General features: G+C 35.3%; 128 protein-coding genes, 2 pseudogenes and 4 riboswitches (1 of these 134 only partly in view). Of the genes and pseudogenes, 47 read left to right on the top strand and 83 right to left on the bottom strand.

From position 1 onward, the window contains the following. Positions 1-136 precede the first annotated feature (136 nt). On the bottom strand, positions 137-2,245 hold the full coding sequence (locus JFU18_RS23110) for a polyphosphate kinase (protein ID WP_201050346.1): 2,109 nt from the start codon (positions 2,243-2,245) through the stop codon (positions 137-139). A 108-nt stretch (positions 2,246-2,353) separates the two neighbouring features. Further along, the gene (locus tag JFU18_RS23105) at positions 2,354-3,928 is read right to left on the bottom strand and encodes a Ppx/GppA family phosphatase (RefSeq protein ID WP_201034272.1); all 1,575 of its coding nucleotides are present in this window, start codon (positions 3,926-3,928) and stop codon (positions 2,354-2,356) included. 141 nt (positions 3,929-4,069) lie between these two features. Here JFU18_RS23105 and JFU18_RS23100 point away from each other — a divergent pair, with 141 nt between their 5' ends. Then, positions 4,070-4,528: a YkyB family protein gene (locus tag JFU18_RS23100; protein ID WP_002014827.1), complete on the top strand. Its 459-nt coding sequence runs from the start codon at positions 4,070-4,072 to the stop codon at positions 4,526-4,528. Positions 4,529-4,560: 32 nt separating this feature from the next. Here JFU18_RS23100 and JFU18_RS23095 read toward each other — a convergent pair whose 3' ends face one another. Continuing rightward, entirely contained in the window at positions 4,561-5,223 is a 663-nt protein-coding gene (locus JFU18_RS23095; protein WP_201031709.1) for a YkyA family protein, read from the bottom strand. A 551-nt stretch (positions 5,224-5,774) separates the two neighbouring features. Next, the gene (locus JFU18_RS23090; RefSeq protein WP_201031710.1) at positions 5,775-6,428 is read right to left on the bottom strand and encodes a diguanylate cyclase domain-containing protein; all 654 of its coding nucleotides are present in this window, start codon (positions 6,426-6,428) and stop codon (positions 5,775-5,777) included. Between the two features lie 162 nt (positions 6,429-6,590). Between JFU18_RS23090 and JFU18_RS23085 the strand changes: the two genes are divergently transcribed. Continuing rightward, complete coding sequence (locus JFU18_RS23085; protein ID WP_201050344.1) at positions 6,591-6,824, top strand: phage holin; 234 nt, start codon at positions 6,591-6,593, stop codon at positions 6,822-6,824. 31 nt (positions 6,825-6,855) lie between these two features. Here the strand turns inward: JFU18_RS23085 and JFU18_RS23080 are convergent, their stop codons facing one another. Next, the gene (locus JFU18_RS23080) at positions 6,856-7,356 is read right to left on the bottom strand and encodes a hypothetical protein (protein ID WP_201031711.1); all 501 of its coding nucleotides are present in this window, start codon (positions 7,354-7,356) and stop codon (positions 6,856-6,858) included. Between the two features lie 511 nt (positions 7,357-7,867). On the opposite strand from JFU18_RS23080, the gene JFU18_RS23075 reads away from it, so the two are divergent. The 3 genes from JFU18_RS23075 to metE all read left to right on the top strand — a co-directional run bounded on the left by JFU18_RS23075 (position 7,868) and on the right by metE (position 12,888). Then, positions 7,868-9,409 carry an MDR family MFS transporter gene (locus JFU18_RS23075; protein ID WP_002014821.1) on the top strand — a complete coding sequence of 514 codons (1,542 nt, stop codon included), beginning with the start codon at positions 7,868-7,870 and terminating at the stop codon, positions 9,407-9,409. A gap of 91 nt (positions 9,410-9,500) precedes the next feature. Further along, positions 9,501-10,058 (top strand): PadR family transcriptional regulator, encoded by a 558-nt coding sequence (locus tag JFU18_RS23070; protein ID WP_002128898.1) that lies wholly within the window; start codon positions 9,501-9,503, stop codon positions 10,056-10,058. Between the two features lie 223 nt (positions 10,059-10,281). Further along, positions 10,282-10,469, top strand: a riboswitch (cobalamin riboswitch). A gap of 130 nt (positions 10,470-10,599) precedes the next feature. After that, the gene (metE, locus tag JFU18_RS23065) at positions 10,600-12,888 is read left to right on the top strand and encodes a 5-methyltetrahydropteroyltriglutamate--homocysteine S-methyltransferase (RefSeq protein WP_002014819.1); all 2,289 of its coding nucleotides are present in this window, start codon (positions 10,600-10,602) and stop codon (positions 12,886-12,888) included. 40 nt (positions 12,889-12,928) lie between these two features. Here metE and comJ read toward each other — a convergent pair whose 3' ends face one another. After that, on the bottom strand, positions 12,929-13,318 hold the full coding sequence (comJ, locus tag JFU18_RS23060; protein WP_002088359.1) for a competence protein ComJ: 390 nt from the start codon (positions 13,316-13,318) through the stop codon (positions 12,929-12,931). A gap of 39 nt (positions 13,319-13,357) precedes the next feature. Then, positions 13,358-13,792: a DNA-entry nuclease gene (gene nucA / locus JFU18_RS23055; RefSeq protein WP_002014817.1), complete on the bottom strand. Its 435-nt coding sequence runs from the start codon at positions 13,790-13,792 to the stop codon at positions 13,358-13,360. Positions 13,793-14,028: 236 nt separating this feature from the next. Here nucA and JFU18_RS23050 point away from each other — a divergent pair, with 236 nt between their 5' ends. Further along, the gene (locus JFU18_RS23050) at positions 14,029-14,772 is read left to right on the top strand and encodes a DUF3967 domain-containing protein (RefSeq protein ID WP_002033817.1); all 744 of its coding nucleotides are present in this window, start codon (positions 14,029-14,031) and stop codon (positions 14,770-14,772) included. Positions 14,773-14,831: 59 nt separating this feature from the next. On the opposite strand, the gene JFU18_RS23045 is transcribed toward JFU18_RS23050, so the two are convergent. Further along, positions 14,832-16,106, bottom strand: coding sequence for a sensor histidine kinase (locus JFU18_RS23045; RefSeq protein ID WP_002014814.1), 1,275 nt, complete (start codon positions 16,104-16,106; stop codon positions 14,832-14,834). Between the two features lie 309 nt (positions 16,107-16,415). Between JFU18_RS23045 and JFU18_RS23040 the strand changes: the two genes are divergently transcribed. Together JFU18_RS23040 and JFU18_RS23035 are read left to right on the top strand one after the other, a co-directional pair. Then, a complete protein-coding gene (locus JFU18_RS23040; RefSeq protein WP_000929276.1) occupies positions 16,416-16,616 on the top strand; it encodes a hypothetical protein in 201 nt (66 codons plus the stop codon). A 234-nt stretch (positions 16,617-16,850) separates the two neighbouring features. Further along, complete coding sequence (locus JFU18_RS23035; RefSeq protein ID WP_002033816.1) at positions 16,851-18,014, top strand: aminotransferase A; 1,164 nt, start codon at positions 16,851-16,853, stop codon at positions 18,012-18,014. A gap of 4 nt (positions 18,015-18,018) precedes the next feature. Here the strand turns inward: JFU18_RS23035 and malR are convergent, their stop codons facing one another. From malR to JFU18_RS23015, 4 genes are all read right to left on the bottom strand, one after another. Then, on the bottom strand, positions 18,019-19,050 hold the full coding sequence (gene malR / locus JFU18_RS23030) for a maltose operon transcriptional repressor MalR (RefSeq protein ID WP_002014809.1): 1,032 nt from the start codon (positions 19,048-19,050) through the stop codon (positions 18,019-18,021). A gap of 281 nt (positions 19,051-19,331) precedes the next feature. Then, the gene (malD, locus tag JFU18_RS23025; RefSeq protein WP_002160656.1) at positions 19,332-20,174 is read right to left on the bottom strand and encodes a maltosaccharide ABC transporter permease MalD; all 843 of its coding nucleotides are present in this window, start codon (positions 20,172-20,174) and stop codon (positions 19,332-19,334) included. Beyond that, positions 20,175-21,476 carry a maltosaccharide ABC transporter permease MalC gene (gene malC / locus JFU18_RS23020; protein ID WP_002088367.1) on the bottom strand — a complete coding sequence of 434 codons (1,302 nt, stop codon included), beginning with the start codon at positions 21,474-21,476 and terminating at the stop codon, positions 20,175-20,177. Between the two features lie 76 nt (positions 21,477-21,552). Continuing rightward, positions 21,553-22,812 (bottom strand): extracellular solute-binding protein, encoded by a 1,260-nt coding sequence (locus tag JFU18_RS23015; protein WP_201034275.1) that lies wholly within the window; start codon positions 22,810-22,812, stop codon positions 21,553-21,555. 324 nt (positions 22,813-23,136) lie between these two features. Here JFU18_RS23015 and JFU18_RS23010 point away from each other — a divergent pair, with 324 nt between their 5' ends. Next, the gene (locus JFU18_RS23010) at positions 23,137-24,897 is read left to right on the top strand and encodes an alpha-glycosidase (RefSeq protein WP_201034276.1); all 1,761 of its coding nucleotides are present in this window, start codon (positions 23,137-23,139) and stop codon (positions 24,895-24,897) included. Positions 24,898-24,935: 38 nt separating this feature from the next. Here JFU18_RS23010 and malL read toward each other — a convergent pair whose 3' ends face one another. Next, a complete protein-coding gene (gene malL / locus JFU18_RS23005; protein ID WP_002128902.1) occupies positions 24,936-26,612 on the bottom strand; it encodes an oligo-1,6-glucosidase in 1,677 nt (558 codons plus the stop codon). 277 nt (positions 26,613-26,889) lie between these two features. On the opposite strand from malL, the gene JFU18_RS23000 reads away from it, so the two are divergent. Further along, entirely contained in the window at positions 26,890-27,990 is a 1,101-nt protein-coding gene (locus JFU18_RS23000) for an ABC transporter ATP-binding protein (protein WP_002066938.1), read from the top strand. Positions 27,991-28,059: 69 nt separating this feature from the next. Here JFU18_RS23000 and JFU18_RS22995 read toward each other — a convergent pair whose 3' ends face one another. From JFU18_RS22995 to JFU18_RS22985, 3 genes are all read right to left on the bottom strand, one after another. Continuing rightward, positions 28,060-28,569 (bottom strand): SDR family NAD(P)-dependent oxidoreductase, encoded by a 510-nt coding sequence (locus JFU18_RS22995; RefSeq protein WP_002033807.1) that lies wholly within the window; start codon positions 28,567-28,569, stop codon positions 28,060-28,062. A 65-nt stretch (positions 28,570-28,634) separates the two neighbouring features. Beyond that, on the bottom strand, positions 28,635-28,733 hold the full coding sequence (locus JFU18_RS22990; protein ID WP_002142992.1) for a hypothetical protein: 99 nt from the start codon (positions 28,731-28,733) through the stop codon (positions 28,635-28,637). A gap of 299 nt (positions 28,734-29,032) precedes the next feature. After that, positions 29,033-29,488 (bottom strand): RDD family protein, encoded by a 456-nt coding sequence (locus tag JFU18_RS22985; RefSeq protein WP_002033806.1) that lies wholly within the window; start codon positions 29,486-29,488, stop codon positions 29,033-29,035. A gap of 131 nt (positions 29,489-29,619) precedes the next feature. On the opposite strand from JFU18_RS22985, the gene JFU18_RS22980 reads away from it, so the two are divergent. Continuing rightward, entirely contained in the window at positions 29,620-30,051 is a 432-nt protein-coding gene (locus JFU18_RS22980; protein WP_002033805.1) for a DUF3997 domain-containing protein, read from the top strand. A gap of 36 nt (positions 30,052-30,087) precedes the next feature. On the opposite strand, the gene JFU18_RS22975 is transcribed toward JFU18_RS22980, so the two are convergent. Together JFU18_RS22975 and JFU18_RS22970 are read right to left on the bottom strand one after the other, a co-directional pair. Continuing rightward, positions 30,088-30,846 (bottom strand): hypothetical protein, encoded by a 759-nt coding sequence (locus tag JFU18_RS22975; protein WP_033715007.1) that lies wholly within the window; start codon positions 30,844-30,846, stop codon positions 30,088-30,090. A gap of 36 nt (positions 30,847-30,882) precedes the next feature. Further along, positions 30,883-31,611 (bottom strand): DUF4184 family protein, encoded by a 729-nt coding sequence (locus JFU18_RS22970; protein ID WP_201034277.1) that lies wholly within the window; start codon positions 31,609-31,611, stop codon positions 30,883-30,885. A gap of 147 nt (positions 31,612-31,758) precedes the next feature. Between JFU18_RS22970 and JFU18_RS30395 the strand changes: the two are divergent. Then, positions 31,759-32,027 (top strand): annotated as a pseudogene (locus JFU18_RS30395) (hypothetical protein). A 10-nt stretch (positions 32,028-32,037) separates the two neighbouring features. Next, positions 32,038-32,763 (top strand): AAA family ATPase, encoded by a 726-nt coding sequence (locus tag JFU18_RS22965; protein ID WP_061674451.1) that lies wholly within the window; start codon positions 32,038-32,040, stop codon positions 32,761-32,763. Positions 32,764-32,792: 29 nt separating this feature from the next. Here the strand turns inward: JFU18_RS22965 and JFU18_RS22960 are convergent, their stop codons facing one another. From JFU18_RS22960 to JFU18_RS22950, 3 genes are all read right to left on the bottom strand, one after another. Next, positions 32,793-33,968 carry an acetyl-CoA C-acetyltransferase gene (locus JFU18_RS22960; RefSeq protein WP_002128911.1) on the bottom strand — a complete coding sequence of 392 codons (1,176 nt, stop codon included), beginning with the start codon at positions 33,966-33,968 and terminating at the stop codon, positions 32,793-32,795. A gap of 139 nt (positions 33,969-34,107) precedes the next feature. After that, positions 34,108-34,557 (bottom strand): NUDIX hydrolase, encoded by a 450-nt coding sequence (locus tag JFU18_RS22955; protein ID WP_012261633.1) that lies wholly within the window; start codon positions 34,555-34,557, stop codon positions 34,108-34,110. Positions 34,558-34,818: 261 nt separating this feature from the next. Beyond that, the gene (locus JFU18_RS22950; RefSeq protein WP_201034278.1) at positions 34,819-35,112 is read right to left on the bottom strand and encodes a DUF3928 family protein; all 294 of its coding nucleotides are present in this window, start codon (positions 35,110-35,112) and stop codon (positions 34,819-34,821) included. 176 nt (positions 35,113-35,288) lie between these two features. On the opposite strand from JFU18_RS22950, the gene JFU18_RS22945 reads away from it, so the two are divergent. Then, a complete protein-coding gene (locus JFU18_RS22945) occupies positions 35,289-35,906 on the top strand; it encodes an ImmA/IrrE family metallo-endopeptidase (protein ID WP_113937160.1) in 618 nt (205 codons plus the stop codon). A 15-nt stretch (positions 35,907-35,921) separates the two neighbouring features. Here JFU18_RS22945 and JFU18_RS22940 read toward each other — a convergent pair whose 3' ends face one another. The 4 genes from JFU18_RS22940 to JFU18_RS22925 are packed head-to-tail and all read right to left on the bottom strand — an operon-like array spanning position 35,922 to position 38,147. Continuing rightward, positions 35,922-36,221 carry a hypothetical protein gene (locus JFU18_RS22940; protein WP_002128914.1) on the bottom strand — a complete coding sequence of 100 codons (300 nt, stop codon included), beginning with the start codon at positions 36,219-36,221 and terminating at the stop codon, positions 35,922-35,924. Between the two features lie 51 nt (positions 36,222-36,272). Further along, positions 36,273-37,034, bottom strand: coding sequence for a DUF1129 domain-containing protein (locus JFU18_RS22935; protein WP_201034279.1), 762 nt, complete (start codon positions 37,032-37,034; stop codon positions 36,273-36,275). A 13-nt stretch (positions 37,035-37,047) separates the two neighbouring features. After that, positions 37,048-37,815, bottom strand: coding sequence for a DUF1129 domain-containing protein (locus JFU18_RS22930; RefSeq protein ID WP_201034280.1), 768 nt, complete (start codon positions 37,813-37,815; stop codon positions 37,048-37,050). After that, entirely contained in the window at positions 37,815-38,147 is a 333-nt protein-coding gene (locus tag JFU18_RS22925; RefSeq protein ID WP_002014879.1) for a PadR family transcriptional regulator, read from the bottom strand. Before JFU18_RS22925 ends, JFU18_RS22930 begins: the two co-directional genes overlap by 1 nt. A 196-nt stretch (positions 38,148-38,343) precedes the next feature. Between JFU18_RS22925 and JFU18_RS22920 the strand changes: the two genes are divergently transcribed. After that, positions 38,344-39,120 (top strand): 3-hydroxybutyrate dehydrogenase, encoded by a 777-nt coding sequence (locus JFU18_RS22920; RefSeq protein WP_002190555.1) that lies wholly within the window; start codon positions 38,344-38,346, stop codon positions 39,118-39,120. 150 nt (positions 39,121-39,270) lie between these two features. Here the strand turns inward: JFU18_RS22920 and JFU18_RS22915 are convergent, their stop codons facing one another. The 4 genes from JFU18_RS22915 to JFU18_RS22900 form a co-directional block, all read right to left on the bottom strand. Further along, positions 39,271-39,408, bottom strand: a complete 138-nt coding sequence (locus JFU18_RS22915) for a YvrJ family protein (RefSeq protein WP_002014881.1) — start codon at positions 39,406-39,408, stop codon at positions 39,271-39,273. Between the two features lie 290 nt (positions 39,409-39,698). Next, the gene (gene mtnA, locus JFU18_RS22910) at positions 39,699-40,754 is read right to left on the bottom strand and encodes an S-methyl-5-thioribose-1-phosphate isomerase (protein WP_201031717.1); all 1,056 of its coding nucleotides are present in this window, start codon (positions 40,752-40,754) and stop codon (positions 39,699-39,701) included. Next, complete coding sequence (mtnK, locus tag JFU18_RS22905; RefSeq protein WP_002190558.1) at positions 40,751-41,929, bottom strand: S-methyl-5-thioribose kinase; 1,179 nt, start codon at positions 41,927-41,929, stop codon at positions 40,751-40,753. Before mtnK ends, mtnA begins: the two co-directional genes overlap by 4 nt. A gap of 88 nt (positions 41,930-42,017) precedes the next feature. Further along, positions 42,018-42,158: riboswitch (SAM riboswitch) on the bottom strand. A gap of 71 nt (positions 42,159-42,229) precedes the next feature. Continuing rightward, the gene (locus JFU18_RS22900; RefSeq protein WP_002131202.1) at positions 42,230-43,093 is read right to left on the bottom strand and encodes a carbon-nitrogen family hydrolase; all 864 of its coding nucleotides are present in this window, start codon (positions 43,091-43,093) and stop codon (positions 42,230-42,232) included. Positions 43,094-43,107: 14 nt separating this feature from the next. Here JFU18_RS22900 and JFU18_RS22895 point away from each other — a divergent pair, with 14 nt between their 5' ends. The 6 genes from JFU18_RS22895 to JFU18_RS22870 all read left to right on the top strand — a co-directional run bounded on the left by JFU18_RS22895 (position 43,108) and on the right by JFU18_RS22870 (position 48,139). Then, positions 43,108-44,298 carry a pyridoxal phosphate-dependent aminotransferase gene (locus JFU18_RS22895; protein ID WP_201034281.1) on the top strand — a complete coding sequence of 397 codons (1,191 nt, stop codon included), beginning with the start codon at positions 43,108-43,110 and terminating at the stop codon, positions 44,296-44,298. 52 nt (positions 44,299-44,350) lie between these two features. Beyond that, a riboswitch (SAM riboswitch) is annotated at positions 44,351-44,456 on the top strand. Between the two features lie 64 nt (positions 44,457-44,520). Continuing rightward, on the top strand, positions 44,521-45,765 hold the full coding sequence (gene mtnW / locus JFU18_RS22890) for a 2,3-diketo-5-methylthiopentyl-1-phosphate enolase (RefSeq protein WP_002143008.1): 1,245 nt from the start codon (positions 44,521-44,523) through the stop codon (positions 45,763-45,765). Continuing rightward, a complete protein-coding gene (locus JFU18_RS22885) occupies positions 45,762-46,421 on the top strand; it encodes a 2-hydroxy-3-keto-5-methylthiopentenyl-1-phosphate phosphatase (protein ID WP_002128925.1) in 660 nt (219 codons plus the stop codon). Before mtnW ends, JFU18_RS22885 begins: the two co-directional genes overlap by 4 nt. Further along, on the top strand, positions 46,418-47,056 hold the full coding sequence (locus tag JFU18_RS22880) for a methylthioribulose 1-phosphate dehydratase (protein WP_201031721.1): 639 nt from the start codon (positions 46,418-46,420) through the stop codon (positions 47,054-47,056). The genes JFU18_RS22885 and JFU18_RS22880 overlap by 4 nt, the downstream gene beginning before the upstream one ends. After that, positions 47,034-47,546, top strand: a complete 513-nt coding sequence (locus tag JFU18_RS22875; RefSeq protein WP_002165123.1) for a 1,2-dihydroxy-3-keto-5-methylthiopentene dioxygenase — start codon at positions 47,034-47,036, stop codon at positions 47,544-47,546. The genes JFU18_RS22880 and JFU18_RS22875 overlap by 23 nt, the downstream gene beginning before the upstream one ends. A 317-nt stretch (positions 47,547-47,863) precedes the next feature. Next, positions 47,864-48,139, top strand: a complete 276-nt coding sequence (locus tag JFU18_RS22870) for a hypothetical protein (RefSeq protein ID WP_002033923.1) — start codon at positions 47,864-47,866, stop codon at positions 48,137-48,139. Between the two features lie 111 nt (positions 48,140-48,250). Here the strand turns inward: JFU18_RS22870 and JFU18_RS22865 are convergent, their stop codons facing one another. From JFU18_RS22865 to JFU18_RS22850, 4 genes and pseudogenes are all read right to left on the bottom strand, one after another. Beyond that, positions 48,251-48,583 (bottom strand): DUF3909 family protein, encoded by a 333-nt coding sequence (locus JFU18_RS22865; protein ID WP_002014892.1) that lies wholly within the window; start codon positions 48,581-48,583, stop codon positions 48,251-48,253. Between the two features lie 5 nt (positions 48,584-48,588). Beyond that, positions 48,589-49,467, bottom strand: coding sequence for an NAD(P)-dependent oxidoreductase (locus JFU18_RS22860; protein ID WP_201031723.1), 879 nt, complete (start codon positions 49,465-49,467; stop codon positions 48,589-48,591). Positions 49,468-49,471: 4 nt separating this feature from the next. Then, complete coding sequence (locus JFU18_RS22855; RefSeq protein ID WP_201050342.1) at positions 49,472-50,602, bottom strand: serine hydrolase domain-containing protein; 1,131 nt, start codon at positions 50,600-50,602, stop codon at positions 49,472-49,474. A gap of 149 nt (positions 50,603-50,751) precedes the next feature. Further along, positions 50,752-52,043 (bottom strand): annotated as a pseudogene (locus tag JFU18_RS22850) (GGDEF domain-containing protein). Between the two features lie 310 nt (positions 52,044-52,353). Here JFU18_RS22850 and JFU18_RS22845 point away from each other — a divergent pair. From JFU18_RS22845 to JFU18_RS22835, 3 genes are all read left to right on the top strand, one after another. Next, complete coding sequence (locus tag JFU18_RS22845; RefSeq protein WP_201031724.1) at positions 52,354-52,971, top strand: nitroreductase family protein; 618 nt, start codon at positions 52,354-52,356, stop codon at positions 52,969-52,971. Positions 52,972-53,205: 234 nt separating this feature from the next. After that, positions 53,206-53,424 (top strand): hypothetical protein, encoded by a 219-nt coding sequence (locus JFU18_RS22840; RefSeq protein WP_002088422.1) that lies wholly within the window; start codon positions 53,206-53,208, stop codon positions 53,422-53,424. A gap of 196 nt (positions 53,425-53,620) precedes the next feature. After that, a complete protein-coding gene (locus JFU18_RS22835; RefSeq protein ID WP_085312280.1) occupies positions 53,621-53,983 on the top strand; it encodes a DUF3915 family protein in 363 nt (120 codons plus the stop codon). An 86-nt stretch (positions 53,984-54,069) separates the two neighbouring features. Here JFU18_RS22835 and ptsP read toward each other — a convergent pair whose 3' ends face one another. The 4 genes from ptsP to glcT form a co-directional block, all read right to left on the bottom strand. Then, positions 54,070-55,782, bottom strand: coding sequence for a phosphoenolpyruvate--protein phosphotransferase (gene ptsP, locus JFU18_RS22830; RefSeq protein WP_201031725.1), 1,713 nt, complete (start codon positions 55,780-55,782; stop codon positions 54,070-54,072). Next, entirely contained in the window at positions 55,782-56,045 is a 264-nt protein-coding gene (gene ptsH, locus JFU18_RS22825) for a phosphocarrier protein HPr (protein ID WP_002033915.1), read from the bottom strand. Before ptsH ends, ptsP begins: the two co-directional genes overlap by 1 nt. Before the next feature lie 135 nt (positions 56,046-56,180). Beyond that, on the bottom strand, positions 56,181-58,244 hold the full coding sequence (ptsG, locus tag JFU18_RS22820) for a PTS glucose transporter subunit IIABC (protein WP_002014901.1): 2,064 nt from the start codon (positions 58,242-58,244) through the stop codon (positions 56,181-56,183). A 340-nt stretch (positions 58,245-58,584) separates the two neighbouring features. Continuing rightward, positions 58,585-59,433 carry a glucose PTS transporter transcription antiterminator GlcT gene (gene glcT, locus JFU18_RS22815; protein ID WP_002033914.1) on the bottom strand — a complete coding sequence of 283 codons (849 nt, stop codon included), beginning with the start codon at positions 59,431-59,433 and terminating at the stop codon, positions 58,585-58,587. Between the two features lie 165 nt (positions 59,434-59,598). On the opposite strand from glcT, the gene JFU18_RS22810 reads away from it, so the two are divergent. Then, positions 59,599-60,417 carry a Cof-type HAD-IIB family hydrolase gene (locus JFU18_RS22810; protein WP_002014903.1) on the top strand — a complete coding sequence of 273 codons (819 nt, stop codon included), beginning with the start codon at positions 59,599-59,601 and terminating at the stop codon, positions 60,415-60,417. Positions 60,418-60,490: 73 nt separating this feature from the next. Here JFU18_RS22810 and phnF read toward each other — a convergent pair whose 3' ends face one another. From phnF to JFU18_RS22780, 6 genes are all read right to left on the bottom strand, one after another. Further along, positions 60,491-61,222 (bottom strand): phosphonate metabolism transcriptional regulator PhnF, encoded by a 732-nt coding sequence (gene phnF / locus JFU18_RS22805; protein WP_071746946.1) that lies wholly within the window; start codon positions 61,220-61,222, stop codon positions 60,491-60,493. Then, on the bottom strand, positions 61,152-61,940 hold the full coding sequence (nagB, locus tag JFU18_RS22800; protein WP_002033913.1) for a glucosamine-6-phosphate deaminase: 789 nt from the start codon (positions 61,938-61,940) through the stop codon (positions 61,152-61,154). Before nagB ends, phnF begins: the two co-directional genes overlap by 71 nt. A 4-nt stretch (positions 61,941-61,944) precedes the next feature. Next, entirely contained in the window at positions 61,945-63,087 is a 1,143-nt protein-coding gene (gene nagA / locus JFU18_RS22795; protein ID WP_002165119.1) for an N-acetylglucosamine-6-phosphate deacetylase, read from the bottom strand. A 207-nt stretch (positions 63,088-63,294) separates the two neighbouring features. Next, complete coding sequence (locus JFU18_RS22790; protein ID WP_002190566.1) at positions 63,295-64,197, bottom strand: ComEC/Rec2 family competence protein; 903 nt, start codon at positions 64,195-64,197, stop codon at positions 63,295-63,297. Between the two features lie 78 nt (positions 64,198-64,275). Next, the gene (gene scpB, locus JFU18_RS22785; RefSeq protein ID WP_002128944.1) at positions 64,276-64,848 is read right to left on the bottom strand and encodes an SMC-Scp complex subunit ScpB; all 573 of its coding nucleotides are present in this window, start codon (positions 64,846-64,848) and stop codon (positions 64,276-64,278) included. Positions 64,849-65,004: 156 nt separating this feature from the next. Next, positions 65,005-65,748, bottom strand: coding sequence for a segregation/condensation protein A (locus tag JFU18_RS22780; protein WP_002143025.1), 744 nt, complete (start codon positions 65,746-65,748; stop codon positions 65,005-65,007). A 169-nt stretch (positions 65,749-65,917) separates the two neighbouring features. Between JFU18_RS22780 and JFU18_RS22775 the strand changes: the two genes are divergently transcribed. Together JFU18_RS22775 and JFU18_RS22770 are read left to right on the top strand one after the other, a co-directional pair. Beyond that, a complete protein-coding gene (locus tag JFU18_RS22775; protein ID WP_000510194.1) occupies positions 65,918-66,013 on the top strand; it encodes a YjcZ family sporulation protein in 96 nt (31 codons plus the stop codon). A 99-nt stretch (positions 66,014-66,112) separates the two neighbouring features. Beyond that, positions 66,113-66,631 (top strand): DUF309 domain-containing protein, encoded by a 519-nt coding sequence (locus JFU18_RS22770; RefSeq protein WP_063218952.1) that lies wholly within the window; start codon positions 66,113-66,115, stop codon positions 66,629-66,631. A gap of 20 nt (positions 66,632-66,651) precedes the next feature. Here JFU18_RS22770 and ribT read toward each other — a convergent pair whose 3' ends face one another. Further along, positions 66,652-67,020 carry a GNAT family N-acetyltransferase RibT gene (ribT, locus tag JFU18_RS22765; protein ID WP_000908403.1) on the bottom strand — a complete coding sequence of 123 codons (369 nt, stop codon included), beginning with the start codon at positions 67,018-67,020 and terminating at the stop codon, positions 66,652-66,654. Positions 67,021-67,505: 485 nt separating this feature from the next. Continuing rightward, on the bottom strand, positions 67,506-67,943 hold the full coding sequence (locus JFU18_RS22760; RefSeq protein WP_002190570.1) for a peptidylprolyl isomerase: 438 nt from the start codon (positions 67,941-67,943) through the stop codon (positions 67,506-67,508). A 187-nt stretch (positions 67,944-68,130) separates the two neighbouring features. Here JFU18_RS22760 and JFU18_RS22755 point away from each other — a divergent pair, with 187 nt between their 5' ends. Continuing rightward, a complete protein-coding gene (locus tag JFU18_RS22755) occupies positions 68,131-68,997 on the top strand; it encodes a DUF1002 domain-containing protein (RefSeq protein WP_002033908.1) in 867 nt (288 codons plus the stop codon). A 32-nt stretch (positions 68,998-69,029) separates the two neighbouring features. On the opposite strand, the gene JFU18_RS22750 is transcribed toward JFU18_RS22755, so the two are convergent. From JFU18_RS22750 to dacF, 13 genes are all read right to left on the bottom strand, one after another. After that, positions 69,030-69,833: a Cof-type HAD-IIB family hydrolase gene (locus JFU18_RS22750; RefSeq protein ID WP_002014913.1), complete on the bottom strand. Its 804-nt coding sequence runs from the start codon at positions 69,831-69,833 to the stop codon at positions 69,030-69,032. 95 nt (positions 69,834-69,928) lie between these two features. Next, on the bottom strand, positions 69,929-71,401 hold the full coding sequence (gene spoVAF / locus JFU18_RS22745) for a spore germination protein SpoVAF (RefSeq protein ID WP_201034282.1): 1,473 nt from the start codon (positions 71,399-71,401) through the stop codon (positions 69,929-69,931). Further along, positions 71,388-71,957, bottom strand: a complete 570-nt coding sequence (spoVAEA, locus tag JFU18_RS22740; RefSeq protein WP_201034283.1) for a stage V sporulation protein SpoVABEA — start codon at positions 71,955-71,957, stop codon at positions 71,388-71,390. The genes spoVAF and spoVAEA overlap by 14 nt, the downstream gene beginning before the upstream one ends. A gap of 5 nt (positions 71,958-71,962) precedes the next feature. Beyond that, complete coding sequence (gene spoVAE / locus JFU18_RS22735; protein WP_201034284.1) at positions 71,963-72,313, bottom strand: stage V sporulation protein AE; 351 nt, start codon at positions 72,311-72,313, stop codon at positions 71,963-71,965. A gap of 3 nt (positions 72,314-72,316) precedes the next feature. Beyond that, positions 72,317-73,333 (bottom strand): stage V sporulation protein AD, encoded by a 1,017-nt coding sequence (gene spoVAD, locus JFU18_RS22730; protein WP_002165116.1) that lies wholly within the window; start codon positions 73,331-73,333, stop codon positions 72,317-72,319. Positions 73,334-73,346: 13 nt separating this feature from the next. After that, on the bottom strand, positions 73,347-73,805 hold the full coding sequence (gene spoVAC, locus JFU18_RS22725) for a stage V sporulation protein AC (RefSeq protein ID WP_002128953.1): 459 nt from the start codon (positions 73,803-73,805) through the stop codon (positions 73,347-73,349). Positions 73,806-73,817: 12 nt separating this feature from the next. Next, positions 73,818-74,234, bottom strand: coding sequence for a stage V sporulation protein SpoVAB (gene spoVAB / locus JFU18_RS22720; RefSeq protein WP_016092269.1), 417 nt, complete (start codon positions 74,232-74,234; stop codon positions 73,818-73,820). Next, positions 74,227-74,847, bottom strand: coding sequence for a stage V sporulation protein AA (locus tag JFU18_RS22715; RefSeq protein ID WP_002067040.1), 621 nt, complete (start codon positions 74,845-74,847; stop codon positions 74,227-74,229). Before JFU18_RS22715 ends, spoVAB begins: the two co-directional genes overlap by 8 nt. Positions 74,848-74,963: 116 nt before the next feature. After that, complete coding sequence (locus tag JFU18_RS22710) at positions 74,964-75,062, bottom strand: methionine/alanine import family NSS transporter small subunit (protein WP_000016829.1); 99 nt, start codon at positions 75,060-75,062, stop codon at positions 74,964-74,966. Positions 75,063-75,219: 157 nt separating this feature from the next. Next, positions 75,220-75,978, bottom strand: a complete 759-nt coding sequence (gene sigF / locus JFU18_RS22705; RefSeq protein ID WP_002014922.1) for an RNA polymerase sporulation sigma factor SigF — start codon at positions 75,976-75,978, stop codon at positions 75,220-75,222. Between the two features lie 12 nt (positions 75,979-75,990). Then, positions 75,991-76,431 (bottom strand): anti-sigma F factor, encoded by a 441-nt coding sequence (spoIIAB, locus tag JFU18_RS22700; RefSeq protein WP_001243400.1) that lies wholly within the window; start codon positions 76,429-76,431, stop codon positions 75,991-75,993. After that, the gene (gene spoIIAA, locus JFU18_RS22695; RefSeq protein WP_002128957.1) at positions 76,432-76,782 is read right to left on the bottom strand and encodes an anti-sigma F factor antagonist; all 351 of its coding nucleotides are present in this window, start codon (positions 76,780-76,782) and stop codon (positions 76,432-76,434) included. 165 nt (positions 76,783-76,947) lie between these two features. Next, a complete protein-coding gene (gene dacF / locus JFU18_RS22690; protein ID WP_002088461.1) occupies positions 76,948-78,138 on the bottom strand; it encodes a serine-type D-Ala-D-Ala carboxypeptidase DacF in 1,191 nt (396 codons plus the stop codon). 166 nt (positions 78,139-78,304) lie between these two features. On the opposite strand from dacF, the gene JFU18_RS22685 reads away from it, so the two are divergent. The 4 genes from JFU18_RS22685 to JFU18_RS22670 are packed head-to-tail and all read left to right on the top strand — an operon-like array spanning position 78,305 to position 81,696. After that, entirely contained in the window at positions 78,305-78,724 is a 420-nt protein-coding gene (locus JFU18_RS22685; RefSeq protein ID WP_002033900.1) for a GntR family transcriptional regulator, read from the top strand. After that, the gene (locus tag JFU18_RS22680; RefSeq protein WP_002190574.1) at positions 78,690-79,571 is read left to right on the top strand and encodes an ABC transporter ATP-binding protein; all 882 of its coding nucleotides are present in this window, start codon (positions 78,690-78,692) and stop codon (positions 79,569-79,571) included. Before JFU18_RS22685 ends, JFU18_RS22680 begins: the two co-directional genes overlap by 35 nt. Then, positions 79,561-80,619, top strand: a complete 1,059-nt coding sequence (locus JFU18_RS22675) for an ABC transporter permease subunit (RefSeq protein WP_201034285.1) — start codon at positions 79,561-79,563, stop codon at positions 80,617-80,619. The genes JFU18_RS22680 and JFU18_RS22675 overlap by 11 nt, the downstream gene beginning before the upstream one ends. A 12-nt stretch (positions 80,620-80,631) precedes the next feature. Beyond that, positions 80,632-81,696: an ABC transporter permease subunit gene (locus JFU18_RS22670; protein WP_201034286.1), complete on the top strand. Its 1,065-nt coding sequence runs from the start codon at positions 80,632-80,634 to the stop codon at positions 81,694-81,696. 24 nt (positions 81,697-81,720) lie between these two features. Here the strand turns inward: JFU18_RS22670 and JFU18_RS22665 are convergent, their stop codons facing one another. Further along, positions 81,721-82,266 (bottom strand): hypothetical protein, encoded by a 546-nt coding sequence (locus tag JFU18_RS22665; RefSeq protein ID WP_201034287.1) that lies wholly within the window; start codon positions 82,264-82,266, stop codon positions 81,721-81,723. A gap of 100 nt (positions 82,267-82,366) precedes the next feature. Beyond that, positions 82,367-82,786, bottom strand: a complete 420-nt coding sequence (locus tag JFU18_RS22660) for a MarR family winged helix-turn-helix transcriptional regulator (RefSeq protein ID WP_113937133.1) — start codon at positions 82,784-82,786, stop codon at positions 82,367-82,369. A gap of 160 nt (positions 82,787-82,946) precedes the next feature. Between JFU18_RS22660 and JFU18_RS22655 the strand changes: the two genes are divergently transcribed. Then, positions 82,947-83,618, top strand: a complete 672-nt coding sequence (locus tag JFU18_RS22655) for an SIMPL domain-containing protein (RefSeq protein WP_002138209.1) — start codon at positions 82,947-82,949, stop codon at positions 83,616-83,618. A 134-nt stretch (positions 83,619-83,752) separates the two neighbouring features. Beyond that, positions 83,753-85,042 (top strand): NCS2 family permease, encoded by a 1,290-nt coding sequence (locus JFU18_RS22650; RefSeq protein ID WP_002143039.1) that lies wholly within the window; start codon positions 83,753-83,755, stop codon positions 85,040-85,042. Between the two features lie 33 nt (positions 85,043-85,075). Here the strand turns inward: JFU18_RS22650 and corA are convergent, their stop codons facing one another. The 9 genes from corA to spoIIM form a co-directional block, all read right to left on the bottom strand. Further along, positions 85,076-86,038, bottom strand: coding sequence for a magnesium/cobalt transporter CorA (gene corA / locus JFU18_RS22645; protein WP_002067031.1), 963 nt, complete (start codon positions 86,036-86,038; stop codon positions 85,076-85,078). 210 nt (positions 86,039-86,248) lie between these two features. Further along, positions 86,249-87,553, bottom strand: coding sequence for a pyrimidine-nucleoside phosphorylase (locus JFU18_RS22640; protein ID WP_002067030.1), 1,305 nt, complete (start codon positions 87,551-87,553; stop codon positions 86,249-86,251). A gap of 7 nt (positions 87,554-87,560) precedes the next feature. Continuing rightward, positions 87,561-88,382 carry a purine-nucleoside phosphorylase gene (locus JFU18_RS22635; RefSeq protein ID WP_001078443.1) on the bottom strand — a complete coding sequence of 274 codons (822 nt, stop codon included), beginning with the start codon at positions 88,380-88,382 and terminating at the stop codon, positions 87,561-87,563. 12 nt (positions 88,383-88,394) lie between these two features. Continuing rightward, positions 88,395-89,579: a phosphopentomutase gene (deoB, locus tag JFU18_RS22630; RefSeq protein ID WP_002014935.1), complete on the bottom strand. Its 1,185-nt coding sequence runs from the start codon at positions 89,577-89,579 to the stop codon at positions 88,395-88,397. Positions 89,580-89,943: 364 nt separating this feature from the next. Continuing rightward, the gene (locus JFU18_RS22625) at positions 89,944-90,672 is read right to left on the bottom strand and encodes a FixH family protein (RefSeq protein ID WP_201034288.1); all 729 of its coding nucleotides are present in this window, start codon (positions 90,670-90,672) and stop codon (positions 89,944-89,946) included. Between the two features lie 143 nt (positions 90,673-90,815). Further along, the gene (xerD, locus tag JFU18_RS22620) at positions 90,816-91,706 is read right to left on the bottom strand and encodes a site-specific tyrosine recombinase XerD (protein WP_002067028.1); all 891 of its coding nucleotides are present in this window, start codon (positions 91,704-91,706) and stop codon (positions 90,816-90,818) included. A gap of 6 nt (positions 91,707-91,712) precedes the next feature. Then, complete coding sequence (locus JFU18_RS22615) at positions 91,713-91,943, bottom strand: YqzK family protein (protein ID WP_002088473.1); 231 nt, start codon at positions 91,941-91,943, stop codon at positions 91,713-91,715. Between the two features lie 103 nt (positions 91,944-92,046). Then, the gene (fur, locus tag JFU18_RS22610) at positions 92,047-92,502 is read right to left on the bottom strand and encodes a ferric iron uptake transcriptional regulator (protein WP_000392654.1); all 456 of its coding nucleotides are present in this window, start codon (positions 92,500-92,502) and stop codon (positions 92,047-92,049) included. Positions 92,503-92,608: 106 nt separating this feature from the next. Further along, entirely contained in the window at positions 92,609-93,256 is a 648-nt protein-coding gene (gene spoIIM, locus JFU18_RS22605) for a stage II sporulation protein M (RefSeq protein WP_002014939.1), read from the bottom strand. A gap of 126 nt (positions 93,257-93,382) precedes the next feature. Between spoIIM and JFU18_RS22600 the strand changes: the two genes are divergently transcribed. Further along, positions 93,383-93,934, top strand: coding sequence for a GNAT family N-acetyltransferase (locus JFU18_RS22600; protein WP_002033881.1), 552 nt, complete (start codon positions 93,383-93,385; stop codon positions 93,932-93,934). Positions 93,935-93,957: 23 nt separating this feature from the next. Here the strand turns inward: JFU18_RS22600 and JFU18_RS22595 are convergent, their stop codons facing one another. Then, on the bottom strand, positions 93,958-94,497 hold the full coding sequence (locus JFU18_RS22595; RefSeq protein ID WP_201034289.1) for an NUDIX domain-containing protein: 540 nt from the start codon (positions 94,495-94,497) through the stop codon (positions 93,958-93,960). 74 nt (positions 94,498-94,571) lie between these two features. On the opposite strand from JFU18_RS22595, the gene mciZ reads away from it, so the two are divergent. Next, positions 94,572-94,700, top strand: a complete 129-nt coding sequence (mciZ, locus tag JFU18_RS22590; protein WP_000870295.1) for a Z-ring formation inhibitor MciZ — start codon at positions 94,572-94,574, stop codon at positions 94,698-94,700. A gap of 53 nt (positions 94,701-94,753) precedes the next feature. Then, positions 94,754-95,668: an aldo/keto reductase gene (locus tag JFU18_RS22585; protein WP_201034290.1), complete on the top strand. Its 915-nt coding sequence runs from the start codon at positions 94,754-94,756 to the stop codon at positions 95,666-95,668. 59 nt (positions 95,669-95,727) lie between these two features. Here the strand turns inward: JFU18_RS22585 and JFU18_RS22580 are convergent, their stop codons facing one another. The 3 genes from JFU18_RS22580 to JFU18_RS22570 all read right to left on the bottom strand — a co-directional run bounded on the left by JFU18_RS22580 (position 95,728) and on the right by JFU18_RS22570 (position 97,542). Further along, the gene (locus tag JFU18_RS22580) at positions 95,728-96,555 is read right to left on the bottom strand and encodes an aldo/keto reductase (RefSeq protein WP_098167395.1); all 828 of its coding nucleotides are present in this window, start codon (positions 96,553-96,555) and stop codon (positions 95,728-95,730) included. Positions 96,556-96,685: 130 nt separating this feature from the next. After that, the gene (locus JFU18_RS22575; protein ID WP_002138216.1) at positions 96,686-97,210 is read right to left on the bottom strand and encodes a GrpB family protein; all 525 of its coding nucleotides are present in this window, start codon (positions 97,208-97,210) and stop codon (positions 96,686-96,688) included. A gap of 68 nt (positions 97,211-97,278) precedes the next feature. Continuing rightward, complete coding sequence (locus JFU18_RS22570) at positions 97,279-97,542, bottom strand: YqkE family protein (RefSeq protein WP_002014945.1); 264 nt, start codon at positions 97,540-97,542, stop codon at positions 97,279-97,281. Positions 97,543-97,743: 201 nt separating this feature from the next. On the opposite strand from JFU18_RS22570, the gene JFU18_RS22565 reads away from it, so the two are divergent. After that, positions 97,744-99,333 (top strand): bifunctional metallophosphatase/5'-nucleotidase, encoded by a 1,590-nt coding sequence (locus JFU18_RS22565; RefSeq protein ID WP_201034291.1) that lies wholly within the window; start codon positions 97,744-97,746, stop codon positions 99,331-99,333. Between the two features lie 169 nt (positions 99,334-99,502). Beyond that, positions 99,503-99,814 (top strand): ferritin-like domain-containing protein, encoded by a 312-nt coding sequence (locus JFU18_RS22560; protein ID WP_113937126.1) that lies wholly within the window; start codon positions 99,503-99,505, stop codon positions 99,812-99,814. A 49-nt stretch (positions 99,815-99,863) separates the two neighbouring features. Here JFU18_RS22560 and JFU18_RS22555 read toward each other — a convergent pair whose 3' ends face one another. Continuing rightward, positions 99,864-100,340 carry a ribbon-helix-helix domain-containing protein gene (locus JFU18_RS22555; RefSeq protein ID WP_002014948.1) on the bottom strand — a complete coding sequence of 159 codons (477 nt, stop codon included), beginning with the start codon at positions 100,338-100,340 and terminating at the stop codon, positions 99,864-99,866. A gap of 131 nt (positions 100,341-100,471) precedes the next feature. Here JFU18_RS22555 and JFU18_RS22550 point away from each other — a divergent pair, with 131 nt between their 5' ends. Continuing rightward, entirely contained in the window at positions 100,472-101,470 is a 999-nt protein-coding gene (locus JFU18_RS22550) for an alpha/beta fold hydrolase (RefSeq protein WP_201034292.1), read from the top strand. Positions 101,471-101,589: 119 nt separating this feature from the next. After that, the gene (locus tag JFU18_RS22545; RefSeq protein ID WP_002138221.1) at positions 101,590-102,909 is read left to right on the top strand and encodes a Na+/H+ antiporter family protein; all 1,320 of its coding nucleotides are present in this window, start codon (positions 101,590-101,592) and stop codon (positions 102,907-102,909) included. A gap of 25 nt (positions 102,910-102,934) precedes the next feature. Here JFU18_RS22545 and JFU18_RS22540 read toward each other — a convergent pair whose 3' ends face one another. Together JFU18_RS22540 and JFU18_RS22535 are read right to left on the bottom strand one after the other, a co-directional pair. Then, positions 102,935-103,861 carry a LacI family DNA-binding transcriptional regulator gene (locus JFU18_RS22540; RefSeq protein ID WP_002014951.1) on the bottom strand — a complete coding sequence of 309 codons (927 nt, stop codon included), beginning with the start codon at positions 103,859-103,861 and terminating at the stop codon, positions 102,935-102,937. A gap of 248 nt (positions 103,862-104,109) precedes the next feature. Further along, the gene (locus JFU18_RS22535; RefSeq protein WP_201031737.1) at positions 104,110-104,604 is read right to left on the bottom strand and encodes a GNAT family N-acetyltransferase; all 495 of its coding nucleotides are present in this window, start codon (positions 104,602-104,604) and stop codon (positions 104,110-104,112) included. An 82-nt stretch (positions 104,605-104,686) separates the two neighbouring features. Between JFU18_RS22535 and JFU18_RS22530 the strand changes: the two genes are divergently transcribed. Continuing rightward, a complete protein-coding gene (locus JFU18_RS22530; RefSeq protein ID WP_002014993.1) occupies positions 104,687-105,610 on the top strand; it encodes an alpha/beta hydrolase in 924 nt (307 codons plus the stop codon). 10 nt (positions 105,611-105,620) lie between these two features. Here JFU18_RS22530 and JFU18_RS22525 read toward each other — a convergent pair whose 3' ends face one another. Continuing rightward, positions 105,621-105,866 (bottom strand): DUF2552 family protein, encoded by a 246-nt coding sequence (locus JFU18_RS22525; protein ID WP_002014992.1) that lies wholly within the window; start codon positions 105,864-105,866, stop codon positions 105,621-105,623. Positions 105,867-106,150: 284 nt separating this feature from the next. On the opposite strand from JFU18_RS22525, the gene JFU18_RS22520 reads away from it, so the two are divergent. The 5 genes from JFU18_RS22520 (at position 106,151) to ribH (ending at position 110,425) form a co-directional block, all read left to right on the top strand. Continuing rightward, entirely contained in the window at positions 106,151-106,357 is a 207-nt protein-coding gene (locus JFU18_RS22520) for a CDGSH iron-sulfur domain-containing protein (RefSeq protein ID WP_001151582.1), read from the top strand. Positions 106,358-106,547: 190 nt separating this feature from the next. Next, positions 106,548-106,691, top strand: a riboswitch (FMN riboswitch). Between the two features lie 309 nt (positions 106,692-107,000). After that, the gene (ribD, locus tag JFU18_RS22515) at positions 107,001-108,113 is read left to right on the top strand and encodes a bifunctional diaminohydroxyphosphoribosylaminopyrimidine deaminase/5-amino-6-(5-phosphoribosylamino)uracil reductase RibD (RefSeq protein WP_201034293.1); all 1,113 of its coding nucleotides are present in this window, start codon (positions 107,001-107,003) and stop codon (positions 108,111-108,113) included. Further along, positions 108,095-108,739 (top strand): riboflavin synthase, encoded by a 645-nt coding sequence (gene ribE, locus JFU18_RS22510; protein WP_002088492.1) that lies wholly within the window; start codon positions 108,095-108,097, stop codon positions 108,737-108,739. The genes ribD and ribE overlap by 19 nt, the downstream gene beginning before the upstream one ends. 12 nt (positions 108,740-108,751) lie before the next feature. Then, positions 108,752-109,945: a bifunctional 3,4-dihydroxy-2-butanone 4-phosphate synthase/GTP cyclohydrolase II gene (ribBA, locus tag JFU18_RS22505; RefSeq protein WP_201034294.1), complete on the top strand. Its 1,194-nt coding sequence runs from the start codon at positions 108,752-108,754 to the stop codon at positions 109,943-109,945. Between the two features lie 18 nt (positions 109,946-109,963). Then, the gene (gene ribH / locus JFU18_RS22500; protein WP_000230892.1) at positions 109,964-110,425 is read left to right on the top strand and encodes a 6,7-dimethyl-8-ribityllumazine synthase; all 462 of its coding nucleotides are present in this window, start codon (positions 109,964-109,966) and stop codon (positions 110,423-110,425) included. 23 nt (positions 110,426-110,448) lie between these two features. Here ribH and JFU18_RS22495 read toward each other — a convergent pair whose 3' ends face one another. The 6 genes from JFU18_RS22495 to bioD form a co-directional block, all read right to left on the bottom strand. After that, positions 110,449-110,769, bottom strand: a complete 321-nt coding sequence (locus JFU18_RS22495) for a hypothetical protein (RefSeq protein WP_002088493.1) — start codon at positions 110,767-110,769, stop codon at positions 110,449-110,451. 182 nt (positions 110,770-110,951) lie between these two features. Further along, positions 110,952-111,950, bottom strand: a complete 999-nt coding sequence (gene bioB, locus JFU18_RS22490; RefSeq protein WP_201034295.1) for a biotin synthase — start codon at positions 111,948-111,950, stop codon at positions 110,952-110,954. 1 nt (position 111,951) lies between these two features. Then, positions 111,952-112,761 carry a malonyl-ACP O-methyltransferase BioC gene (gene bioC, locus JFU18_RS22485; RefSeq protein ID WP_201031740.1) on the bottom strand — a complete coding sequence of 270 codons (810 nt, stop codon included), beginning with the start codon at positions 112,759-112,761 and terminating at the stop codon, positions 111,952-111,954. Beyond that, positions 112,727-113,467 (bottom strand): alpha/beta fold hydrolase, encoded by a 741-nt coding sequence (locus tag JFU18_RS22480; RefSeq protein WP_137058363.1) that lies wholly within the window; start codon positions 113,465-113,467, stop codon positions 112,727-112,729. The genes bioC and JFU18_RS22480 overlap by 35 nt, the downstream gene beginning before the upstream one ends. Then, positions 113,464-114,651 carry an 8-amino-7-oxononanoate synthase gene (gene bioF / locus JFU18_RS22475; protein WP_201031741.1) on the bottom strand — a complete coding sequence of 396 codons (1,188 nt, stop codon included), beginning with the start codon at positions 114,649-114,651 and terminating at the stop codon, positions 113,464-113,466. The genes JFU18_RS22480 and bioF overlap by 4 nt, the downstream gene beginning before the upstream one ends. After that, positions 114,617-115,343: the 3' portion of a dethiobiotin synthase gene (bioD, locus tag JFU18_RS22470; RefSeq protein ID WP_201031742.1), read on the bottom strand. It continues 2 nt past the right edge of the window; only the last 727 of its 729 coding nucleotides appear in the window; only part of the start codon is in view: it crosses the right edge, with 1 base visible at position 115,343; the stop codon is at positions 114,617-114,619. The genes bioF and bioD overlap by 35 nt, the downstream gene beginning before the upstream one ends.

Below are 115,343 nucleotides of genomic sequence, written 5' to 3'. Positions count from 1 at the left end.
CTCTCAACGAACCGACTCATCACACGCCTATAATAAAAACTATTCTCTCTACTCATCCTTCCATTTTGAGAATATATGAGTAGAGAAAAAAGTAAAAACCTCTTAAATTCAATAAGAGGTTTTTACTTTTTTCACACTATTCAGCGTCTGTATTTTGATACGCCATCTTAAATAAATTCACTTGGCTATCAATTTCTTCTATACTACTATTAATTATATAATAATAGTCACCATCTTTATTTTGCTCACGTGTTTTCACATTATCAGCTAAAACCAGCTGTAAAATTGCCTTTATTCTCGCTTTCATTTCAATATCTAAAATTGGGAAGGATATTTCTACTCGTTTTTCCATATTCCGCGTCATCAAATCAGCTGAAGATAAATATATTTTTTCATCTCCATTATGATGGAAATAATAAATACGACTATGTTCTAAATATCTTCCAACAACACTAACTACACGAATATTTTCACTTACATTTGGAATCCCAGGTCTTAAACAACATGTCCCTCTAACGATGAGCTCTACCCTTACCCCAGCTTGTGATGCTTCATACATTTTTTTTATTAACGGTTTATCTGTTAACGAATTCATTTTAGCGATAATATATCCATTTCCATATTGTCTATGATAACGGATTTCCTCATCTATTAACTCCATAAACTGCTCTCTTATATCAAACGGGGCAACAGATAAATGATGAAAATGCGGTTTTTTTGTATAACCACTCAAATAATTAAAGAAATTTGTTGCATCTACACCAAAGTCTTTTCGCGATGTAATATATCCAAAATCGGTATACAACTTCGCTGTTGCATCATTATAATTTCCGGTTCCAAGATGTACAAACCTTTCAATTTTTCCGTTTCTTCTTCTTACAACTAACGTAATTTTACTATGCGTTTTCAAGTGACTTACTCCGTAAATAACGTGACATCCGGCCTGTTCCAATTCTTTAGCCCAATGAACATTATTCTCTTCATCAAACCTTGCCTTTAACTCAACCAATACCGTCACTTGTTTTCCTTTTTCAGCTGCTACCTTCAGCGCCTGAATTATTGGAGAATCTCCACTTACACGATATAATGTTTGTTTGATCGCAAGTACATTCGAGTCATCTGCCGCATCACGGACAAAATCAACGACTGGCTGAAACGACTCAAAGGGATGGTGTAATAAAATATCATGTTCTATCGCTTTTTCAAATACATCTTCCTCATCACCTAAATCTTGAGGAGGTTGAGGAATAAGAGCCGGGTATACTAGATGTTCATATAAAGGCGCTAATTTTTTATATAAGGAGAATAAACATGTTAAATCTAACGGTCCATCCATCATGTACACATCTTCATCTTTTACTTCTAACACATCATACAATAACGCTAACACTCTTTCATCAATGTGTTCTTTACCAACTTCTAAACGAACGGCAGCTCCCCACTTACGCTTTTTCAATTCTTTTTCAATTACTTTTAATAAATCGCGTGCACCTTCTTCATGGATCGTTAAATCCGCATTACGTGTAATACGGAAACGAGTAACAGGTGATACGTTATATCCTGTGAATAGTTTATGAGTAAAACCACTAATTACATCTTCTAATAAAATAAATTTATGTTTTTGCCCTTCACTCGGTAAAAATATGAAACGCTCCAGTAATGAAGGCACTTGTACAATTCCTAACTTCGTACGATTTTCTTCCTCAGCCTGTTGCTCATCATATAAAATAGTAGCTAAATTCAAACTTTTATTTAATAACATTGGAAATGGACGATACGCATCAATAGATACAGGGGTTAAAACCGGAAATATTTGTTCATCAAAATACTCCTCGATAAATTCCCTTTGCTCTTTCGTCAAATCATGGAATGTTAAACGCTCAATCCCCTCTAGTTCAAGCGCTGGCAATAAATAATTTTTAAACGTTTCATACTGCACAGTCATCAACTCATGCGATTTTATCGCAATCTTATTTAACTGTTTCTTTGGTGTTAAACCTGCTTTATTTTCTGGCTGATTAAATCCCGCACTTACTTGATCTTTCAAACCTGCTACGCGCACCATAAAAAATTCATCTAAATTCGAACTAAAAATACTAATAAACTTTAGTCTTTCTAATAGTGGATTATTTTCATCTTGCGCTTCTTGTAGTACACGTTCATTAAATGCTAGCCGACTTAATTCACGATTATTATAATACGCTGTATCATTTAAATTTACTAAATTCCCCTTTAGTAATTCCATTCGCTTCACACTTCCCTTTGAAACTTTTTTAATATAATTTAATTACTTTTATTTTATCAAATTACAATATTCCAAAGTGTTTTTTTTTTGTAAAGACATCCGTACAACCTAACATTTCAATTCGAATACTAAGTTAATATTCGTTTTTAATACTCTTTCAAGCTGTTTTTTTTGTTTTTCCGCTTGAACTTTTTCCGCCAATGCCGATTCTTCACATAAAATCCTGAATGTTAAACCTTCTTTACTTTCCGTTATATATATTGTTTCAACAAGCGATCTTTGTCGTATATTTAAAGCAGCCGAAAATTGTAATACAGCCCCTAATAATCGAATTTTCTTTTGTTCACTTTTATCAAACCATCCTTCAAACAGTGCCAAATGTTGTTTAAATAACATTTTTGATTTATAAGATGCAATAAGCGCTAACCTCACTCGATCTTTATGCATCATGCCGTCAATTGTTTTATTTGCCAATAAATAAAACGTGTGTAAACGACTCGCTTCTTCGTCTATATATTTTCCAATATTAAATACTTTCGCTGCTTGATGGAATGCTTCCCAGTCTTTTATTGAAACAGAAATCAGTCCCATTTCTTCGAGTTGTTTACAAATCAATCTTCCATGTTTAATAAGTTGAATGACAAATTCCATATCCATTTCATATTCGTGTGATAACAAATGTAAGCTTTCTTCAACTACATTCGGATAATATGAAATCCCTAAATCTTTCGTCAACTCTTCATAGAAAACACCTTCTCTTAATCCTTTTTTGCTTAATACAAATGCCGTTGCTTCTATAATATTTACAAGTTTATGAAATACTTCAACCGCTGGAATAATTGTATCAGCTCGATCTTTTGCCAATCCTTCCATTTTCTGAAGTTCGATAAACGATTGTTTTTCCAATGCACCTTTTACATTTTCAATATCTTCTTCTTTCATTTTGTATAAATGTACTCCCGCTATAGGATAATTTGTTAAATTTTGGTTGATTTTCGCTAAGTTTCTCGCACTACCACCAATTGCAATAAGAGGCAATTTCTTATCAATTAACCATGGTAACGTTCGAAATTGACACTCTAAATACTCTCGGATTTCCTCTAATTCATCTTTAGTAGGAATATCACCTTTAATAAATAGATGTTTTAAAGAAAGCGCACCAAAAGGAAAACTATGGTACTCTAAAATCTCTCTATTTTTAATATATGTAACTTCCGTACTTCCGCCACCAATATCTACTGTTATTCCTTCCGAAAACGAAGTAGAATTCATAACTGCTAAATAGCCGTAACGTGCTTCCTCATATTCTGATAATACTCTAAGAGTAAAGTCTGTTTGTCCTTCAACAAGTTTTTTAATCTCCTCTTGATTCTCAGCCTGTCTAATTGTTGCCGTTGCAACACAAAGTACATGATGCAACTGATGGAATTTTGTACTTTCTTGAAATTGAAATAATGTTTGTAACAATACTTCTTTACCTTCTTCATTCAAAACACCATCGATTAAATAATTTCTTAACCGAGCAACCACTTTCGTATTTTCAATTTCTTTATAAAAACCTCCATTTTGCTTTTCATAAATAACTAAACGCATTGTATTAGATCCAATATCTATAATGGCATATTGTAATTTTAATATTTCTTTCAAACTTCTCACTCTTTCATTATCAAATTTCTGAAACATATTCTATCACTATTATACAAAATAGTTGTTTTTTATAACAATATTGCTTTAATATTGAAAATATATACAATTACTTTTTGCATATAATAAAAACCCATTTTATTTATGCTATAATAAGGAAAAATTGAAAGGAGAGTCAATATGAAACCTTCACAACCACAATCTCCATTGCATAATCAACATTCTATTAATAGACTAGCTCAATCTATTTTCGTTGTGAATCGTCATGCTAAAGCTGCAACTAACCCTAAGTACTTATATTGGTTAAAAAAGACTGCTTTAGAACGCTTAATTACTGAAAAAAAGGCTATCAAAGAAGGATTACATTTTTCTAGAAATCCACGTTTTAGTCAACAACAATCCGATGTTCTTATACGTTTAGGTGATTATTTTTTCCATATCCCTCCTACGAAAGATGATTTTCGCACCCTACCGCATCTTGGTCACCTTGAATCCTCCTATCGAAATCCGAAAACAACCTTATCTTTAACAATAGCAAAAAAAACACTTCAAGATTATATTGGTCCTGAAGCATTAAAACAGGAAAAAAAATTAAGCGAACCAGTTCCATGGTATAGCCGTACCTATACAAAAAAATAAAACAGTTTGGCCTAATATTAGGCCAAACTGTTTTATTTTTTATCTTCCTTAATTTTAATATTAGCTTGTTTATAGAATGCAACTTTTTCTGTATTATATGATTTCGTATATTCATTAAACTTATCTTTTTCTGTCTCAATATCTTTATATGCTTGGTTTACTACCTTTACTTTCTCGCTAATATCTTTTAATTTTGTACCTTTATCTTGTAGCATTGTATATAATTCTTTTTCTTGCTTTAAAGATTTATTATAGCTATCGTACATCTTTTGGAATGAATCATATCGTTTCTCATAAGTACTCTTTACTTTATCCGCCTGGTCTTTTAATTTATTATCTTCAATTTTCTTCACATGCTTATCAGCTGACTTCACTTCTTCTTGCGCTTTATTTAACGCCTCTTTTTCTTTAATAAGAACTTTTTCTCGCTCAGCTGTATTTTTCACCGCTTGATCAAGCTTATCCTTAACAGCCTGATTATTATCTTTTCCTTCTTGGACAATTTGATTATATAATACTTGCCCCTCTTTCTCTAATGACTCTAGTTTTTTCGCATCTTCAAACATTGTTTTTTCTTGCTTGGCAGCATTTTCAAATGCAACATATAGCTCCTCTTCTGGTTTTGGGCCGAAACAACCAGCTAGTAAAGTCATTGATAATGCAGTTATAATTGCTAATTTATTATATTTCAACATCTTTTCCTCCTATTAATAAGCGACCATCGTGCCAAAAATCCCATGAAAAACATGTAACTTCTTTATCTATTTCACGCTCGCATCTTTTTTACGAAGATCATCAATAATTATTTATACTGCTTGTACAATTTTCGCACTTGAAATTATGTAATGTCTTAAAACATAAAGGTATTTACCTTAATCTTACCTACTGCAAGAAACACTATAATATTTCACCTGATAAAAGATGATTGTTGACCTCTCACGTCTATCATTCCCTTTCTCACTTTCTATCAAATAACCTCTTTGTCCATTTTACATATTGCAAAGGGGACCTCGCAACTCTTACAAAGATTCTTTTAATTTCTTAAAAAGGAAAAGTGTAGAGCATGTTTTCCTCTACACTTTTAAACTGAAAACATTGTGCAAAATGCATTGACACATCCACACACAATTATATGCTGATTTCATATATTTTTAAAGACTTTTGTTACAAAAAAGTTTTTTTTGTAACAAAAGACAAAAAAATGTTACAAAAAAATCTTTATATCATACTTCTTCAAATCAAAGTTTTATTCATGACTTTGCAAGTTTCTATAATTATACAATTGATTTTGTGCCTTTCTAAACAAATCTTCAAAAGTTTTCCCTTCTATAGGATAACTTGCAGCCCCAAATAATAGTGTAGCACTTAATAAATCATTCGCTATTTCATTTTGAATATTTTTGATTAATCGACTTGTTATTGTTGACTTTTCATAGCCATTATCAACAGCTACGATAACATATTTATTTTCATCCCACCTCGTAACTACATCACCTTTTCGAACTGTCTTTACAATTGTACGTTCTACTCTTTGGACTAGCTCATCTAACTTTTTTTCTTGCACTGTGTCTTTTAATACATCCCATTCTTTTACGGAAAGAATATACACTGTAATATTACGAGAATCTCTTTCTGATAAAGCAGCTACTTTTCCAAAAAAATCAACGACAAAATCGTTATTCGTCATTCCTCCTACTTCAATATTTACACGCGTATTCGTTCTTTTATCGTACCAATGTCCAAAATAATAGCTTAGTATCATTTGCAATATATAAATAATAAAGACGGTTAAAAATGATCGCGAATCTAGCTTAGCAATTACATCCTGAAGTGCAATCCATTCTGTAACCGCAACTGTGTTCCCAATTAATAATCCACTAATTTTCCCTTTATGTTTCATACTCTCCCCCTTTTATACCAATATATGTTTCTATAACAATAATGTTTTTCTATAAAATAAAAAATGTACATATTTAATGTACATTTCTACTTAAGCTTGTATACCTTTTCTATTTTATTTCATATATATACTATATATCGTTTTCAGGAAGGAGTGACCTATATGCCTCAAAAAGAAAATCTATTAGATATTATGCGCTTACTAGTCGGCTTTTTGTTATCATTAAAATTACTATTTAACTCTTTCGGAATAAACTTCATTACAAACGATCAAATTGACGCTATAGTAAATGTTATTTCATTTCTATTCATTCTATATTTTGGATACAAAAATAACTATATTGGAAAAAAGGGAGTGGAACAAAAAAAATTACTCAAGAAGCACAATCTTCATTAAAGAAGGAACCTTTCGCACAGGTTCCTTCTTATCATTTTCTGACAACCACTTCATTTGTTTGTAGCGGTCCATATGATACACCTTTATATTGAAATGTATATGTAGCCTGAAATAATGAATTGGGAGGAGCTTTATCTTTATTTGCTTTTATTTGACAAATTAATTCTACCTTTTCACTCGGTGATAAATTATCGATTCGCCACCTTACAAGCTGAAATAAAAACTCACTTATTCCCTTATCTGCTTTTAAAGAGTTTGGGATATACGCGAAATAATCACGAATCATATGACTTACAACTACTCGCGAAATCATTTCAACGCCTTTATTTTCAACTTCAAGTCGAATAATTAGTATGTCATTAACATCATAGATCATCTCATACGAAAATTTTTCTTTATACATACTTCGGATTTGCAATGTGACTGCTACATTGGATGCTTCCGTGTCCTTTTTAGAACCATCAATCCACAAAACCGGCTGTAACGGTATAGGATACCTTCCTTGATCCGAAATTCGTTTCCATATTTTCATAATATATTCACCTCATTCCAGATATATCATCTATACAACTGTATTCTGCCTCTCGGCGCAATAAACTACACTTTGAAAAAATATTGAGCTTGTTACAAACCATATTAAATTTTCCTTCTCCTTTTATCCTATTCGACAATATAAAGAAAAAACCATTTTTAATAGGTTGACACAGGTTATACTTTATTAAATATTTTTTTACAATTTCCTTCCTTGACTACATAACAAAATAAATTCTTACTCTCTCTTTTGGTCAATATAATAAAGTGAAGCTCTAATCAATCGGGCTTTAACGGGCAGTTAAAGCCCGATAAAATAATTTGGCGGTAGAAAACATTTGCCTTTTAGTCAAATTTGACTATAATATAATTTATGATTTCCATCCTTTATATCATGTCAGTGCAATTTTTTATAAAATGAAGAGGAACGATACAAACTGTACATAAAGTTTTTTTATGCATTGCACTAAAAAACTTAAGTTAGTTTAATTTTTATTAAAGGAGGGCTACTTTTGGAAGCACAACTATCAAAAAACGATTCAAGTAAAACAAAATTTGTTGTTGCTGGTTTACTACTTGGTATTCTAATGGCAGCAATGGATAACACAATCGTCGCAACTGCGATGGCAACGATTGTCGGAGACTTAGGAGGGTTCGACAAATTCGTTTGGGTCACATCCGCCTACATGGTAGCAACAATGGCCGGAATGCCTATTTTCGGTAAGTTGTCTGATATGTACGGACGGAAACGTTTTTTTATTGGCGGATTAATTCTCTTCTTATTTGGTTCTGCACTTTGCGGGACAGCATCAAGTATTGAACAACTAAGTATTTATAGAGCCATTCAAGGAATTGGTGGCGGCGCTCTTATGCCTATCGCATTTACAATTATGTATGATATATTCCCGCCTGAAAAACGAGGAAAAATGACTGGACTATTTGGTGCTGTTTTCGGGACATCTAGTGTTTTCGGACCTTTATTAGGTGCTTACATTACAGATTATATAAGTTGGCACTGGGTCTTCTATATTAATATTCCATTAGGACTTATTTCCTTCTTCTTCATTACTAAATACTATAGCGAGTCTCTAGAATATCGAAAACAAAAAATTGACTGGGCTGGTGCTATTACGCTTGTCATTAGTATCGTTTGCTTAATGTTTGCTTTAGAACTTGGTGGTAAAGAATATGCATGGGACTCTAATGTGATTATTGGTTTATTTTCAACTGTTGTTATTCTGCTTATTATTTTCTTCTTCGTAGAAAGAAACGCAACCGAGCCTATTATTTCTTTCCATTTATTTAAAAAACCTTTATTTGCAGCTAGCCAAGGTGTTGCCTTTTTCTATGGCGCAGCTTTTATCATCTGTACAGTTTATATTCCAATCTTCGTTCAAGGTGTTCTCGGTGGTTCAGCCTCAAATGCTGGATTAATTTTGACACCTATGATGGTAGGATCTGTAATCGGAAGTCAAACTGGTGGACAATTAGCTTCACGAACAAGTTATCGTAACATCATGACAGTATCTGGAGTTTTCTTCGTTCTTGGTATTTATTTACTAAGTACTTTAACTATGGAAACACCTCGTACACTCGTAACAATGTTTATGGTGCTTGCTGGACTTGGAGTTGGATTCTCCTTCTCAGTTTTAAGTATGGCATCTATCCACAAACTAGAAATGAGAGATCGCGGTTCTGCTACATCCACGAACTCATTCTTCCGTTCACTTGGAATGACCCTTGGCGTCACGATTTTCGGTACGATTCAAAATCATGTTTTCACTGATAAATTAAAAGCAGTCTTCCCTCCTGAACTAGAAAAAATGGCTCCTAAAGGTGGAGACACAAGCTTTTTATTATCACCAAATGCTACTGAAAAGCTACCTCCTGAAGTACTAAGCGGAATTAAAGAGGCTCTTGCAACATCTATTGCTAATACATTTTTTTGGGCACTTATCCCAGCTACGCTAAGTATAATTTGTATTTTACTTATGGGAAATGAACGTCTTTTAACAGGACCAAAAACAAAGCAAAAACAAAAACAAGTAAGCTAATATAGAAAAACGAAACGGTATATCCCTTTATGAAAGAGGATATACCGTTTATAATATATATAAAGTTTCTATATACAGGAGTTGATACAGCATGAGCATGAAGTTAGTCATTCTCGGCTTGTTACTCGAAGGAGATAAACATCCCTATGAAGTGCAGCACATAATGAAAGAAAGACAAATGGATTGTTATATTAAATATGCCAAGGGATCGCTATACTACGCCTTCGAGCAATTAGAAAAACAAGGTGCGATTAGCATTACCAATATTGTTAGAGATACGAATAGACCAGATAAAACAATCTTCCATATAACAGAGGAAGGAAAAGCCCTTTTCCACACCTTATTATTAAAACAATTTGAAGCGAAAAACCAAATATATAAACCTATTTATTCAGCGCTCTCTTTCGCTCACTTTAGCGACGAACAAGCTCTAGTTCCTATTTTGAAAAAAAAGAGAGATGATACAATGCTCTATTTACATACAATGCAAACGATATACGATCATAATAAACAACTAGTTCCTCGTGCTCAACTATATATTCTACAAAGTGTCATTGAGCATATTAATGTTGAATTACGCTGGCTAAACACGCTCTTACAAGATGCAACTGCAGGTCGTCTTTCAGAAATAGGTGTAGATAATGATTAAGTTTTTCTAAAAGAGGTGCCTCCTCTTTTAGAAAAACTTAACACTATAATTATTCCTCGCAACTCAAAACACCCTCATTTTAATAATAAATAAACATCAAAAAACTTAATTTTCCGAATAAAAAGAAATAAAAAAACTTTAGAATTTTCTTATTTTAAAACAGTGGACAAAATTCCGAAAATTGTGTTAGAATTTGTTTCAATATCATATCGCTTGTTAAATTCCTTTCAAAAGGAAAATAGGTACACGAATATTTCACTTCGTGTTTAAAAGGGAAGTTTGGTGAAACTCCAACACGGTCCCGCCACTGTAAATGCTGAGATTTCTTTTTTGTGCCACTGTGAAAACGGGAAGGTGAAAGAAATTATATGAAGCATAAGTCAGGATACCTGCCTATTTTAACAACACTGATAGACTCACGGATGATGATGAGGTGTTAAGAACAAAAAGGAAGGCTTATTTTTCTATGCCTTTATGCTTTTTGTTATAGGTATTTCCGAGTAAACGGAAATGCTTACTTTCAATTAGGGAGGAATTTAAAATGGCAATTCAAACAAGTAACTTAGGTTATCCACGTATCGGACTACAACGAGAGTGGAAAAAAACATTGGAAGCTTTTTGGTCCAATAAAATTGATGAAGAACAATTTTTAACGACAATGAAAGAAATTCGCCTTCAACACGTCAAAGTACAGCAAGAAAAGGGAATTGAATTAATTCCAGTTGGCGATTTTACATATTATGACCACGTTCTGGATACGGCCTACATGTTAGGATTCATCCCGTCACGTTTTTCAGAGTTTACCTCTTACCTTGATGTATATTTTGCAATGGCACGGGGCTCTAAAGATCACGTTGCTTCTGAAATGACAAAATGGTTTAACACAAACTATCATTACATTGTTCCTGAATATGAAGAAGGATTACAAATCTCTTTAAAAGACAATCGTCCTCTTCGTTTATATGAAGAAGCGAAAAAAGAGTTAGGCGTTGATGGAAAACCAGTTATTTTAGGCCCTTATACATTCCTAAAACTGGCAAAAGGTTATAACGAAGAGCAATTTGCCACTATTTTAAAAGAGCTAGTTGCACCTTATGTACAATTATTCTCTGAATTACACGCAGCTGGAGCACAAATTATTCAAGTTGACGAACCAATCTTCGCATCTTTAACAAAAGATGAAATTAATCAAGCGAAAGAACTTTACGAAGCTATTCATAAAGAGGTTCCAAATGCGAATCTTCTTCTACAAACATATTTTGATAGTGTAGAAGAGAACTATGAAGAAATTATTGCATTCCCTGTTTCTGGTATTGGATTAGACTTTGTTCATGGCAAAGAAGGTAATGTAAATGCTATTTCAAAATATGGATTCCCAGCTGATAAAATTTTAGCTATCGGTTGTATAGATGGCCGTAACATTTGGAGAGCTGATCTTGATGATGTACTTTCTTTATTTACAACATTACAAAATCAAATCACAGCAAAAGGTTTAATTGTTCAACCTTCTTGTAGCTTATTGCATACTCCAATTGATAAAACGGAAGAAACTCACTTAACAAGTGAATTATTTGATGCACTTGCATTTGCTAATCAAAAATTAGAAGAACTAGTCCTTATCCATTCTGCTCTTACTAAAGGTGTAGAAAGCATCAGTAGCGATTTAACAACATATCGTAATGCACATCATGCAATCCGCTCATCAGCTGCACGTAATCGTGAAGATGTAAAAGTGGCACGTACATCACTTAAAGAAGATGATTTCTCACGTCCTCTTCCATTTGAAAAACGATATGAACTACAGCAAGTAGCTTTACAATTACCGTTGTTACCAACAACAACTATTGGTAGCTTCCCGCAAACATCTGAAGTTCGTCAAACACGTAAACAGTGGCGTAACGGCGATATTACAAATGAACAATATAATCAATTCATTGAAAAAGAAACTGCAAAGTGGATTCGTTACCAAGAAGATATTGGTCTTGATGTACTAGTACATGGTGAATTCGAAAGAACTGACATGGTGGAATATTTTGGAGAAAGACTTGCTGGTTTCTCCTTTACTAAAAACGGATGGGTACAATCATACGGTTCTCGTTGCGTAAAACCACCTGTTATTTATGGTGATGTTGCCTTTATAAGTGGAATGACTATTAAAGAAACTGTATATGCACAAAGCTTAACAGAGAAAGTAGTAAAAGGTATGCTAACTGGACCTGTCACTATTTTAAATTGGTCATTCGTTCGAAATGATATTTCAAGAAAAGAAGTATCATATCAAATTGCATTAGCACTTCGTCATGAAATTGAATTACTTGAATCTTCCGGAATTAGAGTAATCCAAGTCGATGAACCTGCACTTCGTGAAGGTATGCCGTTAAAAGAAAAAGATTGGGATGCATACATTACATGGGCAGTTCAATCATTCCTTTTAGCAACATCTTCTGTAGAAAATGAAACACAAATTCATACTCATATGTGTTATAGTAACTTCGAAGATATTGTAGATGCAATTCGAGCGTTAGACGCAGATGTTATTTCTATCGAAACATCAAGAAGTCATGGAGAATTTATTAATACATTAAAGCATACAACATATGAAAAAGGAATTGGTCTAGGGGTATATGATATTCATAGCCCACGTGTCCCAAGTAAAGATGAAATGTTCACAATCGTAGAACAATCTTTACAAGTATGTGACCCTAAATATTTCTGGATTAATCCAGACTGTGGTTTAAAAACACGAAGAACTGAGGAAGTTATACCTGCTTTAGAGCACATGGTTCAGGCAGCAAAAGACGCTCGTTCTCTCCTAAAAACAAACGCATAATAAAAAAACGTGTTATCCTTTTGAAGGATAACACGTTTTTTTATTCTACACTCTCAAAATAGAAGTCGTATTGTACTTTATACAATTCATCGTCTGATGGCTCTTCAAGAGGAGTTGCCTGCAAGACTATCATATATTCCCCGTTCGGAATAGGAATATGATATTTATTAGAAAGAATACTTGTTATATATACTTCTTCATTCTTCACTGTGAAAGGAACTGATATCGTTCTAACCACTTCTTCTTTCTCAATATGATTTCCACAAGTAACTTCCACTTCACAAGTATAGTCAGAGATTGCTTCAAAAATAATAGCTCCATCCACCTCAGCATAGCCTCTTTCAAAATCTTCAGGAGTCCAATCTACATAAGGCTGCTGACCATCATAGTTCATTATCATTAATTGCGAATATGAAATTGTTAATTCCATAACTATCCCTCTCCTCCACTATGAAATGTATGCCAATTACTATTTCACTTCAAATTTCACACGCGTACCATCTGGATATTTGTCTAGCTTATTCCCTACCCAAGAACCTGCACCGCGGTTATCTGCTGGACTTATATATTCAATATGAGCTCCTTTTCCGCCTTCCTTACACATCGCCATCGGCCATTCATCACGATCATAACCTTTCTTCGTCGGATATGGCGCTAACGATAATTTCCTTCTATCCGCTGCACCATTACGATCAATTGTACACATTTCCGAATGTCCTTCTTTTATAGCATCCGTTATATGTTTCCCGGTCTCTGGATATCGTTCTTTCGGGAACTCTAGAATTTGATCATACGTAGTTGTTTTTTTAGTACTTGTCTCCTCTGGCACAAGTACTTCATATACTGCTACCAAAAGAGAAAGAATTGCAATAATTGAAATGATAATACCTTTAAATTGCTTCATGTGTACCTCCGTGTTCCTACCAATTTCTTTTCCTCAGTTATTATAACAAACTTCTTCTATGTATGTTTTCAGACATTATTTTAGCTCTTCCTCTCCATTCCGCCAAAAACATTCATTTTTCTTCATCTTTTCACTAATGCTGTAGAAAACTAATAACCTTCCGACATTCTTTTTCAAAGGAAGTCCACATAAAAGGTTGAAATGATATATACGATACTTTTTGGGGAGGAACTATCATGGAAGCTATTTATAAAACGAAAGATGTTACAAATAAAACAGGTATCCCAAAACATATAGTCCGAAAATATAGCCAACTCTTAGAGGAACACGGTTATATCATTTCAAAAACAGCTGATGCTCGTATTTATAAATTGGATGATTTAAAACTATTGAAATCTATACATGAAAGAGCTGCTACATTACAAGAAGACATTTCAGAAACAATACCTATTATTTTAAAAGAAAAAGATGCCCCACCTGTACCTGTTATTCAAGATAAACAAGAAGTGCAACCAAAAGAAGATGGGCGTAACTTTGAGGAGTTCATGCTAAAACTTGAAATGCTTGCTCAATTAAATGAAGCAATTATTCATCAAAACTCTACTCTCATTACACAAAATCGTTTAAAAGACGAGAAATTAGATGAACTAATGCAACAAGTTTATGTAAAAGAAGGCTCACAAGAAAAAATGTTACAAGATCTAGTTGTTCACGCCGCTCAAACAGATGCACTCCAAAAAGAAAAAATGGACTTATTAATGAATCATATGTATAAGCGAGAATCCAAACAAGAAGAAAAAATGAATAAACTTGTCAATCAAATTTACAATAAAGATAGCAACCGTGATACACAACTTATGCAAGTTATTCGCGAAATTCAAGAAACAAAAAGATTAGTCGCCGCCTCAAAAGAGCAAAGCTTCTTTCAATCATTTAAAAGTTTATTCGTTCGAACAAAACAAGAAAAAATAAATGAATGAAATTTTGTATCTTTTTCTAATGCACGATAAAATAAAAAGTTACCTTCTATCGGTAACTTTTATTCCTTATATCGTACAGCTGGCAATATAATAATAGCTTCAGTTCCTTTTCCGCTTTCACTTTTATATTCCAATGTGCCATTATGCGCTTGTAAAATACTAAATGTTACCATAAGGCCTAATCCTGTTCCTTTTTCTTTTAAAGAATAATACGGTTGTCCAAGCCTTACTAACTGTTCTTTTGTCATTCCAACACCACTATCTTTAACTCTTATTATTATCAATTCATCTTTTTGAATAGCTGTTACTTTTAAATACCCTTTGTTTCCTTGAATTGCTTCAATACCATTTTTAACAACATTCATAATAGCTTGCTTCAATTTCGTCTTATCGCCGATAGTATAAAGGCTCTCAGAAATCTCAACTTGCAAATAAACGCCCTGCATCGCTGCAAATGATGACATAAGAGTTGTCATTTCAATTAATTGTGCTGATAAACAAATATGTTCTTTTTTTTCAATTTGAGGCCTTGCTAAATTTAAATAATCTGAAATAATCTGTTCAGCACGATCCAGTTCAGCTAATACGAGACGCATATAATCTTTGTTTTTTACGTCTTCCGTACTCTCTAGCAATTGAATAAACCCTCGTACAACAGTGAGAGGGTTTCGAACTTCATGTGCAACACTTGCAGCTAACTCACTTACAATATTAAGTTTTTCTGATTTTTGCATTTCTGTACGCAATAATGCATTTTCGTTTAAATACTCAGTCAAATACACTTGAAATACCATTGTCATAACCATAATAAGTGATGCAAATATATACCCACTATATAGATTAGATATGTACGGTGTAAAACCTGTTTCTAAAAGGACATTCAACATCCCGACTACTAATGAAACAAGAACATAAAATGATGCAATCATAAAAGCTAATATTAGCTTCTTATCTCTTGAAAAAAGAGACCATTTCTTTGACAAAAATAATGGAATTATCGAAAGAAATATAACTTCTACCATAGGCAACCAACTAAGCCCCTTAAAAATCCATTCATATGCAACATAAATAATGGCAGGGATGAGCCCAACAATCCCACCATATAAAAAACCACTAACAATTGGGACTGGATGAAAATTGTATCCGCAAACGGTACCAAAACAAATAGAGTATGTCATGGAGAGAACGAGTGTAACGCTAGATAAAAACATAATAAAGTAGCGATTAGGCTTCGGAAGCATTCCTTGATAACGATTTAAACGAATCGCTTCATATAAAAATAGTGGTAAAATAATGATGGCAATTTGGATCATTAAATCACGAATCAGCTCCATAGCCTCTCATCCCCTATATGTATTTTGATATGATTATATCATTTTATAAGTCTATTTGTTTCAAAATTTTGATTTTTCTTAACATCTTTGTTAATTATTTGTTAACAACTAATAATAAATGTTACAAATTTCCGAAATGATTGTAAACCCTGTACCAAATTTCCTTCGTGCAGTATACAATGAATACGGATTACAAAGAAAATAAAAAACACTTCACTAGACGGACAACTATCGCAAAATACAGCATATAATCCATACTATCTATGTTTACAAATAAGTGATCATTACTTTAGTAGGAGGAAGATAAATATGGCGGGTACTACGCTTGTTTTAAAAGAAGAAAATTTGGTTGTGCTAGAAAACGTTGAAAAATCAGTATACGAAGAATTGCAACATAAAGCAGGGGACGAAGACTGTACATGTGCTGTAAATGAATCCGTTGTCCATCTTGGCAAAGTATCTTCCGTACTTTGGAACGAAGATGAAATAGATTGGGAATACGGTTATTAAAAAGTCGCTTGCAGCGGCTTTTTTTGTGTTTATACTTAAGTGAAACTTTAATTAACTCACACAGCTTATACTCTTATAGACATTTGAATCCTCACATAATTTCTTACTTCCACTGAATTTTAAGATACAATTCTTATCTTTCACAAATAGCGGGGGAAATTTTATAAACAAAGCGTAATAGTTGAAAATATGATAAAATGAACTTAATTTTCAAACGGAAGAAAGGGAGATACAATGGAACAATTCATTAATCCTAGAGTGAAGGACATCCAAATTTCTGGAATCCGTCAGTTCTCTAATATGATTCAAAACTATGATAATCTTATCTCTTTAACAATTGGGCAACCCGATTTCCCTACACCTTCTCTAGTAAAAGAAGCAGCTAAACGGGCCATTACAGAAAATTATACAAGCTATACACATAACGCTGGTTTACTAGAATTACGCAAGGCAGCTTGTAACTTTGTAAAGGACAACTACAATTTACATTATTCGCCTGAAAACGAAACCATTGTTACAATCGGTGCTAGTGAAGCGATCGATGTTGCATTCCGAACTATTTTAGAACCAGGAACGGAAGTAATTTTACCTGCTCCTATTTACCCTGGTTACGAGCCGATTATTCGACTATGTGGTGCAACTCCTATTTTTATAGATGTTCGCGAAACTGGATTTCGTTTAACAGCTGAAGCATTGCAACATGCAATTACAGAACGAACAAGATGCGTCGTTTTACCGTATCCTTCTAATCCAACTGGTGTTACCTTATCAAAAGAAGAATTAGAAGATATTGTATCTGTCTTAAAAGATAAAAATATTTTCGTTCTTTCTGATGAAATTTATAGTGAACTTGTATATGAAGAAAAACACACATCTATCGCTCATTTCCCAGAAATGCGTGATAAGACGATTGTCATTAACGGCTTATCAAAATCACATTCTATGACCGGCTGGCGTATCGGACTTTTATTTGCTCCAGAATATTTAGCAAAACACATATTAAAAGTTCATCAATACAATGTTACATGCGCTACTTCAATTGCTCAATATGCTGCAATCGAAGCTTTAACAGCTGCTAAAGATGCACCGAAGATGATGCGCTATCAATACAAAAAACGCCGTGATTACGTGTATAATAGACTCATTCAAATGGGTTTAACGGTTGAGAAGCCAACAGGTGCATTTTATTTATTCCCATATGTTGGACATTTAACATCTTCATCATTTGATTTTGCACTTGATCTTGTAAAAGAAGCTGGGCTAGCCGTTGTTCCTGGAACCGCATTTTCCGAATACGGAGAAGGCTACCTTCGCCTTTCCTATGCTTACAGTATCGAAACTTTAAAAGAAGGCTGTGACCGTTTAGAAGCCTTTCTAAAGAAAAAAGCTAAGAGTTAAACTCTTAGCTTTTTGTTGCATAATGATCACAAGTTTGACGCTTCAATAATTTATGCGGAATAATAATGCATTTTGAAGTAGATTCAGAATGCTCCACCTTATCAACTAAAGCTTTTGCCGCTTCATACCCTAATTGATAAATATTCACATCAACTGTCGAAAGTGGTGGACTAGCAATTTCTGATAATAAAGCATTGTTAAAGCTTACAATCGAAACATCTTTCGGTACAACAAATCCTTTTTTAGAAAGCGCACTTAACACGCCAAGTCCAATTAAATCATCCGTTGCCATAATTGCCGTCGGTGGTTGCTTTAGTCCCATTAATTCCTCAACAGCCTGTTGACCACTCTCTCTTGAAAAATCAAAGTGTAAAATATACTCTTTCGGCAATAGAATATCTGCTAGTTTCAAAGCATCACTCATCCCCGCCAAACGATCTCTCGTTACAAGTAAATCTGATCCACCGCCGATGAATGCGATTTGTTTATGGCCTAATGAAATCAAATATTCCGCTACTTCTCTTGCAGCTGTATAATTGTCATTATCTACATATGTAATTTCATCTTTTCGATCATATGGTTTTCCAATTAAAACAAACGGGAAGTTTTGGTCATGCAAGTATTGAATAATCCGATCGTTCTCTCTTGAATATAAAAGAATAATACCACCGATTTGACGCCCTTGTACCATTTTTACAACACCATTAAAAATTTCATCTTCCGTTTCACCAGTCGACATATAAAGCGCATACCCTTCCACATGTGCAAATGAACTAATTCCTCTTATAACTTCTGGGAAAAACGGATTTTGAAAAGCTTTACTTGCAGAACTCGGCATAACAAGACCAAGTGTCTTCGTCGTTTGGTTCGCAAGGTTTCTTGCATTTAAATTTGGATGATACCCTAATTCACTCATTACTTTTCGAACACGGCGCTTTGTCTTTTCACTTATACTTGGATTATCAGCAATTACACGAGAAACAGTTGATGGTGCTACGTTCGCCTTCTTCGCCACATCTTTAATTGTAACTGTCATAAAAATCCCCTCCTTTCACTTCTCTGCCATTTTCATATATTTTATCTTGCACCCGTTGCAAGTCATAGGAGAAGTCATAAACTGTCATTTATTTATTCTATCTTGCAAAACTTATCATATTCTCCCTCTCCATGTATTGTAAGGGATATAGCTCTTTTTCCTATACTATAATATACTATTTATTTCACTTCTTTTCATATGCGATGTCAAATCTCTTTTCATCTCTCTATAATTTTTTTATAGAGAGATGAAAAGAAAAATGGGACATAATGTCCCATTTCTCATCCTTTCGTACCTCCAGCTGTTAAACCAGAAATAAAGTATTTTTGTAGTGATAAGAATAAAATCGAAATCGGGATTGCAATTAATACGGAACCAGCCGCAAACGTCGTAAATTCATTACCAAATTTCTTCGCTACCATTTCATAGAGTCCAACTGCTAAAGTGTAATTTTCCGGCGTGCGTAAAATAATACTTGCTAAAATGAAATCTGTAAATGGACCGATGAAAGTGAATAATGCTACAACCGCTACGATTGGCTTTGCAAGCGGCATAATGATTTGCCAAAAAATACGGAAGTGTCCTGCTCCATCCATGCGGGCTGACTCATCCAACTCTTTCGGAATCGTATCAAAATACCCTTTCATAAGCCAAGTATTCATTGGAATTGCTCCACCTACATAAATTAAAATTAATGCAAGATGTGTATCAATTAATCCTGTTAACTGTGCTAATACGTATAGTGCGATTAACGCTGCAAAGTTCGGAATCATTTGTAGAATTAAAAATGTTAATAAACCATTTTTTCTTCCGACAAAACGATATCTCGAAAATGCATAAGCAGTAAAGCTAATTGCTAACACCGAAAAAATCATCGTCATAACACTAACTTTTAACGTATTTTTATACCAAAGTAAGTACTTACTTGAATCAAGATCAAGTAGCTTACGATAATGATCTAACGTAGCATTTTTTGGAATAATGCTAGAACCAGACAAACTATCTCCTGGATTAAACGATGAACCAATAATCCATAGTAATGGATAGAAAATAATCGCACACATTATGAAGATAACTAAATAACTTAATGAAAGACGTAACATCTTTTGTCGTTTAATATTCATTTACATCATATCCTCTTCTTGGAATGATTTTGTTCTCTTAAATTGCCATAATGCAACTGTAATAACGATTAACGATAAAATCATTGTAAGAGCTGCTGCTTTTCCGTACTGCGCTGAAGTCATCGTTAACTTATAAATCCATGAAATTAAAATATCCGTTCCACCTGCATCTTGCCCCGCTACAGCAGGACCTCCGCCGTTAAATAGATAAATGATACTAAAGTTATTAAAGTTAAAAGTATATTGTGTAATTAAAATTGGTGCTGTTGCGTATAAAACAAGTGGCAATGTAATTTTGCGGAACTGTTGCCAAGCAGTTGCTCCATCTACTGTAGCAGCTTCATATAATTCTCCTGGAATCGATTGCAATATACCTGTTGTCATTGCAAAGACGAATGGGAAACCGAGCCACGTTTGGATCATAATTAAAGCAATCTTCGCCCAAAACGGATCTGTCATCCAAGCAATCTTTTCAATCCCGAATAAAGCTAATACTTGATTATTAATTGCTCCAAATGTTTCATTAAACATACCCGAGAAGACAAGAATAGATACGAATGCTGGAACAGCCCACGGTAAAATGAAGATTGTTCGAATAATTGCCTTACCTTTAATACCAGGCTGATTTACGATAATTGCTAAGAAAATACCAAGTGCAACTTGTAATGTTGTTGCAACAAATGTCCAAATGACAGTCCAAGAAAATACACTTAAAAATGTCTCTCTCCACATTGGTAATGTGAAAATATCAATAAAGTTTTTAAAGCCCACCCAATCTACTAATTTAGCTGGAGGAGAGTGATATAAGTCATAATTCGTAAATCCAATTAAAATTACAAAAATGATTGGAAATACAACTACAAAGATAAGTAATAGAAATCCTGGTGAAACCATTAAATATGGAAAACCTTGATCTAATAAGTTACGGTATTGCTCTTTTACTGAGTTTAATGGTGTTCCTATATCACGTTTCTTCCCATTTTGGTATGCATCATATAAGTTAAATCCATATATTCCTAGTCCAAACACTATGACGATAAGTGCCAAAATTCCTTCTACTAATAGAAAGACAGAATGGTCACGTGGAACTTCTGTACCGAGCGTTACAATTCCCCATAATCCCATATTTAACAAATCAGCAAATGCTACAATAAATGAACCTGTTAATACTAGAAAAATAAGACCTTTTACAAATTGTTTATTATATATTTGACCCATGCCTGGAATAATAGATAACATGGTCGCCATTTTCCTATGTTTCGAACCGTTCATATCTTTCATTGGTTCCATAGATGTTTGCATGTTCCTTCCCCCTTTTTTCTTCCTACTTGGAAGGGAGAGAATTCGTGCCTCTCCTATTAGAGGCACGAACTTCACCTTATTTTTTATTACTGTGGTTTGCCTCAATATTTCCTTTAATTTGTTTCACTGCACTATCAAGCGCAGATTTTGGTGCCTCTTTATCTGTAACAACTAACTGAAGAGCGTCTCCAGCTGGTTTCCATACTTCTTGCATTTCTGGAATATTCGGCATTGGAATTCCATTTTCTGATTGAGTTGCAACTGCTTTTGCAGCTTCGTTATCTTTAATAACCGGATCTTCCATTACTGATTTTACTGGAGGAATTTCTTTTGTCTTCTCAAATCGAATTTTTGCATTTTCTTCATTTGTTACCCACTCAGTGAACTTTGTAGCTAAATCATTTTGTTTAGAGAAGCTTGTTACATGCCATCCTTTTACCCCAACAAATGTTTTCATCGGTTGACCATTTGGTAATTTCGGCATTGGAGCAACACCATAATCAATTCCGTTCTTTTCCATCGCTTGGAACGCCCACGGTCCATTCATAATAGATGCTGCTTTTCCTTCATTGAATAATCCATCAGCAGCAGGTCCACCAGATTCACCGATAATACCTTTTGGGAATAACTTTTCTTTGTACCATTTTTGAAGATATTCAGCACCTTGTACTGCTCCGCTATTATTTAATCCAACATCACTTGCATTTGGCTTTCCGTCTTTCTCACCAAATACATATCCGCCCATACCTGCCATAAACGCGTTAGCAAAGTAGAAGTTATCTCCTAATGTTAAAAATCCGTACTTGCCATCCTTCGTAAAGTCTTTTGAGAAGTTAAATAGCTCGTCCATCGTTTCTGGAGCTTTTTGCATTAATTTTTTATTGTAAATAAAAATTGGTGTTTCAATTGCTTTTGGTAAACCATATAATTTCCCGTTGTATGTTTGTGCCTTTATTGATAAGTCAGTAAATTTACTCTTCACAGCATCATCTGCTTTTACTTCAGAAAGTAAGCCTTCTGTTACTGCATTTCCGATTTGATCGTGTGGCAATGTTACAACATCTGGTCCCGTCCCCGCTGGTCCATCAAGACGTAACTTCTTCACTTGATCTGTCATTTGCATTTCAACAACTTTTACTTTTACTTTATATTTTTCCTCAAAGCTTTTCACTGCTGGTTCTAAACCAACACCTTTTTTATCATCTTCCCAAACGAGAAGATCATAGTCTTTCTTCGCTTTACTTTCCTCTTTTTTTCCTGAATCTTTCGGTCCACATGCAGATAACATGCCAATTGACAATGCTGAAATCGTTAATAGTGATAATGCTTTCTTCATCCCAAAAACCTCCCTAAATTGTCTATGTACCTCTTTAATTGAAAACGTTTGCATTTAATTGTTTAATAGAAGCGCAAACAATATCTAAATCTATGAAAACGTTTGCGCTATTTGTCTATCATTATACATCCTTTTATTCATTTTGCAAATATTAATTTTCAAAATAATCTTATCACACTCTTTATTCATTGACTTTACATAAAATGAATACTACTCTTATAAGCAATATTAAAGTTATGTGGAAGGCAATCGTTTGCAACATAATCTTTATTATTTCATTTACGGGAACTATATGTATAGAGATATTAAAGGGGGATTTTCTATATGCTTAAAGAAGCGATCTATCATAGGCCAAAAGATAATTATGCATACGCTTACGACGAAAAAACAATTCACATCCGAATACACACAAAAAGAGATGATGTTCACAGCGCCGCTCTCATCTACGGGGATCCGTACGAATGGCAGGACGGGAAATGGATTACAGCAAGTACACCAATGAAAAAAACTGGATCTACTGAGTTATTTGATTATTGGTCGGTTTCAATCAAACCGAAATTTAAACGCTTACGTTATGGATTCGAATTAAAAAACGACGTAGAAACTCTTATTTATACAGAAAGAGGATTTTTTTCTAATATTCCAAATGACGATGTCGGTAACTTTTTCTGCTTTCCATTCATTCATGCAAAAGACGTTTTCAGAGCACCATCCTGGATTAAAGACACAGTATGGTATCAAATTTTCCCGGAACGATTCGCTAACGGGGATAACACATTAAATCCAGCAAACACCCTCCCTTGGGGAAGTACCGAACCAACTCCAACTAATTTTTTCGGCGGAGATTTTGCTGGTATTATTCAAAACCTTGATTACCTTGTGAAGCTTGGAATTTCCGGAATATATTTCACTCCTATTTTCAAAGCTCATTCGAATCATAAATATGACACAATTGATTACATGGAAATCGATCCACAATTTGGGACGAAAGAAACTTTCAAAGAACTCGTCCAGGCGTGTCATAAACATGGTATAAAAGTAATGCTCGACGCTGTTTTTAATCATAGCGGGTACTTCTTTGATAAATTTCAAGACGTGCTGGAACAAGGTGAAAATTCCGCCTATAAAGATTGGTTCCATATTCATGAATTTCCAATTATAACCGAGCCACTTCCTAATTATGATACTTTCGCATTTACACCGTATATGCCTAAATTAAATACAGCACACCCAGATGTAAAAGAATATTTACTTGAAGTAGGGCGTTATTGGGTAAGAGAATTCAATATAGACGGTTGGCGCCTTGATGTAGCAAATGAAGTCGATCACAGTTTTTGGAGAGAATTCCGAAGTGAAATAAAAGCATTAAATCCTGAAGTATATATTTTAGGTGAAATTTGGCACGATGCACTCCCATGGCTACAAGGTGACCAATTTGATGCTGTAATGAGCTATCCTGTTACAAACGCTCTACTTTCTTACTTTGCTAACGAATCCATTCATGCAAGTGAATTTATGAAACAAATTACCGATTCTCTACATTCCTACTCTATGAATGTAAATGAAGCGGCATTTCATTTATTAGACAGTCATGACACACCTAGAATTTTAGCAACATGTAACGGGGATAAAAATAAGTTAAAGTTACTCTATGTATTTCACCTTTCTTTCATCGGTTCTCCTTGTATTTATTACGGCGATGAAATCGGTATGGATGGTGGAATGGACCCTGACTGCCGCAAATGTATGATATGGGATGAAAAAGAACAAGATACTCTTTTATTTACACATATACAAACATTAATTTCATTACGGAAACAACATAAAGCATTTGGAGGAAATGGTACTTTTCAATTCATTGAGGCAAATGATGAACATAATTATATTTCTTATACAAAAACATATGAAGATGAAACTATCTTTTTCGTTTTAAATCCTACTAACAGTGAAGTTACAACTTCACTCCCTCTTCATATTACCAGGAAGAAAATAATTAACATTTATACAAACGAAGAATTTTCAGCGGAAGCAAGTGTATTACAAGTTACACTTCCACCGTATGGATTCTCTATTTTAAAATGGTAATAGTAAAAGCCTTATGCCAGGGTGGCATAAGGCTTTTCTTATTTCAATTTAAATACCATTGCTTCATACGGTCGTAATGTAATGTTTTCTATCAATACATTTTCTACATCATAATTGTGTATTAATAACTCTGCTTCACTATAAATAATGTCCTCAGGCAATTCAAATACACATTCATCTGCAGTAAAGTTTGCAATCACCAGAAGCTTTTCTTCTCCATATGTTCTTACATAAGCAAAAATAGAAGGGTTATTTTCTAATATTAAATCATATGTTCCATACACAACTATTTCATTGTTTTTACGTAATTCAATCAATTTTTTATAGTAATAAAAAATTGATTCTTCATCTTGGATTGCCTGTTTCACATTAATCTCTTTGTAGTTAGGATTTACCGCAATCCAAGGCTCACCCGTTGTGAATCCAGCATGTTCTCTATCATCCCACTGCATCGGAGTTCTAGCATTATCTCGGCCCTTTATATATATAGACTGCATCACTTTATCTATATCTTCGCCGCGCTCTATAACTTTCTCTTTATACATATTTAGTGTTTCAATATCTCGGTATTCATCAATTGATTCAAATCGAACATTTGTCATTCCGATTTCTTCTCCTTGATAAATATATGGTGTCCCTTTCATCATATGAAGTACTGTCGCTAACATTTTCGCTGATTCAGTATGATAAGCTCCATCATTACCAAAACGAGATACAACGCGAGGCTGGTCATGGTTATTCCAATAAAGGCTATTCCATCCTGTTTGTTCTAATGCTTTTTGCCACTTTGTTAAATTTTGTTTCAAAGTAAGAAGTGAGCATGGTTTTACATCCCATTTCCCACCTTCTCCGGAATCTAAATCCATATGTTCAAATTGGAATACCATTTGTAGTTCTTTTCTAGCTTCCCCTGTATACAATTTAGCCTCTTCTGTCGTTACACCAGGCATTTCCCCAACCGTCATAATGTCATACTGAGACAATACGTCTTCATTCATTTCATGCAAATACTTATGAATATTCGGACCGTTCATAAAATGTTTATGCCCTGAAACATATCCTTCTTCATCCGTTTCAACAGATGGTAAGCCATCTTCTTTAGAAATAAAATTAATAACATCCATACGGAACCCATCAATTCCTTTTTCTAACCAAAACTTCATCATGTCATAAACATCTTGTCTTACCTTTTCATTATCCCAGTTTAAATCTGGCTGTTTTTTAGAAAACAGATGTAAATAATATTCATCTGTCATCTCATCATATTGCCATGCAGATCCACTAAATGCTGCTCCCCAGTTATTCGGCTCTTTCCCTTCTTTTCCAGGGCGCCATATATAATAGTCTCTATATTTATTATCTTTCGATTTACATGATTCAATAAACCAATTATGTTCATCTGAAGTATGATTAACAACTAAGTCCATCATAAGTTTCATATTACGTTTATGCATTTCATGTAATAGTTCATCCCAATCTTCCATTGTTCCGAACTCGTTCATAATTTTACAATAATCACTTATATCGTAACCATTATCATCGTTTGGAGATTCATAGACTGGTGATAACCAAATTACATCAATACCTAATTCTTTTAAGTAGTCTAGCTTCGCAAGAATACCACGAAGGTCACCTATACCATCACCATTACTATCCATAAAACTACGAGGATAAATTTGATATACTACACTTTCTTTCCACCATTGTTTTCCCATTATGCTACCCCATTTCATCTATACTATTGATTCTTTTTTCTTTTTTTAAGGCGCAAACGTTTTCATTACTGAATGATAACAGATTCTATCCAAATTTAAAATAGCGCTTACAATATTTATTTTCTTTTTCTAATAAAACATGTGAAACTTATTATATATTCATAGGAATAATGAAAACGTTTTATTTTTTTATAGTGTTTTTATTTCTTTTTTGAATCTATTCGTTTATAATAAATTCAAAGAAAACGTTTGCATAAACTTTCTAGGGGGAAATATCATGGCAGAACTTAAATTAGAAAATATTTATAAAATATATGATAATAACGTAACAGCCGTAACAGATTTTAACTTACACATTCAAGATAAAGAATTTATCGTATTCGTTGGTCCTTCTGGATGCGGAAAATCTACAACACTACGAATGGTAGCTGGACTTGAAGATATTTCAAAAGGAGAATTTTCAATTGATGGTAAGCTAATGAACGATGTTCCTCCAAAAGATCGAGATATCGCAATGGTCTTCCAAAACTACGCTCTTTATCCACATATGAGTGTGTATGATAATATGGCATTCGGATTAAAACTTCGAAAAATACCGAAAGATGAAATCGACCGTCGAGTGAAACATGCAGCTCAAATTTTAGGGCTTGAACAATATTTAGATAGAAAACCGAAAGCTTTATCAGGTGGACAACGTCAACGTGTTGCATTAGGTAGAGCAATTGTTCGAGACGCAAAAGTCTTCTTAATGGATGAACCATTATCAAACTTAGACGCTAAACTACGTGTTGCAATGCGATCAGAAATTTCTAAATTACACCACCGCCTTGGCACAACGACAATTTATGTAACACATGATCAAACTGAGGCAATGACAATGGCTTCACGCCTTGTTGTTATGAAAGACGGCAAAATCCAACAAATTGGAACTCCAAAAGAAGTATATGAAACACCTGAAAATATTTTCGTTGGTGGTTTTATCGGTTCACCCGCAATGAATTTCTTCCGTGGAAAATTAACTGAAACCGATTTCGTTATAGACAGTTCACTAAAGTTTAAAGTATCTGAAGGAAAAATGAAGTTATTACGCGAACAAGGCTATGTAAATAAAGAAATTGTTTTAGGTATTCGTCCAGAAGATATTCATGATGAACTATTATTTTTAGAAGCTTCACAAGCTACTACTTTCACAACAAAAATTGAAGTTGCAGAGTTGTTAGGGGCTGAATCCATTTTATATATGAAACTTGGAAATCAAGATTTTGCAGCACGTGTTGATGCAAGACATACTTTTTCACCTGGTGACCAAATTAAACTTGCTTTTGATATGAATAAAGCACATTTCTTTGATAGCCAAACCGAACAACGTATTCGTTAAAAAATAAAGTTCTATAATAGAACATACAAAAAAACCGTCCACATATATACTGGGGGCGGTTTTCCATTATTATACTAGGGCTTCTATTGTATGAAATGATTGTCCTCTCGTGCTAATAATACCAAAAACAGGTAAATCACTAAGCACCACTTCTTCTTGCTGTTTCATAAAAGATGACGTTAATTGTTTTATCTCTATCCAAACGTCATTAATACAAAGTACATTGGAATCGTTCTCTTGTTGGCGAGAAAAAATAGAATCTATTTTATATAGACCAGCATTTTGAAAAAGCATATCAATACGACTGTATGCCTCCATAGCAAAACTAATAACACGTTGCCAATCTCCTTGCTTCCCCATATCGTAGGATACAAAAAGTGCTTCTCCGCCTAAATCCGTAATTTCCTCGGCTGTTGCTTGTCCACTTTCTTGATCAATGTCCGTCACAATTACTTTTGCGCCTTGCTTAGCCAACAAAAGAGCTGTACTACGTCCAATACCGATGCCACCACCAGTTACAATGGCAACTTTTCCTGCAAGCTTCATTTTCATTACCCCTTCTATATGTCTTACCGTCATTCAGTATACTCCTTTATTAGATTAGTCCGCAAGCAGGAAAAGTTTATCCCACAACTTGTAAGCGATTACTTTTCTGTTTCTTTTTTTTTCTTACTATTATATTGATCGAAGGTTAAACCAATAAAAATAAGAATTCCCCAAAATATTAAGCTACCTCCAGTCATTCCAAATCCCCCTTTGTTATATAACGATATTATTTATATCCATTGTATCATTCTCTTAATTTTCAATCTATTCAAAACGAAAATAGGATGTTTGAATTAGCTACAGCTTCTTTAAACATCCTTCCGTAATATGGAAGGTACTATATAGGAGATATCCACCCTATATCAATTCCATTCATCTAATTTTATGAAAAAATAAGAGAATGATGAAATTTTTCACGAAATTAAAAATAAGACTTTTTATATACAAACGATAAAAAGTCTTATTTCATTAGTAGCACGTATAATCTAAATATTAATTATACAAGACTCATCACTTTCGTCTTTGCAATTAAATCATGGAAGCCACAATTATCTTTGCGGAATAACATCATATATACATTGCATATTAATGGAACTCCAAGTAATAATATGCTTGGTAATAATAATACCAAAAATCGTATTATTAATGTTTGTAACGTTAGTTTTTCACTTGTTAACGAGATTATTTTTGTTCTTGTTACCTTTTTACCAAGTGTAGAACCGTTCCAAAGAAAAGGTAACAGAATAAAATTTATAGCCATTAATACGAAAACAAGTGTAAGGTCATATCTATAGTCACCTAAACTTATATTAAAACGATCAAAAATAGCACTATAGTTTCCTGTAATAATAGCTACTACTGCACCGTACGTAACCGAGATTAAAAACATGTCAATAAGGGAAGCACCTATGCGATTCATTACAAGCGCTGGACGATGCATCTTTAACTTCATTTTGTGTCGACTCCTTCATATCCTTCTTTACCCGTTTCATCGTACCACTTCTAAAAAACATTGTAAACTGGCGTTTCGCTTACTTTTCTTGTACAATGTGTTACAACAGCATTATAAAGGAGGTTCCCATATTGAAAAGATGGATAATCCTATTTGCCGCACTCTTATTAACAGGTTGTACAGGCAATACAAACCATTTAACTTATACAATTAACGATGAATATGAACTCATCCATACTTCTGGAGATGCATTTGAACTTTTCCCCTCTCAGGATGCTGTATATGCTACACAATACATCCCTGCAAAGATTACAGAAATTGCTTGGGACGATAAATACATTATCACAAAACAAATTGAGGAAAAATCAGATCCAAATAATCCTGACGCAGCAATTACAAATAAAAAAAGTGAACATTATTGGATTATCGATGTAAAGCATAATAAACGATTCGGTCCTTATAATGAAAAACAATTTAACGAGCAAAAAGATGCTTTTAAAATTACAGTACCTTTTCAAAGTGTAGATTCATATGTGAAAGAACTAAAAAAACAGTCAGCATAACTTTTTATGCTGACTGTTTTCGTTTAAATACACACCTTACTTAGAAAATGAGATATTGAAAGTTTGTGGCTCTTTAACAGCTTCATGAGTATCTCCCACTGCTAAATCATCTGTCGTAAACTTAATATCCTTTACCTTCTCTTTTCCATCATCGAGTATTAAACCGATAATTCCTTCTCGTGTCTCACCAGGTTTATAATCTTCCCTTGATACACTCTTTGTGCCTACAAGTGTGTCTTCTTCATATAAAAAGTTTTGAGTCGCTACATTAAAATGCTGTTTGTCATTAATAATAACATCATTCATAGAGAAGAATTGCATGTTCTTATTTCCACTATTCTCTACCTTATATGTAATTTCAACATACCGAATCGTATCGCTAATCTCTGTTCCACTTAACGATGCATATAATTCAGCGTCTTCTTGACTCACTTTATCTCCCAATCTACGCTTTACTTCTTCAGGAGTTAATGCAGTATACACTTTCAATGTATTTTTTGCATCTTTGCTCATTTGTGATAATGAGATAACTTTAACGTCTTGTACGTGAATTTTCATTGGGGCTACTTCAAATGTCTGATTCACAGAATGCATCTGTTCTAATTCAAATGTCCCCCACCCTTTTTCTTTCACTTTTTGTCCTACTTTTTTAAGCTCACGCCCACCATACTCTTTTGTTTCTGGAATAGATTCTTTCTTTTTAGGTTCTGCCTTCTTTTCTTCTTGATGGAAGCAACCACTTAACATAAGAAGAAAACTACATAAAACAAAAATACTTTTCCATGCTTTCATGATTTAATTTCTCCTAACACTATCATTCATTAAAATATATTAGTCCCTTGATTTGTAAACTATAGAAACGATAAGAAGTCCACAAAACGAACTTGTCAGTCCAGATACTATTATACCTCCTATTTGGAAAATATGAAAATAGGGGTCTAATAACGCGTGCACGATAAATATAATGGCCGTCACAACGATAGATGAAGCCCAATATTTCTTTTTTTCCGAAGTTAAACTAGTATCTTGATCAGTTTCCCTTCTATATTTCCATAGCACATATATTAGTAATAGTAGACCAAAACACGTACTCCCATGCTGTAAAAATTTATAAATTGGAATACTATATACTTCTTGCTGTAACAGCGGTATTTTCATAACAAAATAGCCTGTCTTATGGGTAAAAGCATCCCAAACGACATGCGTCACCATACCGAATAAAGCAGAATAGCAAAATACAAAAAAATCTTTCCAAGTATAAAGCCCACACTTCTCACCTACTACATATTTATAGTAACTAGCAAAAGGCTTAGGTAAATGTGTTATAAATGGTCCTTTTAAAATACGATGATATGCATATGCTAATAAAAAAACGAGTGGTAAATTCAAATAGAAGAAACCAGCCCATGTATGGCCAATAATACCGTATGGCCTAAAATATAAAAAATATTCAAAATCAGGTGCCATACTACCTAATATAAGAGCCGTCACCGAAATATAACTAGAATGTTTCTTAGCAAAAGGGAGAACAGCTGCTGGATGTGCAAATGTAAACGGCATATTAATACTCCTCTTCATATTTCTAATAGAATATCATCTATCATAACGAGAGAATTAATCTTGATGCAATATTTATTTTCACATTGGAATATGATAGTTTACGTGTTATAATCCACATAAAATATTCAGAAAATAGGAGGAGTTCACGTGTCGTTAACACTTGTATTTTTTCTTGTTCTGTCTACCTTTTTTTAAGTACATACATTGGCTTCTTTCTATGGAAGCACTTGAAAATTATAAAATATATGCCTGCTCTCTTTGGCTTTATGAGCGTTCTTTTCATTTTTATATGGAAAAGAATGACTTTCGGCTGGGAAGGTCTCGGTTTTGGCGCACTTCAATATACAATATTACTAGCAAGTTGTATTACACTTGTATTTGCTGCTTTTTTAGAATCAAAATCCGTTATGAATTGAGGTTTATATATTGATTGACGTACCCTTTTTAAAAAGTGTCACATTACAAAAAGAAAATATCCCTAGCTTTTCCGCATATCCATACTGCTTACCGGCTATACGAACATTACAATCACTCCTTTTCCATCCGAATGTAACATTCATTATTGGAGAAAACGGAACGGGGAAATCAACATTACTCGAAGCGATTGCAGTTGCTTTAGGTTTTAATGCAGAAGGTGGAACGAAGAACTTCCGTTTTAACACGTACGATTCACATTCATCTTTACATGAATACATTCGAATTTCAAAAAGTTTCAATACACCAAAAGACGGTTTCTTTCTTCGCGCTGAATCATTTTATAACGTTGCTTCTTATATCGATGAAATAGATGCTATAAAATCTTATGGCGGCGTTTCACTTCACGAACAATCACACGGCGAATCCTTCTTCTCATTATTTATGAATCGTTTTTCAGGACAAGGTTTATACATTTTAGATGAGCCTGAGGCAGCTTTATCCCCAATGAGACAACTTTCAATGCTCATTCGCATGCACGAACTAGCTGAACAAGGTTCACAATTTGTTATCGCGACGCATTCTCCCATTTTAATGGCTTATCCTGAATCTACTATATACTCTTTAACTCAAGAAGGGATTCACGAATCGACATTAGAAGAAACGGAGCATTACCAAACGACGAAACTTTTCTTTGAAAATCGCGATCGATTATTTCATCACTTATTTGAGTCATAAAAAAAGAGGCAGCAATCGCTGCCTCTTTTTTATAATGCTTCTATAAATAAAGCTACTCCAATACCGCCTCCAACGCATAGAGAGGCAATACCTTTCTCTAATCCACGTCTTTTTAATTCGTGAATTAAACTTACCGTAATACGAGCTCCTGTACAACCAATTGGATGTCCAAGTCCTACACCACTACCGTTTACATTCACTTTCTCACGGTCTAACCCTAACTCTTTCTCTACAGCTAAATATTGTGCAGCGAAAGCTTCATTAATTTCAAGTAAATCTGCATCTTCTAATGACCAATCTACTTTTTCTAATCCTTTACGAATTGCTGGTGCTGGTCCAATACCCATAATTTTCGGATCTACACCCGCTACTGAGTATCCAACAATTCGAGCTAACGGTTGTAAGCCTTTTTCTTTTGCTTTTTCTTCGCTCATTAATACTAGAACTGCACTTCCGTCATTAAGACCAGATGAATTCCCTGCAGTTACTGATCCGTCTTTACGGAAAGCTGGTTTTAATCCTGCTAATTTTTCCGCTGTAATATCTGCACGTGGATGTTCATCCTTCGCAAATACAACTTCTTTTCTACGTTCTTTTATTGTAATAGGAACAATTTGATCGTCAAAGTATCCAGACTCCATCGCTTGCAACGCTAATGTATGACTACGAAGCGCAACTTCATCTTGTTCCTCTCTTGTAATTTCATATTGTTCAACTAAATTTTCCGCTGTTTCACCCATCATAATATGGTGAATCGGATCTTCTAAAACTTCCCACACCGTATCACGAATTTCTCCGTGCTGTAGACGTTGTCCCCAGCGGTGTTGTTTTAATGCATAAGGGCTCGAGCTCATTGCTTCTACTCCACCTGCAACAACAATATCACTTACACCTAATTGGATTTGCATTGCAGCAGACATAATTGCTTGCATACCTGAAGAACATTGACGTTGAATTGTATAACCAGTAACTGTGTCAGGAAATCCTGCCGCTAATGCAGCTGTTCTTGCCGTATTTGCTTCATCAGTTCTTTGAATACAATGACCTAAAATTACTTCATCAACTTCATGTGGCTCTACTCCGCCTCTTTTTACAGCTTCCTGAAGTACAGGAACAGCTAATTCTACTGGTGTTATATTTTTTAGTGCTCCTCCGAAAGTTCCAATTGGTGAACGAACTGCAGCTGTAATGACAACATTATGCATTTTGTACTTGCCCCTCTCTTATGTACCCTAGTAAATTTGTAGGTGAAATTCCATAAGTTGTATGTCTAAAATTATCATACTATAAACATACCAAAAAATCAAAATATTTAATATAATAAAAATAGAAGGAATTAACCTTCTATTCTGTCAATGCGTATAAGAATTTTTGTAATATCTTCTCTGTCGTTTCATTCAATTTTGGTAACTTATCTACTGGAAAATATTGAAGTTCTAACCCTTCATGATCGAGCTTTAATTCTCCGCTTACATGATGTGCCTGATACAGATGAATCACATTAAAAATTTCATCTCCATTTGGATAACGGAAATAAACTTCCTTTCCTGAAAGAACGCCAAGAAATTGCATAATTTTCGCGTTTAGTCCCGTCTCCTCGAATAATTCTCTACGAGCAGTTTCTTCTGTCGTTTCTCCCAGTTCCATTGCCCCACCAGGTACGCCCCAATCATATGTATCTGAACGATATTGAAGCAATACTTCTTGATTATCATTTAATATAATAATTGCTGATCCTACTAAAATAAGTGGTCTTGTACCAACTACTTTGCGTAACTCTTCAATATACCCCAATATGTAAACTCCCCTTTCCTCACCCTTCCTTATCATAACAAAATTCTCTTTCTTTTGTTGCTGTAATTTTCAATAAAAAAGGAAGCTTCCACTTCCTTTTTTTACCGTTATCCTGCTATTTGCGGGCGGTAAGACCCCTACCTTAAAATTCAGCGAAAGTAAAGAAGTTAGGTGGGGATCGGGCTGCCCATAAAAGCCCTATTGGTGAGGGCTGATAATCAGTGGGCGATGAACAAAACCCCCACTGATTAAAGTTTCACTTTATTTCTTAAAGCTTTCGTATTTTACAACTTCAAAAGCTTCTTCAATTTCCTCATTATGATAATGGACATATGTAAAACGCCCTAATTCTACTAACCTAGCTATTTCTTGTAACACTTTATGCTGATCATATGTTTCTTCAATTGTAATATGTACATAAAACTTCATTAATGGATGTTCATATAAAGGTTCTCCCACCTCTACATATACATCTTCAACCCCTTGCACAACTCTTACATAGCTCGCAAATTGATACAGAGCTTCTCTGTCTGAAACGATTTTTAATGTATACATATATTCTCCCCCTTTTCTTTACTATATCAAAAAGATGACCATACTACGTTATAGAACTATGAAATTTTTTCGACTTGTATTATATATATTCGTGCGATAAACAAGGCGTTTATCCATACATAGAATCTTTTCCCACATATATTATAGGAAGAATTTGTTCATTTGAGGTGTTCCTTATGGATTCATACGTTAATATATGTGTTTGCATTACTCCAGGCGCCGATATTTCTGACGACCGTATTGCAAAAGATTTAGCAGTTGCAGAATCAATTTGGCATCCCATTACATTTCAAATTAAAGAAGTAATTGTACTAAACGAGCTTTTCCGTTTTTCTAATCGAGAAATTAGTTATAAAAACTCCATTCAAAGTCAGGAAAAATTATCATCTTTTTTTCAAACTTGTGTTAACGAAGCTCCTGAATGTGACCTTTATATTTGTTATATTGGCAGTGATTATTTCAAAGAAACCGCAGTAATCGCTTGCGCTTACTCTCTAGCGAAACAACAGCAACTTACTGGTTACATCGTTTTAACAAACTCAGCTGCTCCAATGAAAAATATATACACCCTCGCTCACGAAATTGGTCATATTTTATTTACAAGACGAATTCATGGAAAACTTACGCACGCAGATCCCCACTCTCCAACTGGATCGGAGCACCACCCTTCTCCAACAAATCTTATGTATCCTATAGTCCCTCGCCCTGAAAACGTCCATATTCATTCCTTATTAACAAACGAACAAAAGGAACTCTCCTTACAAAGTTCTTTATTACAAAGAAAAAAACAGTAACGATATTGTTACTGTTTACAACAATATATTCCAATCAACAAACCAAATACCGGCTGCTAGAAATAAAAACATACAACTAAAGATAAACGTAATCCCTCTAAAAATACCTATATAATATTTCTTTGGAAATACTTTTTTGCATATCCAGAGCAGCCCTTTTCCTATTAAACCGAAGAACAAAACATAACCCGATGTGTCATCTAATAAAGTATCGAAATAGTCATCATGTACCTTTTTCGAAAAGGTAGTATATAGCCCAAAAATCGTTAAACCTAAAAATATAATAGACAATATACCTAGAAATATACTTTGCATATTTGTTCCCCCCTTAATAAAAAATTCAGTTCGTGCACTATTAATATAAAGCTAGCTTACAGTTTTTTTCTCCTCATTTTTCAAAGACCATCGCATTAATACATACAAACTTCCGTACAGAAGTAAAGGCTCTAGTATTCCCCAATATGGGTTTTGCTTCCCTAATTCTTTAAATACAAACATAATTAATAGCGGTACGATAACAGCTAATATTCCAATCCATCCAAGTATAAAAGCTTCACCAATTAACAACACTAATAAGACAATTCCAGCTAGTATATAACTTTGCATAGTAGTTAATTGCAATACAGGTGTCCCATACCATTTATTCATAAACATTAATAATACTAGTAATAAAATTGGTAGCAAAGCTGCTACATAAATAATGCTAAATTCTTTTATTTTGCTTTTAAATGATGACATCTTAAAAGCAAAAATAATAGCCACAATAGTTATCATTAAAACAATTGGGTACCCAATCAATTGTACATTCGTTAATGTAAATTCATGATTCGGACTTTCAAATAAAATATTTGTAATTAACCAATATCCACCTATCCCAATTATCATTCCTAAAATAGTCTTTATACTCCCGCTTTTATCCTTCTCCATCTCATTCGCTAATTCTTCTGCATATTCTTTTGGCGAATCACCAAATATATCACTTACCGTCTTTCCTTTTTTCTCACCTTCTATTAAATGTAGCTCTGCATCCTCTAGAAAAGCATCTACATCTTCTTCTTTAATTCCCTTCGTAATTAAATACACTTTCGTATCGATTAAAAACTTTTCCCCTTCTTTAGAAACTTGCATTAGAATCCCTCCCTTAATTAACCGTTTCTCTTCTATTCGCCTTCATCATAATTTCAAGGAAGATTAAAATAAACATACTTCCGTATAAACATATAATTTGAAATAACATTGGCACGAGATCTTCCGATGTGAACGTTTTAAAAACTAACATAATAGAAAGCGGAATAATTAAATATAAATTTTTAAACCATCCTTCAAAATATATATTTATCGCTACTGTGATAATAAAAATAGCTCCAGCTAATATATAACTTTGCGTTTGGGTGAATGTAAACATTTTGGTAGGATAGATTACATCTAATATCGTAACAACTCCTATTAAAAACATTGGCGCAATCATGACTAAAAACCACATAGAAAACCACGTTTTTGTAAAACTTGTTACGAAGGTCATTTTGCGAAGTAAAAAATTAGGACCTATAACAACTAAAATCAAGGAAAAACTATACCCAACGCACTGAATAAGTGAAATCTGTAACATTCCGTTATTCACTATTAAGATAGAAGCAATAATCCAAAACGATACAATATTCATTACTGTAAAACCAATTTGCTTCCACGTTTCCTGTCTATCTCTTTCCATTACTTTTACAAGTTCATTTGCATACTCTTTCGGTGAGCTTCCGAAAATATCTTCTACACTTTTCCCATCACTCTCACCCTCAATTAAATGGAGTTCCGCATCTTCTATAAAATTTTCAATATCGCTTTCTTTCACACTCTTTGCCGCTAAAAATAATCTCATTTCTAATAAAAAATTTCGCGCTTCATTTGATAACATTATTTTTTTCTCCCCTTCCCTTCAAGTAGACGCTCTACACTACTTTGCATCGCTTCCCAGCGATCCATAAATTCATCCAGTGCTTCCTCGCCTTTTTCTGTTAATGTATAATATTTTCGCTTTGGACCAGATGGAGATTCCTTCATTACACTTGTTATTAATCCTTCCTTTTGCATTCGTATTAATAACGGATAAATACTTCCCTCACTCGCCATTGTGAAACCATACTTCGCTAATCTTTCACTCATTTCATAACCGTATATTTCACCTTCAGAAATAATAGCAAGTAAGCATCCTTCTAAAATCCCTTTCAGCATTTGACTTGTCGACATATTTCAAATCCTCCCACTATCTTGTTTTACAAGATAGATAAGCGTAAGTATCTTGCTTTACAAAATAGTATAGCAAACGCTACTTTGCAAAACAAGATAGCTAGCAATATTTTTCCAAATGTTTGCAGGAATTTTATTATCACCTCTCTAAATAGAGCAATAAGAGAACTTTTATTATGAAGGAGTGTTTTTCATCATGGTTACAAATCGAGTTGTCTTTTTAACAGGTGCTGCGAGCGGTATTGGTTATGAAATGGGAAGTGCTTTCGCAAAAGAAGGTGCGAAAGTTGTCATTAGTGATCGTCTTGAAGAACGTGCGAAAGAAGCTGCTGAACAATTGCAAAAAGAAGGCTATCAAGCCATTGGTTTAAAATGTGACGTTACATCTGAAGAAGAAATTACAGCAGCAATTTCTCAAACAGTTACTCACTTCGGCTCATTAGATGTATTAATTAACAACGCAGGAATGCAACATGTTTCACCGATTGAAGATTTTCCAACTGATAAATTCGAGCTTCTTATTAAAATTATGCAAATCGCTCCATTTATCGCCATCAAACATGCCTTTCCGATTATGAAAAAGCAAAAATATGGTCGTATTATTAATGTTGCTTCGATTAACGGACTTGTTGGATTCGCTGGAAAAGCTGCCTATAATAGTGCCAAACATGGTGTAATTGGATTAACAAAAGTTGCTGCTTTAGAGGGAGCAACTCATGGAATTACTGTAAATGCTCTTTGTCCCGGATATGTTGATACCCCTCTTGTACGAAATCAACTACAAGACTTAGCAACTACGCGAAATGTACCACTTGAAAATGTTTTAGAAGATGTCATTTATCCTCTTGTACCACAGAAACGTTTGCTACAAGTACAAGAAATTGCTGATTATGCTATGTTTTTAGCGAGTGAAAAAGCAAAAGGTATAACTGGTCAAGCTGTCGTTATCGATGGTGGTTATACTGCTCAATAAAGTGAAACTTTAATCAGTGGGGGTTTTGTTCATCCCCACTGATTATTAGCCTTCACCAATCGGGCTTTTACTGCCCATTAATGCGGGATAAAAAATAAAGTTTGCTCTTCGCGAGCAAACTTTATTTTACTTTCTATCGCGAGGATCTTTCTACTTTAGTAATTGTTTAGGGAGTTTCTCAATTGCAACAATCACTCCGTCTAATTTACTTTCAATCCGATGGAGTAAATATAGCGTTACAACAATTGGAAAGCCCACATTACCTATCATCCCGATCCACTCTTCCATCTTTCTCTCCTCCCTTCATTACATAAATAAGAGGAAACGAAGACTTAAGGCATAAAAAACAAGCTATTTTTTATTAGCTTGTTTTTTAACTACTCAGCCATACATTTCATTTTTCAGCATATAGATTGCTACCATGAAGATACAAATGGTCCTACACCTTGCTACCTTTCTTTGTTTTAAAACGTTGCGCGTGGTAGGAACAGGCACTTACAGCTCCTATACATAGCCAGTCCCTCTCGACCATTTAAAAACATGCTTTTCTACCGTTTTTTTATATAGCGACTGAGCAGTTAGCTTATTTTTTCAAATAATGATGTAATTTCTTGCTTATAATCTCCACGTAAAATACCTTTCTCAGTAATAATCCCCGTAATTAATTCATGCGGTGTTACATCAAATGCGGGGTTAAATACAGGCGTTCCAAGTGGCGCCACTTGTTTCCCAAAAATTTTCGTAACTTCTGTTTCATCTCTTTCTTCAATGACAATTTCAGCGCCTGTTTGTTTCGTAGTATCAAATGTAGATAACGGTGCTGCAACGTAAAATGGGATACCGAAATACTTTGCTAATATAGCTAAATTTAATGTTCCTATTTTATTAGCAGTATCACCGTTTTCAACGATTCGATCTGCCCCTACGATAATCGCATTAATTTCTTTCGTTCGAATTGCATGTGCTGCAGTATTATCCGTAATAAGCGTTACATCAATGTCTGCTTGTTTCAATTCCCATGTCGTTAAACGACCACCTTGTAAAACCGGCCTCGTTTCACACGCATACGCATGTAAACGCACACCCTTCTCTTTCCCAATATAAAATGGGGCTAATGCTGTTCCATATCTAGCAGTTGCAATACTTCCAGCGTTACAAATTGTTAAAATTTTATCACCGTCTTTAAAACATGTTAAAGCATGTTCTCCAATACTTCGGCACACCATTTCATCCTCTTGCTGAATATGAAGCGCTTCTTCTTCTAATATTTTTTGAGCTTCTTTTATTGTAGTAATCTCTCGAATAGATTCTCTCATACGATCAATTGCCCAAAATAAATTGACTGCTGTCGGGCGTGATGTTCCTAAATAGTTACAATCTCTATTAAACTTCTTCTGAAACTCATAGATATTTATAGCATCGTATTTCTTTGCCGCAAGCGCCAAACCAAACGCAGCTACAATTCCAATTGCAGGCGCTCCTCGTACTTCTAACATAATGATACTTTTCCATACATCTTCAATATTCGTTAATGTTTTGTATTCAGTGACATGCGGCAACTTTGTTTGATTTAATACTGCAATTGCATCACCTTTCCAACTTACAGATCTCGGAATAGTAATAATTGTACTCATGCTTTTACGCCTCCAACTGTCTGTTGAAATAATGTTCGAAACAGTTGAATATCAGCACACTTGGCTTCATATTTTATTAGTTCTCTACCTAAGGATAACGCTTGTTTTTTAGCTTGAATTCTATTTTCTTTATTTGCTATCCCATCTAAATCCGCTACATGAGCTAAGCCAATTGTTCTACGAATCAGTTCACATCCGGCAAATCCGACGGCATCAGTAAAGATATTTTGCAAAATAATTGGTAACCATTGTTTTTCTTTCGTATATGCTTCTACACCTTCACCAATCCATAACTTCGTAAAGTTTTCTACAAAATAACTCCATGTCTTTTCTATATGGAAAAATAGTACACTTCTCTTTTCTTCTTCTCTAGATAAAGCATTTAATAATAGATTTGCAATAAATTGACCGATATCAAATCCAAATGGACCGTACGTTGCAAATTCTGGATCGATCACTTTCGTTTCAGAAGGTGATGAAAAAATACTACCAGTATGTAAATCACCATGAATAAGCGCTTCTTTTCTCGTTAAAAACTTATATTTATATTGTGCTACTTTTAGTTTTAAAGTTTTGTCACTCCAAAGTTCATCAATCACTGACTGTAAATCTGACTCATAATCATTCGTATCATAATGTCCAAATGGATCCGTAAAAACTAAATCTTCTGTAATTTTACTAAGGTCTGGATTTACAAATGTACCTTCTAGTACCCTTTTCTCTTCTGACTGTAAACCGAAATCTGAAGTATAAAACAAAACATGTGCTAGAAAACGACCGATATGCTGGGATAAAAGTGGATATCCTTCTCCATCTATTAATCCTTTTCTTGTAATTGTTAGTCTTGATAAGTCTTCTATTACTGTAACTGCTAACTCTTCATCATGACTGTACACTACTGGAACATAATCTGGCACATACTTCGCAAAAATTTGTAATGCTTTACTTTCAATCGTCGCTCTTTTTATAGACAGTGGCCAGCTCTCACCAACTACTTTCGCATATGGCAGTGCTTGTTTTATTATAATAGACTTCTCTCCATCATCTAATTTGAACACGTAATTTAAATTTCCATCTCCAATTTCATGACAAACTACATTTGCTTTCTTTTCAAAATAACCGTGTTCTTTCGCATATTGTATAGCTGTTGTTTCAGTTAATGAATAATATCCCATCGTCTTCTCCTCCTTTTCATTCAGAGGTTTTTCTAAAATAGAAAAACCCCTTTCCACAAAGAAAGAGGTTTGAAGTTTATCTTCTCCCCTCTTATCTGCCAGAAAGTTTACTTTCTGCTGGAATTAGCACCGTGCCTTTTGGCGTCATAAACGCCCCATTTCACAATGGTATTACGGTCGGTTGCTGGGCTTCATCGGGCCAAATCCCTCCACCTGCTCTTGATAAGAGTTTTATAATTTTTAGAATTTTTAACTTTATGATGAAGACTATACCAAGAATAAAAATCACTTGTCAACATTTTATTTGTATAATTCTGGACGACGATCTGCAAAAACCGGAATTCCTTTACGTACCTCTTTAATTTTCTCGAATTTAAGTTCTCCAAATAAAATTGATTCCTCTTCATTTGCCTCTACCACAACTTCACCCCAAGGATCCACAATTAGAGAATGACCTGCAAACTCATTATTCGGATCCTTTCCTGCTCTATTGCACGCAACAACATAACACTGATTTTCAACTGCTCTCGCCTGTAAAAGCAAACGCCAATGTGCTAAACGTACTAATGGCCATTCTGCTACAACAAATAAAACTTTTGCACCTTTAGCAGTATGAACGCGCATCCACTCTGGAAAACGAATATCATAACAAATTGTACCAGCACACTCTACATCATCTAACTTAAATTCACCTGTCTCATTACCAGCAACTAAATATTTATGTTCATCCATCAGCTGAAATAAATGTACTTTACTATATTCATTGACTAGATTCCCTTCATTGTTTACAACATACATTGTATTTGTAACCCCTTGCTCTGTTTGCTTTGCTATGGAACCACCAACAATATGTACACCATATTGCTTCGACCATTCTTTCAACTTTTCTTTCGTTTCTAATCCATCCGTATCTGCAATTTCAGAAAGTCTCGTTAAATCATATCCTGTTGTCCATAGTTCTGGTAAGACGATAACATCTGGTCTTTCTTTCATCGCTTCACTTATTTTTTTTTTAGCGTTCTCAATATTTTTTTCTACATCTCCAAAGACAATATCCATTTGAATACATGCGACTTTCATTTTTTCAGCCCCATTCTCATTTTTTTCTTTACAAAATACTGGAAAGATTATATCATTTGTCACTAGAATTGTAACAACTTTCAAAAGAGGTGGAAAGTATGAAATTATTTCAACCTTCTGAGATAGTAACATCATTGCCAACACAATTTTTCGCTTCACTTGTTGCAAAAGTTAACAAAATCGTTGCAGCTGGTCACGATGTTATTAATCTAGGTCAAGGTAATCCAGATCAACCAACACCGCAGCATATCGTTAAAGCTTTACAAGATGCTGCTGAAAAGACCATTCATCATAAATATCCGCCATTTCGCGGACACGAAAGCTTAAAAGAAGCCGTGGCAACATTCTATCAACGTGAATATGATGTAGTAGTAAATCCAAAAACTGAAGTTGCTATTTTGTTTGGCGGAAAGGCTGGATTAGTAGAATTACCAGTTTGTTTTACAAACCCTGGTGACACTATTCTCGTTCCAGATCCAGGCTATCCAGATTATTTATCAGGAGTTGCTTTAGCAAAAGCACAATTTGAAACAATGCCGCTTATTGCAGAAAATAATTTTTTACCGGATTATACAAAAATTGATGACTCTGTTGCGGAGCGAACAAAGTTAATGTTTTTAAACTATCCAAATAACCCCACCGGTGCTACTGCATCAAAAGATTTTTTTGATGAAACCATTCATTTTGCTAATAAACATAATATATTAGTTGTTCACGATTTTGCTTACGGTGCTATCGGATTCGATGGTCAAAAGCCTGTTAGTTTCTTGCAAGCAGACGGCGCTAAAGATACAGGTATTGAGATTTACACTTTATCGAAAACTTTCAATATGGCTGGATGGCGTATTGCTTTTGCAGTAGGAAATGAAAGTGTCATCGAAACTATTAACCTATTGCAAGATCATATGTATGTTAGTATTTTTGGTGCAGTTCAAGATGCTGCCCGCGAAGCACTATTAGGCTCGCAGTCTTGTGTGGTAGATCTTGTTAATAGTTATGAATCTCGGAGAAATGCTCTTATTTCAGCTTGTCACTCAATTGGTTGGAAAGTAAACATTCCAACAGGATCATTCTTTGCATGGCTTCCTGTTCCAAAAGGATATACATCTGAGCAATTTTCTGACATTTTACTAGAAAAAGCACACGTTGCAGTTGCTCCTGGTGTTGGATTTGGTGAGCACGGCGAAGGGTATGTCCGTGTTGGTCTCTTGCATACAGAAGATAGATTACGAGAAGCAATTAATCGAATTGATAAATTAAATTTTTTCAAAAAGTCATTGACAACATAAAAAATATCTGACAAAATTCAGTTATCTTAAAAATTTAAACATTTCTAAATACTTCTTATCAAGAGCAGGTGGAGGGACGAGCCCGACGAAACCCGGCAACCGATCTACAATTGTAGACACGGTGCTAATTCTCGCAGCGTTACGCTGACAGATAAGGAGCTGGTTGTAAAAAAACCTCTCCTTAGCTGAGAGGTTTTTTTATTTAACTAGGAGGTTATAACAATGAGCGGAATTATAGCGACATATTTAATCCACGATGATTCTCACAACTTAGAAAAGAAAGCAGAACAAATTGCAATCGGTTTAACAATTGGTTCATGGACTCATTTACCACACTTATTACAAGAACAATTAAAACAACATAAAGGCAATGTCATTCATATTGAAGCGTTAGACGAACAAGAACATATTAACTCTTACCTTGGCAAAAAAGTATCACGTGGACTCATTAAAATTCATTATCCATCGCTGAACTTTAGCCCTGACTTACCAGCCATTTTGACAACAACATTTGGAAAACTTTCGTTAGATGGAGAAATTAAACTAATTGATTTAACATTCTCAGACGAATTAAAGAAACAGTTCCCTGGACCAAAATTTGGAATTGAAGGCATCCGAAACCTTTTACAAGTTCAAGATCGACCTCTTCTAATGAGTATTTTCAAAGGGATGATAGGACGGAATATTGGATATTTAAAAACTCAACTACGCGATCAGGCAATTGGAGGCGTAGATATTGTAAAAGATGATGAAATTTTATTCGAAAACTCATTAACACCACTTATAAAAAGAATTGAATCTGGTAAAGAAGTTTTACAATCTGTATACGAAACTTACGGGCATAAAACTTTATACGCAGTAAATTTAACAGGTCGAACTTATGATTTAAAAGAAAACGCGAAACGTGCGGTGGTAGCTGGAGCAGACATTCTTTTATTTAATGTATTTTCTTATGGATTAGATGTACTGCAAGCACTTGTAGAAGACGATGAAATTCCAATTCCTATTATGGCACACCCTGCTGTAAGTGGCGCATATTCATCATCGAAACTATACGGTTTCTCTTCTCCATTACTACTTGGAAAATTACTACGTTACGCTGGTGCTGATTTCTCTTTATTCCCATCACCATACGGCAACGTTGCATTAGAAAAAGAGGAAGCTCTTCTCATTACAGCAGCATTAACTGAGGAAGACCACTATTTCAAGAAAAGTTTTTCTGTTCCATCTGCTGGAATTCATCCTGGTTTCGTTCCCTTTATTTTACGAGATTTTGGTAAGGATGTTGTTATTAATGCCGGCGGCGGGATTCATGGGCATCCAAATGGAGCTCAAGGTGGTGGCAAAGCTTTCCGTGCTGCAATTGAAGCTACTTTACAAGGTAAACCACTCCATGAAGTGGATGAAATAAATTTGCATAGCGCACTACAAATATGGGGAAATCCTTCTCATGAGGTGAAATTATGAGTATTCAAGTATTTTGTGATTTCGATGGTACGATTACAAATAACGATAATATCATGTCCATTATGGAAAAATTCGCACCACCAGAAGCAGAGGAAATAAAGCAAAAAATTTTATCGCAAGAACTTTCTATTCAAGAAGGTGTTTCTCAATTATTTCGATTAATACCTATTAATCTACACGATGATATTATTCAGTTTTTACAAGAAACTGCTGAAATCCGTACAGGTTTTCATGAATTCATACAATTCATTAATGAAAATAACATTTCCTTTTACGTTATATCAGGTGGAATGGATTTCTTCGTCTATCCACTCTTACAAGAAATAATCCCTAAAGAACAAATTTATTGTAATGCAACTGACTTTTCAGGAGAATTTGTTGAAGTGAAATGGCCGCACCCTTGTGACGAGCAATGTCAGCATAGTTGTGGTCTCTGTAAATCATCATTAATTCGTAAACTAAGCTCTAAAGATGATTTTCATATTGTGATTGGAGATTCTATTACTGATTTACAAGCAACAAAACAAGCAGATAAAGTATTCGCCCGTGACTTCCTTATTACAAAGTGTGAAGAAAATCGTATTGCTTATACACCGTTTGAAACATTTCACGATGTTCTAGCTGAACTAAAACATTTGTTGGAGGTGAAATTATGAAACAACTTTTTCGTCAATGGTATGACTTAAGTGAAATTAAAAAAGAATTAACAACTCGGAATTGGTTTCCAGCAACGAGTGGAAATATTTCTATAAAAGTCAGTCATGATCCACTTACTTTTCTTATTACAGCAAGTGGTAAAGATAAAACAAAAACTACTCCAGATGATTTTCTATTAGTAGATCATCTAGGGGTTCCCGTATTAGAGACTGAATTACGCCCTTCAGCAGAAACAATATTGCATACACATATTTATAACAATACGAATGCCGGGTGCGTACTTCATGTTCATACAACTGATAATAATGTCATCACAAATTTATATAGTGATGCAGTCACCCTTCAAAATCAAGAAATTATTAAAGCTCTCGATATTTGGAAAGAAGGTGCAACGATTAACATTCCTATTATCGAAAACCATGCCCATATCCCAACGCTTGGAGAAAACTTCCGAAAGCATATACAAGAAGATTCGGGAGCAGTATTAATCCGTAACCATGGTATTACCGTATGGGGCCGAGATAGCTTTGATGCAAAGAAAAGATTAGAAGCTTATGAGTTTTTATTCCAATTTCATATAAAACTATTATCAATTCAAGGAGGCGTTTCTAATGGCGCAAATTCGTATTCATGAAGTAAATACTCGTATCGAAAATGAAGTGGAAGTATCTAAATTTCTACAAGAGGAAGGCGTTTTATATGAGAAATGGAACATCTCTAAGCTTCCTACTCATTTAAATGAAAATTATTCGTTAGCAGATGAAAACAAGGCTGAAATATTAGCTGTGTTTTCAAAAGAAATCGCCGATGTTTCAGCGCGCCGAGGTTATAAAGCTCATGATGTAATTTCACTTTCAAATGGCACACCTAACCTTGACGAATTATTAATTAATTTCCAAAAAGAACACCATCATACTGACGATGAAGTTCGCTTTATTGTCAGCGGTCATGGCATCTTCGCTATTGAAGGAAAAGATGGTCGATTCTTTGACGTTGAACTTGAGCCTGGTGATCTTATATCTGTACCTGAAAATGCAAGACATTATTTTACCTTACAAGATGATCGCCAAGTTGTAGCTATTCGTATTTTTGTTACAACAGAAGGTTGGGTTCCAATTTATTAAGGTAGCTAGTTGAATAAAAGATTGGAACCCCTTTTCCAATCTTTTATTCACTCTACATATATACATCCTCCTATGGAACAGGCTTATTTCATAACATTGAAGTAAGCCTGATTTTTTATTTACTAAAATGATTTGTCCCTTTCGTTTGTTCAAATCAAATATCTCGAATCACAATTCCACTTTATCAAGTATATTTCGGAATTTTTTTTGAACATTTATTGAACTTTTTTTGAAATTTTTCTGAAAATTCTGTTTTGTATATGATATACTACAACTAATAAGAAGGAAATGAATATTGCAAACAGAGGGGGATAATCATGAGTTTACTTATCGCACTTATACTAGGAGTTACATGCGGAGCTATTCCTGTCATTTTAGGAGCTATTATGGAAGAATTAGAAGTTGGTGTTTTAGGTTTTGCTGCATCATGTGTAAGCGCTTTATTTTTTGGTTTATATGGTGCTATTCCTGTTTCTATTCTGTGCGCATTTTATATACTACGCCATGCTCGCGCAAAACAGCTCGGCCCTAATCACATTGCCCAAGTTATTCCATTCCCAATTGAACGATGCCGCCGCGCTTCCAGCCTATAAAGTGAAACTTTAATCATTGGGAGTTTTACTGCACACAAATAGCGGGATAAATTATCCAACTTAAATATTATGCCTGCCTAAATAAATAAAAAGTCCTCAAATGAGGACTTTTTATTTATTTTCTTCTAGAAATTGAAACAATTCTTGCAAATGAAGTGCATCTTCACTGTAGCTAACGGATACATGACATGTCCCTTCAATCTCAGCATGCATATAAAGGACAATTCCATCCCGATCATATTTCAATGCCAAATAAAACTCCATTTCCTCTAACATCTTTTTCGAGCTTCGGATAACATAATGTCCTTTCTCATCTCTTCCATATTCAAAATCTGGTCCAAAATCGTATTTTTGTTTAAAAGCTTCTTTTTGCTTATCATTAATCTGTACACAAGTTGCTCGCTGCACAGCATCAATCATCTCGTCAAACTTTTGGAGATCCATTCCATTTACCCCCTTATATACTTTTTGTATAATACTTGTGTTCCGCTATTCTCTTTTCCATCTGCGATTAGCTCTTCATACAATTCCTTCGCTAGGGTTAAACCCGGTACTGGTAATTGTAATTTTTCAGCTTCATCTAAAGCAATCTTCATATCTTTCATAAAATGCTTTACATAAAAGCCAGGTTCAAAATCTCCTTTTAACATTCGAGGAGCTAAATTACTTAATGACCAGCTACCTGCTGCTCCTGTCGAAATACTCTCTAATACTTTATCTGCATTAAGTCCAGCCTTTTTCGCATATGCTACCGCTTCACATACTCCTATCATGTTAGAAGCAATTGCTATTTGATTGCACATTTTTGTATGTTGTCCACTCCCAGCAGGGCCTTGCAACTGAATATTTGTTCCTAGTTTTTCAAATAGAGGTAAGCAAATATCATATATTCTGTGCTCTCCACCGACCATAATTGCTAGTCTTGCTTCTTTAGCCCCAATGTCCCCGCCAGATACTGGTGCATCTAATGTATATATATTCTTTCTTTTCGCAACTTCATTAATACGTTTTGCCAATGTTGGTGTAGATGTTGTAAAGTCAATTGCTATCGTACCTTCATTTGCATGTTCTAAAATTCCATCAATCCCAAAGTACACTTCTTCTACATCATGAGGATAACCAACCATCGTCATAACAACATCAACTTGCTTTACTAACGCTTTCGGTGTATCACACCAAGTCGCACCCTCTTGCACTAAAGAATCCGCTTTTTCCTTCGTTCTATTATATACATATACTTTATGACCTCCTTGCATTAAATGATGTACCATACTTTTTCCCATTACACCAATACCGATGAAACCTATTGATAAATTTTTATTCTCCATCTTCTCATCCCCTTTGTTCTAATAAATCATTTACCATCTTCCGAAATTCCTTATTAAAATCATCATCCAAACTATTCTTCACATTTGAGAATAAAATAACAAACGTTCCTTTTTCTTTATTGAAATTATTGAAAGTGTTCCAACCAGATAATACACCATGGTTATGGAAAAAATCAGGATATATGTAAAAGCTAAATGCATATTTCCTCTCTGCTGAGGGTGTAAACATCGCTTGTATACTTTGTTCAGAAAGAAGCTTCCCATTTATAATCGCTTCATCTAATTTTTTCATATCCCCTACTGTCGTATACATCTCACCCGATCCATATAACCAGTCCATTCCTAATTTTTGTGCTGGTACAAGATCTTGGTCTTTCTTCACATAACCCTTCGTGAAGTTTTTATCTCCAGGTACCATATTTCCCATACCCGATTCATGCATCTCTGCTTTTGTAAATATATTCTCCTTTATGTAATCTCCTAAAGGCTTTTTCGATATACTTTCTATAATAAAAGCAAGCACCATATAATTATAATCTGTATACCTCCAACCTGTTCCTGGAGGAAATTCTACATTTTGACGTCCAATCCAATTAATTAACTGTAAACGGGAGGCTGCATTCACATTTCCTTTGGCATGTTCAGGCAAACCAGAGGTATGTGTTAATAAATGATATAACGTGATATTTTTATCTGTTGGAAATGAAGGAATGTATTTATTTACATTATCTTGGATATTTAACTTCCCTTGTTCTTGTAACTGTAGAATGGATGTAGCAACAACTGTTTTCGTAATAGAACCGATACGATATTTTGTTTGAGGCGTATTTTCTATTTTATTTTGAACATCAGCATATCCATATCCTTTATTCAATATAACATGCTCTTTATCTGTCACCAAAACTGTCCCATTAAATTGCTTTCCTACTAAATACTGATCTAACTTTTGAGATATACTAGCATAATCAATTTTTTGTACTTCTTCTATATTATCCTGTACCTCTGACTCAATAGCAGGAGTTACCTTTGTTGTTAATACTGCTTGTTCCTTTGGATCGGGACTATAGAGAAAATAGTATACTCCGCCGCAAACTACAGCAGACAGTGAAGCCATAACCATTATTTTTTTTATCATATTGTTCCTCCGTAATTACTTCATGTGAACTACCCACCACTTAGTCTCTCTTGCGAGCTTACTTGAAGTGGGAGCTTCTCGGTTAAAATGGTCCCCCATATTCTATTATCAAGTAATAAAAAAAAATCGCAACAATTTGTTGCGAAAAATCACATTTTTTCTTTTCTATATATACATACTTGATTTTTCCCATTTTTTTCGCTTCATATAACGCAATATCCGCTCTTTGCATTAACTCTTCTCTTGTAATCCCTTGCTCATATAACGCAACTCCAAAACTCGCTGTTAATTTCGAAATTCCAGAGAAATGCTTTGTTTCAATGAAAAATCGCAATGATTCCGCAACTTGAAACGCTTCTTTTTCTACCGTATTTGTCACTAATATTATAAATTCCTCTCCTCCCCATCTTGCAAATACATGTTGATCTTCAACTTTAGATTTCATAAGATCTGCAAGTTGTACTAATGCTAAATCGCCAAAATCATGACCATATGTGTCATTTACTGATTTAAAATTATCTATATCAAACAAAATAAGTGCAACTTTTTCATCATTACGTAATACATTCTCCCACTCTGTCTCCAATATTTGCTGGAATTTCAAGCGATTATATATTTCTGTCAATGAATCTATCATAGCCAATCTTTCTTGCTCTTGATAGATTTCATCTAATTCTGTAATCTCTGTGCATTTTACTATAAATCGCGATAAGTCTTCTGGTAATGGTGTCGCACGTAATAGAAAAGTAAATGCTTCTCCTTCATAATTGTACATTTTAATTCTTCTTCCATTTGATAAAGTATCATCCAGCCATGTTATATCGTGAGTCGTCGAATAATATCCGTTCTCTCTAATAAGATGTTCTGCAAACACTAAATGTTGTTCACGATACGTAAATAAATTATCATGTCCGAAGAATTGTAAAAAATTCGTATTACAATCAACAATCTCATCATCTTCTACTATAAATAATAAATCATTTTGAAAATCAAACATCGTTTGAAGCAATTCTTGCTGTAAACCTACTTGCCGCACTAAAGAAAGTTGATATAAACTCTTATTCACTTCCTCTAGTACCACTTGTGGAGTTACTGGTGCTATAACAATATTACGTATTCCTAACAGTAGTAAATCTGCAAACTGATTGTCTATCTGTTGATCCCAAATGATAATGAATGTGCTCTGTGAATTATATATATTCTTTATATATTTTATTTGAGCAAAATCTGTTACATACATAATTACAATATGTGGTCTAGTTCTATGAAACAATATTTCTCCTTCTTCAAAACTATTTGCTATAAACATACATTTTGGATGGACGTTTTCTATCGTTTGTTGATGTGTACATCCATCTTCTATATAAAGGACATTCAACTGAAGATCTTGTAATACATTTTGGAAAACAGTATTCTCTAATAAAAAATGTAGTATGTTCATCACTAGTCTTCACTCACTTCATATATCTTGTTTTACTGAATTCCTCACAATCATTTTATAAAGAATTGTGAGGAACTCATATTAACAAGCTAATTGAGAATGTTATCTTCGCTTATCTGCTCTGGAAATTCCTTTTTTAGTGTATGATTATATGAATTGTATCGTTTGTATGAATGCCCTGCCTTACTATTTAAAACTTGACAATTAAAATAAAGGTATTATATTCTTAAATTCAATAACTTACAAAATGTAAGTGGAGTATATTACATTTATTTTATATTAAGTTGATATGTAATTTGGAGGATATATAATGACAAACAATGACTTTTTTAACGTTTTATATGAACGCACATCTACACGTGCATTCAACCCTGAAAAAGAAATTTCATCTACAGAGTTACATGAAATTTTAAAAGCAGCTGCTCAAGCACCTTCTGCTTGGAACTTGCAACACTGGAAATTCCTTGTGTTTCAAGGCGCCGACGTGCAAAAACGATTACACCCAATTGCTTATAACCAACAACAAATTCTTGATGCTTCTGCTGTAGTCGCTATTTTAGGTGATTTAGAGGCATATAAAAATGTTGAACCTGTTTACGGTCCAATTGTAGAACAAGGATTTATGAATGAAGAAGCAAAAGAGCGCTTAGCTAAAAATATTGAATCTGCATATACTCGGGAGCAATACCCACGAGATGCTGCCTTTTCAAATGCTGCTTTAGCAGCAATGCAACTTATGCTTGCTGCTAAAGCAACCGGCTGGGATACTTGCGCTATTGGTGGCTTCAATCCACAAGCATTAATGGAAGAATTCAATGTTTCATCTCGTTACGTACCAATTATGCTTATTACAATTGGTGAATCCACTTTAAAAGGTCACCCTGCACCGCGCATGAGCGTAGAACAAGTAAGTGAATGGGCGAAATAATAAAAACGAAGGTAATTTCATTACCTTCGTTTTTTTATATCCTGTCACACATCCGTAATATTACAATGTATTATTCGACATCTACACATAGAGAAATTGTAATTTTTACGCTATCACCATAAACAAATATGGCGTTTTGTGTCGAAATTTGTTAAATCATTGAAATATAACCGTGTATTTTTGTTACAATTGTGATACAATGATAACAAATAGATAACAAGAGAGGGATTTTCATTGAGTTCATACGGAAGCTTTATCGCACTTTTGAGTTACATAGTAACTGTACTACTGCTATATTTTATTGGCGATGCTGCAAACATATCAGTGTTACAATTCCCAAAAGAAGAAGCGTTACAATTAGAAGCAGAAAAACATACTGCACGATCCATTGCACCACTACTCTTAGCTCTTCCTGTATATATCATCGTTTTATATAAAAGTAAAAAAGTGTAAAGGCTACCTAATTCATTCATTTCGGTGGTCTTTACATTTTTTTGTGACATTTCCCCTATTTTAAACATCATTCCATACTAAATACCCATCTAGTCATTTAAAATGAGAAAATCCCCTAGAAAAATTTCCATTATCTGTCCAGTCACTAACTACCGAACTTACATAGATTATAAGTGTGAAGGGGGTGATGAGGATTATGTTTGGATCATTTGGATGCTGTGATAACTTTAGAGACTGTCATCATCATGAAAGAGAGCACAACCATCGTGAGAAAGAGAGAGAAGAAATTAGACCACAACGACCTGCTGTATGTAACGTACTTGCAAATCTTTCTATAGGCACTGAAATTTCACTTCTTAAACTAAAAGGAAATGGAACATTCCGCAATTTAGTTTTTGAGGGGTTCTGTAACGGTATTGCTCTATTCTCTGCATTAAGAAGAGATAACGACGACAAAGACAACAACAAAGATGATAAGAATGGAAACAATCGTAATGACGATAGATTTGAAGGGATTTTACGTGTTTGCCCAGAAGATGTTATCGCAATTGCTCTTTAAGAGAAGTTTAATTAATAAAATCACCTAAGGTATATGTAACAAAAAAACCTGAGACCGATTTCAAATCGACTCAGGTTTTTTTACTATTATATGCTTTTAACTAATTCAACAACTTCTTCAGCAGTTGACATTGTTAATGCTTTTTCTGCTAATGTTTCCATTTCTGCTTTTGACAACTTGCTTAGTTGTGTTCTTGCAGGAAGAATAGATGTTGCACTCATACTGAACTCATCTAAACCTAAGCCTAATAATAATGGGATAGCAAGTGAATCTCCCGCCATCTCACCACACATACCAGCCCATTTGCCTTCTTTATGAGCAGCATCGATAACCATTTTTACAAGACGTAAAATAGATGGGTTATATGGTTGGTATAAGTAAGCTACTTGTTCGTTCATACGGTCTGCAGCCATTGTGTATTGGATTAAGTCATTTGTTCCGATAGAGAAGAAATCAACTTCTTTTGCGAATTGATCTGCTAATACTGCTGAAGCTGGAATTTCAACCATCATACCAACTTCAATAGAATCAGAAACAGTTGTACCCGCTTCTACAAGTTTTGCTTTCTCTTCTAATAAGATTGCTTTCGCTTGACGGAACTCATCAAGAGTTGCAATCATTGGGAACATAATTTTTAAGTTACCGTATACGCTAGCACGAAGTAATGCACGAAGTTGTGTACGGAACACATCTTGCTCATCAAGACATAAGCGAATTGCACGGTATCCTAAGAATGGGTTCATTTCTTTTGGTAAATGTAAGTATGGAAGTTCTTTATCTCCACCGATGTCAAGTGTACGAACAACGACTGGTTGATCTTCTTTTACACCTTCAAGAACTGCTTTATACGCTTCGAACTGCTCTTCTTCTGTTGGAAGATTGTCACGGCCCATGTATAAGAATTCTGTACGGTATAAACCAACGCCTTCTCCGCCATTATCGATAATACCTTGTACATCATTTGGTGTTCCGATATTAGCAACAAGCTCAACGTGATGTCCATCACTTGTTACAGTTGCTTGGTCTTTTAATTTTGCCCATACAGCTTTTTGCTCTTCAAATTTCGCTTTCTTTTCTTCAAAAGAACGAAGAGTTTCTTCAGATGGGTTTACAATTACTTCTCCATCTAAACCGTCAATGATTACGATATCGCCGTTTTGGATTTTCTCCATAACAACTTTCGTACCAACAACAGCTGGAATTTCCATAGAACGAGCCATAATTGCAGAGTGAGATGTACGTCCACCGATATCAGTTGTGAAACCTTTTGCATACTTACGGTTTAACTGAGCTGTATCAGATGGTGTTAAATCTTCAGCAATGATGATTACTTCTTCAGAAATTGTACCAGGGTTTGAGAAGTTAATTCCTAGTAAATGCGCAAGAACACGCTTTGTTACGTCGCGAATATCCGCAGCACGTTCTTTCATGTATTCGTTATCCATGTTTTCAAACATAGAAATAAACATTGATGCAACTTCATCCATTGCAAATTCAGCATTTACTTTTTCGCTATTTACTTTATCTTTTACTGGATTTACTAATTCCGGATCATTTAATACTAATAAATGTGCTTCAAAGATAGCAGCTTTATCAGCACCTAGCTCAGCAAAAGCGTGGTCCTTAATAGCTTCTAGTTCAGATTTTGCTTTCTCAAGCGCAGCGTCTAAGCGTGCAATTTCAGCAGCTTCGTCTGTAATTGATTTCTTTTCAATGTTAAATTCAGGATTCTCAAGTCTGAAAGCCTTTGCAATAGCAATCCCACTTGATGCAGCGATCCCTTGGATATTAAGAGTCATTATTCTCCTAATCCTTCGTTTTTCATAGTTTCTTCGATAGCTGCTAGTGCTTGAGCTGCATCATCACCATTTGCAGTGACCTTAATTTCCGCGCCTTGTTGAATTCCTAAAGACATAACACCCATGATTGATTTTAAGTTAACGTTTTTTCCGTTATACTCTAAGTTAATGTCAGAACCAAATTTGCTTGCAGTGTTTACAAGTAGAGTTGCTGGACGAGCATGAATTCCTGAGTCGCTAGTTACTTTAAAGATTTTTTCCATGATAATTTATCTCCTTCAAATACAGTATTTTTTTAGTTGTATAGACGTGAGTACTACATCATCTATTGTATATAATAGGCGATGTTCGGTCAACCACATCGCCTATTATAATTATAAACATTTTGCGTCAAATTCCTACTGAATGTCAATAATAGCGTTTTCGCCCTTCTTAACATTTCCATCTTTTTTCAATTCGACTTGTTGCCCTTGTTGTAAATTCGTAAAGACGATTGGTGTAATAATAGATGGTGCATTTTCTTTTACAAATGCAAGATCTACTTTTAATAATGGTTGTCCTTGCTTCACTTTATCACCTTGTGCTACAAGCGCTTCAAAGCCTTCACCATTTAATTTTACAGTATCAATACCGAAGTGGATTAAAATTTCTTTTCCGCCTTCAGACTGAATACCAATCGCATGTTTTGTAGGGAATACATTTACAATCTCACCATTAACCGGAGAAACTACTGTTCCTTCTGTTGGCTCAATCGCAAATCCATCTCCCATCATTTTCCCTGAGAATACTTGGTCAGGTACTTCTGTAATCGGTAAGATTTTCCCTTCAATTGGTGAAACGATTGTTTCATTTTCATCAACCTGTTGAGGAGCTTCTTCCACTTTTACAGGCGCTTCTTTTTCAACATGAGGTGTACGGCCTGACATAATATCATGAATTTGTGATTTTAATGTGTCAGATTTCGGTCCGAAAATAGCTTGAATGTTATTTCCAACTTCAAGTACACCGGCTGCTCCAAGCTCTTTTAAGCGGTCTTTATTTACATTTTTTTGTTCGTTAACTTGAACGCGTAAACGAGTAATACAAGCATCTAACGAAGCAATGTTTTCTTTACCACCAAGTGCTACTAATACTTCACGTGGAAGTTCTCCTGCTTCTGTTTTCCCTGCGCCTTCATTAGCATTCGCTACTTCACGACCAGGTGTTTTTAAGTTCCATTTACGGATTGCGAAACGGAATCCGAAGTAGTAAATAACTGCTAGTACAAGACCAACAATAATTACCCACCACCATGCCGTACGACCTGGTAGTACACCGAATAATATGAAGTCAATTAAACCACCAGAGAATGTCATACCAATTTTAACACCTAAAATTTGCATTGTCATAAATGATAGACCAGCGAATACTGCATGAATTCCGAATAATACTGGTGCTACGAATAAGAATGAAAATTCAAGCGGTTCTGTAATACCTGTTAAGAAAGATGTTAATGCAGCAGATCCTAAAATACCAGCTGCTAATTTTTTATTTTCCGGACGTGCTTCATGGTACATTGCTAAAGCTGCTGCTGGAAGACCGAACATCATGAACGGATACTTACCAGTTGTAAATGTACCTGCTGTTAATTCTACGCCGTCTTTTAACTGTGCCATAAAGATTTTTTGGTCACCACGGATTAATTCGCCAGCTGCATTTGTATACTGACCGAATTCGAACCAGAATGGTGAATAGAAAATATGATGTAATCCAAATGGAATTAATGAACGTTCGATTAAACCGAATATAAATGCTGCTATCGTTCTATTTGCATCAATCATTTGATGTGAGAACGTATTTAAGCCACCTTGAATGTATGGCCAAATGAAGCACATGATAATACCTACCACTAAAGAGAATGTTGCAGTTGCGATTGGTACGAAACGCTTACCTGCAAAGAAACCTAAGTATGATGGTAATTCAATGTTGAAGTATTTATTATAACAATATGCCGCTACTATCCCGACGATAATACCACCAAACACTCCTGTTTGCAGCGTTGGAATTCCTAATACGTTTGCATATGCTGGATCTGAAAATCCAATTTTCACTGGATCTGTTCCAGTGCTTGTTACTTTCACTAGTTTATCTACTTCTAAGAACACACTCATCGTTTTGTTCATAATTAAGTATCCGACGAACGCTGCTAAACCAGCTACTCCGTCTCCACCAGCTAAACCGATCGCTACCCCAACTGCGAATAATAGCGCAAGGTTAGCGAAAATAATATCGCCAGATTGTTCCATAATTTTTGCAACCATTACGAACCAATCTGCTTTTAAAGCAGGGATAACATTTGTTAGTTGTGGATTTTGAAATGCATTACCAAATCCAAGTAAAATACCTGCTGCCGGTAAAATCGCTACTGGAAGCATAAGCGCTTTTCCGACTTTTTGAAGAACACCAAAGATCTTCTTAAACATGGAAACCCTTCCTCTCTTATCTATATTGATACTTTTCGACAAACGCCAAAAAGGCATGAGGAAAAAAAAGATAGAACGATAGCTATACAAAGGGTAGTATGTCCCTTTCTTTAGCTTACATTCCCAACTTTTCTCCACTCATGCCTGATCGAATCAGTAACACGTGTCAAAAATAGGATTACGTATAAGTTCACTATAATTAAAGCAAACGTTTTCGTTATTTACCTTAATGTGTTTGTCGAATTTTGTATAACTTTGCAATAGTTATTATACATAACTATTGTAAGCGATTCAATCATTTTTTTTAACGTTTTCATTTTAGACAAAAATATATGTCTTTTTACACATGTTCTGCTTTCACTAATCGTTGTAAATGCATCGTTAAATAAATACTCTCCGCTTCATAAACAGGAAGTTGTAATTCGTTCTGCATTACTTTGACTAGCTTCCACGCCAAATTGTAACAAACTGGATATTCTAATTTTAATAAATCAGCAAAACTTTGTGCTTCTTCTACTTTTTCTCCTTTTTTCACCCGTTCAATAGCATATTGTAAATGGCGAATAAGGCGTAAATAATGAATGCTTTCTTGGTCTAATGTAATTTGTAGGTTTGTCTCAATTAAAGACACAAGTTGTGCAATAAGACGAGAATTTTGATTAACAGAAGATAAATCAGAGTTTGTAAGCGAGCTATAAATATGGAGTGCGATAAAGCCAACTTCTCCTTCTGGTAATGTAATTTGCAAACGAGAATTTAAAAGTTTCACAACTCCTTCAGCAATTTCATATTCCTCTGGATATAGCATTTTCGTTTCAACTAAAAAAGGATTATCTATTGTAAGTCCTTGTTTCAGCCTTTTAATTGCAAAAGAAATATGATCTGTTAAAGCGATATGAATATGTTCATTTAATGGAGACTCCGCTTTTTCTTGAATGTATAACATAATATCATTCATCAATTCAATTAGCTTTTCACTCACATGCGGCACTAAAAGTTTGTATTGTTCTCGATCACGTTCATTTTTTAAAACAAACATTTTCTCAATTTGTTCTTGCTCCAACACATCTTCAGCCTTTTTTCCAAATCCAATTCCTTTACCGATCACTACTACTTCCTCGTGTTCAGGATGGCTAGCAATGATGACATTATTATTTAAAACTTTTTTAATTTCTAGATAATTACTCATATAACACCACCCTCGTACTTAAATAGCCTACTTTTATGTTACAGAACATTCTTCTTTGTCGTCAATGTAAAACATCTACCATTTGATAAAAATTCATTTTTTAGACATGTTTGTATATGATGCGTATAATGTAAGAGCAACTGTACATAGAAAGGAGATAGCAACATGATTAAAATGTTTGTAAGTGATATTGACGGTACAATGATGCAGCATGGAGGTCTGATTGATGAACAGGATGTTGCGGCACTTCGCAGTCTTGCTGAGCAAAATGTTATTCTTTGCTTCGCTTCTGGACGACTTGATAATGAAATCGCAGACTTAATGAAAGCTGTAAATACAAATTTCCATCGTATTAGTGTAAATGGTGTGTTTGTATACACTAATGAAAATAAGCAACTATTATCCGCAAATTTTGATTCCAGCATTCTTCCTGATTTACTAGCTATGACAAATCAAGACCCTTATTTCCGTTATGTAAGTGATGAGCATAATTACTATATTGAAGAAAAGACACCTTTTATTCATGAACTCGAAAAACAAGTAGCAATGACTTCTGTTGAAGAACCAAATTTATTACAGAAAATCGATGATACAATTTTTCCAAATAAAATTTCTATCGGTGGAACAAAAGAAAACTTACAACTCCTTCAAAAAAAGATCGATGAAAAATTCCATGGAAAAGTTAGTACTTTCATTTCAGCTGAACAGTGTTTAGATGTAATGCCACCAAATATTAGTAAAGGTTCTGCTATTTCTGTTTTATTACAAGAGTTTCAAATACAACCAGAGGAGGTTGCATGCATAGGGGATTCTTACAATGATATCCCAATGTTTTCCTTAACTCCTCATAGTTTTGCTATGTCTCAAGCTGATGATGCGGTAAAAGAGCACGCTCACTATGTAGTAGATGCTGTCAAAGATGCCGTTAACCAAGTACTTGTTTATAATGAAGAAGCAAATAAAAATACGACTCGATCCTTATAAGGATGAGTCGTATTTTTATTTCTTTACATGTTGAAAACATCAAAGTTCACTGTACTTCACAAACTGAAATATATTACTTGTTACGTGCGATGTTCGTAATAAACTTGTAACGATCCCCACGATAAATACATTTCACATACTCTAACGGTAACTCACCTTCTGAATATGACCATTGACGCATTACAAGTACAGGCGCCTTTTTAGGAATATGCAGATGTTCAGCTTCATTATCCGTTGCAATTGAAGCTTCAATTGATTGAGTAGCGCGAACAAGCTTAAAGCCCAGTTTTTTCTCTAAATGTTCATATAAAGATTGTTGCAATATTTCTTCGTTAATATCTTTCACAAGAGTTGGCGACAAATATGTCGTCTCAAATGCAATCGGTTCGTCATCAGCTAAGCGCGTACGCCTCACTTCATAAACCGATTCTCCCTCTTGTATTCTCAGCCGGTCTGCTATTTTAGCAGTAGCTGGAACTAGGCGGAAACTTAATAACTGGCTGCTCGGTTTCATACCACGAGATATCATATCTTCTGTGAATCCCGTCATCCCTTGCAACTTTTGCTCCACTTTCGGAAGTTGGACGAACGTTCCAATCCCACGTTTCCGGTATAAATAGCCTTGTTCCACTAAGTTATTAATCGCCTGTCTGATTGTCATACGACTCACTTCGAACTTATCACAAAGTTCATTCTCAGATGGAATTTTATCTCCCGGCTTCCATTCGCCGTCCTCAATTAGCTGTTTCACCCACTCTTGAATCTGATAATAGATCGGAAATGGTGAATACTTGTCGATGTTCATCAGCAATCGCCTCACTGCATAAAGATAGAGCTTCTGGATCTGCGATTACGGTTACATTCGGATGACGTTGTAAAACTGTAGCAGGACACGCCTCACTATATTCACCTTGCAATAATTCTTTAATAGCTTCTGCCTTTTTAGATCCCATAGCAACAAGTAGAATTTGTTTCGCTTTCATAATACTTCCAATTCCCATTGTAATCGCATGAGTCGGCACATCTTCTTCATTTTCAAAGAAGCGAAGATTTGCTTGGCGTGTAGATTCTGTTAATTCTACAATGTTAGTTGGAGAATTAAATGGTGTTCCTGGCTCATTAAATCCGATGTGACCGTTTTCACCGATTCCAAGAATCTGTAAGTCAACTGGGTTAGCTACTAGAATGCCTTCATAACGCTTGCACTCTTCCTCTAAATCACTTGCCATCCCATTCGGTACATAAGTTTGTTTAAATGGAAGATGATCAAACAACTGTTCTTGCATGAAATAGTGATAGCTGTTTTTATCTTCGTGTGGTAAATTTACGTACTCATCTAAGTTTACAGTGGTTGCATGACTTGTATCAAGTTTATTTTTTCGCATTTCTGCATAAATACCTAATGGAGAGCTTCCTGTAGCCATTCCTAAAGTTGGATTTTCTTTTGATTTTACAACCTCTTTAATTAACTTATAACCTGCTTCTGCTAATTCTTCTGGAGTTTTTACAACTAGAATATTCATCTAATTACTTCCCTTCCTTCATATGAATTCCTAAACGAACCGTATCATATACATGTAATTCTTCAGTCATAACAACAAAGTCTGCATCTTTACCTACCGCTAACGCGCCTTTATTATTTAATCCAAATTCTTCTGCTTGGTTAACTGATGTCATTAACACTGCCTCCTCGATTGAACATCCTGTAAATTCAATTACATTTCGGAAAGCTTGATCCATTTTTAAAATACTACCAGCTAACGTTCCATCTTCTAATCGGGCACTGCCATCTTTTACATGTACTGGCTGTCCGCCAAGCTCATATAATCCTTCTTCAAGACCTTTTGCACGCATTGCATCTGTAATGACACTTACTTTTTTCGGTCCTTTTAATTTATATGCTAATTTCACCATATCAGGGTGAATGTGAATACCATCTGTAATTACTTCAACCATTACATCTGGATTTAATAACACATGACCAACAACTCCTGGTTCACGATGATGTAATCCACGCATTTGATTGTATAAATGTGTTGCATGTGTAATTTTTCTATTTTTCAGTTGTGCATCAATTGCATCTGTATGCCCCATTGTGCCAACAACACCTGTTTCAGCAAGATACTGTTCAAACTCTAACGCACCTTCTTCTTCCGGTGCATATGTTACTAATTTAATTAGATTACCACTTGCTTCCTGCCATTGTTTAAATTGCTCGATACTCGCAGGAACAATATGTTCAAGTGGTTGTGCACCCGCACGTTTTTTTGAAACATATGGTCCTTCTAAGTGAATATATTCGAAATGTGCTCCCTTATCTTTCGCTTCCTTCGCAGCACTTAGCGCCGCTTCAATCGCTTCTGGAGCTTGTGTCATTGTTGTTGGGAAGTAAGTTGTAACTCCTTCTTTTAACATTTCTTTACCAAGAGTTACTAATCCATCGCTATTTGCATCCATCGCATCAATATCGTATCCACCATGAATATGAACATCAATCATACCTGGAATCACAATCTTTCCTGCCGCATCTAACACAGTTTCATTTTCTTGTGATACATATTGAGCCATCAAACCAATTTCTTTAATTGTTTCTGTGTAACGAATAAATCCGTTTTCCACTACTTCTTTACCTGTATAAATTTTGGCATTGATGACAACTTGCGTTTTCATTTTCATCGATCCTTTCCCATGAAATACCTACTTGTTATTATTACCTTATTCGCCTAATTCCATCTTAATATACACACGAGTAGTTGTCTATACATTCTAATGAAATTTCCTCTTCATTCAGCAGAAAAAAGGAAATTTATTTCTTTTTCATTATAATATATGTTATTCATTTTTTCCAAAATGGAAAATACCCTCTTATATAATTAATCACTTAAGTAGTGGCATAAGACCACTCGACCCCATAGTAATATGTTCACCGTCTGTTTCTATTTCTACTGTACGCTTGTTTGTTCCGTATATCATTATACCACGCTGTTTTAATCGTCTTACAACACTTTGATGAGGATGTCCATATGGATTTCTACTCCCGTACGAAAGAATAGCGAATTGTGGGTCTACTTTTTTTAAGAATGTTTCACTCGTTGAAGTATACGAGCCATGATGCCCTACTTTTAATACATCTGCATGTACATCAAATTGCTTTAATATTTCATTTTCTGTCCGTATATCAGCATCACCCATTAATAAAAAGTCCGCTTTACCATATCGAATCTTTAATACAATTGAAGACTCGTTATTCTCGTCTTTCGATTTCCCATTGTTCAATACTTGTATAGAAACATGTGGATCTAGCGGTATGTATTGTCCTTCCTTCACTGAAATGAAAGGAATGCCCCTTTTTTTAATGTTATTTCGATACGTATGATAAGTAAATGAACTATATGTTTTCCCGCTATCTAATACGAGGGAAACTGGCATTTGCTCTACAATTGGAATAAGTCCTCCTATATGGTCCATATCAGGATGAGTACTTACAATCACATCTAAATGATTAATTCTTTTTTCAATTAGTTTTTGAATAATGACCTCTCCCGCTTCATAAGGACCCCCATCTATTAACATCGTTTGACCATTTGGCAATGTAATAAGTGTCGCATCACCTTGTCCAACTTTTAAAAAACTCACTTTCATTTTACCAAAATGTTGCCGCTGCATATGTATAGAAGACGCAGTATGAATAGACATCATATATCTTTTAGCCGATGCGCTGTTTAACGAAAAACATAATAAAACAGAAACCAACAATAGAATACTCCGTACACCTTTCATAACTCGTCTCCTTTTTTCATTTAGTATGGCACGCTCTGTAATTGATATACAAAAAAAGCTTAGCAAAATGCTAAGCTTTTATTTTGATAATTCCTGTAAAGAACCAAAGAATAAATCTGCTTCATTCATTTGTTCATTTTCTTCCGAAAGAGGTGGTAAATCATCTAATGTTTTCAATCCAAACGTATCTAAAAATTCTTTCGTCGTTCCGTATAAAATAGGGCGCCCTGGTCCTTCCGCTCTTCCCGTTTCTTTTATAAGTAAGTGTGAAACTAACGTTTGTAATGCCTTGTCCGTTTTCACACCTCGAATCTCTTCCATTTCTGTTCTTGTAATCGGTTGACGGTACGCAACGATTGCCAACGTTTCAAGAGCTGCTTGAGAAAGTGAAGCCGCGGTTGGAGTATCTATTAATTTTTGATAGTACGAAGCATGTTCTTTCTTTGTTGCAAAACGATACACTTTTGCATATTGTACAATTTGCAAACCGCGATTCGATCCTTCGCATTCTTTTTGCATTTCCTCTATACTGTTTATTACTTCTTCCACTTCAACTTCCAGAACTTTAGCTATCTGTTCCGGATAAATCCCTTCGTCACCTGCAACAAATAAAAGCCCTTCAATAATCGATTTTTGTTCTTTTCTATCCATTTTACGAACTCCTTCCTCCTATTTCCCATAAAAAACACACATAAAAAAACCGAATCACAGTAAATGCGTTCGGTTCAATATTTCTTCTCTCGTTCCAAACGATACATTAAAACCTAACATGAGATAAAATATTTCTATCCCATCTTCACATCAACTCTATACGGATTTATTAGAGCTTGATACGAAAATTTCATCAAAATTATGTTCCTGCTCAATTATGATTTGTTGATTTTTCATTAGCTCAAGAACCGCTAAAAATGTTACAACCATTATTTCACGTTCTTCATCAGCAAACAAATCATAAAAGCTTTGACGACCGCCTCTTACTTCTAACTGTTGTAGAATATCAGTCATTCGCTGTGCAATTGGTATTTCTTGGCGAGTAATTCGCGTTGTTACGGGGGTTTTTGCTTTTTTACGACGCATTAGCTTTTGAAATGCCGCTAACATATCATATAACGTAACATCAAGAGGTAAGCTTGTCTCCTCTTCTTGTTGAAATGATGTAAAATCAATTGGCGGACGTGTATATAGCTGTGCTCTTTCTTGTTCTCTTTCTTTTAACTCAGTAGCAACTTGCTTATATTTCTTATATTCAATTAACCTCTCCATCAATTCTTGACGAGGATCATCTATAAAGTCTTCACCGTTATCAGGTACATCTTCTTCTTGTTTCGGTAACAACATTTTACTTTTAATTTGTAATAACGTTGCAGCCATTACTAAATACTCACTGGCAACATCTAATTGTAATTCTTTCATCGTATGGACATAAGATAGATATTGCTCTGTAATTTTCGCTACAGGAATATTATATATATCAATTTCGTAACGATTTATTAAGTGTAACAATAGATCTAAAGGCCCTTCAAAAGCCTCTACTTTAAAATTATACTGCACAAAGCATCCCACCACATTTTTTCTATAACACCATAAGTATAGAGCATACTCATGTTCTATCCAACCTTTTTAAGAAATTTAATTAAAAATAGACCTATGCCCATGTCATAATGCCCACCGCTTCATATGATAACAATGTAGTAAGAACAATGTAGGAGGTCAAAAAACTATGGGTCACGTTGATTGCGGTTTTAGCGGTGGGTTCGCATTACTTGTTGTACTGTTCATTTTACTAATCATTGTAGGAGCAGCTTGCTTCTGCTAATAGGACGCAATAAAGCGACTAGGGATATTTCCCTAGTCGCTTATTGTTAATATTTCTATGATAAACTGTACATATAACCGTTAGACAGGAGCGAATAAAATGTATCCTACCGAGTACGTACAATTTTTAATTCATTTTCACGGAGACTATGATTATTTTGAATGTCATGAAATATTAGAAGAATATTGGAAATTAAAACCTAGAGGAGAACGTGACAATTACTTAGTCGGCCTCATTCAAATTGCTGTTTCCTCATACCATCATAGACGATCCAATTGGAATGGTGCAGAGAAGATGATAAAAAGCGCAATAACAATTTTAGAAAAGAGCAGCGCGCAATTACATCAATTCGGAATAGATCATAAACAACTTACATTCTTATTAAATGAAAGATTACAATCTATCCACAAAAAGGAAAATTTCGCCCCGTTATTTTTACCCTTATTAGACGTATCGTTAGAAAAACAATGCATACAGTTATGTAAGAAACAAAACCTCTCTTGGAAAGATGCGAACGTCATTCCTGGTGAATACATCATAAATAAGCACACATTGCGTGATCGAACAGAAGTCATTTCTGAACGACACGAACAACTACAAAAAAGAAAGCAGAGATAATAAACTACTTATCCCTGCTTTCATGAATGTATATTTTGTTCAAGCTCTTTACACTTTTTGCAAAAACTTGCTGTTTGCTCATTTCCGCAAATTGTAAACTCAAGAAATTTACTCTTAAGCTCTTGAACCATCTTCGTCCCAATCCCCATATGACGGTGAGACGGATTCACGCTCAAATGCTGAATTTCCAATACCTGATCTTCTTTTTTTATAATCCCCATTATCCCAACAAAATCTTCATTTTGTTTCCACAAATACAATTGCCAATCCTCTTTCGCCTCATACTCTTTCATTGTCAATTGTAATGTTTTCACATCTTTTTCAGTTGGCATAAATGAAAGAAGCCCCATTGCAATTTTTTCATAACTTTTTTTAAAACGAATTAACATAACCCTTATCCCTTCTTACAAAAGTTACAAACTATTTATCCCCTCAATCACTCTTTTCATATCACATTCATTCTACAATATTTTTACCAGAGTGAGAAGGGGCTGAAACAACTTGATAATCATACAAAGCGTTAAGAAGAAAGTCAAATATATGTTTTCACGCTATTTCTTTCTATTACACCGCTCAAAAAAGAGACAATACTATATAGGAACTAAAAGAAAAATCCCTTTCTCATCACATTTCACTTATTAACCACTTTTGAACAAAGTAGTTCTACTAAAAGCAATATGTTAAGAGAAATACATTTATTGAAGCATATAATTCGTACTCCATCCTATGTATTTTGTTAAAAGTTTGTTCTCATGAACAATATAATTTAACGTTAGTAGCCGTCCTATTTGTGTCATATACTTTAAAATATATACCAATCCCTGTTTATAGGAAATAAAAAAAGAGAGCAAAATCGCTCTCTTTTTCTCGTAACTTATTCTTCCCAAACTTTAACTTCTTTCATTGCATCGCCTTGACGCATGTTTAATACCGTTTCAATACCGCTTGTTGCTTTACCGAATACAGTATGTACGCCATCTAAATGCGGTTGTGGCTCATGAACAACAAAAAATTGGCTACCACCTGTATTACGACCAGCATGTGCCATAGAAAGTGATCCAACAAGATGTCTATGAGGATTTCCATCAGTTTCACATGGGATAGAGTAACCTGGGCCACCTGCACCTGTGCCTGTTGGGTCTCCACCTTGGCTTACGAAGCCAGGAATAACGCGGTGGAATGTCACACCATCATAAAATCCTTGCTCTGCTAATTTTTTAAAGTTTTCTACTGTTTTTGGTGCCTCTTCTGGGAAAAATTCTAAATCGATTTTTTCGCCATTTTCCATTAATATGTATCCTAAAGTTTTCATATGTATATGTCTCCTTTCAACTATCTCAGCACTATATTACCATATTCATGACGAGAAACAAAAAGAATCCGACAATCTGCATACTTCTTTTTTGAAATGTGGAAGAAGCTAGGTGACAAATAAGAAAAATATACTATAATAACTGTGTTGCCCGAAAATTTAAGAAAGAGAAAGGGAGCGATTTTTCGTGAAAACGAAATTACTAGCTCTGCTATTAGCTGTAGCCGTATTTATTATGCCAACAGCTTCATTTGCAGACATCATTGAGGGAGAATCAATTGTTACACTAGGAGAAAACTTATCTGAACAACAAAAACAAGAGCTGTTAAAAGAAATGAAAGCACCAAAAGATGCTACAATCATCACTGTGTCTAATGCGGAAGAACATAAATTTCTAGAAGGAATTGTTCCAAAAGCGCAAATTGGTACGAGAGCAATTTCCTCTTCTATGATTACATACACAAAACCAGGGTCAGGTCTCATTGTACGCTCAAAAAACATTAATTCGATAACAGATGCAATGTACACAAATGCACTTATTACAGCAGGTGTGAAAGATGCAGAGATTCAAATTACTGCACCATTTAAAGTTTCAGGAACTGCTGCTTTAACAGGTTTAATGAAGGCCTATGAAACAACATCAAACAAAGCCATTCCTGAAGAAGTAAAAAAAGTAGCCAATGAAGAAATGGTACAAACAGCCCAGCTTGGTGATAAAATCGGCGAAGAAAAAGCAGTTCAACTTGTTGCAAAAATTAAAGAAGAAATTGCAAAAGAACAGCCCAAAACCACTGAAGATTTACGTTCATTAATTAAAAAAATTGCTGATCAACTTGGCATTACATTAACAGATGAACAGTTGGATAACTTAGTATCGTTATTTGATAAAATGAAAAATCTTAATATCGATTGGAACCAAGTTGGTAGCCAATTAGAAAAAGCAAAAGACCATGTGTCTGCCTTCTTAGGATCTGATGAAGGGCAAAGTTTCCTGGATAAAGTAAAAGATTTCTTCTCTAGTATCATTGATTTCGTTAAATCTTTATTCAAGTAAAAAAAGAAGCTCGCCAATGACGAGCTTCTTTTTTATACAAGTAACGGTAATTTCATAATAGCTTCTTCAACCGAACGGACAACATAATTTGCTTTCTCCTTCACATACGGATGAGCATGATGGAGGGTGAAGGAGTGCGGGGTTACTTCAAACATAGAAATATCATTGAAAGAATCTCCAATACATGCAACTTCATTTGCTTCAATTTGTAAATGTTCCATTAATCGCTTCAGAGCGCTTCCTTTACTTACACCTCTTGGCATAATGTCAACATATCGCTTACCCGATATAAAGACTTCCGCTTCGCTATGAAATGTATCTCTCAACTCTTGATCTAATGCTACAATTTTTTCTTCTTCGCCAAAAACAAATAATTTCGCAGGATGTACAGTCTTCCCAAATTCCTCTTCTAACTCTTCGATTTCAGCAATATGCACTCCCATATACTCTTCAAAAGTATGGTGATGTTCATTCTTCCTTTTTGTATATCGCTGCTCATTTGCACAAACAATATCTGCTAGTCCCTTTTTATGTATATATCGATATATTTCCTGGGCAACCCCATCTTCAAAACTCGATTCATGAAATACTTTTCCATCCGGTAGTATCATTGTCGCTCCATTTAAACTAGTTGTGTAATACGGGAACGAAAACCTTTTTACCGCCTCATCAATTCGGTGAGTAAAACGGCCAGAGGCAAAACAAATATTTGTCCCGTTTTCAGCTAGCCAACAAAGCGCTCGTTCATCTTCTTTTTGCATATCATTCATATTGTAAACGAGTGTATCATCTAAATCACTTACAAATAGTTTAATCATGTCCTCTTCCCCTTCCATACACAATATCTACTCTAATTGTACAAAAAAAATGTTTGATTTTTGTTAAAAAAACAATAAATTTTCAATAAAAAATAAGCGGAGCATAATCCCGCTTATTTTTGTCTTCGCACATTTTGAGGTCTTACAATACTTGGACGAACCTTTAAACTAGACATAGTTGGACGAAGTAAAATTTTCGTTAATGCGCCCCAATCAAACGGTAAAAACGGCCATAAATACGGTGTTTGCAAGCTTTTTATAGATGTTAAAAATAGAATCAATATCGTCATTCCAATGACAAATCCCATTTCATGAAATATGCCTGTTAAAATAATGACAAACAATTTTCCAATCTTATTCCCAAGCCCTAACTCATAACTTGGCGTAGCGTATGCTCCAATCATAGAAACTGCTACGTACAAAATAACTTCTGGTACAAACAAACCTACATCAATTGCAATTTGACCAATTAATATGGCAGAAATTAATCCTGCTGCCGACGACAATGATGTCGGTGTATGAATGGCGGCCATTCTTAAAAATTCGAGTCCGACTTCCGCCATCAAAATTTGTAATAAAATCGGTAAATGCGTCATCTTATTTGGTCCAATGAAAGCAAGACTTTCCGGTAAAAGAATCGGATCAAAAACAAAAACTAGCCAAAACGGCAGTAAGAATAGCGAAAATATAACACCTAAAAAACGTACCCAACGTAAAAATGTACCTACAGCTGGATTTTGTCTAAACTCTTCTGCATGCTGTAAATGGTGAAAATATGTTGTTGGAGTGATCATAGCACTTGGTGATGTATCAACGAGTACTAACACATGTCCTTCTAACAGATGATTTGCTGCTACATCTGGTCTCTCTGTGTATCGGATAAGCGGGAATGGATTATAACCTTGTTTCACTACAAATTCTTCTACCGTTTTATCCGCCATCGTAATCCCATCTACTTCAATATTATTTAATTCTTGTTTTATAATCTTCACTAAATCCGGATTTGCAACATCTTGTACATATGTAATACAAATATCCGTTTGCGATCTATCCCCTACTCGAATCATTTCATTTCGAAGACGTGGATCGCGTATTCTTCTACGAATTAACGCTGTATTTACAACGATATTTTCAACAAATCCATCCCTTGCACCACGCACTACCTTTTCTGTATCTGGTTCTGTCGGTGTCCGGCCCGGATAACTACGAACATCTATTGCGAACGCTTCAGTTTCACCTTCCACAAATATAACAATGAGTCCTGATAATACTTGGAGCATTACATCATCCATCGTTTTTACTTTACTTACTTGTTGATGAATTAAACGATTCTCTAAAAGCTTTACTGTATCTTCTTCTACATCCCTTATTTCATTTGTATCCACCGCTTCTTCTAAAATAGGGATAATATAATTCGTATCACAAAGTCCATTTACAAATAACACACCAATTTCTTTATTTAAAATTTTAAATTTACGAATACCAACATCGTATGTAACACCAAGTCCAACTGTTTGCTTTAAATAATTTTCATTATCACTTAAAAAAGATGAAATCGGGATATTCACTTTTTTAGGCTTCGTCATAAAAGCCACTCCTTTCCAAAATTAATTGAATCGCTTTTCTAGTAATAGGTGATCCTCTCTCCCATTCATCATTTCCGCACATCTTGCCAATATCACCGACCCCCACTATGACAGGAACACTCAGACCATCTAAACAATAAATCGTATCCCCACTAATCCTGCCAATTTCACCATCTGGGAGTCCAAATTTATCAACGCCATATTCTGTCAAATTCCCATTCCGATCTACACTTACATCTACACGCGCCCATTCCCAATGATGTGTATTAGATGCTACTGCTAAAATACCGAGTACATCAACTTGTTTATGTGTTGCGACATACTTTAACGCCTTTTCACCAGATCCTTCTCCTATAAATCCGCTGTCATCAAACATGACAAATACAGGGTCATATGGCGTTTGCATAATAAGCTCAACAACTTTCTTCCCTGTCAATTTGGTCGGATTACTTTGCGATGCTGAAATACACCTCCCCCCAAATTCCTTTGTTAACAGCTCAATTGTCCGCTTTGCATATTCATCTCCATCTGTGACCAAAACAACCCTTCGTCTCATTTGATTTATCCTTTCGGTTTACATATAAGTGCAACAAAAAATGAAAATAATATCGCTGCTGAAATCCCCGCAGACATTAAGCTAAACATACCGATTCCAATTCCTAAATATCCATGTTTTTCTGCCGCATGCATTGCCCCGTGCAATAGTGAGTGTCCAAAACTTGTAATAGGGACTGTTGCCCCAGCACCTGCAAATTTTATAAGCTTATCGTACAATCCGAATCCGTCTAAAATAGCTCCGGCGACTACAAAAGTTGCCATTAAATGTGCCGGTGTTAACTTTGCGAAATCTAGCAACACTTGTCCAATTACACAAATAGCTCCTCCTACAAGAAATGCATATATAAAATCCACAATTCACTCTCCTTTAACGCTTTCAAACACAACACCATGCGCAATCGTTGGAATCGTTTCCTTCTGTTGTATCATCATGGGGCTTAATAGAGCTCCAGTTGCAACGACAAAAATTCTTTGTAAATTCCCTTTTTGCATTTCACGCAATAAATGGCCGTATGTTACAACAGCTGAACAAGCACAACCACTGCCCCCTGCAAACACTTCTTCTTGATTTGAATTGTAAATCATTAATCCACAATCATTGTATACATTCCCCAAATCATACCCTTCCTCAAGTAAAAGTTGTTTCGCAATTGGTGTCCCAACAGCCGATAAATCACCAGTAACAATAAGATCATAATCAGCTGCACTTCTTCTCAAATCTTCAAAATGTTGTTGAATTGTATGAGCAGCAGCTGGTGCCATCGCTGATCCCATATCTAAAGGATTAGCAATTCCTAAATCTTGCACTTTACCAATTGTTGCTGCTGTTATTTTAATTGCACTCTCCTCATTGCTAATTAATATTGACCCTGCTCCGGTAACAGTTGAGTTTGCTGTCCCTGGCTTTTGTCCTCCGTATTCTGTTGGGGAACGAAATTGTCTTTCAGCCGTCGCATTATGACTACTTACTGTAGCTAAAATACGATTCGCAAATCCACCATCTATAAAAGCTGATCCAATCGCCAAAGTTTCCATTGACGTCGCACAAGCGCTGAACATCCCTAAAAAAGGAATACCATACTCACGAGCAACATAATTTGCTGTCACTGTTTGGTTTAATAAATCTCCCGCTAAAAAGAAATCAATTTGCGATTTTTTTATATTCCCTTTTTGCATCGCTTGTTGAATTGAGTCTGACATTAATCTTCGTTCAGCAAGTTCCCAGTTTTCCTCTCCGCAATGTAAGTCAGAATATGAAATATCAAAATCCTTTCCAAGAGGGCCTTCAGCTTCTTTCGGACCGACAGCAGTACCAGTTGCATTCACGAAGATATCATTTTGAAATACCCACGTTTGTTTTCCTGTCAATCTCATACCCACCCCTCCTTTAAGACATTAAAATTTGAAATGTATATCTTATTAACCCGATAATGTATGCACCGACGACTCCAAATACAATGACACTTCCTGCAAGCTTAAACATGTTAGTAGCGATTCCTAGAACAATCCCTTCACTCCTATGCTCTAGTGCGGCACTCGCCATAGAATTCGCAAATCCAGTAACTGGAACTGCTGATCCCGCTCCAGAAAACTGCCCGATTTTATCATATACACCACACCCTGTTAAAATCGCTGATAGTAAAACAAGAGTTGCAACTGTAGGGTTTCCTGCCTCTTTCTCACTAAAGTGAAAGTAATGTATATAAAATTTCATCAACACTTCTCCCACCGTACAAATGAGTCCACCAACAAGAAATGCCTTCACACAATTTATGAAATAGTTCGGTTTTGGATGGTACTCCTTCACTTTATTTATGTAATCGTCCTTCAATTTTCGCCCTGCCATATATATTGCCTCCTACTTTACGAAATAAATCCAGTGAAACAACGAGCCTATTACTTTCCCAAGTACAAGAGCCACGAGTAAAACAATAATTTTCTCCTCTACCCTTACTCGTTTCGCTAAAATAGGTAAAACGTTTAACACTTCCGTTAACGCCGCAGCGAGCATTCCAATGAATGTGCCACAAAATATCCCTAATATAACAAGCCAATATTGTGACGTTTGAAATGTAATATTTTTCAAACTACACCAAGCCCCTGTTAAAGTACCTGCAATGACCGCCCACTCAAAGTATTGAATATGCTTTCCACTTCTCGTTAATTGAGCTAAACGAGGGATTATACCAAGTACAGCTAAAAACGCGACATATCCGCTACCTACTGCAATCCCTCCAGCTAAGCCAATTAATACAACAAATGCACACTCAATCATCAGCAATCTGTTTCATATTATCCTTGTTTTCATGAACAATTACATATTGATCAAGCGACTGCTGATATTGAAACATCTCAACTTCTAACGGGCTCGGCTCTTCATTAATTCTCTTTTGAAATACATGATTAAAAAATAAGACCATACCTAATCCAAGACCTAATGAATAAGGAATTTGAAATAAAAGTGGTTGCGCCTTAAATTCTCCAGTAATCATGTAATATAACCGTTGGTGTACTTGTTGCATACTTACATCCTCATGGAAATAAATTATTGCAAGGGCCGCTCCAATGAAAAGTAACAACCATACAAGTCCGAAGAAAACCGGATGCACTTTCTTTTTTTCGTATATAATTTCAACAAGAGTTTGTCCAGAACCAAGTAAATTAATTTGTATGTGAGCCGCTTTTTGTTGAATAATCTCAATCACTTTCATAACATCAATTACAACATGTGTTTTATCATGCGCTGTTATTTTGTAGACTATTTCATTTTGTAACAACTCAACTACAAAAGAATCTCCGGCAAGTTGAGCAACATCGCTCAGCTTTACTTCATACGTAGGAGACACTTTTAAGCGATTGCGCATTTTAATATAAATCGTTTGTTCCAATTTTCATTCACCCCTTCACTCTTCCTCGTAGTTGTAGTATGGTTATTGGAATTTTTTCTAATACAATTTTTTCATAAAAAAAACATCTGTACCATTTCGGTACAGATGTTTTTAGCTTATGCCTTTTTCTTAAATAAATTTGCAATACTTAATGCAAGTCCTCCCCAAATGACTACCATACCTATAACCATCATCATAATCGCTGATCCACTCATCATGAAACACCTCGGTCCTTCCATTCTTTTTCAAGCTGGACAGAGTCTGAATGTATTTGTGCATTCCATTTCTTCAGACTAATGACTAGTGCAACTAGAAGGAATGCTGCCGCTATCGACCAACCATACGTTACAACAAAAAAAATCGAATAGATAGCTATTCATCTATTCGATCTTTCATCTGTTTTAATATTTTCTTTTCAAGTCTTGAAACTTGTACTTGCGAAATGCCTATGCGCTCCGCTACTTCTGATTGGGTTTGGTCTTTATAATAGCGCAAATACACAATTAGCCTTTCTCGTTCATCCAATTCTCTAATTGCTTCTTTTAAAGCAATTTTATCAAACCATTTCGTTTCCGATTGATCTGCAATTTGATCTAAAATAGTAATTGGATCTCCATCGTTTTCATACACAGTTTCATGTATCGACGAAGGAGCACGACTCGCTTCTTGCGCCAGAACAACTTCTTCCGGCGTTAGTTCAAGAGCCTGTGCTACCTCATTAATCGTTGGAGCCCTTCCAAATTCTTTCGAAAGCTCGTCTCTCATCTTTCGGACTTTGTTTCCTGTTTCTTTTAAAGATCTACTTACTTTCACTGATCCATCGTCACGTAAAAATCGTTGTATTTCACCGATAATCATTGGAACTGCATATGTTGAAAATTTCACGTCGAAAGATAAATCAAATTTATCTACCGATTTTAAGAGCCCAATACATCCAATTTGAAATAAATCGTCTGGTTCGTATCCTCGATTAAGAAATCGCTGTACAACCGACCATACGAGACGCATATTACTTTGAACGATTGTATCTCTCGCTTGTTGATCTCCATCTTGACTTTTTTGAATTAACGCTTTTAGCTCGTGGTCCTTTAACTGAGGTTTCTTCTTCTCATTTCTGACCTCTATGTCCATTGGCTATTCTCCTTAATTGCATAGAGCGTTACTATTTGATAAGTATTTTGTCAAATGGATTGTTGTCCCGAAAGATTCGTTTGAAATAACTTCTACTTCATCCATAAAATTTTCCATGATAGTAAATCCCATTCCGGAACGCTCTAATTCAGGTTTAGTTGTAAAAAGGGGTTGTCTTGCTTCATCTAAGTTAAAGATACCAATCCCTTCATCTCGAATCGTGAGTTTCACCATCGCTTCTTCCAAAATCACTGAAATATAAACAACACCTTCTGCATTTCCTTCATACCCATGAATAATTGCATTTGTAACCGCTTCTGACACAACTGTTTTAATCTCTGTTAGTTCTTCCATCGTCGGGTCTAATTGCGCAATAAAAGCAGCTACCGTAACACGAGCGAATGATTCATTCTGACTTAACGCTGAAAATTGAAGGTTCATTTCATTTCTCATCTACGCCACCCCCAACGTCGCGAGCGCATGCGCTTCACTTTCTTCTAAACGAACAATTTTGAATAGACCTGACATTTCAAATAAACGTTTAACGGGCGGTGAAATTGCACAGACAACCATCTCTCCACCTAATCCCTTTACATGTTTATATCGGCCTAATATAACGCCTAAACCAGAACTATCCATAAATGTTAAGTTCTCTAGGCTCAAAATAATATGATGAACACCATGTGTCTCAATCATATCTGTGACTTTCGTTCGCAACTCTTCAGCAGTATGATGATCTAACTCGCCCTCTAGCCTCACACATAAGACGTCACGTTTTACTTCTAAATGCATGGAAAGACTCACACGATTTCCTCCTTATGCTCAAACTTTACTCATTAACATAAGATTTTCGTGATATAAAATCAGAATCCTTCCTACTGACAAAAGAAGAACTATTTCGTCATAAAGTGAAACCTTTCAGCAATTATTTCAGTAAATACGAACAGAAAAACATCAAAATTTCCGCCGCTATTTTGATGTTGAAAACATCCCAAAACTTCTTTTAAATAACTCCCACCAGCTCGCTGCCTCAACATCTTCTTTCGCTACAATTGTTTGTTTTAATAAAACATCTTTATCTCTTTTAATAACAAGTGTGCCAAGTGCATCACCTTTTTTAATCGGTGCCTTCACTTTCTTTTCAGCAATCACTTCTTGTTTAACTTTGTCCATATTTTCGCCCTTCTTCATAAGAAGAGACACATTGTCTGACGCAACTAAATCTACTTTTTCTTCCTTACCTTTTCCTACTTGTACAGTCTTAATTTTCTCACCACGTGTATATAATTTCTTTGTCATGTATTGTCCAAATGCATAATCAAGAAGCTTCGTTACTTGATTGTTCCGCTCTTTTGATGTAGGTGCTCCCATTACAACTGAAATAACACGCATACCATTTTTCTCAGCCGATGCCGTTAAACAATATTTCGCTTCTGTCGTAAAGCCTGTTTTCACTCCATCTACTCCAGGATAAAAACGTACTAGCTTATTCGTATTAACAAGCCAAAACTTCTTATCCGTATTTTCACGTAAATAGTCTTCATATTTACCTGTGTATTTTCGAATAAGTGGATACTTCATCAACTCTTTCGCCATAATAGCCATATCATTCGCTGTAGAATAATGATCTTTCGCTGGAAGACCTGTCGGATTTTGAAAATGTGTATTTTTCAATCCTAGATCTTTCGCTTTTTTGTTCATCATATTTACGAAACCTTCTTCTGAACCAGCGATATGCTCAGCTACTGCAACCGATGCATCATTTCCAGATGCAATTGCAATGCCCTTTAACATTTCATTTACAGTCATCTCTTCCCCAGGTTCTAGAAAAATTTGTGATCCGCCCATTGAAGCTGCGTGTTCACTCGCTCTAACTTTATCGTTTAGTTTTAGTTTTCCTTTTTCAACTTGTTCCATAATTAATAGCATTGTCATAATCTTTGTCATACTAGCAGGTGGTAACTTTTCATTCGGATTTTTATCAAACAAAACTTTACCTGTATCTTGCTCAATTACGATCGCTGACGACGCTTGTTCCGCTAACTTCGGCGTGGTTTCTTCTGTTTTTTCCTGCTTCGTTTTCTCAGATTGTGCGAAACTAACTGAAGTACCAGAAAGCAATAACATGAAACAAACAAGTATTCCAAAAACTCGCTTCATGACTAACCCTCCATTCTATATCAAACTTATTTTTTCCAATTTATACATTTTTAATACCATATTTTTCTATTATTTTCAGTTGACAAATAAATTCATTGCCTATATTGTATTAAATGTATTACACGTAGTAGTACACTTAATACTCATCAGGAAGGAGACATTGCTCTTGCATATTCAACTTGATCCAAGAAGCAACACTCCGATATGGGAACAAATTGTTCAAAATATAAAAGAGCTCGTACTCAAAAATATGTTAGCTCCAAGTGATAAACTTCCTTCTGTACGCGAGCTTGCTTCTTTGCTCGTTATAAATCCAAATACAGTAAGTAAAGCTTATCAAGAATTAGAGCGACAAGGGATTATTGAAACATTACGAGGAAAAGGAACATTTGTAGCCCAATCGATTACCCCAACATTAGACGAAAGGAAAATCGCTATGGTTGAAAAGCAATTTCATCAATTATTACTAGAAGCCTCTTATCTTGGGATTACGAAAGATAAAATTCACGATTGGATAGATTCATACTATAAAGAGATTGGAGGAAATACAGATGTTGAAAGTGACAAACTTGAAGAAAACAATTGATAACCAAACGATTTTAGACGATGTTTCTTTCACATTACAAAAAGGTAGTATCGTCGGATTGCTCGGAAGAAACGGTGCGGGGAAAACAACTTTATTACGAACGATGGTCGGCATTTTAGACCCCGATGAAGGAACTGTTACATATGAGAATACAGATGTTCATATGCATCCTGAAATTAAACAAAAAGTTGTATACGTTCCAGACTCTACTAACATACTGAACGGATATACAGTGAAGGAAATCGTAAAGTTTTATAAAGCGGTTTATACAGCATTTGATGAACAATATTTTTATGAAATATTAGAACGTTTTAATTTACCAAACAAACGTATTCGTAGTTACTCAAAAGGAATGAAAGCACTGCTTGCGATCATTTTAGCTTTCGCTGCAAAAGCAGAATATGTCATTTTAGATGAACCGACAAACGGACTTGATCCTATCGTTAAAAGACAGATTCTACAATTTCTCGTTGAAGAAGTAGCAGAAAAAGAAATTACAATTTTCATCTCCACTCACCATTTAGATGAAGTTGAAAAAATTGCCGATACAATCATTATTTTAAAAGGACATACAGTAGATTCTATTACATCACTAGATGATGCAAAATCACGATTTGCCAAAATACAAGTTGCTTATGAACGTTCATTACCTCAAAAACTAGAAAACTTAAGCAATATTAAAATATTAAACCAAACAGGAAAAGTATATACAATCTTAATTGAGGAAAATGTGGCTACAACACTGGAGAAGTTTTATAAAGAGCAACCAATACTCATTGAAGAATTATCAATGTCACTTGAAGATGTCTTCGTTACGACACTTGAGGGGGATGGGTATGTTTCATAAGGCGTTGTGGATGTGGAATTGGAAGCGTGGGAAATATGCTGTGTTGCTATTCTTCTTTAGTTCGCTTTATCTTTTATCTTTTGGATACTATAAAGCAGCCGAGCTACAACTTGCTAATTATTATAGGTTGCAAGAAAAGGGAACATTCTATTACTATTATGAATTTTGGTCGAAGACAGGTAATAGTTTTTGGCTAACTTTTCTTATTATTTGCTTAGCTTGTCTATTTATAGGATGGGAGCGTAATAACCAGTCTAATGCCCTACTAACAATGCCATTTACAAGAAAAGATATTTTCTTTTCTAAATGGGCTTTTGGTTCATTTTGGATTATAGTGTGTCTCCTTGTAAACTGGGGGCTTATGTACGTTATTTATAGAACAACAATCCATTTTGATTATCAATCATTTAGTCCTTTTCATCGATACTTTCTTTATGCCATTGTTTCTTATGTTGCAGTTTATACAACTGCATTATGTATCGGTACTTTTACTGGAAGCCTTGTTTCCCAGGTTGTATTTTGTATTCCGTGGCTTCTAATGGGGCTTACATTCATATCATTAGCGTACAACCTTACAATACAACATTTAGATGCTATAGCGCCTAAAAATAATGACTTATATCAACAACTTTATGAAATCAATCAAAAAATAAATATAGTTGCACCAATATATCGGTTTTCTATTACTTACGACTATGATCCAGTATCACGAAAGAAAGAAAAAGACCCAACTACTTTAAGAGATCCAGCATCTTATCAATATTATTCGGCTAAGTCGATGTTAGTCCCTATTTTTTATACAATAGTTAACCTATTACTTGGCGCATATTTATATTCACGATCACCAAATGAAAACAGTCAAAAGATATTTATTTTCCAAAAGCATTTAAAAATATGGATATGGGGGACAACCATTTATTTTTCACTATTAGGTGGCTATAAAATGAATCAATTTCATTTCTTACCTAGCTACTATATCAGTTTGTTTCTGACTGGAATCATTACTTATGTTGTATTATCACGACTAACAAATTATAAAGTTTTTTAAAGGAGAGATCCTATGTTTCAAAAAGCATTATGGCTAAGAACTTATCAACAAAGTAAATATATTGTATGGCTATTGTGGCTCAGCAGTTTCTATACTTTATCATATATGTACTATATGGCTTCTATTGAACAACAACAATATTTAAAGATGAACAAAGCGTGGAACTATATATATCATTACCACTTTAACTTAACACTTTTAAATCCTGTCTTGTTGTTAGGTAGCATACTTATCGTTCTAGCCTGTACTTTAATTGGATGGGAAAGGCAAAATAACTCTAGCGACTTGTTGTGGTCTATGCCCTTTAAACGTTCACACCTCTATATAACAAAATGGTTGTTTGGAATCTGCAACATTGCAGCAATTGTCGTTTTAAACTGGGGATTATTTGCCATTATGAAAAAAACAACTTTTCATAATAAATATCAAATCTTTTCCCCATTCCATACGTACTTTCTATACATGTTAATTGTGCTAATTGCTATTTATACACTTGCATTATGTATAGGAACGATTGCTGGAAATATCGTATCCCAAGGAATAATTACTGCTATCATAATCGTTTTTCCATTCTTACTTCCATCTCTTATGGTAGGGGTAATTAGTGTTCATTCTAACGCAGATGGGGAAAAGATTTATACTAAAATAAACAATATAACGGAAAATTTACGTATTTCTAGCCCAGCAGAAGAATTTAATATTGTATTTGATTACAATCCACAAAATGCTTACACCGATCCTAAAGGAGTTCGTCATGATGAACCAAATTTTTCATACATTCCTTCAGCCAAAACATTGATTGGACCTATTGCACATATTATTCTTTTATTACCACTTGGTATATATTTATATGTTCGTTCTGTCAATGAGCGAAATGGTAACTTCATATTATATCCGAGACTACAAAAAGCAGTTATCCTATGTGCTATTTTACTTATTGGAATCGTTGGCGGTTTAACATTAAGTAGTACTCACTCATTGCCCAGCTTTTACATCGGATTTTTAGTAGCTAGCTTAATTACCTATTTCCTTCTACCTAAAATATTAAAATGGAAAGTATCTTGGAATTTCAAATAAAATAGCCTCCTCGCTAAGAGGAGGTTATTTCACATTCTCTCTCCTATCCCCATACACCATCTCTTCTTTCATCCCAAATCCATCACCATTTTTCACAATTTGCTCTGTCGGCGCGACTACACTTTCAGCAATTTTCCATTCGCCGCGCTCTTTCACAAATACTTGCAGAAAATAGTTCATACCATTTAATTGATACGCATTTTCTTTTTTCACATTATAGTGCACCGCAATGTAGTGCACTTGAATATTTTCTTTCCCTGCTTTTGATACGTATTGCGATAATCTTGGAATGTACATTGATGCTTTCTTAAATGGTAATTGCTTCGCTTTAACGAGCGATGAACTTGTTACATTACGCAAAGTGTCCTGATTACGAACATTATCGCTATGATGAAATAATACTACGTTTTGCATAGAACGAACCCATAATTTCGAATACAAGACGGTATTATCATTCTCAATGTACTTCACTTCTTTTTGCACCACTTGGATAGGGGTATCAGCGTACATGAATGTATGAAAGCAGAAAAAACTTCCAAGTAAAATGGTAAGTGCAGCAATATATTTCATAATCTTTCCTCCGATCTGTTTAATTAAAGTATCGGAGTTTCAAAATATTTTTATTCAAAAGAAAAAGGATAGGAAAGCTCTCGCTTCCTATCCTCATTTATTATAATACGCGGCCAAATAGTTCTAAAACCATTTCTATCTCTTGGTCGCTCCAACCTTTAAATTTCTCTTTATAATATTCTTTACGCACAGCTTCAAGCTTTTCAGTTACTTCTCGTCCGTTTTCAGTAATTTCTAAGTATACGATACGACGGTCCGAATTTGAACGTTTTCTTTCAACAAACCCTTTTCGCACGAGACGATCTGTTACAGCTGTAATATGACTGGAGGTTACGTTTACTTCACTCGCAATTTGCGAAGCCATCTGTGGACTGTTTAAAAATAACGCACGTAATACAGAGAATTCATTATATGGCATATGCTCTGAAAAACGTGTATTAATATCATTTTGTAATAAACGTATCATCTTTCGAAATGATGCAGATAAATCTAAAATCAGTGTTTCTCTATTTTCGTTCACTAGCCTCGTCCCTTTTTTATCATATTTACACATATTATAATCTATAAATACCTATATTGTATATGCTTTCTTCCCTCAACATTCTCATTTATGTAACTTTTTTCATAAGATTTTCTTTTTTGTTCACACATATACATATAAAAAAGGATGGTGAGCATAAATGCAAAGTGGAATGAATCCGTATTTACATAATATCCGTACGACGAATACTGGTAAAGAAGCTACTATTACTGTACAAGGAGAAGGCATTATAAAGGCAAAACCAAATGTTGTCATATTAACACTGGGCATTCGAACAGATAGTAAAAATGTAAAACAGGCGCAAGAAGAAAATGCAGTGCAATCGAAACAATTGCTTGATGCACTCAAACAGCTAGGTATTGCCGATAAAGATATAGAAACCATTTCTTATACAATTACTCCTCAATACGAATATGTAAATGATAAAGCATTACTACAAGGCTACCGTGTGGAGCATTTGTATGAAATTACCGTTTTAAATGTACAAAAAGCAGGGGAAGTATATGATATAGCCGTTACAAATGGTGCAAACGTAGCAAAAGGATTACGTTTTCGAATATCTCATCCAAATAAATATTATGAGCAAGCTCTCATTCAAGCTCTGCAACAAGCAGTAGACAAAGCTCGTACAATTGCGAGTACCTACAATTTAAATATTAATCCTGTTCCCCTCTCACTCGTTGAAGAATCTGCCCAATTACCACGGGAGATCGCATCATATGCTACTTTGCATGCGCAAGCAGCTCCGCCCATTCAATCAGGAGAACTAGAAATCATTTCATCTATCCGGGCAATTTTTACGTATTTATAAATAAACTCATTTATAAGTAACCGTTATCATTTTCGTTGTTGTAAAAACATGATGTTCTGATATAATAAAGGACGGTGAGCTCTTACATAAGAGATATCACGGGTGGGAGAGGGATATGAAAAAGAAGGTTTAACATGAAAGGAATACTTGAAAGAACATTTAAATTAGACTTACACCAAACATCACCAAAACAAGAAGTTTTAGCTGGAGTCACGTCATTTTTCACAATTGTTTATATTATGATTGTAAATGCGTCAATCTTATCAGATGCCGGCATTCCTCTTGAGGCAGGAATTTTGGCAACTGTTTTTAGTTCATTTGTCGGATGTCTACTCATGGCATTTTGGGCAAATGCACCTGCTATTCTTGTCCCTGGTATGGGTGTAAATGCATTCTTCACGTACACTGCTGTGCATACGCTCGGTTTAACTTGGCAAGAAGCATTGGCAGCTGTTTTTATCGCCGGTATTATTTTTACAATTGCTGCTTTTACACCGATTGCTCGCGTGCTTTCGGTATCGATTCCAAAGTCATTAAAGGAAGCGATCACTGTCGGTATCGGGTTGTTTTTAGCTTTCATCGGCTTGCAAAAAGGTGGTTTAGTCGTTTCGCATCCTAATACTGCTGTTGCAATGGGAAAATTAAGTAGTCCTGTCGTTCTTGCCACACTACTTACTCTTATTGTCGCACTTGTACTATTTGCGCGTAACGTACGTGGAAGCTTTTTATGGACGATTGCAATTGGAACTGGTATTGCATGGCTGTTTGGTCTTGTTGATACGAGTCAAATGGGAAATAGTTCGTTTTCATTCGCTAATTATGGCGATGTGTTTGGAGCTATGTCATTTGGGAAACTTTCTTCCTTGCCATTTTGGATTGCAACATTCTCCTTAAGCATGGTGCTTATTTTTGAGAACATGGGACTTTTACATGGTTTATTAGAAGATGATCGTAAATTCCCACGTGCTTACCAAGCAAATGCAATTTCAGCAATGACATGTGGTCTATTTGGCACAAGCCCTACCGTTTCAACAGTAGAGAGTGCCGCAGGTATTACTGCAGGCGGAAAGACAGGTCTGACGTCTATCGTTACAGGGTTGTTATTCTTCGCATCACTGTTTGCGCTTCCGTTTGTCAAAATAATTCCTGACAGTGCCATTGCACCAATCTTAATTATTATTGGCGGGCTGATGATTACAAGCATTCAACAAATTCCTCTGAACGACTTTTCAGAAGGATTTCCAGCGTTTTTAATTATCGTTATGATCCCGCTCACATATAGTATCGCTGATGGCATTGCGTTCGGATTTATTGCTTATCCTATCTTGAAAGTTGCACTTGGAAAGCGTAAAGAAGTCGCACCGTCCATGTATATTATTACATGCTTATTCTTAGCCATGTTCGTATTACACGCTATTGGCTAAGAAAAAAACACCGAGGAAATCCTCGGTGTTTTTTTACTTAAACCAACCTTTTTTATAAAACCAAGCCATCATTCCGCCGCCAATTAATGCCATTAAAATTAAGCAAATAAAATAACTATACTTCCCGCCAAGCTCTGGCATATGTGCGAAGTTCATGCCGTATACCCCTGCAATAAATGTTAACGGCATGAAAATAGTCGAGAAAACAGTTAATGTTTTCATAATATTGTTCATATGGTGGGAATTCAACGAAAAGTAACTATCTCGAATATCTGCTGTTAATTCACGGCTCGCTTCAATCATCTCTGTCAGTTTAAGCAAATGATCATGTATATCTTTAAAATAAATTTCATGATCGCTTATACCGTAAAAACGTGTTGAATTTAATATACGATACAATAAATCACGCATCGGAATAATCGTACGCCTTAGCTTAGATAAATCTGCACGAATATCAAATACTTCTTCTAGCACACTTCCTGCTGTCTCACCCGTTAAATTATCATCAATTGCATTTAAATGGTCTTCGATGTAATAAACAGGTGCGAAATAATCATCTACAATTTGGTCAATAATTGTATGTGCTACATGCAAAGGACTCTTCTTAATACGTTTCTTTTCACCGAGCGTTTTCCATACTCTTTCAATCGCATTGTTATGAGAGAAATGGAAAGAGACTATATATCGATCACTAATAAATAAATCGATTTCATGCGGTTCTAATCCGTCTTCTCCGAATGCATGAAGAACTAAAAAGTTATATCCATCATAAAAATCTACCTTTGGTCTCTGTACATACTCTACACAATCTTCAATTGCAAGGGGATGGAACTTGAAGTGATCTTGTAAAATATATGTATACTCCTCTTTCGTTGGCTTATATAAATCAAGCCAATACCATATGATGTTCTCTTTTTTCGTTTCTTCTAGCGAAACATCATATAAAACTTCATTTTTTTTCGTTATTGCACAAATTCTAATCATAATTTCACCCATTACTATTATAAACAAAAAATAGTAAAAAAAGCCAAGGAGAAATCTCCTCAGCTTTTTTTTATCCCGCTATTTGCGGGCAGTAAGACCCCTACCTCAAAATTCAGCGAAAGCAAAGAAGTTAGGTCTGGGTCGGGCTGCCCGTAAATGCCCGATTGGTGAAGGCTAATAATCAGTGGGGATAAAGCCCCCACTGATTAAAGTTTCACTTTATTACTTCGTTACAATACCGTGTACTAAAGTTGGTGCATCTACGTGATCTTTAGCGATTTTCATGTTCTCATAAATTTTCGCTTTTACGTCTTCAACATTTTCGCGGTTTGCGTAAATTGTAACAAGAGAGTCACCTTTTTTCACGCTATCGCCTACTTTTTTGCGAAGCATTAGACCAACTGCTAAATCAATTTCAGACTCTTTCGTTGCACGCCCTGCTCCTAAAAGCATTGCTGCTGTTCCGATTTCATCTGCAACGATTTCCGATACGTAACCGTCTTCTTTCGCTTCTACTTCAATTTTAAATTGTGCTTGTGGCAATTTAGAAGGATCATCAACAACAGATGCATCGCCGCCTTGTGCTGATAAGAACGTTTTAAATGATTCTAGCGCTTTACCATTGTTCATTACTTCAATTAACTTTTCACGTGCATCTTCTAAAGATGAAGCTTGTCCAGCAAGGTACACCATCTGACTTCCAAGTGTTAAACATAACTCTTCTAAATCTTTCGGTCCCTTACCTTGTAATGTATCAATTGCTTCTTGTACTTCTAATGCATTACCAATTGCTTCACCAAGCGGCTGACTCATATCAGAAATAACCGCCATCGTATTACGACCAACGTTATTACCGATGCGTACCATTGCTTCTGCTAAACGCTTTGCATCTTCATCCGTTTTCATAAACGCGCCTGCTCCAGTTTTTACATCAAGAACAATTGCATCTGCACCAGCAGCAATTTTCTTACTCATAATTGAGCTAGCGATAAGAGGAATTGAATTTACTGTTGCAGTTACATCACGAAGCGCATATAACTTTTTATCAGCAGGTGTTAAGTTTCCACTTTGACCAATAACAGCGATTTTATTTTCATTTACAAGACGCATGAATTCATCATTTTCAATTTCCACATGGAATCCTGGTACTGCTTCTAATTTATCAATTGTACCACCCGTATGTCCTAGACCTCGTCCAGACATTTTCGCAACTGGTACACCTAAAGCAGCTACTAATGGACCTAATACAAGTGTCGTTGTATCACCAACTCCACCCGTTGAATGCTTATCTACTTTTACCCCTTCAATGGCTGATAAGTCAATTGTATCACCGCTATTTACCATTGCCATCGTTAAATCTGCACGTTCTTGATCATTCATATCTTGGAAGAAAATTGCCATTGCAAGTGAACTCATTTGATAATCTGGAATACTACCATTTGTATATCCTTCAACGATAAAGTTAATTTCTTCTGTCGTTAATGCATGTCCATCACGTTTTTTTGCAATTAGGTCCACCATTCTCATTGTGAAGTCACCCCTTCATTTGTTTTACAATTGCTTTTACTAATGCTAAGAAATTAGCTTTAACACGTTCTGTCGTTTCAATTACTTCATCGTGGTGAAGTGGTTGATCTAAAATACCAGCTGCCATATTTGAAATACAAGAAATACCTAGTACTTTCATACCTGCATGACGAGCTACAATTACTTCCGGTACTGTTGACATACCAACTGCATCTCCGCCAAGTGTACGAAGCATACGAATTTCAGCAGGTGTTTCATATACAGGACCTGTCATTCCAACATATACACCTTCTTGTACTTTAATATTTAAATCTGCTGCAACTTGTTTCGCCATTTCGCGAAGTTCTGGCGTATATGATGTAGACATATCAGGGAAACGTACACCCATTTCAGAATCATTTGGTCCGATTAATGGGTTCGTACCCATGAAGTTAATATGGTCTGAAATTAACATAAGATCGCCTGGTTCAAATGATGTATTTACACCACCAGCTGCGTTCGTTACAACAACTGTTTCTACACCTAGTTCTTTCATAACACGAACTGGGAATGTTACTTTTTGCATATCGTATCCTTCGTAGAAATGGAAACGTCCTTGCATTGCTACTACTGTTACACCTTGAAGTGTACCGAATACAAGTTGACCTGCATGTCCTTCTACAGTTGAAACTGGGAATTCAGGGATTTCACTGTATGGTACTGTTACTGCGTTCTCGATTTCATCTGCTAATACACCTAGTCCAGATCCAAGGATTAGTCCTACTTGTGGTGTCTCTTGAAATTTCTCTTTTAAGTATGAAGCTGATTTTGTAATTAGTTCACGATTCATCTGTTTATCCCCCTATTTCTTTAGCTCGTTTAAGAAGCTTGTTCCATGTTCTGGCATTTTAACATTAAAGTTTTCTGCTACAGTTGCACCAATATCAGCAAATGTTTGACGAAGTGATAACTCTTGTCCGCCTTCTTTCATGCTTGGGCTATATGCTAATAACGGTACATATTCACGTGTATGATCAGTACCAGGATGTACTGGATCATTACCATGGTCTGCTGTAATTAATAATAGATCATCTTCTTTTAGTTTTTCGAATACTTCTGGAAGACGTGCGTCATATTCTTGCAATGCTTCTCCGTACCCTTGTGGGTCACGACGATGACCAAATAAGGCATCAAAGTCAACTAAGTTTAAGAAGCTAATACCTGTAAAGTCCATATTTAATGTATCTACAAGCTTGTCCATTCCATCCATATTTGATTTCGTACGAAGTGATTCAGTTACACCTTCTCCATCATAAATGTCAGCAATTTTACCAATAGCAATTACATCATAATCGCTATCTTTAAGTTCATTCATTACTGTGCGACCAAATGGTTTTAACGCATAGTCATGACGATTTGGTGTACGTGTGAAGTTTCCTGGCTCTCCAACGAACGGACGAGCAATAACACGCCCTACCATGTACTTCTCATCTAATGTTAATTCACGTGCGATTTTACAAATTTTATATAGCTCTTCAAGTGGTACTACTTCTTCATGAGCTGCGATCTGTAATACACTATCAGCAGAAGTGTAAACAATTAAAGAACCTGTTTCCATTTGTTCTTGACCAAGCTCAACAAGTACTTCAGTTCCAGAAGCTGGTTTATTACCGATAATTTTACGACCTGTCTTTTCTTCTAATTCATCAAGTAATTCTTTCGGGAATCCTTCAGGAAACACTTGGAATGGTGTATCAATGTAAAGGCCCATGATTTCCCAGTGACCTGTCATTGTATCTTTACCTGTAGATTTCTCTTGCATTTTTGTATAATATCCAAGCGGTTTCTCTACTTTAGAGATTCCTTTCATTTCACGAATATTACCAAGGCCTAATTTCACCATGTTTGGCATGTGTAATCCATTCATATGTTCAGCGATATGACCAATTGTATCAGAACCTAAATCACCAAACTGCTCAGCATCTGGTGCTTCACCGATTCCCACAGAGTCCATTACGACTAGGAAAATACGTTTATATTTATTCATAACTGCAACCTCCTATATGTTCAGTTCTACTTCTTGTAGTATGTTCAAAACGCTATAAAGTGAAACTGTTATCAATGGGAATTATCTCTCGTCCTCATTATTAAACAGTACTGCTTTAAATCATTCTCTAACTTTTTCGTTTTACTTTCAAACGAATAAAAAACATTTCTAGGTTTTTCCAAGTCAGATGTCAGACATCTGATATTGATATCATAACATGTTTACGCTTTCTTTTTAATACATTTTCGTAGAATTCCTCATTTTCTTTACCCTTCTATTGTAATCCATTCTGCAAAGAAGTGCTAATCATTTTATAACATATTTCCTAATATAAAAATAAAAAGCAGCTCTAAAGAGCTACTTTTTATTTTACTTCTACTGTTTCTTCTTTATGTTCATGTAGTTCACCTTTTCTTACATGAACTTTCACTTTATAAGCACCATTCTCTTTGAAAGTATGTTTACTCTCATACTCCCCTTTATTCCCTTCTTTCGCCGGAATAAATTCGTGTTTTTCAACGCCGTCTTTCCAAATCTCAAGTTGTACTTCAGCACCAGATAACGCTTCTTCTTTTTGTTTTAAATGAACTTTCATTGTTGATTCAGCATTTGCTTTAATATCACCAGCCATAAGATGTATCATCGTATCACTTTTATGATCCCCATGGCCTTCTTCTTTTTTCGCATCTTCTACTTTTGCATTTCCTACAGCGACTTTTGTTTCTGGCATAACATGCATTTCACGTGCATTTGTATGAGGAATAATATGATATACTCCATCAGTTTCAAATGTTTTCTCTACTGCATAAACACCTTTTCCTTTATGCTTACCATCTAACATCTCGTGTTTCTCGTCGCCATCTTTCCAAATCTCAAACTTTACATCATCAGCATCCGTTACTCTTTCTTTTCCTTGTGTAACAAGTGCTTGTATTTCTGTTTTTTCACCAGGTTTAATTTCTTTCGGATTCGTTTGAACCGCTACTTTTATAGCTTCCAGTTTCTGTTCTTTTTTCGGTTCTTCTTTGTTTGTATTACAGCCAGCCAATGCTAGCATCGCGATAAATAAAGTCATAATAAGTTTTTTCATCATCATTTCCTCCTTCATACTTTATTTAGTATAGAGGAAATACATTGTAATATTCTAGTCTTCTGCTGAAAACAATGTACGAAATGTTTGTGAAGTTTCTGTGAAATGGTTCACTCTTCTTAATCTATGAAAAAAGAGCATAGTGACTATGCTCTCGGGTGAAACTGTTTATATACATCTTTTAATCTAGTTTTTGAAACATGCGTATAAATTTGTGTCGTCGAAATATCTGCATGTCCAAGCATTTCTTGCACAGCACGTAAGTCTGCCCCATTTTCTAATAGATGCGTAGCAAAAGAGTGACGCAACGTATGCGGTGTAAGCTCTTTTGCAATATTCGCTTCTTTCGCTAGCCGTTTTAAAATTTTCCAAAATCCCTGTCTCGATAATCGATTACCATGATGGTTTAAAAAGAGCGCATCTACTGCTTTTTTACCCATCAATTCTCTTCTTCCTTTTTCAATATACTTTTGAATCGCTTCTGTCGCTAAGCTTCCTAGTGGAATAATTCTTTCTTTGTTCCCTTTCCCGATACAGCGAACAAATCCCATCGTTAAGTGCACATCTTCTAAATTTAATGCAATTAATTCTGAAACACGAAGTCCTGTTGCATACAACAACTCTAACATTGCCTTATCACGAATCCCAAAAGCACTTGCCGTTTTCGGTGTTTGAAGCAATGCTTCCACTTCGTCGATTGATAATACTTTTGGTAATTTCCGTTCCCCTTGTGGCGTTTCAATATGTACCGATGGGTCATGCTCCACTGCTCGTTCACGAAGTAAAAATTGATGAAACGAACGAATCGATGCAATATGACGCGCCAATGTTTTTGAAGATTTCCCGTTTTCTTTTAAATGCTGCAAAAAGTTAACAATATGCAAGCGTGTCACTTCATGAAACGTCTTCGTTTGTTCTACATTTTGCAAATACTTCACATAGCTTTTTAAATCGCGTTCATAAGATACAACTGTATTTTTCGCTAAACCTTTTTCAACAATCATATAATGAATAAAATCTTTTAATTGATCTTCCAATCTACACTACTCCCCATTTTCATAGAAAAACATCATTCTATTTACGAAAGCATCCTTTTCCGGCTCCTCATTCCCTGATACTTTTTCTACAGTCTCTTCTTTTGGCTTTTCATAACGATGGTAACTTTCATATTCTTCATTTATCCATAGTATAGCGAAATAAAACAAAATCGTACAACTTGTAAATAATAAAAATACTTTCATCCCATCAAAAGTTAATTTTAAAGCTCGGCGCATTGTAAATTCCTCCAAAATATAAGTTATTACAACATATGCCAAGCTTTCACCAATTTATACCTTATTCAAATAAAAAACCTCTTCCTAGTTAAATAGGAAAAGGTTATTTTTCATCCGTTTCATTTTCTTGACAATTTTTACAAATCCCATGGAATGTTAAACGATGATCTTTCACCTTAAAGCTCCAGTCTCGTTCCACTTTATTCTCCACTTCACCAAGTAAATCTTCTTGTATTTCTTGTACAGCACCGCATTGTGTACAGATTAAATGATGATGGAAACGCTGTGCACCTTCTTGGCGTAAGTCATAACGCGAAACACCGTCTCCAAAGTTAATTTTATCGACAACTTTCAACTCAGACAATAACTCTAAAGTTCGATAAACGGTTGCTAATCCGATCTCTGGCGACTTTTCTTTTACAAGGAGGTATACATCTTCTGCGCTTAAATGATCTTCTTCATTTTCTAGCAGCACACGAACTGTTGCTTCACGTTGTGGTGTCAATTTATAGCTCGCTGCATGTAATTGCTTCTTAATTCGTTCAATTCTTTCTTCCATTCGGTACTACTCCCTCCTCGCCACTCTTACACCATTATATCAGAAGAAGGGCTCCTGTCAAAAGAAAAACAATGAAAACAAATTGATAATTATTCTCAAAAAATATTTATTGTTTGTTAATAGCCTCCACAACTTCTTTCATTAAAACTGGTGATGCATACACTTCGACACTGGAAGCAATAGCTAATACCGCTCCAATCACGAGAAAAAAGCATGTATAGCGAATTAATAACGGTAATAGTGGCTCAGTTATTTTCCGAATAAATTGATGCCTAATCATGCGTAAGGAAAAGCTTGCAGCAATTGTTGTCATTACGAGAAATACAGGAATTATAATTAAATTTTGTGGCAATACAGATACAAATGCTAATAATAGTCCATTCCATCCGTGCTGACTTACTAAAAAACCTACTGTAAATCCAACAACTACCCCTTTTAAAAATAGTAAGATAAAAATGAGCGGCAACCCAATAATTGAAATCCCCAAAATCCAAATAAAGCCGATATATTTTAATTGCGAAAAGTAACTTTCTCGAAACATTTCGCCTGCGACAGCAAATTCTCCTTTAGAAACTTGTCCAAAAAAACGCTGTAAATAAAATGATAAATCTTGCTTTTGGTTTATTTGTAAACTATTCACAAGAATCGCTCCAAATATTACTCCCATCAGTAATAAAACCGCATTAAATATATATAGTGAAGAATTTTCCTGTATGTGAGACATTACACGGTCTTGCCACGTTTTTCGCCACATTTTCCTTCCCTCCGTTCACACTCTTACTAAAAATGTATGAAAGAAAGAAAAAAAGTATGACGAATTAGCATTGAAATTCCGCTCTACTTTGCTAAACTAAAAAGTAGAGAATAGGAGGGATTTCTCTTGAAACCATTATTATTAGATTTTCCAACATTATTTCAAACTGAGCGCTTGCAAGTACGTAAGCCGTTTCCAGGTGATGGAACAGAGGTATATGAAGCAATCCAAGCTTCGCTAGAAGACTTATTACCATGGATGCCAATTACAGCTGAAACAGAAGAACGTGCTGAAGAAATTGTTCGCGAAGCTCACGGACAGTTTTTACTTCGTGAAACACTTGATTTCCACTTATACGATAAAGTATCTGGTACATTCATCGGAGCTATTACGCTCAAGCCTGAAAACTGGGATATTCCAAAGTTTTCACTTCACTTTTGGCTACATAGCGCTTATACAAAGCATGGCTATATGACAGAAGCCATTAAAGGTGCGATTCAATTTGCATTTGATAAACTAGGTGCTAGAAGAATTGAAATTCGTACTGATGCAACAAATATAAACGCATGTAACTTAGCAGAACGTCTAGAATTTATTTTAGAAGGTACAATGGAAAATGATTTCCTAGCACCCGATGGCAGCTTACGCGATGCACGTGTATATGCAAAAATCAACTAAAAACACTCGCCTTAGGCGAGTGTTTATTTTTGTAATTGTAAATATTGTACTGCAAACATCGTCTTAGCATCATGTATGCGAAGGTCTTTCATAAGATCAATCGCTTCTTCTAATGACACTTCCATTAATTCCACAAATTCATCTTCATCTAAAGTTGCTTTATTTTCTTTTTGTTTTAATCCTGTCGCTTTATATACATATAAAATCTCATCTGCAAAACCAGGTGATGTATAGAAAGATGTAATAAGCTCCATATTTTCACATACATATCCTGTTTCTTCTTCTAATTCACGAACTGCTGTTACCTCTGCCTTTTCCCCAGGTTCTAACTTCCCAGCAGGAATTTCCACAATTGCCTTTTCGAGAGCTTTACGATACTGCTCAACGAGTACAATTTTCCCCTCATCAGTAATAGCAATAATAGCAACTGCCCCAGGGTGATTTACGATTTCACGTTTACTCATTTCTCCATTTGGTAATACTACATCATCAACACGAACTTTTATAACTCTACCATCAAAAATTGGTTCAGTTTTTACTGTTCTTTCTGCAAGATTACTCATACTACTTCATCTCCCTGTTCTATTTCCTAATCGTTCTTCATACATTTTACCACATTGAAAGGAGCGTGATAGAAATGAAAGTTTACATTTTACCAAATCGCGTCACTTTAGTCGGCAAAGCATGGCAAATTCGTCATAAGCTAAAACAATATGGCAAAGAGTATACAACTGTACAAGAGTGGATTACAGCAAATAAAAAGTAAACGTTTGTCAACCTCCTTCCCCTTTCGTACAATAAAGGTAAGGAGGTTGACCTATGAAAAAACGTCAATTAGGAAACTCAGATTTATATGTTACGGAAATTGGATTTGGCTGTATGTCTCTCGGTGCATCTGAGGCTGAAGCTATGCGTATTATCGATGAGGCAATCGATTTAGGAATTAATTTTTTTGATACAGCGGACTTATACGATTATGGATTAAATGAAGAATTTGTTGGAAAAGCTCTGAAAGGAAAACGCGACCAAATTGTTCTTACAACAAAGGTTGGAAATCGATGGACAGAAGAAAAAAACGGTTGGTCTTGGGATCCTTCTAAAGCTTATATAAAGACCGAAGTAAAAGAGAGTTTACGTAGACTTCAAACAGATTATATTGATTTATATCAACTGCATGGCGGGACGATTGAAGATCCTATAGATGAAACAGTTGAAGCCTTTGAAGAATTAAAAAAAGAAGGGATTATTCGTCATTATGGTATCTCTTCTATACGCCCAAATGTCATTCGTGAGTATGCAAAACGATCAAATATCGTTAGCATATTAATGGAATACAGCCTTTTAAATCGTCGCCCTGAAGAATGGTTCCCGTTTCTTAATGAACAGCAAATTAGCGTTATTGCTCGCGGACCACTTGCAAAAGGGATTTTAACTAACAATAATGCAAGAAAGATAGAAAGAGTAAAAGAAAAAGATTACCTCTCTTATTCTTACGATGAGTTATATTCGACACTCGCGAGTGTAAAAGAAATAATCCAAGAAAGCTCTTTAACAGGAACAGCTATTCAATATTGCTTACATAACGAAACTGTTGCAGCTGTTATACCTGGTGCAAGCTCTATTCAACAATTGCAAGAAAATATACAAGCTAGCCAACAGTTATCTTTAACAAAAGAAGAATATGTACAACTTCAAAAGATTGTTAAGTATGATTCATATGCTTTGCATCGCTAAAATATTGATACCGATAAAAGCAAAAGACTGCCCCCCCAACACTAGGCGGCAGTCTTTTTTTATAACGTATCATATTTATCAGGATTCGTTCCTACATGTAAATTACGATTTAACGTATTAATTTGATCCATCTCTTCTTCAGTTAATGAGAAATCAAAAATAGTAAAGTTCTCTTTAATACGAGATGGCGTAACAGATTTAGGAATAGTCACAATCCCACTTTGAATATCCCACCTTAATATAACTTGTGCAGGTGACTTTTCATATTTTTTAGAAATAGCCTGAATAATTGGATGCTGGAATACTTCGCCGCCTCTCATTAAAGGACTCCATGCTTCCATTTGAATTTGCTCACCTTGACAGAAATCACGCAATTCAAATTGCGCTAGCATTGGATGAAGTTCAACTTGGTTTACCATCGGCTTCACTTTGCAATTTGGTAATAACAGTTCTAAATGATGTTTATGAAAATTAGAAACACCAATGGCACGCACTTTACCTTCTTCATATAGCTTTTCTAGAGCACGGTACGTATCAACATACTTCCCTCTTATCGGCCAATGGATTAAATATAAATCTACATAGTCCATTTGTAATTTCTTTAAACTTTTTTCAAACGCCTCGAGCGTCTCCTCGTACCCTTGATCATCGTTCCAAACTTTTGTTGTAATAAACAAGTCTTCTCGCGAAATTCCAGATTCACGAACCGCTTCTCCGACACCGCTTTCATTTTCATATACAGTTGCTGTATCAATCGAACGGTATCCAACTTCTAACGCTGTTTTTACTGCTTGTTTAACTTCGTCGCCTTCTTTAGCTTTATAAACGCCTAGACCAATCATCGGCATTTTCACGCCATTATGAAGTGTAGTTGTTGGAATATGCATACTCGTTCTCCCTTTCAATGTTACATTTTTTATAAACCACCACTTTATTTCAACAAGATTTATTCAAAATGTCAAAACATACGTACAGTTTACATAATAATTTTATACCCCTTTAGAAAATAACATGAACTCAGTCGTTCACGTTACTTTCTATCCATTTCTTCGCTTTTTCATCAACATTACGTACAAATTCATTTTTTCCTTCTGTATACAACGTGCCATCATATGTATATTTTTCAGCTAGTTCTTTCTTTAAAGTCGCATACGCTTCTGCTTCTTCACAATGAGCCATCATATAATCACGAAATGCTAAATGCCTTACTATCTCAGGATTTCCTTTTTCAAATACGTGTAAGTGATACGAGCGTTTTTCCTCAGTCCCATGAATAAAATAACGACGTCTTGAAATACCATTTTCCCCTTTTACGATGTAACCAAGCTCTTTAAAACGTTCATTCCAATGATCTACTCTGTCGATACTCTCTACTTCCATAATCATATCTATAATTGGTTTAGCTGCCAGTCCTGGCACTGACGTACTTCCAATATGATGGACTTTCACCATTTCTGGCATCGCCGATTTTAATCTTTCGGCTTCCATTTGGAATTTCTCACTCCAATGATTTTCATACGGAACGACTACAATTTCCCTCATTCTAACTCCCCTTTTCTTACAAACTCGTCAAAAAAATGATCAGCGGCATTTCACTGATCATTTTTTTATTATTTAAAGTCTTTCCAAGTAAGGCTACTTTCACTTAACAGTTCTTCAAATGATTTATTCTTTTCACGTTCTTTTTGTTCCTTACGCTTTCTTTCTTGTTCTGCTGCCTCTTTTTTCTCTTCTCTCACTTGCAACTCTTTTTTCTTATTCTTTAATTGTTGCATTAACGAATCGTTCAATTGATCACCTAGTGTAAGTGATTCTTTCTCTGGTTGATTCATTTGAGAGTGTCTTTGTGTTTGTCTTTGCTTCTTTTTCTTCATACTATTCACCTTTTACTTTTTTCTCCATTATAGAGGATACATGGCGAAATCGACAATAAAAAAGGTTCCCTACTCTATTATTTATCTTTTGTAAATATGTTAATTTTTCGAAAAAACTAAATTTTTATATAGATATAATCCTAGTAATCTATTAAAATTATGTCGTATGATGTCAGATTATAAAAAAAGGAGAAATTAATTATGTGGAAAAAAATTATTCCTGCTGTTGCTGTTTTAAGTACTATTACTTTTTCAAGCGTATTCGCCGCTCCTCCATCTCAGACTCCTGCCGAACAAAACCGATACATAGACGTACAAATGCTTGGTATTAATGATTTACATGGTCAACTAGATACTGTAAAAAAAGTTAACAATAAAGAAGCTGGTGGCGCTGATTATTTAGCTACTTATTTAAAAGAACGCAAAAAACAAAACCCTAATACACTTCTCGTACATGCCGGTGATATTGTCGGAGCCAGCCCACCAGTTTCCGCATTATTACAAGACGAACCAACAATTGAATTTTTAAATGACTTAAAGTTTGATGTTGGTACAATCGGAAACCATGAATTTGATGAAGGTATCGATGAAATGAAACGCCTCATTTACGGTGGATATCACGAAAAAACAGGAAATTTCAAAGGAGCAAACTTCCCTTATGTCGCTGCAAACTTCTATAATAAATCAACTGGCCGCTTATTTTTACCACCATTCACTGTAAAAATAGTTGACGGAGTTCCTGTAGGGTTCATTGGAGTTGTTACAACGGATACACCGAATGTCGTTATGCCTACTATGCTAAAGAATGTACAAATTACTGATGAAGTAGAGGCTATTAATAAATCCACACAACAATTAAAGCGTCTCGGCGTTAAATCTATCGTAGTCCTTGCACATGTCGGCGGAACAACTGATGAGTCTGGTGTAACAAATGGAGACCTCACTCGAATTGCAAATGAAACAGATCCAGAAGTCGATGTTATTTTCGGCGGACATAGTCATACGTATGTAAATGGTACTGTAAATAATAAACTTATCGTGCAAGCGAATTCTTACGGAATGGCTTTTTCGGACGTAGATGTAACAATTGATAGAAAAACAAAAGATATTGTGAAGAAAAAAGCTGAAGTTATTACAACGTACCATGAAGGTGTAGAGCCTGATAAACAAGTAAAACAAAAGTTAGATCAATATAAAGAAAAAATCGCACCTCTTGTAAATGAAGTAGTCGGAAAATCTACAGCACCTATCGACCGTAAACAAAACGATGCTGGTGAATCTACACTTGGAAATTTAGTTGCGGATGCCCAGCGCCAAACTATGCAAACACAAATCGCTCTTATGAATCCTGGTGGAATTCGTAATGATCTAGACGCTGGAGATATTACATGGGGCGAATTATACGGCATTCAGCCTTTCGGAAACCAATTAATTAAAGTAGATCTAACAGGTCAAGATATTCGTGATATATTAAATCAACAATGGCAAAAAGGAGCAACGAGAATGCTTCAAATTTCAGGTATTCAATACACTTGGGATGCAAATAAACCAAATAACGAAAAGGTTACGAATATCCGTTTAACAAATGGTGAAGAATTAGTTCCCTCTAAAACGTATAGCGTAGTTGCAAATGCTTTCCTAGCTTCTGGCGGTGATGGATTCGTATCCTTTAAAAATGGAAAAAATGCTGAAACTGGTCCAAACGATTTTGAAGCATTAGTCGATTATGTAAAACAAGTGACAGAACCAATTCAGCCGATTATTGATGGACGTATTCAAAAAAACAATTAAATACTATTCAAACTAGTGCGTGACACTCGAAAGAAGAAGCTCCTTTTATATGCAAGGAGCTTCTTCTTTTAGAGTCATACGTATTGTCATTTTTCTAGTGCAGTAAAGGATACGCACATAGCCCCTTGTTTCTTCGTAGTATATAGAAAACTATAATGGGAAGATTTGTATGTATTTCTATCAAACAATGACGATACATTGTATCGACAAACACATTCGTAGTATTGAGAAAGCAATTAATGGAGAATATAGCGCCATTCATTTTTATGCTAGATTAGCTACTTTAGCTCCAGACATAAATGAACGAACTCAAATCCTTGAAATTCGGCAAGATGAGCAACGAACAGTTGATTTTTACTTAGAAATTGCTGACGGAACGACAAATCAACAAGTGAAAGAAACATTTCAGCGCGCAGCAGCTGATGAACAAAATCATGCCGTTTGGTTCCTATATTACTTTTCGAAACAAAACAAAAAATGAAATAAAAGAAAGGATACACGCTCTTATATGGAACATAGTATCCTTTCTTTTATTTCTCTGGATACGTTTCATGATTAACATCATACCGTTGCAAAAACTCCTGTAGTGCTTCTTCTACAATTTTAGACTTTTGAATCCCTTTTGATTCCGATATAACATCTAGTCTTGCTAATACTTCTATATTAATCGAAAAGGTTCGTTTCTTTTTCTCTGTGCTCTTACTTATAATTTGAACACTTACTTCTTCTCTTTTTCTTAGCAATTCATAAATGCTTTGTAATTGTTCATAAATTAGTAATTGATAGTCTGTTTTTGCATATTGAAGGGCAGTAGCTTCTTGTATTTGCAAATGACGTGGCTCTTCACCATCACCTATAAAGATACGTTTTTTCTGCTCTCCATCATATTCATATCCAATCACCCTTAATTTCTTTGATAATGTATATGGGCTCATTTCAAGCCGTTTCGCTATAATAGCGATTGATTCGCGTCTATTTAAAGAATCAATAATTTCTCCAATCGTCACATTCTCCCTCCTCTCTTAATCGCCTAAACTTGAAATCAAACCAGTATGTTATGATACAATGATTTTCTAGTAGTATATGCAAAAGAAAGAGCCTGTGCGATTCATACCATTTAAGAAAAGGAGGTTTACATATGCTTTTTCGTAGCCATACCCCTCGGTTTTACAACGAAAAGAAGCGACTAATCCCTAACAGTATCGCTACGATAGAAAGCGTTATGATTAATGACCGGAAACAATCTCTCCTTATACGCGGCCAAAACGTGGATCAGCCTATTTTATTATGCTGTCACGGCGGTCCTGGTATGGCACAAATCGGCTTTATTCGCCATTTTCAAAAAGAGTTAGAAAAGCACTTTATCGTTATTAATTGGGATCAGCGAGGGGCAGGTAAATCCTTTTTATGGCGGGACATCCAAACAAATCTTACGATTGATCAATTTTTTTCAGATGCAAAAAAGGTTATTCAATATCTTCTCAAACGCTTTAATAAGCAAAAACTATTTCTCGCTGGTCATTCTTGGGGAAGTATTATCGGACTACAAATCGCTAATCAATGTCCCGAATATATAGAAGCATACATCGGCATCGGTCAAATCGTACATATGAAGCAAAATGAAGAATTACTATATCAACATTTAATTAGCTCTGCCAAAAAGCATGACCATAAAAAGGCATTAGCTTCTCTTTTAAAATTAGGGAAACCACCCTTTTTAGATACGAGACGCCTCATTATTCAAAGAAAGTGGCTTGGTACATTCGGAGGAGCAATCCAAAATGGATCTTCCTTTTCTTTCATACGAAAAGGCTTCTTTTCTCCTGAATATACGCTATTAGATTGGTTCAAATTTCTCGCAGGAAATTTAAAATCCGGAGTTTTATGGGAAGAGATGCTGACAATCGATTTCTTTTCATCTATTTCAAGTTTATCTGTTCCTGTTTATTTTTGTTCTGGTCGCTATGATTATCAAACTCCTTATGCACTCGTTCAACAATATTGCGATATCATTCAAGCTCCTATTAAAAAGATGATTTGGTTTCCAAACTCGGCACATTCTCCAGATTTAGAAGAGCCTGAGTTATTTGCTAAATCTTTACAATCAATTAAACAAGAACTATCTTTTCAACATTAATAACAAAAGGCGCTTTTACATTTCATAGAAAACATTTTATAATGATATGTCGCAAGTATATGTCACTACAAACACTTGCTTGCCTTAACAGAATAAAAATTAGGGAGATTACATTTATTATGAACGCTGTACTCATCGCAGTAGCAGTCATGCTACTGCTTAGTTTGTTACGTGTCCAAGTCATTGTCGCCATTATCGTTGGAGCTTTAACAGGCGGACTTATCGGCGGACTCGGTATTTCAGAAACAATTAGTACTTTTACAGCCGGTCTTGGGAACAGTGCTCCTATCGCATTAAGCTACGCAATGCTCGGTGGATTTGCTATTTCCCTTTCAAAAACAGGACTTCCTGATGCAATGATCCAATCAGCTTTAAAATGGATCGGCAACGAACAAGACACGAAAAAACAAGTCTATTCTAAAATACTTATATTATTTATCATTTTAACAATGGCTTGCTTCTCACAAAATATTATCCCTGTTCATATCGCTTTCATCCCAATCTTAATTCCAGCACTTTTAAAAGTATTAAATGAGCTGAGGGTGGATCGTAGGCTTGTAACATGTCTTATTACATTTGGGTTAATTACCCCTTACATGTGGGTTCCAGCAGGGTTCGGAAAAATTTTTCATGACGTATTGCAAACAAATGCTGCGCAAAGCGGTCTTACATTTGATGTCGCACTTATTCCAAAAGCGATGACTATTCCAGCAATCGGTATGATTATCGGATTATGTGTAGCGGTTTTCATTACATACAGAAAACCACGTACATATGAAACAGAACAAATTCATGCTGCACAGAATGAAATCGTTCCCTATACGAAAAGAAGCATTACTTTGGGTTTATTATCAATACTCGCTACATTAACTGTGCAATTAGCAACAGAATCAATGATTTTTGGTGCTTTAGCAGGTATTATCGTCTTATCAGTTAGCGGTAGCCTCCCTCTTAAAGAAGCCGATGCTATTTTAACGAGTGGAATGCGTATGATGTCCTTTATCGGATTTGTTATGATTTCTGCCGCTGGATTTGGCGCTGTTCTTCGAAAAACTGGACATGTTGAATCGCTTGTGCAAACGAGTGCACATATAATCGGAAATAATAAACCGCTTGCTGCATTTCTTATGCTCATTATTGGACTTCTCGTTACGATGGGAATTGGCTCTTCCTTTTCAACCATCCCAATCTTAACAACAATTTTCGTACCGTTATGCGTCCAGCTCGGATTTAGTCCCATGGCTACAATCGCAATTATCGGTACAGCTGGTGCACTTGGTGATGCAGGTTCTCCAGCATCTGATAGTACACTTGGACCAACGTCTGGTTTAAATGCTGATGGTCAGCACCATCATATATGGGATACATGTGTCCCAACATTTCTACACTATAATATACCGTTACTTATATTCGGCTTTATTGCCGCAATTACACTATAAAAGGTGCGTTTTAAAAACGCACCTTTTACTTTGTTGTTTCTCTCTCAATGCACCTAAATTCTGTTTCCACTTCTTCTTGTCGCACTTGTTTCTTCTTTATTTTTCCTATTAACTGTTGAAAAGCTATTTCCCCATTTTCTTCGATATAACTTCCAATCGTCGTTAATGATGGACTTATCCATTCACCCTCTACACTCCCGTTAAATCCAATGATTTGTAACTTACCTGGTATATGAATATTAAGAGTTTTCGCCGCCCTGATTAGCTCAATAGCGACCTTATCACTTGAAGCTACAACCCCATCTATGTATGGATGCTTTTGTAACAATTCAAGAAACTGTTGATTCGTATACCCTTGTACAATTTCCTCTCGATAAGAAAGTCCTTCTTTCCAAGCAGTATCTAGAAATCCTGCCACATGCTCTTCCATTTCTTCACTCTCTACTCCCTCACCGATATAAGCAAGAAACTGGCAGCCTTTCTCTTTTAATAAAGAAACAGCTTTCTGTCCACTTTCATAATAGCTCATAAGAGATTGTCGTTCTTCAAGCACAGCGAAAGGAAGTGAGATTTCTCCTATACTTCGAAAAACAGATTTCGTCATTATAACGCCTGCAATGTTATTTTGTTCCAACATATCTATGTATCTATTCTTATTTTCTATATTACAAACTATTACTTGATACCCTTCTTTGTATGCTATTTCCTCAACGAAACGGAGCAAAGTGATGTATGATGGATTATGCAAATTATCTACAAGTAATGCAATCACCGTTGAAGGCTGTTTAAATAAAGGCTTTGCTGTAGCATTCGGTCTATAATGTAATTCTTCAATTGCTTTTTTTACTTGTTTCACCGTATCTTCATGGACATATCCTTTTTCGTTAATGACTCTTGAAACGGTTGCGACTGAAACACCGGCCAATTTTGCAACATCACGTATAGTTGCCACATCGTCACCCCTTAATATGGTAATAGATTACAATTTTAAATTAAACCAAAATATAACATTCGTCAAGGTTATTGTTTTATATTTCTGAAAATTGTTACACAATTTCCACTCTACTCATAAAGTGAAACTTTAATCAGTGGGGGTTTTGTTCATCCCCCACTGATTATTAGTTGAACCAATCGGGCGTTTACGGGCAGTGGATCTCCCACCTAACTTCTTTGCTCCAACTGAATTTTGAGGTGGGAGTTTTACTGCCCGTTAATGCGGGAGAAAATATACTCCAGCTGAATTTCATGTGAAATCGCGATATTATCATAACCAATAAACGGAATTTCTTTCTTTATTTTTCGTGCTTCCTTTACCGCATCAATATACAAGTTCGTCATCATGAAGTTACGTTTTTGATAAAAACGAAGTGCGTTCATATTATCATTCGTCGTAATAAGCCACACTTTTTTACATTCGTTCTCTTTTGCCACTCGCAATACACAATCCACCAGTTTTGTACCAATCCCCTTCCCTTCCTCAAAACTATTTAACGATACAATTTCACACATGTTTTCTATCACTTTATATGTTATAATTCCCACTATTCTGTTATTTCTAAGTGCAATAAAACCAGGTAATTCTTCTAATTGATGTACTCTGCCTCGCGAGACCATCATTGAGCTTCCCCAGTTTTCACACATAAAATCCTGAATTGCTTCTTTCATTTCTGGTGTGATTTTTTGTATATGAACCATACACGATTTCTCCCCTTTTCACATCATTGTGATACAATGTTAGTGTATCACATGTAGAGGTATTTGGAGGATGAGGTAAAGTATGAAACGTTTTTTTACAGCATTGTTTACTATACTAGGTGCACTAACTGCGATTGGGATTTTCTTTACAAATAAAGTTATGTACTTGAAGAAAAAAACAGAGGAAGAAGTTTTAGAACGCGAAACGAAAAAGCATTTTCATTTGGACGATTTTAAGGCTATTCAAAAAGAAGAGGTTCACATCCCTTCTCAATTCGGATACGAACTTCACGGATATTACATGCCAGCTGGTCATTCCAATAAATTTATGATTTTTTGCCACGGTGTGACTGTAAATAAAATGAATTCCGTTAAATATGCAAACTTATTTTTAAATAGAGGATATAACGTATTTATTTATGATCATCGCCGTCATGGTAAAACCGGTGGTAAAACAACAAGTTATGGCTATTATGAAAAACATGATTTAAAGTCAGTAGTTGACTGGCTAAAAGATCGTTTCGGAACGAATATTACACTCGGAATTCATGGTGAATCTATGGGTGCTGCAACTCTTCTTCAATATGCAGGACTTGTAGAAGATGGTGCTGATTTTTATATTGCTGATTGTCCTTTCTCTGATTTTTATGGACAGTTACAACATCGTTTGAAAGTTGAGTTTCATTTGCCAAAATGGCCTTTATTACCTTTAGCAAATGCCTTTTTAAAAGTTCGTGATGGCTATACAATTCGTGAAGTTTCACCAATTGATTGTATAAAAAATATTAACAATCCGGTTCTCTTTATTCATAGTAAAGATGATGACTATATTTTATCTGATATGACGAAATCACTTTATGAAGCGAAAGAAAATAATAAACAGCTTTATATTGCAGAACATGGTGCACACGCTTGCTCTTATAATGAAAATAAAGAAGAGTACGAAGATGCCATCGATCAATTTTTAAACACATATGTAAAAGAAACAAAAAACAGGCTTGCATAAGCCTGTTTTTTTACTGCGCTAAAACGTCTGTAACTTGTTCCATATTTTCAGAAATCCACTTTACTGCCTCGTCTAGCGTTGGGAATTCCGTCGTTTGAAAAGTTACCTCATCTTGAAGTAACCAAACATCTTTCGGTTCTTGTCCTACACCTGCGATTGACCAATGAAGTAAACTATATGGATGATTATCATTCAAAAATGATGCCCATGTGCGCTCATTTGCAATATTTTGTAGTGTGTGTAATTTTTTATCCATCTTTCGTCACCTTACTCTAGTCAGTTATAAAAACTATTATAACACTCTCTTCTCTCTCAAACAAAGTGCTCTTTTTATCCCGCTATTTGCGGGCAGTAAGACTCCCACCTCAAAATTCAGCTTAGGCAAAGAAGTAAGGTGGGAGATTAACTGCCCGTAAACGCCCGATTGGTTGAACTAATAATCAGTGGGGATGCCCCCACTGATTAAAGTTTCACTTTATATTGTCAAGTACTCTCCCTAATTATATGATGAGAGTAAGCGTTTGGAAAGGAGGGATAACGTTGGCAAAAGTACAAATTAAAGTGAATGATAATGGCTCTTTTCGCGTTACAGGGGACGTGGAATTAGTTGACTCACAAGGGAATGTATTCCCAGCAAAACCAGCATTTTCTTTATGTCGTTGTGGTTTATCAAAAAACATGCCTTATTGCGATGCTTCGCATAAAGGAAAATTCGAGTCTGTTGTTAGAGCACCAGAGGCAGAATAAATATTTAAAGAGCATGCACATTTATTTGTGTATGTTTTTTCTTTTGATCAAAGCCTATACAGCCCTTCCCCTTTCAACATTTCTATTACTTTCGTCCCCATTCAAATCGGCATATATTTTCAAACAATTCTTCACATTCGAACATTTTTTACTATGCTTTTTTCTTTTTTGTGCTATAATGTGAGCAAACAACATCCTTCGGGGTCGGGTGAAATTCCCAACCGGCGGTGATGAAGCGATAGCTTCTAAGTCCGTGACCCGTTTTCAACGCGAAAACGGTGGATCTAGTGAAACTCTAGGGCCGACAGTATAGTCTGGATGGGAGAAGGATATGTTTTCTAGTAATTTTATATAGCGAATACACTTTTATTTCAGTATGCATATTTTTAAAGTTTCATTTTGAATCTTTATATATGTTTTATTTTGTATACTTATGTTTCTATACTGAAATAAAAAGATACGACTAGCGTTGAAAGAATTTGATATTTTGCTAGGTTTTTTCCTTATGCCAAAATATCAGTCATCGTTAGGTTTCTTTCCTATACTTTCGTATTCGAACTATATTTCTAGAAATCACGTCTCCCAAACCCCAAGGATATAAAATCCTTGGGGTTTTTTGATTTTTTCAGGAGAGGTGAAAAGAATGACAGATCAAGAATATATGAGGATTGCCTTGCAGTTAGCACAAGGAACATCGGGACAAACAAGCCCAAATCCTATGGTTGGTGCCGTTGTTGTTAAAGATGGGGAAATTGTTGGAATGGGTGCCCACATGCGTGCTGGTGAAGAACATGCTGAAGTTCATGCTCTTCACATGGCTGGTGAAAGAGCAAAAGACGCTACCGTTTATGTAACACTTGAACCGTGTAGCCATTTTGGAAAAACACCCCCTTGCTGTGAATTACTCATTGAAAAAGGAGTTCAGCGTGTTGTAATTGCTACTCTTGATTGCAATCCCCTCGTTTCCGGAAATGGAAAAAGGAGATTAGAAGAAGTTGGAATCGAGGTAACTACTGGTGTTCTTGAGGCGGAAGCCACTTTATTAAATCGATACTTTTTTCACTATATGAAAAAGAAACGTCCCTTTGTAACAATAAAAACAGCAATGAGCTTAGATGGAAAAACAGCAACTGTAACCGGTGAAAGTAAGTGGATTACAGGCGAAGAAGCACGCGCTGACGTTCACCAATATCGTCATATACATGATGCTATCCTAGTCGGTGTGAATACAGTTCTAACTGATAATCCACACTTAACAACACGAATTCCAAACGGAGGTAAACATCCTATACGCGTTATTTTAGATACCCACTTACGAACGCCGCCATCTTCTCATGTCATAACAGATGGCTTAACTCCGACATGGATTATTGTCGGTAAGGATGTAAACAAAGAGAAAATAGCGTCTTATGAATCTAACAATATAGCTGTATTCCAAATGAAAACACAGCAAATTGAAATACAAGATGTCCTATCCCTGCTCGGTGAGAAACAAATTCTTTCTCTGTTCGTTGAAGGTGGTCAAACGGTGCATGCAAACTTCTTAAAAACAAATAATTTTAATGAAATCGTGACCTATATAAGCCCGAAATTAATTGGTGGAAAAGATGCACCCACCTTATTTGGCGGAGCTGGTTTTTCGAAGGTACAAGATGCACTTTCCTTAACAATTCAAGAGATGAAACAAATCGGTAATGATATAAAAATTGTTGCAACCTTAAAAAGCGAGGTGACGGAATGTTTACAGGAATCGTAGAAGAGTTAGGAACGATATCAAGCATGACTCAAAGTGGTGAAGCAATGAAGCTAACTATTAGCGCAAAGCAAATTCTATCGGATGTCAAATTAGGTGATAGTATTGCAGTTAACGGCATTTGCTTAACAGTAACTACTTTTACGACTACTTCATTCACTGTCGACGCAATGCCTGAAACAATGAAAGCAACATCACTTCGTATGCTAAAGCCAAGTGCCAAAGTGAATTTAGAACGGGCGATGGCTGCAAACGGACGATTCGGTGGACATTTCGTCACCGGACATATCGATGGCATCGGTACGATTTTAACTAAAAAACAACATTACAATGCCATCTATTACAAAATAGCAATTTCTGATGAATTACTACGCTATTGTTTGCATAAAGGATCCGTTGCTGTTGATGGCACTAGCTTAACAATATTTGATATAGACGAATCTTCAATTACAATTTCACTCATCCCCCACACAGTAAGCGAGTCTATAATCGGAGAAAAAAAAGCCGGGGACATCGTAAACATTGAGTGTGACATGATTGGAAAATATATTGAACGCTTTATCTCAAAGCCCGCAAAAAGAACTGGTTCAATGACCGAAAGCTTTTTACAAGAAAACGGATTTCTATAAGGAGGAAGCACAATGTTTCATCGTATTGAAGAAGCTCTAGAAGATTTAAAACAAGGAAAAGTTGTTATCGTATGTGATGATGAAAACCGAGAAAATGAAGGCGATTTTATTGCTTTAGCAGAGTACATTACACCAGAAACGATTAATTTTATGATTACACACGGTCGTGGTCTCGTTTGTGTACCCATTACGGAGGAGTACGCAGAACGTCTACAGTTAGAACCAATGGTATCTCATAATACAGATTCACATCACACTGCGTTTACAGTGAGCATTGATCATGTTTCTACAACAACAGGGATTAGTGCTCATGAACGTGCAACTACGATACAAGAATTGTTAAACCCTGCATCAAAAGGCTCTGATTTCAATCGCCCTGGACATATCTTTCCATTAATTGCGAAAGAAGGCGGTGTACTGCGCCGTGCTGGTCATACAGAAGCCGCTGTCGATTTAGCCAAACTTTGCGGAGCAGAACCAGCTGGAGTCATTTGCGAAATTATAAATGAGGACGGTACGATGGCACGTGTACCTGATTTACTAGAGTGCGCAAAACAATTTGATATAAAAATGATTACAATAGAAGATTTAATTGCTTATCGCCGCCATCACGAAACACTTGTGACAAGAGAAGTGGAAATTACATTACCTACAGATTTCGGTACTTTCCATGCAATTGGCTATTCTAACTCATTAGATATGAAAGAACATATCACGCTCGTAAAAGGTGATATTTCAACAGGCGAACCTGTACTTGTACGCGTTCATTCAGAATGCTTAACAGGAGATGTATTTGGTTCGTGCCGCTGTGATTGCGGACCACAGCTACATGCTGCACTTGCTCAAATTGAGCGTGAAGGAAAAGGTGTTCTTCTCTATATGAGACAAGAAGGACGAGGAATTGGCCTTCTGAATAAGCTTCGCGCTTATAAGTTACAAGAAGAAGGGTTAGATACTGTAGAAGCAAATGAAAAACTTGGGTTCCCAGCTGATCTTCGTGATTACGGTATTGGCGCTCAAATTTTAAAAGATTTAGGCTTACAAAGTTTACGATTATTAACGAATAATCCACGAAAAATTGCTGGCTTACAAGGTTACGATTTAGAAGTAACCGAGCGTGTACCGTTGCAAATGCCAACAAAAGAAGAAAATAAAACGTATTTACAAACGAAAGCAAGCAAATTAGGACATTTACTAAACTTATAATTAAGGGAGAGATACATTATGGTATTCGAAGGTCATTTAGTTGGTACAGGATTAAAAGTTGGGGTTGTTGTTGGACGTTTTAATGAGTTTATTACAAGTAAGTTACTTGGCGGAGCTTTAGATGGATTAAAGCGTCACGGTGTAGAAGAGAATGATATTGATGTTGCATGGGTTCCTGGTGCATTTGAAATTCCTTTAATCGCTAAAAAGATGGCCAATAGCGGAAAATATGATGCTGTTATTACATTAGGTACAGTAATTCGCGGTGCTACAACACATTACGATTACGTTTGTAATGAAGTAGCAAAAGGTGTTGCGTCTTTATCACTACAAACGGACATTCCAGTTATTTTCGGTGTATTAACGACAGAAACAATTGAACAAGCGATTGAACGTGCAGGTACAAAAGCTGGTAATAAAGGATATGAATCGGCAGTTGCTGCGATCGAAATGGCTCATTTATCAAAACAATGGGCTTAAAAAAGAGGCTACGGCCTCTTTTTTTATTTTCTCACCTTTTTTCGTACATCTTCTATTAATTCATCCATCGTTTTTCCTTCTGTTTTTATACGAAGAGCTTGTGCTGTTCTCCACACATTTTCTCTCTTTTCCGCTTCTTCTATAATAGAAATTTCCTTCCTCACTTCTTTTAAATCTTTTCCTTCTGTTTCAAGCCCAAAATGTTCAGCTTTCGTTCGAAAATGCTGTTCAATTCTTTGTTGCATTTCTTTTTGTTCAGGATTTTCAGCCGCCTTAACTGGATCAGCACTTATCGCTTTTATTAAAATCAGACAGGTCATAATAGTTAATATGTATTTGTACATGTAAAATCCTCCAACCCGATATAAATTACATTTTTACTATGTACAATTAGGGCTTGGAAAATTCGTCCACAAAATTATTTTTCTCGTCCAAAAGTGACTACTATCAAGCATTAATGGACTTTTATTACATTTTATTTACAAAAAAAAAGCAACCCCTTTAAAGAGTTTGCTTTTCATCTATCTTATAGCGCACATTCTTCAATCTCAAATCCTAAATCTTCAATCATACCCCAGTCCGCAGTCGGCTCTTGTCCAGCTGTTGTTAAATAGTCCCCGACAAAGATAGAGTTTGCTGCAAATAAACCAAGTGGCTGTACAGAACGTAAATTAAGTTCTCGACCACCTGAAATACGAATTTCTTTTGTTGGATTTACAAAACGCATCATCGCCAGCACTTTTAAACATTCTACAGGTGTTAATTCTTTTTGTCCTTCAAGCGGAGTACCCTTTACAGCAACAAGGAAATTACATGGAATAGAATCCGCATCTAAACGTTGTAATTCAAATGCAATTTCAGCGCGCTGTTCAATCGTTTCTCCCATTCCGAAAATTGCTCCAGAGCATGGAGAAATACCGGCTTGCTTCGCTTTTTGGACTGTATCAACACGATCGTCATACGTATGCGTTGAACAAATGCTATCATAATTGTTGGCATGCGTATTTAAATTGTGATTATAACGATGCACACCAGCTTCTGCTAACTGACCTGCTTGATCTTCATTTAAAAATCCTAAACAACAGCAAATTTTTAAATCTGTCGTTTCACGAATTTCCTTAACTGCTCCAATAACGTGATTTACTTCTTTATTCGTCGGACGACGACCAGATGCAACAATACAATATGTACCTGCTTTACGACGAATTGCTTCGTGCGCTCCTTCAACAATTTTCTCTTGTGTTAACCATGCATACTTATCAATCGGTGCTTCTGAAATAATAGACTGTGAACAATACCCGCAATCTTCAGGACATAATCCAGATTTCGTATTTATAATCATGTTCAACTTTACTTTCTTACCAAAATGATGATGGCGAATGATGTAAGCTGCATTCATAATTTCTAAAACTTCTGTATCATCAGCTTCTAATATTGCAATTGCATCTTCTTTCGTAATCATTTTCTCTTCTACTACGTCGTATGCAAGTTTTTTCCAATCCCTTTTTATTTGTACTTGTTTCATTTCATCTCTTCCCCTCTTTTGTTATATACGTAAATAAAGCATGATATGTTGCCATTATCCCTTCTTTTTCCGTGAAGTCTCTTTCATATATACGAAGCATCGTACGAAAGAGTGAAGGGCTTTGACAATAAGACTCTTCATTACTATTGGTCGCTCCTACTTTTCGAATAGAATGTAGAAACTCCCTAACTTCTGCAAATCTTTCTATGTAACATGTTTCAGAAACATGTACATTTCCTAATGAATTTTTGCATATATTCACTAACTGTTCTTTCGAAACGAATCGTTGTCCTATTGAAGTACAATTGTGTATCCCCTTTTCTTTCTTAGCACGCTGAAAAGACGTATGCAATTCTTGAAAAGTCGTATTACCAAACGTGGAAAATAATAATGTTCCTTCTTCAGACAAATAGTTAAATAAATTTTTCACTGTCTCTTTTAAATCATTAAGCCATTGAAATGTAGCATTTGAAATGATGACATCATATGGATTTTCTAATTTTAATTGTTCAATATCTTCACATCGAAACATCACATTTCCCAAACTTTTTCTAGTTTTCGCGACTGCAATCATCTCATCAGCAAAATCCACAGCTGTAATATGAGCTTTCGGAAATAAATTTGATAATTGCTCTGTTACATATCCTGTCCCGCATCCAAGTTCTAAAATACGTATCGATGATGTTTCACTATATCGTTCCTTCAATGTAGAAAGTAACGAATGCGCCATCTTTTTTTGTACATTTGCATATTGATCGTAGGATACAGCCGCCCCGTTAAACCGTTTTTGCAGTAACGTTTTGTTGATCATGTCGTATCCCCTCTACAAATTGAATAATTTCATTTGCGCAATATTCAAAATTCGTTACACATAATGCATGCCCAGCACCGCTTACTACCTTTAGATTGACATTCGTATTATTCGCCATACTATGGGCTGCAGACAATGGACATATTACATCCTGCTCTCCATGAAGGAGTAACAGCGGGGCTTTCATATCTATTACTTCATTTCTCATATCTGTTTCTATTAAATAATCTAAGCCTAATTGTAAAGACTGAATCGAGTCTCCTTTAAACTTCAGCGCAATCTCTTCAAAATTCGTATTCTCCTTCAGCTCACTTTTTGTAAACATATTTTCATAGAAACGCTTCAAAGTATCTTCTTTCTTTCTCGTTAAATTCTTTTTCATACGTTCTACATGCAGGGAATTCCATCCACTTGTATAGTCACTTGTATTGGTAAATTTAGCGGTACCACCAATTAGCACCATACCTTTCGCCTTAATCTTTTTATAAGCTTGTACTGCCGCTAACGCTCCTAGTGACCATCCAACTAAAATTACATTTTCATCCTGCGCTACATCTATTATTCGCCCCGCAAATTCACTTTGTTCTTTCACGTTACGCCAATCTATACATTGAACAGAATATCCTTTAAAATACGGCAGAACCAAAGTCCAAACACCTTCTTCCATTCCCCATCCTGGAATAAAAATAAGCTTTAGCTCTTTCATACTAAAAACCCCTCTTCTTTACCAATACGTATAATATGCTGAATAGCCCATTTTAAATCGGCTATTGTATGTTGTGACGTAACTGCAAAACGGACTCGAGAACTACCAACCGGAACAGTCGGCGGACGAATTGCAATGGCTGCGATACCTACCTCTTGTAACCTTTCACTAAACCGTAAAGTATTTTCATTTGACCCAACTACAATCGGTACAATATGAGTTGAGCTATTCCCAATATCAAAACCAGCTTCTTGTAAATGCGTCCTGAAATATGCACCATTCTCTATAAGTCGCTCTCTTCTTTCGTTATCTTCTTTCACAATTTCAATTGCTTTTCGGATCGCCCCTAATGTTCCTGGTGGTAAAGCTGTAGTAAAAATCAAGCTTCTCATCATATTTTGTAAATACTCTATATAAATGGAATCACCCGTTAAATACGCACCATAACACCCTAAAGCCTTACTAAACGTCCCCATATGTATATCAATTTTTTGAGCGATATCTTTTTCTATATGAGATAGTCCAGCTCCACCGATTCCATATATTCCACTTGCATGTGCTTCATCAACTATAATGATTGCCCCGTATTTCTCTTTCAGCTGAACTAAGCCTCTCAAATATGCAATATCTCCATCCATACTAAAAATCGTATCTGTTACGATTAATTTTCTCTTTTCTGGTGACGCTATTTGCAACATCTTTTCTAAATGATCCAAATCATTATGACGATATCTTTTATGCTCTGCTCCGCTTAATATAATTCCATCAACAATACTTGCGTGATTTAATTTATCACTAAAAACCATATCGTGACGACAGGCTAAAGCAGATATAGCACCTACATTTGCTGTATACCCACTATTTACAATTAATGCTCTTTCAGTACCTTTCCAGTTGCATATAATTTTCTCAACCTCTTCATACAATGGATAATTTCCTACAACGAGACGAGATGCTGTCGCTCCAGTTCCATATTTTCTCGTGCAGGCAATAGCAGCTTCTTTCAACCTTTCATCTCCAGCTAATCCTAAATAATTATTCGATGCTAAATTTAGCATCTTTTTCTTATTTCGAATAAGCCATGTCTCTTCCGCTTTCTCTGTTACATGTAAATTACGATACTGCCCTTGCTCCTTTAATTGTTCTACTTTAGATTGAAGATGCGTGCGCCACATTTGATTCATTTTGGATGAGCTCCTCTAATTTTGAAATCATAATATGCTCTTTTGCCGCCCCTAATAATTCTTCCTTTGTAAACTCTCCTTCAAGGAATGGTAATAACCCTAAAACCGGCACGCCACTTAACTCCTCAATCATTATTTTATTTTCTTGCACTCTTTCTTTTTCATATCCTTTACATCCAGATAAAATTACACCTGCTACTTTTAATCCATGTGCTTTTGCATAAGAAATTGTTAAAATAGTATGATTAACTGTCCCAAGCGTAGGACGCGCTACTACAATAAGAGGAAGCTGTAATTCTTTTGCAAAATCAATCACTAAAGCATCTTCTGTATATGGAACTGCAAGCCCACCAGCCCCTTCTACAAATAGGCTATTAAACTTTTTTAGCAGTTCATTATAGTGAGCAGTAATTTCTTTTAACGTTACTGTCCTTCCAGCTCTTTTCATGGCAAGTCTCGGAGCAAGTGGTTCTTCAATGGAATAAGGACAAATTTCATCTTCTTCTGTCGGTACACCCGATAATGCTTTTAATCTTGCTGCATCACCCTCAGGATTTGATGCAACATGTCCACTTTGCAACGGTTTATATACACCAACATTATGTCCACGCTCTCGAAATATACCTGCCAATGCTCCTGTCACTACCGTTTTGCCAACTTCTGTATCCGTTGCCGTTATAAAGAAACCACTC

It is taken from the genome of Bacillus sp. TH22, assembly GCF_016651015.1.
In the GTDB taxonomy this organism is placed as follows: domain Bacteria; phylum Bacillota; class Bacilli; order Bacillales; family Bacillaceae_G; genus Bacillus_A; species Bacillus_A mycoides.
The sequence above is the reverse complement of the archived record's forward strand: the minus strand, read 5'-3'. Positions and strand labels throughout refer to the sequence as shown.

What these genes read in the sequence shown, in the direction of transcription:
- JFU18_RS23110 (WP_201050346.1), bottom strand. Translation starts at nt 2,245, where the DNA reads ATGGAATTACTAAAGGGGAATTTAGTAAATTTAAATGATACAGCGTAT.
- JFU18_RS23105 (WP_201034272.1), bottom strand. Translation starts at nt 3,928, where the DNA reads ATGTTTCAGAAATTTGATAATGAAAGAGTGAGAAGTTTGAAAGAAATA.
- JFU18_RS23100 (WP_002014827.1), top strand. Translation starts at nt 4,070, where the DNA reads ATGAAACCTTCACAACCACAATCTCCATTGCATAATCAACATTCTATT.
- JFU18_RS23095 (WP_201031709.1), bottom strand. Translation starts at nt 5,223, where the DNA reads ATGTTGAAATATAATAAATTAGCAATTATAACTGCATTATCAATGACT.
- JFU18_RS23090 (WP_201031710.1), bottom strand. Translation starts at nt 6,428, where the DNA reads ATGAAACATAAAGGGAAAATTAGTGGATTATTAATTGGGAACACAGTT.
- JFU18_RS23085 (WP_201050344.1), top strand. Translation starts at nt 6,591, where the DNA reads ATGCCTCAAAAAGAAAATCTATTAGATATTATGCGCTTACTAGTCGGC.
- JFU18_RS23080 (WP_201031711.1), bottom strand. Translation starts at nt 7,356, where the DNA reads ATGAAAATATGGAAACGAATTTCGGATCAAGGAAGGTATCCTATACCG.
- JFU18_RS23070 (WP_002128898.1), top strand. Translation starts at nt 9,501, where the DNA reads ATGAGCATGAAGTTAGTCATTCTCGGCTTGTTACTCGAAGGAGATAAA.
- metE (WP_002014819.1), top strand. Translation starts at nt 10,600, where the DNA reads ATGGCAATTCAAACAAGTAACTTAGGTTATCCACGTATCGGACTACAA.
- comJ (WP_002088359.1), bottom strand. Translation starts at nt 13,318, where the DNA reads ATGGAATTAACAATTTCATATTCGCAATTAATGATAATGAACTATGAT.
- nucA (WP_002014817.1), bottom strand. Translation starts at nt 13,792, where the DNA reads ATGAAGCAATTTAAAGGTATTATCATTTCAATTATTGCAATTCTTTCT.
- JFU18_RS23050 (WP_002033817.1), top strand. Translation starts at nt 14,029, where the DNA reads ATGGAAGCTATTTATAAAACGAAAGATGTTACAAATAAAACAGGTATC.
- JFU18_RS23045 (WP_002014814.1), bottom strand. Translation starts at nt 16,106, where the DNA reads ATGGAGCTGATTCGTGATTTAATGATCCAAATTGCCATCATTATTTTA.
- JFU18_RS23040 (WP_000929276.1), top strand. Translation starts at nt 16,416, where the DNA reads ATGGCGGGTACTACGCTTGTTTTAAAAGAAGAAAATTTGGTTGTGCTA.
- JFU18_RS23035 (WP_002033816.1), top strand. Translation starts at nt 16,851, where the DNA reads ATGGAACAATTCATTAATCCTAGAGTGAAGGACATCCAAATTTCTGGA.
- malR (WP_002014809.1), bottom strand. Translation starts at nt 19,050, where the DNA reads ATGACAGTTACAATTAAAGATGTGGCGAAGAAGGCGAACGTAGCACCA.
- malD (WP_002160656.1), bottom strand. Translation starts at nt 20,174, where the DNA reads ATGAATATTAAACGACAAAAGATGTTACGTCTTTCATTAAGTTATTTA.
- malC (WP_002088367.1), bottom strand. Translation starts at nt 21,476, where the DNA reads ATGCAAACATCTATGGAACCAATGAAAGATATGAACGGTTCGAAACAT.
- JFU18_RS23015 (WP_201034275.1), bottom strand. Translation starts at nt 22,812, where the DNA reads ATGAAGAAAGCATTATCACTATTAACGATTTCAGCATTGTCAATTGGC.
- JFU18_RS23010 (WP_201034276.1), top strand. Translation starts at nt 23,137, where the DNA reads ATGCTTAAAGAAGCGATCTATCATAGGCCAAAAGATAATTATGCATAC.
- malL (WP_002128902.1), bottom strand. Translation starts at nt 26,612, where the DNA reads ATGGGAAAACAATGGTGGAAAGAAAGTGTAGTATATCAAATTTATCCT.
- JFU18_RS23000 (WP_002066938.1), top strand. Translation starts at nt 26,890, where the DNA reads ATGGCAGAACTTAAATTAGAAAATATTTATAAAATATATGATAATAAC.
- JFU18_RS22995 (WP_002033807.1), bottom strand. Translation starts at nt 28,569, where the DNA reads ATGACGGTAAGACATATAGAAGGGGTAATGAAAATGAAGCTTGCAGGA.
- JFU18_RS22990 (WP_002142992.1), bottom strand. Translation starts at nt 28,733, where the DNA reads ATGACTGGAGGTAGCTTAATATTTTGGGGAATTCTTATTTTTATTGGT.
- JFU18_RS22985 (WP_002033806.1), bottom strand. Translation starts at nt 29,488, where the DNA reads ATGAAGTTAAAGATGCATCGTCCAGCGCTTGTAATGAATCGCATAGGT.
- JFU18_RS22970 (WP_201034277.1), bottom strand. Translation starts at nt 31,611, where the DNA reads ATGCCGTTTACATTTGCACATCCAGCAGCTGTTCTCCCTTTTGCTAAG.
- JFU18_RS22960 (WP_002128911.1), bottom strand. Translation starts at nt 33,968, where the DNA reads ATGCATAATGTTGTCATTACAGCTGCAGTTCGTTCACCAATTGGAACT.
- JFU18_RS22950 (WP_201034278.1), bottom strand. Translation starts at nt 35,112, where the DNA reads ATGTATACATTAAAAATCGTTTCAGACAGAGAAGCTCTGTATCAATTT.
- JFU18_RS22945 (WP_113937160.1), top strand. Translation starts at nt 35,289, where the DNA reads ATGGATTCATACGTTAATATATGTGTTTGCATTACTCCAGGCGCCGAT.
- JFU18_RS22940 (WP_002128914.1), bottom strand. Translation starts at nt 36,221, where the DNA reads ATGCAAAGTATATTTCTAGGTATATTGTCTATTATATTTTTAGGTTTA.
- JFU18_RS22935 (WP_201034279.1), bottom strand. Translation starts at nt 37,034, where the DNA reads ATGCAAGTTTCTAAAGAAGGGGAAAAGTTTTTAATCGATACGAAAGTG.
- JFU18_RS22930 (WP_201034280.1), bottom strand. Translation starts at nt 37,815, where the DNA reads ATGTTATCAAATGAAGCGCGAAATTTTTTATTAGAAATGAGATTATTT.
- JFU18_RS22925 (WP_002014879.1), bottom strand. Translation starts at nt 38,147, where the DNA reads ATGTCGACAAGTCAAATGCTGAAAGGGATTTTAGAAGGATGCTTACTT.
- JFU18_RS22920 (WP_002190555.1), top strand. Translation starts at nt 38,344, where the DNA reads ATGGTTACAAATCGAGTTGTCTTTTTAACAGGTGCTGCGAGCGGTATT.
- JFU18_RS22915 (WP_002014881.1), bottom strand. Translation starts at nt 39,408, where the DNA reads ATGGAAGAGTGGATCGGGATGATAGGTAATGTGGGCTTTCCAATTGTT.
- mtnA (WP_201031717.1), bottom strand. Translation starts at nt 40,754, where the DNA reads ATGAGTACAATTATTACTATTCCGAGATCTGTAAGTTGGAAAGGTGAT.
- mtnK (WP_002190558.1), bottom strand. Translation starts at nt 41,929, where the DNA reads ATGGGATATTATTCATTAACTGAAACAACAGCTATACAATATGCGAAA.
- JFU18_RS22895 (WP_201034281.1), top strand. Translation starts at nt 43,108, where the DNA reads ATGAAATTATTTCAACCTTCTGAGATAGTAACATCATTGCCAACACAA.
- mtnW (WP_002143008.1), top strand. Translation starts at nt 44,521, where the DNA reads ATGAGCGGAATTATAGCGACATATTTAATCCACGATGATTCTCACAAC.
- JFU18_RS22885 (WP_002128925.1), top strand. Translation starts at nt 45,762, where the DNA reads ATGAGTATTCAAGTATTTTGTGATTTCGATGGTACGATTACAAATAAC.
- JFU18_RS22880 (WP_201031721.1), top strand. Translation starts at nt 46,418, where the DNA reads ATGAAACAACTTTTTCGTCAATGGTATGACTTAAGTGAAATTAAAAAA.
- JFU18_RS22875 (WP_002165123.1), top strand. Translation starts at nt 47,034, where the DNA reads ATGGCGCAAATTCGTATTCATGAAGTAAATACTCGTATCGAAAATGAA.
- JFU18_RS22870 (WP_002033923.1), top strand. Translation starts at nt 47,864, where the DNA reads ATGAGTTTACTTATCGCACTTATACTAGGAGTTACATGCGGAGCTATT.
- JFU18_RS22865 (WP_002014892.1), bottom strand. Translation starts at nt 48,583, where the DNA reads ATGGATCTCCAAAAGTTTGACGAGATGATTGATGCTGTGCAGCGAGCA.
- JFU18_RS22860 (WP_201031723.1), bottom strand. Translation starts at nt 49,467, where the DNA reads ATGGAGAATAAAAATTTATCAATAGGTTTCATCGGTATTGGTGTAATG.
- JFU18_RS22855 (WP_201050342.1), bottom strand. Translation starts at nt 50,602, where the DNA reads ATGATAAAAAAAATAATGGTTATGGCTTCACTGTCTGCTGTAGTTTGC.
- JFU18_RS22845 (WP_201031724.1), top strand. Translation starts at nt 52,354, where the DNA reads ATGACAAACAATGACTTTTTTAACGTTTTATATGAACGCACATCTACA.
- JFU18_RS22835 (WP_085312280.1), top strand. Translation starts at nt 53,621, where the DNA reads ATGTTTGGATCATTTGGATGCTGTGATAACTTTAGAGACTGTCATCAT.
- ptsP (WP_201031725.1), bottom strand. Translation starts at nt 55,782, where the DNA reads ATGACTCTTAATATCCAAGGGATCGCTGCATCAAGTGGGATTGCTATT.
- ptsH (WP_002033915.1), bottom strand. Translation starts at nt 56,045, where the DNA reads ATGGAAAAAATCTTTAAAGTAACTAGCGACTCAGGAATTCATGCTCGT.
- ptsG (WP_002014901.1), bottom strand. Translation starts at nt 58,244, where the DNA reads ATGTTTAAGAAGATCTTTGGTGTTCTTCAAAAAGTCGGAAAAGCGCTT.
- glcT (WP_002033914.1), bottom strand. Translation starts at nt 59,433, where the DNA reads ATGAGTAATTATCTAGAAATTAAAAAAGTTTTAAATAATAATGTCATC.
- JFU18_RS22810 (WP_002014903.1), top strand. Translation starts at nt 59,599, where the DNA reads ATGATTAAAATGTTTGTAAGTGATATTGACGGTACAATGATGCAGCAT.
- phnF (WP_071746946.1), bottom strand. Translation starts at nt 61,222, where the DNA reads ATGAACATCGACAAGTATTCACCATTTCCGATCTATTATCAGATTCAA.
- nagB (WP_002033913.1), bottom strand. Translation starts at nt 61,940, where the DNA reads ATGAATATTCTAGTTGTAAAAACTCCAGAAGAATTAGCAGAAGCAGGT.
- nagA (WP_002165119.1), bottom strand. Translation starts at nt 63,087, where the DNA reads ATGAAAACGCAAGTTGTCATCAATGCCAAAATTTATACAGGTAAAGAA.
- JFU18_RS22790 (WP_002190566.1), bottom strand. Translation starts at nt 64,197, where the DNA reads ATGAAAGGTGTACGGAGTATTCTATTGTTGGTTTCTGTTTTATTATGT.
- scpB (WP_002128944.1), bottom strand. Translation starts at nt 64,848, where the DNA reads ATGGATAGAAAAGAACAAAAATCGATTATTGAAGGGCTTTTATTTGTT.
- JFU18_RS22775 (WP_000510194.1), top strand. Translation starts at nt 65,918, where the DNA reads ATGGGTCACGTTGATTGCGGTTTTAGCGGTGGGTTCGCATTACTTGTT.
- JFU18_RS22770 (WP_063218952.1), top strand. Translation starts at nt 66,113, where the DNA reads ATGTATCCTACCGAGTACGTACAATTTTTAATTCATTTTCACGGAGAC.
- ribT (WP_000908403.1), bottom strand. Translation starts at nt 67,020, where the DNA reads ATGTTAATTCGTTTTAAAAAAAGTTATGAAAAAATTGCAATGGGGCTT.
- JFU18_RS22760 (WP_002190570.1), bottom strand. Translation starts at nt 67,943, where the DNA reads ATGAAAACTTTAGGATACATATTAATGGAAAATGGCGAAAAAATCGAT.
- JFU18_RS22750 (WP_002014913.1), bottom strand. Translation starts at nt 69,833, where the DNA reads ATGGAAGGGGAAGAGGACATGATTAAACTATTTGTAAGTGATTTAGAT.
- spoVAF (WP_201034282.1), bottom strand. Translation starts at nt 71,401, where the DNA reads ATGACGAAGCCTAAAAAAGTGAATATCCCGATTTCATCTTTTTTAAGT.
- spoVAEA (WP_201034283.1), bottom strand. Translation starts at nt 71,957, where the DNA reads ATGAGACGAAGGGTTGTTTTGGTCACAGATGGAGATGAATATGCAAAG.
- spoVAD (WP_002165116.1), bottom strand. Translation starts at nt 73,333, where the DNA reads ATGAGATTGACAGGAAAACAAACGTGGGTATTTCAAAATGATATCTTC.
- spoVAC (WP_002128953.1), bottom strand. Translation starts at nt 73,805, where the DNA reads ATGGCAGGGCGAAAATTGAAGGACGATTACATAAATAAAGTGAAGGAG.
- spoVAB (WP_016092269.1), bottom strand. Translation starts at nt 74,234, where the DNA reads ATGATTGAGTGTGCATTTGTTGTATTAATTGGCTTAGCTGGAGGGATT.
- JFU18_RS22710 (WP_000016829.1), bottom strand. Translation starts at nt 75,062, where the DNA reads ATGAGTGGATCAGCGATTATGATGATGGTTATAGGTATGGTAGTCATT.
- sigF (WP_002014922.1), bottom strand. Translation starts at nt 75,978, where the DNA reads ATGGACATAGAGGTCAGAAATGAGAAGAAGAAACCTCAGTTAAAGGAC.
- spoIIAB (WP_001243400.1), bottom strand. Translation starts at nt 76,431, where the DNA reads ATGAGAAATGAAATGAACCTTCAATTTTCAGCGTTAAGTCAGAATGAA.
- dacF (WP_002088461.1), bottom strand. Translation starts at nt 78,138, where the DNA reads ATGAAGCGAGTTTTTGGAATACTTGTTTGTTTCATGTTATTGCTTTCT.
- JFU18_RS22680 (WP_002190574.1), top strand. Translation starts at nt 78,690, where the DNA reads ATGTTGAAAGTGACAAACTTGAAGAAAACAATTGATAACCAAACGATT.
- JFU18_RS22675 (WP_201034285.1), top strand. Translation starts at nt 79,561, where the DNA reads ATGTTTCATAAGGCGTTGTGGATGTGGAATTGGAAGCGTGGGAAATAT.
- JFU18_RS22670 (WP_201034286.1), top strand. Translation starts at nt 80,632, where the DNA reads ATGTTTCAAAAAGCATTATGGCTAAGAACTTATCAACAAAGTAAATAT.
- JFU18_RS22665 (WP_201034287.1), bottom strand. Translation starts at nt 82,266, where the DNA reads ATGAAATATATTGCTGCACTTACCATTTTACTTGGAAGTTTTTTCTGC.
- JFU18_RS22655 (WP_002138209.1), top strand. Translation starts at nt 82,947, where the DNA reads ATGCAAAGTGGAATGAATCCGTATTTACATAATATCCGTACGACGAAT.
- JFU18_RS22650 (WP_002143039.1), top strand. Translation starts at nt 83,753, where the DNA reads ATGAAAGGAATACTTGAAAGAACATTTAAATTAGACTTACACCAAACA.
- corA (WP_002067031.1), bottom strand. Translation starts at nt 86,038, where the DNA reads ATGGGTGAAATTATGATTAGAATTTGTGCAATAACGAAAAAAAATGAA.
- JFU18_RS22640 (WP_002067030.1), bottom strand. Translation starts at nt 87,553, where the DNA reads ATGAGAATGGTGGACCTAATTGCAAAAAAACGTGATGGACATGCATTA.
- JFU18_RS22635 (WP_001078443.1), bottom strand. Translation starts at nt 88,382, where the DNA reads ATGAATCGTGAACTAATTACAAAATCAGCTTCATACTTAAAAGAGAAA.
- deoB (WP_002014935.1), bottom strand. Translation starts at nt 89,579, where the DNA reads ATGAATAAATATAAACGTATTTTCCTAGTCGTAATGGACTCTGTGGGA.
- JFU18_RS22625 (WP_201034288.1), bottom strand. Translation starts at nt 90,672, where the DNA reads ATGATGAAAAAACTTATTATGACTTTATTTATCGCGATGCTAGCATTG.
- JFU18_RS22615 (WP_002088473.1), bottom strand. Translation starts at nt 91,943, where the DNA reads ATGCGCCGAGCTTTAAAATTAACTTTTGATGGGATGAAAGTATTTTTA.
- fur (WP_000392654.1), bottom strand. Translation starts at nt 92,502, where the DNA reads ATGGAAGAAAGAATTGAACGAATTAAGAAGCAATTACATGCAGCGAGC.
- spoIIM (WP_002014939.1), bottom strand. Translation starts at nt 93,256, where the DNA reads ATGTGGCGAAAAACGTGGCAAGACCGTGTAATGTCTCACATACAGGAA.
- JFU18_RS22595 (WP_201034289.1), bottom strand. Translation starts at nt 94,497, where the DNA reads ATGAGTAATCTTGCAGAAAGAACAGTAAAAACTGAACCAATTTTTGAT.
- mciZ (WP_000870295.1), top strand. Translation starts at nt 94,572, where the DNA reads ATGAAAGTTTACATTTTACCAAATCGCGTCACTTTAGTCGGCAAAGCA.
- JFU18_RS22585 (WP_201034290.1), top strand. Translation starts at nt 94,754, where the DNA reads ATGAAAAAACGTCAATTAGGAAACTCAGATTTATATGTTACGGAAATT.
- JFU18_RS22580 (WP_098167395.1), bottom strand. Translation starts at nt 96,555, where the DNA reads ATGCATATTCCAACAACTACACTTCATAATGGCGTGAAAATGCCGATG.
- JFU18_RS22575 (WP_002138216.1), bottom strand. Translation starts at nt 97,210, where the DNA reads ATGAGGGAAATTGTAGTCGTTCCGTATGAAAATCATTGGAGTGAGAAA.
- JFU18_RS22570 (WP_002014945.1), bottom strand. Translation starts at nt 97,542, where the DNA reads ATGAAGAAAAAGAAGCAAAGACAAACACAAAGACACTCTCAAATGAAT.
- JFU18_RS22565 (WP_201034291.1), top strand. Translation starts at nt 97,744, where the DNA reads ATGTGGAAAAAAATTATTCCTGCTGTTGCTGTTTTAAGTACTATTACT.
- JFU18_RS22560 (WP_113937126.1), top strand. Translation starts at nt 99,503, where the DNA reads ATGTATTTCTATCAAACAATGACGATACATTGTATCGACAAACACATT.
- JFU18_RS22550 (WP_201034292.1), top strand. Translation starts at nt 100,472, where the DNA reads ATGCTTTTTCGTAGCCATACCCCTCGGTTTTACAACGAAAAGAAGCGA.
- JFU18_RS22545 (WP_002138221.1), top strand. Translation starts at nt 101,590, where the DNA reads ATGAACGCTGTACTCATCGCAGTAGCAGTCATGCTACTGCTTAGTTTG.
- JFU18_RS22535 (WP_201031737.1), bottom strand. Translation starts at nt 104,604, where the DNA reads ATGGTTCATATACAAAAAATCACACCAGAAATGAAAGAAGCAATTCAG.
- JFU18_RS22530 (WP_002014993.1), top strand. Translation starts at nt 104,687, where the DNA reads ATGAAACGTTTTTTTACAGCATTGTTTACTATACTAGGTGCACTAACT.
- JFU18_RS22525 (WP_002014992.1), bottom strand. Translation starts at nt 105,866, where the DNA reads ATGGATAAAAAATTACACACACTACAAAATATTGCAAATGAGCGCACA.
- ribD (WP_201034293.1), top strand. Translation starts at nt 107,001, where the DNA reads ATGACAGATCAAGAATATATGAGGATTGCCTTGCAGTTAGCACAAGGA.
- ribE (WP_002088492.1), top strand. Translation starts at nt 108,095, where the DNA reads ATGTTTACAGGAATCGTAGAAGAGTTAGGAACGATATCAAGCATGACT.
- ribBA (WP_201034294.1), top strand. Translation starts at nt 108,752, where the DNA reads ATGTTTCATCGTATTGAAGAAGCTCTAGAAGATTTAAAACAAGGAAAA.
- ribH (WP_000230892.1), top strand. Translation starts at nt 109,964, where the DNA reads ATGGTATTCGAAGGTCATTTAGTTGGTACAGGATTAAAAGTTGGGGTT.
- JFU18_RS22495 (WP_002088493.1), bottom strand. Translation starts at nt 110,769, where the DNA reads ATGTACAAATACATATTAACTATTATGACCTGTCTGATTTTAATAAAA.
- bioB (WP_201034295.1), bottom strand. Translation starts at nt 111,950, where the DNA reads ATGAAACAAGTACAAATAAAAAGGGATTGGAAAAAACTTGCATACGAC.
- bioC (WP_201031740.1), bottom strand. Translation starts at nt 112,761, where the DNA reads ATGATCAACAAAACGTTACTGCAAAAACGGTTTAACGGGGCGGCTGTA.
- JFU18_RS22480 (WP_137058363.1), bottom strand. Translation starts at nt 113,467, where the DNA reads ATGAAAGAGCTAAAGCTTATTTTTATTCCAGGATGGGGAATGGAAGAA.
- bioF (WP_201031741.1), bottom strand. Translation starts at nt 114,651, where the DNA reads ATGAATCAAATGTGGCGCACGCATCTTCAATCTAAAGTAGAACAATTA.